Below are 115,343 nucleotides of genomic sequence, written 5' to 3'. Positions count from 1 at the left end.
GCTACCGGGCGGCGCAGGCGGCGCGCAACGAGAGCATCACCGACTGGGCCGAGGACGAACTCAAACGCGTACGCGCCGCGGGATTTTCCGACCGGCCATTCACCGTGATGCGCACCTGGGCCGATCCGCGCATGGTCGACGCCAGCATCGAACCAACCAACCGAGAGCCCAATCTGTGCTACGCCGGAAAACCGGTGCGGGCAAACCGCTCAGCGCGCGGCATCGCCGCGGCCTGCACGCTGCGCAACTGGCTGGGCATGTGGAGCCTGCGGGTGGCGCAGACCCGGGCGGCACCGCACCTAGCCCGGATCACGTGTCCCGCCCTGGTGATCAATGCCGACGCCGACACCGGAGTGTTCCCCTCCGACGCGCAGTGCATCTACGACGGGCTCGCCAGCACGGACAAAGCACGCGCCTCCATCGATACCGACCACTACTTCACCACCCCCGGCGCACGCGACGAACAAGCCGACACCATCACAAACTGGATAGCGAAGCGGTGGCAGTGAACCAGCCGTTACGAGTTCTGGCCCACTTCGTGCCCGGCGAGAAAGTACTTGAATTTGTTGCCGCACAGCGCGATTGGCTCGAAATCAGGTGGTGCGCCGAAGACGACGACAGTGGCTTCTATCGGGAGTTGGACCACGCCGAGGTAATTTGGCACGTCTTGCGTCCACTCTCGGGCGCCGACCTGCAACGCGCGCCGCGGTTGCGGCTGGTCCAAAAGCTCGGCGCCGGAGTGAACACGATCGACGTGGCGACCGCGACCAAGCACGGCATCGCGGTCGCCAACATGCCCGGCGCCAACGCGCCTTCGGTCGCCGAGGGCACGGTGCTGCTCATGCTGGCGGCGCTGCGCCGGCTGCCGGAGCTCGACGCGGCGACCCGGCAGGGACGGGGCTGGCCAACCGACCCGCAACTGGGCGAATCGGTGCGCGACATCGGCAGTTGCACCGTCGGACTGATCGGTTACGGCAACATCGCCAAGCGGGTGGCCACCATAGTCTCCGCGATGGGCGCAACCGTGCTGCACACCAGCACCCGAGACGACGGGAGGCCCGGCTGGCGGCCCCTGCCCGAACTGCTGGCCACCAGTGACATCGTCTCGCTGCACCTGCCCTTGACGCCGCACACCGATCGGCTGCTCGACGCCGACGCCCTGGCCCGGATAAAGCCGAATTCGTTGCTGATCAACACTTCTCGCGGCGCCGTCGTCGACGAAGACGCCCTGGTTGACGCGCTGCGCAGCGGATCGCTGGCCGCCGCCGGGCTCGACGTGTTCACCGTGGAGCCGGTGGTGCCCGAGAATCCGTTGCTGCGCCTGGACAACGTGGTGCTCACCCCCCACGTCACCTGGTACACCGTCGACACCATGCGGCGCTATCTGACCGAGGCCGTCGACAACTGCCGCAGCCTGCGCGACGGCCTGTCACTAGCCAATGCGGTCAACTGCCAAGCCGATTGTTAGCTTGGAGGTGCTTGGCCGATATGGCGGTTCAGCAATAAAGCAAGGGAAGGCGAGCAATGCCGATCGCGATAACCCCTGAGCATCGGGACCTGGACGATTCGGTGCGATCACTGGTAGCGCGCGTGGCGCCGTCGGAAGTGCTGCACGCGGCTATGGAAACTCCGGTCGAGAATCCACCGCCCTACTGGCAAGCGGCGGCCGAACAAGGCTTGCAGGGTGTTCATCTCGCCGAGTCCGTCGGCGGACAGGGTTACGGGATCCTCGAGCTGGCTGTGGCGCTGGCCGAATTCGGCTACGGGGCGGTCCCCGGTCCGTTCGTCCCGTCGGCGATCGCCAGCGCACTGATTTCGGTGCATGACCCCGAGGCCAAGGTGCTTTCCGAACTCGCCAGCGGTGCCGCCATCGCGGCCTACGCGCTGGACTCGGGGCTCACCGCAACGCGCCAGGGGCTAGAGGACGGTGGCGTGCTGGTCATCCGCGGCGAGGTCCGCGCGGTTCCAGCCGCAGCCCAGGCCTCCATTCTGGTGCTGCCGGTCGCCATCGATAGCGGCGACGAGTGGGTGGTGCTGCGCGCCGAGCAACTTGAAATCGAACCGGTCCGCAGCCTCGACCCGCTGCGCCCCGTCGCACACGTCCGCGCCAACGCCGTCGAGGTTGGCGATGACGTGGTGCTGAGCAATCTGAGCATGACCACCGCCCACGCGCTGATGTCCACCCTACTCTCGGCCGAGGCGGTGGGTGTAGCCCGCTGGGCCACCGATGCCGCGTCGGGTTACGCCAAGATCCGCGAACAGTTCGGCAGGCCGATCGGCCAGTTCCAGGCGATCAAGCACAAATGCGCCGAGATGATCGCCGACACCGAGCGCGCCACCGCCGCCGTGTGGGACGCGGCCCGCGCGCTAGACGAGGACAGCCCGCACATCGAGTTCGCCGCGGCCGTCGCCGCGACACTGGCACCGGCCGCAGCCCAGCGCTGCACCCAGGACTGCATACAGGTGCACGGCGGCATCGGCTACACCTGGGAGCACGACACCAACGTCTACTACCGCCGGGCCCTGATGCTGGCGGCCTGTTTCGGCCGCAGCGTCGAGTACCCGCAGCGGGTGGTGGACACCGCGACCACCACGGGCATGCGAGCGGTGGACATCGACTTGGATCCCGACACCGAGAAGCTGCGGGCCGAGATTCGCGCCGATGTGGAGGCCCTCAAGCGGATGGATCGGGAGCCCCGAAAGGCCGCGATCGCCGAAGGCGGCTGGGTGCTGCCATATCTGCCCAAGCCCTGGGGACGGGCCTCCAGCCCGGTCGAGCAGGTCATCATCGCCCAGGAGTTCAGCACCGGTCGGGTAAAACGGCCCCAGGTCGGCATCGCGGCGTGGATCCTCCCGTCGATCGTGGCGTTCGGTACCGAAGAGCAGAAGCAACGATTTCTGCCGCCCACCTTCCGCGGCGAGATGATCTGGTGCCAGCTGTTCTCGGAGCCCGGCGCCGGCTCGGACCTGGCCGGTCTGAGCACGAAGGCGACACGGGTAGACGGCGGCTGGCGCATCACCGGACAGAAAATTTGGACCACCGCCGCTCAGTACTCGCAATGGGGCGCGCTACTGGCCAGAACCGATCCGAACGCACCCAAGCACAACGGCATCACCTACTTCCTGCTGGACATGAAAAGCGAAGGCGTACAGGTAAAGCCGCTGCGCAAGCTGACCGGCCACGAAATGTTCAACACCGTCTACATCGACGATGTGTTCGTCCCGGACGAGTGTGTCCTGGGCGAAGTCAACCGGGGCTGGGAAGTCAGCCGCAACACCCTGACCGCCGAACGAGTATCGATTGGCAGCATCGACAACAACTTCCTGGCCACCTTGCCGCAGTTCGTCGAGTTCGTCCGGGACGGCCAGTTCGATCAGGTCGCCCAGCACCGCGCCGGACACCTGATCGCCGAGGGTCACGCCGCCAAGGTGCTCAACCTGCGCTCCACCCTGTTGACCCTCTCGGGTGGGGACGCCATGCCGTCGGCGGCGATATCCAAGCTGTTGTCGATGCGCACCGGTCAGGGCTATGCGGAGTTCGCCGTGTCGTCGTTCGGCACGGATGCCGCGATCGGCGACACCGACGAGTTGGCCGGTAAGTGGGGCGAGTACCTGCTATCCAGTCGCGCCACCACGATCTACGGCGGCACCTCCGAGGTGCAGCTCAACATCATCGCCGAGCGGCTGCTGGGCCTGCCCCGCGACCCGTAAGCCGCAAGCGGTCTGTCTGCGATTCGGTTCGATCCGCGGCGGGCTTCGCGCACCGGCCAGTTCCTTGAACCAAGGCTCGATCAGGTTCAGCCAGCAACTCGACGTCGCCATGAAATGAAGATGCCGGCGGCGGCCTGTTGTGCGCCGCACATTTCACGATCTCTGCTGTGGGATCCGCCGACAGTTTCATCGAGGCCGGTTGCTCGCCATGGGCCCCCGCTGTCTAATGACTTCGATGGAATTGATGATGCCGACCGATGCGTCCTTCCTGTTCACCGAGTCCCGCGAGCACCCCATGCATGTGGCCGTTTTGCAGCTGTTCGATCCTCCCGACGCGGCCGGTCCGGGATTTGTCGATGAGATCTATAGATGCCTGGCGGCAAATCGAGAGGGACAACCCGCATTCCGCAAGCACCCCGCAACATTGTTGGGCGGTATTACCAACCTGGGCTGGCAGTACGACAACGAGATCGATACCGACTATCACGTGCGGCGTTCGGTGCTTCCGTATCCCGGGAGGGTACGCGAGTTGCTCCAATTGGTTTCTCAGCCACACAGCCACCTGCTCGATCGCCATTACCCGTTGTGGGAAATGCACGTGGTGGACGGGTTGGCAGACGGCCGGTTCGCGATCTACTCCAAGTTCCACCATGCCCTGCTCGACGGTGCCTCGGCATTGATGCTGCTGCAGCGCGCACTTTCGGATGACCCTCGCGACACCGAAGTGCGGGCACCATGGAATCTGCCCCCGCAGCCGGATCACGCGGTTGGCTCTTCCAGGCTGGGATCGCTGGCCAACACGGCGGGATCTCTGATGGCACTCGGTCCATCGACAGTGTCCTTGATCCGCGCTGCGCTGGTTGAGCAGCAGTTGACCCTGCCATTTGGGGCTCCGCGCACCCTGTTCAACGTGAAGGTCGGCGGCGCGCGCCGATGCGCAGCGCAGTCATGGTCGTTGGATCGGTTCCGGGCCGTAGCGAAATGCGCGGGGGTCACCATCAACGATGTAGTGCTGGCAATGTGCGCCGGTGCGCTGCGCCAGTACTTGCTCGAGCAGAATGCGCTACCGGATGCGCCGCTAGTTGCCTTGGTCCCGGTTAGCCTGCGTTCGCAAACCGATGACTCCGGCGGCACCATGGTCGGGACCGTGCTTTGCGGTCTCGCGACCGACACCACGGATCCGGCGAAACGACTGGAAATGATCAGTCAGTCGATGCGCCGAAACAAGAAGGCATTTTCCGAATTGTCCCCGCTGCAGGCAAAAGCGTTGTGGGCCTTCAATATGGCGCCTTTGACGCTGACAGCTGTTCCGGGCTTCGTCCCATGGACAAAGCCGTCGTTCAATGTCATTGTGTCGAACCTGCCGGGACCGACCAAACCCATGTACTGGCACGGGGCCCGGCTGGACAGCATCTATCCACTGTCGATCGCTCACGACGGTCAGGCGCTGAGCATCACTCTGCTCAGCAACGCCGGCACGCTCGAATTCGGCCTAGTCGGGTGCCGTCGCAGTGTCCCGCACTTGCAGCGACTCCTGCTACACCTGGAGACGTCACTGTATGGCCTGGAACAGGCCGTCGGACTCTAGAAGTTCACTGCCAGCGTGGCGCGCCCGGCGAACTGCTCATCACGGATCGTCAGACAGGCAAGCAAGAATGAGTCGATCACTGATGAATTCGGCATGACTCCGTCCTCGTTTCCAAAGCGAGGCGCCTCCCCGGCTCAGCCGAGCACTGGGCATCGACGTGCCCCGCCCCGGATTGTTCACCGGTGATTGAGGTCGTCGTCCTGTAGATGCACGGAAGTGTCTGTCCAGCAGGGAATTCGTGGGATTGCGGCGGCTCAGGTTCTCGAACCGGAAGGCACTTCGTAGGTGCAGGGCAGTTAGTGTTGATGGACACCGACCGCCCGGTGCGATGCCGGTGGGGATGTCGCCGACGGCCGGGCGATACCAGGCGGTCGTCACCAACACCGCCACCTGACAACTAGCGCAGCCGCTACGGGCAGCGATGAACTGCGGAGCCAGTGACCGGCTACTCGATCTCCATCTCACGCAGCTCGCGTTTGAGGATCTTGCCGGTGGGGTTGCGCGGCAACTCCTCGAGGAAGATCACTTCCCTGGGCACCTTGTAGCGGGCCAGGTGGTCGCGCACGTAGTGCTTGACGGTCTCCTCGTCGAGGTCGGTGTCGGGCTTCTTGACCACGAACGCGCGCAGCCGCGCGCCCCACTCCTTGTCGTCGACGCCGAGCGCGGTGGCCTCCACCACGTCGGGATGCCCGCTGATCAGATCCTCGACTTCGGCCGGGAACACGTTTTCCCCGCCGGAGACGATCATCTCGTCGTCACGACCGCTGACGTAGAGCAGCCCGTGCTCATCGAAGTAGCCGACGTCACCTGAGGACATCAGACCGTCGATGATCTGCTTGTGGCCGCCACCGGTGTAGCCCTCGAAGGGGAAGGCGTTGCCCACGAAGATCCGGCCGACTTGGTCCTGCGAGACCTCGTTGCCGTTGTCGTCGAGGATCTTGACCTTGACGCCTTTGACGACAGGTCCCACCGTCGCGGCGTTGCGTTGCAGGTCCTCGGGCCCGGCGATGGTGGCAAATGCGATCTCGGTCGAGCCGTACATGTTGTAGATAACGGGACCGAGGTCTTTGAGTGCGCGGCTGGCCAGTTCGGCGCCCAACTGGGAGCCGGATACGAACACGATCTTCAGGCTGGACAGGTCTGGCTTCTTGTCTATCTTCTCGACCGCGTCGAGAAGACGCGACAGCATCACCGGCACCACGACCATGGCGGTCACTTTGTGCTTCTCGATGTCTTCGAGCACCAGCTGCGGCTTGAACTTGCGTCGCAACACCAGCGTCGAGCCCAGGAACATCGCGATGGTGGCGTGCAGGTACCCCAGCGCGTGGAACATCGGCGCCGGCAGCGAGGTCACCTCGTTGGCCTTGAACGGGACGTGCGACAAGATGCCCCCGACCGGCGCCAGCGTCGGCGGGGTACTGCGGTTGGCGCCCTTGGGGGTGCCGGTGGTGCCACTGGTCAGAATGATGATCGACGCATGCTTGCCGGCCTTGGGCGCCGGCGCGGTGCTGCTGCGGGCGATGAGTTCGGCCAGCGTTTCGTCGGTGCTGCCCGAGTCCTCCTCGGAATCGGGGTTGACGCCCAGCGCCCGCAGCTTGCCCAACGGCGGCTCGGCTTTGCTGACCGCGCCGGTGTACTCGTCGTCATAAATGATCAGCTTGGCGCCTTCGCGCTCCGAGACCTCTTTGATTTGTGGGCCGGAGAACTCGCTGTTGAGCAAGATGATGCGGGCGCCTGCCCGGACAGCGCCATAGTTGGCGATCAAAAACCAACGGTGGTTGCGCGCCAGGATGGCGACCCCGTCGCCGGCGGATACCCCCTTGGCCAGCAGGGCGTTGGCCACGGCGTGGGCGGCTTCGTCGAGCTGCTGGTAGGTGAATTCGCCCTCTTCGTCGATGCACGCCGCGCGGTGCGGATGACGTCTGGCGTTGAACGAGGGCAGCATGCCGAACTCGCCCCACTTCGCGATTTCGGTTGCCATCGCGGCGTAGTTCAGCGGCGACTCCAACCGGAACGCACCTGATTCGATGATCTTGCGCACGTAGTGCAGTTCGGCCGCCCCGCGGTCGACGTATTGCTGAATTTTTGCGACCCCGGGCAGGTCACTGAGGTTAGGCATAAGTTCACCATATGTGACGCCGGTCGCACCGCGACCATAGAGTGCATCGGAATTACGATTGATTCCCATGACCGGCCCGGTGTCATTGGAGTTGGCCGTTCGGCAGGTCAAGATCACCCACCCAGACCGAGTGGTCTTCCCCGGCCAGGGCGACCGGCCGAGCCGCACCAAGCTCGATCTGGTCCGCTATTACCTGTCAGTGGCCGATGGCGCGCTGCGCGGGGTGGCCGGCCGGCCGATGATGCTCAAGCGCTTCGTCAAAGGGATCGACGTGGAAGCGGTGTTTCAGAAGCGCGCCCCCACCAACCGCCCCGACTGGGTGGACGTTGCCGAGCTGCGCTACGCGTCAGGCACCTCCGCCCAGGAAGCGGTCATCCACGATGCCGCGGGACTGGCCTGGGCGATCAACTTGGGCTGCGTCGATCTGAATCCACATCCGGTGCTTGCCCGCGACCTCGATCACCCCGACGAACTACGGATCGACCTGGACCCGATGCCCGGTGTCGAGTGGCGCCGCATCCTCGACGTCGCGCAAGTGGTCCGCGAAGTGCTCGAAGATTATGGGCTCACGCCCTGGCCCAAGACCTCTGGTTCGCGGGGCTTCCACGTCTATGCCCGGATCGCGCCACAGTGGTCGTTTTCCCAGGTTCGGCTGGCCGCGCAGACCGTCGCGCGCGAGGTCGAACGGCGGATGCCCGGCGTGGCAACCAGCCGTTGGTGGAAGGAGGAACGCGAGGGAGTGTTCGTCGACTTCAACCAGAACGCCAAGGACCGCACGGTCGCCTGGCCCTATTCGGTGCGGGCCAACCCCGACGCCCGGGTGTCCACGCCGCTGCACTGGCACGAGGTGGCCGACTGCGATCCGCAGGACTTCACCCTCGACACCGTCCCCGATCGGTTCGCAGAATTGGGCGACCCGTGGTCGGGCATGGACGGCGCCGTGGGAGCGCTGGACCGGCTGCTGATGCTGCCCGAGGAACTGGGCCCGCCCCAGCGCGCTCCCGCCGGCGCGGGCAAGCGCAGCGATGGCCGCCGGCAGCCGAGCATGCCGCTGATCGAAGTCGCCCGCACCAAGACCAAGGACGAGGCGATGGCCGCCCTGGACACCTGGCGCGCTCGCCATCCCGCGGTGGCGGATCGGCTGCAACCCGCCGATGTGTTGGTGGACGGCATGCGCGGGCCGAGCTCGATCTGGTACCGCATCCGGATCAACCTGCAGCACATACCGCCCGAGGCGCGTCCCCCGCAGGAGGAGCTGATCGCCGAGTACAACCCGTGGCACGGCTACCGGCCCCCCGATGGCCGGGGCAGGCCCGGAGCCGACGGCTGATCACACCCCTAGCTGCGCCATCGGAGTCTTGCTGCGTAGGTAGCAGTGCCAGGTGACGAATAGCAGCGCGAGGAAAAAGACCACATAGAAGCGCAGCGCGGGTTCGATATTGCCGAACTGGGCCTTCGACCACGCGTAGGCCAGGGGCACCAGGAACCCACCGAAGGCGCCGACCGCCGAGATGACGCCCAAGGCACCGGCGGCTTGGCGGCGCATCTGCACCATCGTGTCGGGGTCACCGCCCGCGAGCTCACCTTTGACCTTGAAGATCCGCGAGATCATGCGATAGGTCGATCCGTTTCCGATGCCGGTGGCCACGAACAAGAACATGAAGCTGGCGAAGAACAGCGGCAAGTTGACGTTCTGCACCGACCACAGCGCGGCGGCCGCCCCGATCGCGAGCATCAGAAAGCTGACCGCGGTGACGCGGGCGCCGCCAACGCGATCGGCCAGCCTGCCGCCCAGCGGCCGGATCACCGATCCGATGCCCGCCCCCAGAAAGGCCCAGCCCAAGGCGATGTCGCCGCGATCGAAGACGGTCTTGAGCAGTGTCGGAAACGCCGCCGAGTAGCCGATGAAGGATCCGAAGGTACCGATGTACAACAGGGCCAGGATCCAGGTGTCGGCGTGGCGCAGCGACTGCCAAACCGGCTTCACGTCGGCCTTCGCCTCGGCGAGGTTGTTCATGAACGCAAAGGCGCAGACCGCGGCGACGACCGCCAGCGGCACATAGAACAATCCGGCCCGCGCCAGCGCCATCCCGCCACCGGCGACCACGATCGGCGGGATGATCTTTTGCACTACCGCGACGCCAATGTTGCCTCCGGCCGCGTTGAGGCCCAGTGCCCAGCCTTTGTCCTTCTCGGGGTAGAAGAACGAAATGTTGGCCATCGACGAGGCGAAGTTGCCGCCGCCCACACCGGCGGTCGCGGCAATCAGCGTCAGCAGCACAAAGGGTATGCCGGGGTGACTTACCGCCCAGGACAGCAGCAGACAGGGAATCACCAACAAGCTTGCGGAGATGGTCGTCCAGTTGCGGCCGCCGAAAACCGGGATCGCGAAGGTATAGGGCAATCGCAACAGTGCGCCGACACCGCTGGGAACAGCGACCAGGCACAGGGCTTGGCTGGGCGAAAGTGCCCAGCCCGACGCGGCGGGATGGCTGGGATGCCCCGGTGCGCCAACGGCCATCATCTGCACGACCACGATGCTCCACAACATCCACACGCTGAACCCGATGTGCTCGGCGAAGATGGAGAAAACCAAGTTGCGCCGGGCGATCGGCCGGCCGATCGTGTCCCAGAATTCGGGATCTTCGGGGCGCCAGTCATGAATCCAGTGGCGTCCGACGTGCTGCTCGCGCGGTGCGGTGTGCTGGCGTACCGGGGTGATGGTCATCTACGTCTCCTGTGTAAGAGAGCGGCCAATCCGCGGCCGAATGGGCCGAGGACGCACGAACGAGTCGACGCTAACGACGGGCTGTTACCGAACTAGGTGGTCGCAGTTACGTCGTCGCAACGCAAAAATCACAACGGTCGCGGCCCCGCTGTTAGAAAAATCGCCGCACCCACGCACGCGCGGTGCCCCGGCCAAGCGTGCACCAGCCGGTGCTGTGGCGGGGTGACGGTCAGGCACGCGATAATCTCACGCGATGCAACAGGGATGGAGTCGGCGCGGATTCCTGCAGGTCGCGGCGGCCACAGGGCTGCTCGCCAGCGGGGTCGCGGCGTGCTCGTCATCCAAGCCGCAGGCGGGCACCGCTGATACCGGGGCGGTGACCATCACCCACTTGTTCGGCCAGACCGTCATCAAGGAGCCGCCCAAGCGCGTGGTCAGCGCCGGTTTTACCGAACAAGACGACTTACTCGCGCTGGGGGTCGTGCCCATCGCCGTCACCCGATGGTTCGGGGACCAGCCGTTCGCGGTGTGGCCCTGGGCGCAGCCCAAACTCGGCGCGGCACAGCCGGTGGTGTTGAGCCTCGACGACGGGATTCAGGTCGACCAGATCGCGAACCTCAAACCCGATCTCATTGTGGCCATCAACGCCGGAGTCGACGCCGAGACCTATCAGAAGCTGTCTGCGATCGCCCCCACCATCCCGCAATCGGGCGGTGACGCGTTCTTCGAGCCCTGGAAGCTGCAGGCCAGCACAGTCGGTGAGGCGGTGTTTCAGAGGGCGCAGATGAAGTCCCTGATCGACGCCGTCGACCAGAAGTTCGCCGCTGTGGCACAACAGCATCCGCAATGGATGGGCAAAAAAGCACTGTTACTGCAGGGGCGGCTTTGGCAGGGCAATGTCATTGCAACGATGGCCGGCTGGCGGACCGACTTTCTCAACGAGATGGGTCTGGTCATCTCCGAGGGCATCAAACCCTTCGCCGTCGATCAACGCGGTGTGATCCCGCGCGATCACATCAAGGAGGTGCTCGATTCCGCCGACGTGCTGATCTGGCTGACCGAGAGCCCCGAAGACGAACAGGCGTTGCTGGCCGACCCCGAGATTGCGGCATCAGCGGCGACCGAGCAGAAACGCCATGTCTTCACCACCGGCGATCAGGCCGGCGCGATCGCGTTTGCGTCGCCCCTGAGTTATCCCGTGGTGGCCGACGAATTGCCCGCGCTGATCGCGAAGGTATTGGGCTGAGATTGCCGATTATTCGGCCACCGACCGCGCGGGTCTGAGCATCCGCTAAGGCCCTTCTGGCAGTGCTCGAAAATTTCTCGCCCACCGCCGAATCCGGGGCTAACGTCGAAGAATGAGTGTGACCGATATCTCAACCGAGCTTGCGGCGGACATGGTGACGCGCAACATTTTCGACTACGGCGATCAAGCGCTGATGCTGGAGTGTGACAGCACCGCGCAGGTCTTGGCGTGGACGCAGACCCTACGCGCCGCTGCGCTGCCCGGCGTGGTCGACATCGTCGGGGCCTCCCGCACGGTGTTGGTGAAGCTCGCCGGTCCCCGCTTCCAAGGGGTTACCCGGCAGCGGATACGCCGGCTGCCCGTCGACCCCGACCTGCTCGCGTCCGAGCACCAGGGCGAACCGCTGCCGGCGCCGGTCATCGACGTCATCTACGACGGCCCCGATCTTGCCGAGGTCGCCAGCCATACCGGTCTGACCACCGCACAGGTCATCCACGCCCACACCGCCACCCGGTGGCGCGTCGGGTTCAGCGGATTCGCGCCCGGGTTTGCCTACCTCATCGGCGGCGATCCTCGGCTGCAGGTGCCCCGCAGGTCCGAGCCGCGGACCTCGGTGCCGGCCGGGTCGGTCGCGCTGGCAGGCGAATACAGCGCGGTATACCCGCGGCACTCCCCCGGCGGGTGGCAGATCATCGGCCATACCGACGCGGTGTTGTGGGACATTGACCGGCCCAACCCGGCCCTGCTCACCCAGGGCATGTGGGTACAGTTCCGGCCGGCGTAGCGAGGAGGATCTGTCGTGATAACCCTGGAAATACTGCGCAGCGGGCCGTTGGCCATCGTCGAGGACCTCGGCCGGGCCGGTCTGGGCCACCTAGGAGTCGGGCGGTCCGGGGCGGCCGACCGTCGCTCGCACACGCTGGCGAACCGCTTGGTCGCCAATCCCGACGACTGGGCGACCGTCGAGGTCACGCTGGGAGGCTTTTCGGCCCGGGTTCGTGACGGCGACATCGACATCGCGGTGACCGGAGCCGACACCGACCCAACCGTCAACGGAACGTTGTTCGGCACCAACAGCATTCATCATGTCCGCGATGGCTCGGTAATCTCACTGGGAACTCCCAATGCGGGACTGCGTACCTATCTAGCGGTGCGCGGTGGTATCAGCGTCACCCCCGTGCTGGGTTCACGCAGCTATGACGTGATGTCGGCAATCGGCCCGGCACCATTACGGACCGGGGATGTGCTGCCGATCGGCGACCGTTCGCAGGATTATCCGGAACTCGACCAGGCGCCGGTGGCCGCCATCACCGACCGGGTGGTCGAACTGCGGGCGATACCGGGACCGCGCGATGACTGGTTCGTTGATCCCGAAGCGCTGGTACACACCGACTGGGTGGTCTCCGGTCAAAGCGACCGGGTGGGAACGCGATTGGTCGGCCGCCCGCTGACGCACCGCAATCCAGACCGCCAGTTGCCCAGCGAAGGGACCACTCGCGGCGCAATCCAGGTGCCGCCCAACGGATTACCGGTGATCCTGGGGCCCGATCACCCGATCACGGGCGGCTACCCGGTGGTGGGTGTGGTGATCGATGACGACATCGACAAGGTGGCCCAGGTGCGGCCCGGTCAGCACGTATGGCTGCACTGGGCACGCCCTCGCCGCTGACGCGCGGGCACTGGTAGACAGAAATAGTGCATACCGAGGTTCACACGGCTCGGCTGGTCCATACCGCCGATCTGGACAGTGAGACGCGTCAGGGCATTCGCCAGATGGTCACCGCCGCCTTTGCCGGCGACTTCACCGATCACGATTGGGAACACGCCCTGGGCGGTATGCACGCCCTGATCTGGCATCGCAGCGCGATCATCGCGCACGGCGCCGTGGTGCAGCGGCGCCTTATCTACCGCGGTAGCGCCCTGCGTTGTGGCTATGTCGAAGGTGTTGCGGTGCGAGAGGATTGGCGTGGCCAAGGACTGGCGACTGCGGTGTTGGACGCCACCGAGCAAGTGATTCGTGGCGCCTACGAACTGGGGGCGCTCAGTTCCTCGGCGGGCGCCCGCCGGCTGTACACATCTCGAGGCTGGTTGCCGTGGCACGGCCCGACATCGGTGCTGTCCCCCACCGGCCCCACTCCCACACCCGATGATGACGGAACCGTGTTTGTGCTGCCGGTCGATGCCAGCCTGGACACCTCCGCCGAATTGATGTGCGACTGGCGCGCGGGAGACGTCTGGTAATACCTCGGCGCCGCGCCTTCCTGCCAGCCAGTTTTCAGATAACTGCGATTCAACTTTCAGCCCATATCCACCCCTTCGAGTTGACCGGCTTGCATGATCGATGTGAGCATCGAAACAGGCGGTGGCGCATGCCTCTTCATTCGTGATTCATCTCGAGACTCGCCTGACTTCTCAACGCATGCTTGCCGGAAAAGCGGCGCCACCGTCGGCGAAAGGTGCAGACGCCAACATGAACCGCAACCATCGGATCGAGCACTGGGATCCCGAAGACGCCCAGGCTTGGGAGGCCAGCAACCACGCCGTCGCTCGCCGCAACCTGCTGTGGATCACCGCATAGCGACCACGTCGCCTTTGGGGTTTGGACGCTCTGGCCGGTGTTGGTGCTGTTCATGCCCTACGACGTTTACGGCTTCTCCGCTGCGGACAAATTCCTGCTCGGCGCCACAGCCACCTTTGTTGCGGCCTGCCTGCGCATCCCGTATTCGCTGGGTATCGCCACCTTCGGCGGCCGGAACTGGACCGTGTTTTCGATTGCGGTGCTGGCCATTCCCACCATCGGCACGATCTGGTTGCTGAGCCACCCGGGGTTGCCGCTGTGGCCGTATCTGGCATGCGCCGCATTGACCGGATGCGGTGGCGCCAACTACGCGGCGTCGATGACCAACACCAACGCCTTCTACCCGCATCGGCGCCAAGGCTTCGCTCTCGGGTTCAACGCCGGCGCCGGCAATCTCGGCGTCCCCATGATTCAGCTGGTGGGGCTGCTGGTGATCGCGATCGCCGGCTATCACCAGCCGTATTGGGTGTGTGGACTGTATCTGTTGCTGTTGACGGTCGTCGCCGTCAGAGCGGCCCGCCAGATGGATAACCTGGCGCACGCCACCTATGACGTGGGCCATTTGCGGGCCATCCTCACCCAGCGCGACACCTGGGTACTGGCCCTGCTCTATCTGGGCACTTTCGGCTCCTGGATCGGGTTCTCCTTCGCGTTTGGCCAGGTGCTGCAGATCAACTTCGTCGGTAGCGGACAAAGCCACGCACAGGCCGCCCTGCACGCGGCCGAGTTCGCCTTCATCGGGCCGGCGCTGGGCTCGCTGGCCCGGATCTACGGCGGCCGACTGACGGATCGGGTCGGCGGCAGCCGGGTCACCCTGGCGGTCTTCATCACGATGGCGTTGTTTACCGGGCTGTTGGTGGCCATCAGTACCCACGGCGACCACACCCCAGGTCCGGCCACCGTGGCGATGACGGCGGGCTACATCGGCGGCTTCCTGGCCCTTTTTGCGCTCGCCGGCCTGGGCAACGGTTCGGTGTACAAGATGATCCCCTCGGTCTTCGAGGCGCTCAGCCACCGGAACCAGATCACCGAATTCGAGCGACGCCGCTGGTCACAGGCCATGTCGGGAGCGGTGATCGGATTTGTCGCCGCCTTTGGCGCCCTCGGGGGCGTGGGCATCAATCTGGCGCTGCGACAGTCCTATCTGAGCACCGGAACAGACACCTCCGCCTATTGGGTCTTCCTGCTGTTTTACGTCGGCGCCGCGCTTCTGACCTGGTCGAGATACGGGCGCCGAGCGGTCCCGGTCGCCGGTACCGCGGGGACGGCATCCGGATCCCGGCTGGCCCGAGTGTGACTGGGGTCGCAGGGGTGGGCAATGCGGCAGCAATTGCTTGGTAACGCATCCGAAACCTCACACGCTTAGACACGACATATGGCCCAGCAAAAATCTGACCCACTGCGAGGCTACCGGATTGCGGTGACGTCTTCTCGCCGGGCCGAGGAGTTGTGCGCACTTCTGCGCCGCCACGGTGCCGACGTCTGCAGTGCCCCTGCGATCAACATGATCGCGCTGCCCGAAGACGACGAACTCCAGGGCAATACGGAGGCGTTGATCGCCAACCCACCCGACATCCTGGTGGCCCACACCGGTATCGGTTTCCGGGGCTGGGTAGCCGCGGCCGAGGGGTGGGGGCTGGCCGGCGAACTCGTTGATGCGTTGTCGGTAGGCCGGACCATATCGCGCGGACCGAAGGCGACCAGCGAGCTACGCGCGGCGGGCTTGCGCGAAGAATGGTCGCCAGAATCGGAATCCTCGCAAGAAGTTCTGGAATACCTGCTTGAATCCGGGGTCGCCGGTCAGCGGATCGCCATTCAGCTACACGGCGCGGCCGATGGCTGGGATCCCTTCCCCGAGTTTGTCGGCGGCCTCCGCGCGGCGGGGGCCGAGGTGGTGCCCATTCGGGTGTACCGCTGGAAGCCAACGCCATTGGGCGGCGCGTTCGACCAATTGGTCACCGAGATCGCCCGGCGACAGTTCGACGCGGTGAGTTTCACCTCTGCGCCCGCCGCGGCCGCGGTGCTCGAGCGTGGCCGCAAGCTGGATATCGAAGAGGAACTGCTGGAGGCGCTGCGCAACGACGTACACGCGATGTGCGTCGGCCCCGTCACCTCTCGCCCCTTGATCCGCAAGGGGGTGCCCACCTCATCGCCGGAGCGAATGCGGCTGGGCGCCTTGGCCCGTCATATCGCCGAGGAACTTCCGCTACTTGGCTCCTGCACCGTGAACGCCGCAGGCCACGTCGTCGACATCCGTGGAACCTGCGTGCTCGTCGATGGCTCCATCAAGACACTGTCGGGGTCGGGCATGGCGATATTGCGCGCCTTGACCAAGCGCCCCGGAGACGTCGTCGCCCGCAGCGAGCTGCTGAATGTGCTTCCCGGAAACGGCGACGACACTCACGCGGTAGACACCGCCGTATTGCGGCTGCGCACGGCGCTGGGCGACAAAAACATCATCGCGACGGTGGTCAAGCGTGGTTACCGGCTGGCGCTCGACACCCAGGACGACACCGCATGCACCTGATACTCACGGCGCACGGCACCCGCCGGCCGGCCGGTGTCGCGATGATCGGCGACCTGGCGGCGCGGGTGAGCGCGCTGCTGAAGCAGACCGTGCAGGTGGCGTTTGTCGACGTGTTGGGTCCCACACCCAGCGAAGTGCTCGGCCGACCTGCGCCGGGACGGGGCTCGGCGCAATCGGCAATCGTGGTACCCGCCTTCCTGTCCCGCGGCTACCACACCCGCATCGACCTGCCGGCGCACGTCGCGGCCAGTGGCCACCCCGACGTCACCGTCACCCCGGCACTGGGCCCCAGCCGGGAGATCGCCAGAATCCTCATCCAGCAGCTGCTGGAATCCGGCTGGCGCCCGGATGATTCGGTGATATTGGCCGCGGCTGGGACATCGGATCGACGGGCGCTCGACGACCTGCGCACGGCGCGCGCGTTCCTGTGCGCACTTACCGGTTCACCGGTGACCCTCGGGTTTGCCGCAACCGGCCGTCCCGACCTCCGCACCGCTGTTCGCGCCGCGCGGCGCAACGGGGCCCGCCGGGTCGTGGTCGTCTCCTATCTGCTGGCCGAAGGCCTGTTCCAGGAGCGGCTGCGCGCCTGCGGCGCCGACGTGGTGACCCCGCCGCTGGGCAACCACCCCGGCTTGGCCGAACTGATCGCGACGCGGTTCCACAGCGCCATCTCGGCTGCGGTGCCTACGGTTCCACGATCACCGATGCACACCCGAGCCGAATCACATGAAACACAAAGCATTGTTGGTTGAGAACGCCGACGTGGACAATGCTTGATCTTTGACTATATCCGGGTGATCCTGACACCATGGCCAATAACGAAGAGCCCTCCCGCGGGCTCCTCGATCCGGTGGCGAAGCTGCTGCGTTTGCCCTTCGGCACACCGGAGTTCATCGACAAGATTGTCGCCGGCAGTGTCAACCAGGTCGGCCGCCGGACTCTGTACATGCTGATCACCACGTGGGACGCGGCGGGCGGCGGCCCGTTCGCCGCCAGCGCTGTCGCCTCCACCGGCCTGGCCAAGACGGCCGAAATCGTCCAGTCGATGTTGATCGGGCCCATCTTCAACCCACTGCTCAAAATGCTCGGCGCGGATAAGATCGCCGTCCGCGCGTCATTATGTGCCTCGCAATTGGTCGGCTTGGGCATCATGCGCTACGGGTTGCGCTCCGAACCAATGCATTCAATGTCAGTGGATGCGTTGGTGGACGCCATCGGCCCCACCATGCAGCACTACCTTGTCGGCGACATCAGCCGGGAGTAGGCGCCCAAGCCGCCTGCCACGATATCGGGCGGGCATCCTGGGGCTTGACCGTGCGCATGGGGCGTCACATCGTGAGCTGGATCGCCACGGCTGCACCCCCGGATCCGTGGGCTCACGCCCAAATCCGTAGACCCGGTCAGGCGGCCAACCGCGCGACCTGAATCTTGCCTTCCGCAGTGACACGCGCCGGGTACACCGGCACCGAAACGCGTGGATCATCAAGGCAGCTACCGTCGTCGAGCGCGAACGCCTGTTTCTGAATCGGAGATTGAACTGCCGCACGGCCGTCCCGATCACCGACGATGCCACGGGACAGCACGGCCGCACCGGAGAACGGGTCGATGTTTCCCAGCGCGTGCACCGAGCCGTCGTCCAGCCGGAACAGAGCCGCCTGACTGCCGTCATCGAGCAGCACACCCACACCCCGGCCGGGGATCAGATGGTCGTATGCACAGGCGGTGGTCCATACCTGAATGTCGTTGAGAAGTGTCACACTACCTCCTAGAATCTTCGCGACTTCATGATCGGACCCGCGGAATGCCAATGGAGACAGGAACTTTACGTCCCGCACGCTCGGCGAATGTCACTGTCGGGTCGGCGGCGTCGGGGGCATTTACGAAAGAGACGAACCGCGACAGCTTGTCCGGGTCCTCCAGCACGCCCTTCCACTCGCACTTGTAGTTGGCGACGTGGTGCTGCACCGCCGCTTCGAACTCTTCGGCCAGGCCCAAGGAGTCGTCACACACGACCTCGCGGACGTGATCGAGTCCGCCCTCAAGTGATTCGACCCACGGCGCGGTGCGCTGTAGCCGATCGGCCGTTCGGACGTAGTACATCAGGAACCGGTCGATGTAGCGGACCAGCGTCTCAGTGTCGAGGTCGCTGGCCAGCAGCTGAGCATGCTTGGGAGTCATGCCGCCATTGCCGCCGACGTACAGGTTCCAGCCCTTTTCGGTGGCGATGACGCCGACGTCCTTGCTGCGGGCTTCGGCACACTCGCGCGCGCAACCCGAAACGCCCAGCTTGAGCTTGTGCGGCGCCCGCAGGCCTCGGTAACGCAGTTCCAGGTCGATGGCCAGCTGCACCGAATCCTGTTGCCCGTAACGACACCAGTCACTACCCACGCAGCTCTTCACCGTCCGCAACGCCTTGCCATAGGCGTGGCCGGACTCCATGCCCGCATCGACCAGCCGCTTCCAGATCAGCGGCAGCTGATCGACTCGCGCACCGAACATGTCGATCCGCTGGCCGCCGGTGATCTTGGTGTAAAGCCCGAATTCCTGGGCGATTTGGCCGATCAGAATCAGATGCTCCGGCTTGATGTCGCCACCAGGGACCCGCGGCACCACCGAGTAGCTACCGTTCTTCTGGATGTTGGCCAGAAAGTGATCGTTTGAGTCCTGCAGCGAAGCCTGCTCGCCGTCCAGGATGTGGTCGGACCCGATGGACGCCAGGATCGACGCGACCACGGGTTTGCAGATGTCACAACCCTTTCCGCGACCAAAGCGTTGTAGCAGTCCCGAGAAGGTCCGGATTTCGGTAGCCGAAATGATCTGGAAGAGTTCCGCGCGCGATTGGCTGAAGTGCTCGCAGAGCGCCTTGGACTGTTCGACACCCTCGGCTTCCAGCAGTTGCTTCAGCAGCGGCACGCACGAACCGCACGAGGTACCGGCCGCGGTGCACGCCTTGAGCGCGGGCACATCGGCGCAGCCGTCGGCGATCGCACACTTCAGCTCGCCCTTGGTGACGTTGTTGCAGGAACAGATCTGTGCCGAATCGGGCAGTGCGCCAATGCCCAAGGCACCAGCACCGTCGCCAGAGGCGGGCGAGATCAGCGCCAACGGATCGCCGGGCAACTCGCTGCCGACCATCGGGCGCAACACCCCGTACGCGGAAGCGTCGCCCACCAGCACGCCGCCCAGTAGCGTCTTGGCGTCATCGGAGAGCACCAGCTTGGCGTAGGTGCGATTCACCGCGTCGTTGACGGCTACCTCGAGGCAGTTCTCGGTAGCACCCATCGCGTCGCCGAAGCTGGCCACGTCAACGCCGAGCAACTTGAGCTTGGTCGACAGGTCGGCTTCGGGGAACTCCGCGACACCGTTGAGCAACCGGTCGGCCACCACCTCGGCGCTGGTGTAGCCGGGCCCGACCAATCCGTAGCAGCGCCCCTCGATGGCGGCCACCTCACCGACCGCGTAGATGTCGGGATCGCTTGTCTGACAGGACAGATCGGTGAGCACGCCGCCGCGCTCGGCGATCGCGAGGCCGGCCGCCCTGGCCAATTCGTCGCGGGGCCGGATACCCGCCGCGAAAATCAATGCGCCGGCGTCGATGACGTCGCCGCCGGCCAGCCGCACCCGTAGCGACGTCGCGCCATCGGAATGCTCGACAGACTCAATCGAGTCGGTGCCCGTCCCGACGTGCACAGCGATCCCGAGGTCGGAAACCATCCGGGCCAGTAGCGCGCCCCCGGCCTCATCGATCTGTTGGGCCATCAACCGCGGCATCATCTCGATGACGTGCGTCTGCAACCCGAACTGGCGCAACGCGTTGGCGGCTTCCAGCCCGAGTAGGCCACCGCCGATGACCACGCCGGCGCCACCGTGGCCATCGCGCAGTGCGCGTTCGGCGCAGGCATGGATAGCGTCGAGGTCATCGAGCGTGCGATACACGTGGCAGCCGGGCAGGTCATGGCCGGGCACCGGAGGGACAAAGGCGTAGGACCCGGTGGCCAGCACCAGGGCGTCATAACCGTGTCGCGTGCCGTCGGCGGTGACCACCGACTTGGCCGCGCGGTCGATCTCGGTGACCCGCGTGTTCAGCAGCACCCGAACCCGCTCGTCACCGGCGTAGTCGTTGCCCGGCAATGCCAGCTGAGCCCGATCCCAGGTTTCGGTGTAGGAGGTCAGGCCCACGCGGTCATATGCCGCATCCGCTTCCTCGGCCAGCACCGTGACCCGCCAGCGATCGTCGGTGTCGCGGGCCCGAAGCGCCTCGACCATCCGGTGGCCCACCATGCCGTGGCCCACCACGATGACGTGTCGCGGGACACCGGGGTTCGCATCGTGCGCACGCACAGTTCCGCCTGGGGCCATGGCATGAAGGCTAGAGGCGGGAAATTACCGAAAAATCGCCAAATGTGACACGTGGGTGACGTGGCGCTCACACCTGCCAACGGACTGTGTGACCCCGTTCGCTCTGGGCGAAACCCCAGGTAGAACTTTAGCGTAGTCGACTCATGTTCTTGCTAGTAGCCGACCGGCGAGGAGCCGGACACAGCTAACTCACACGGAAGCATAAGGAGAAAATCATGAGCAATCTCGCGTTGTGGTCTCGTCCGGCCTGGAGCACCGATCGCTGGCTGCGGGACTTCTTCGGACCAGCGGCGGCATCCGATTGGTACAAGCCGCTGGCCACCGGATTCAATCCGGCCGCGGAGATCGTCAAGGACGGCGACGACGCAGTGGTCCGCCTCGAGCTGCCCGGCGTGGACGTGGAAAACGACGTCAATGTCGAGGTGGAGCGCGGCGAGCTGGTCATTCGCGGCGAACACCGCGACGAGCACGCCCAGGAAGCTGGGGAAGCCGACCGCCGCACGTTGCGCGAAATCCGGTACGGATCGTTCCGCCGGTCGTTCCAGCTGCCCGAACACGTCACCAGCGAGGCCGTCTCGGCTTCCTATGACGCGGGCGTGCTGACCGTGCGGGTGCAAGGCGCCTACCGGGATCCGGCGGCGTGTGAGCCGCAGCGCATCGCAATCACCAAGTAGGTCCGGCCGGCTCGCTGGGCGCACTGACCCGGCGGAGTGAACGGCTCCGCCGGGTCAGCGGCATTCGACTCCGGTCAGCGCCAGCGGGCCAGCAGCTCGGTCGCCCGGCCGGACAGGGCGGCCTGCAGAAAGGGGCCGAAGCTGATCCGGGCGACACCCAACCGGCCGAATGAGGCTGGATCGTCCTGGTCGGGCAGCGCGATCGCGTTGATCGGCAGCGGCAACTGCGCCGCCAACCGCCGCAACGTATCCGGGTCGTGACGGCCCACCGGGTACAGCACATCGGCGCCGGCGGCCGCGGCCTCGGTCAACCTCGCCACGGCCCGCTCGAAGCGGTCTGCCGGGTCACCGTCGCGACGCAGGAAAAGATCGGTGCGCGCGTTGAGGACGACATGCACGCCGGCCGCGTCGGCGGCCGACCGTAACGCGCCGACCAACTCGGCGTGTTCGCGGCGAGACCTCAGTCTTGCGCCTTCGGAGTGCACCGTGTCTTCGATGTTCAGCCCAACAGCGCCCACGCTCAGCAAGCCCTCGATCAACCGCTGCGCATCCAGCCCATACCCGGATTCGATGTCCACCGACACCGGGATGTCGACGGCCGCCGTGATCTGCGCGACCCGGGCGAGCACGTCGTCGAACGACATCCCCTCGTTGTCAGGTTTTCCGATCGAATCGGCCAGTGGGTGGCTGCCCACCGTCAGGGCGGCGAAGCCGGCGTTCGCGACCAGCCGCGCCGACCACGCGTCCCACACCGTCGGCAACACCACCGGGTTGCCGGGCTGATGCAGCGCGAGCAACGCCAGGGCGCGCTCGGCGGTGACATTCAAACCTTGCTCGGATGGCATGGCGACCTTGGTTTCCTGCCCGCGCTATGTCTTGACTGCCGTCTGGCAGAGACTGTGGATAGTATCGGTGGGCGTACTGTGATCCGTAACACCATCAGCCCGTAGGGAGCATGCGTTGTCCCCCACAAACGAACTCGCCGAACTGCACGATCTCATCGGCGATCTGAGGCGGTGCGTGACCTCGCTGAAGTCGCGATACGGCGACGATTCAGGCATGCGCCGCGTCGTCATCGATGCCGATCGGATCCTCACCGACATCCAATTACTCGACACCGATATCGCAGAATTGGACCTGGATCGAGCTTCGGTGCAGCAATCCGTCGAGAAGATCGCCATCCCCGACACCGACTATGACCGCGATTTCTGGCGCGATGTCGACGACGAAGGTGTCGGGGGTCACAGTAGATACTGACAATCAAGCCCCGCCGAAATCAGGGTCCTCTATCTGTGTACCCTTCGACGAGATACCACTCGAAGAGGATCACACTAGATGAGCGCACCCACGGCGAACCGTCCTGATACTGGCGTTTTCTCACCCAGCCGGGCCAAAATCCCGCAGCGGACGCTACGTACCGACCTCTGGTGGTGGGCGCCGCTGGTCACCAACATCGGATTCCTGGCGTTCATCGTCTATGCCACCACCCGGGCGTTTTGGGGCAGTGGCTACTGGGCGGAGAAATACCATTACCTGACACCCTTTTACTCGCCGTGCGTCAGCGCGTCCTGCGCACCGGGCGCAAGCCACCTTGGTGTCTGGTTCGGGCACTTTCCCTGGTGGATTCCGTTGGGAAGTCTGGTATTACCGTTCCTGCTCGGTTTCCGGCTCACCTGCTACTACTACCGCAAGGCTTACTACCGTTCGGTATGGCAATCACCGACCGGCTGCGCGGTACCCGAACCACGCGCGCACTACACCGGGGAAACCCGTCTGCCGCTGATCATTCAGAACAGCCATCGGTATTTCTTCTACGTTGCGGTAGTGGTGTCACTTATCAACACCTACGACGCAATTATGGCCTTCCACTCGCCCACGGGTTTTGGATTCGGTTTAGGCAATGTCATTTTGGTGACCAACGTGCTTTTACTCTGGGCCTACACCATTTCCTGCCATTCATGCCGGCACGCAACCGGCGGCCGTCTAAAGCATTTCTCCAAACACCCAGTGCGTTACTGGATCTGGACACAAGTGAGCAAGCTCAATACCCGGCACATGCTATTCGCGTGGATCACGCTGGGCACCCTGTCGCTCACCGACTTCTACATCATGCTGGTGGCTACTAACACCATCACAGATCTCAGATTTATTGGCTGACAAGCCGTTTCAGGATTTATCAAGAAATAGCTGAGCGAGGTTTTCAATGGTTGAGGTCGAACGGCACTCCTACGACGTTGTCGTGATCGGTGCCGGCGGCGCGGGGCTGCGGGCGGTCATCGAGGCACGCGAGCGCGGCCTGAAAGTCGCGGTCGTGTGCAAATCGCTGTTCGGCAAGGCCCACACGGTGATGGCCGAGGGTGGCTGCGCGGCCGCGATGGGTAACAGCAACCCCAAAGACAACTGGAAAACCCACTTCGGCGACACCATGCGAGGCGGGAAGTTCCTCAACAACTGGCGCATGGCCGAACTGCACGCCAAGGAAGCCCCGGACCGGGTCTGGGAGCTCGAAACCTACGGCGCGCTGTTCGACCGCCTCAAAGACGGCAAGATCAGCCAGCGCAACTTCGGTGGGCACACCTATCCGCGGCTGGCCCACGTCGGTGACCGCACCGGCCTGGAGTTGATCCGCACCATGCAGCAGAAGATCGTGTCGCTGCAGCAGGAGGACTTCGCCGAGGTCGGCGACTATGAGGCTCGGATCAAGGTGTTCGCCGAATGCACGATCACCGAGCTACTCAAAGACGGTCCCGAAAACGGCGGGCGGATCGCCGGAGCCTTCGGCTACTGGCGGGAAAGCGGCCGCTTCATCCTGTTCGAGGCGCCCGCCGTGGTGATGGCCACCGGCGGGATCGGCAAGTCCTTCAAGGTCACGTCCAACTCCTGGGAGTACACCGGCGACGGGCATGCCCTGGCACTGCGGGCCGGCGCGACGTTGATCAACATGGAGTTCGTTCAGTTCCACCCGACCGGCATGGTGTGGCCGCCCAGTGTGAAGGGGATCCTGGTCACCGAAGGTGTTCGCGGTGACGGCGGGGTGCTCAAGAACTCCGATGACGATCGATTCATGTTCGGTTACATCCCGCCGGTGTTCAAAGGCCAATACGCGGAGACCGCCGAAGAAGCCGACCAGTGGCTCAAAGACAACGACTCGGCCCGTCGCACCCCTGACCTGTTGCCGCGAGACGAGGTGGCCCGCGCCATCAACTCCGAGGTCAAGGCGGGCCGGGGCACCCCGCACGGCGGCGTCTACCTCGACATCGCGTCGCGGCTGACCCCGAGGAGATCAAGCGCCGGCTGCCGTCGATGTATCACCAGTTCATGGAGCTGGCCGGGGTCGACATCACCAAGGAGCCGATGGAAGTCGGGCCGACCTGCCACTACGTGATGGGCGGCATCGAGGTCGACGCCGACACGGGCGCGGCCACGGTCCCCGGGCTGTTCGCCGCCGGCGAGTGCTCGGGCGGCATGCACGGCTCCAACCGGCTGGGCGGGAACTCGCTGTCCGACCTGCTGGTCTTCGGTCGGCGGGCCGGCCTGGGCGCCGCCGACTACGTGCGCGCGCTGAGCAGCCGTCCGACCGTCTCACCGGAGTCCGTCGACGCCGCCGCCAGGCTGGCCCTGGCGCCGTTCGAAGGGCCCACCGACGGCACCGCTCCGGAAAACCCGTACGCGCTGCAGATGGACCTGCAGTTCCTGATGAACGACCTGGTCGGCATCATCCGCAACGCCGACGAGATCAGCAAGGCGTTGACCCTGTTACGGGAGCTGTGGGCACGCTACGAGCATGTGCAGGTCGAAGGCCACCGCCAGTACAACCCGGGCTGGAACCTCGCGATCGACATGCGCAACATGCTGACCGTCAGCGAGTGTGTGGCTCGGGCCGCGCTGGAACGCACCGAGAGCCGGGGCGGGCACACCCGCGACGACCATCCCGGCATGGACCCGAACTGGCGCAACGTCTTGTTGGTCTGCCGGGCCGCCCAGGAAGCCACCGACGGTTCCCACATCACCATCACCCGCCAGCCGCAGGTACCAATGCGGCCGGACCTGCTGGACCTCTTCCAGATTTCCGAGCTGGAGAAGTACTACACCGCCGAAGAGTTGGCCGACCATCCAGGACGGAGAACGTAATGGGTTACAACGCGAGCTTGCGCGTGTGGCGCGGCGACGAGAGCAACGGCGAGCTGCGCGACTTCACCGTCGAGGTCAACGAGGGTGAAGTGGTGCTCGATGTCATCCACCGTCTGCAGCAGACCCAAACGCCCGACCTGGCGGTGCGCTGGAACTGCAAGGCCGGCAAGTGTGGATCCTGCTCGGCGGAGATCAACGGCAAGCCGCGACTGATGTGCATGACCCGAATGTCGACCTTCGCCGAAGACGAGATCGTCACCGTGACGCCGCTGCGCACCTTCCCGGTGATTCGCGACCTGGTCACCGATGTCTCGTTCAATTACGAAAAGGCACGCGAGATTCCCTCTTTCGCGCCTCCCAAGGAGCTGCAGCCGGGCGAGTACCGGATGGCCCAGGTCGACGTCGCGCGCTCGCAGGAGTTCCGCAAGTGCATCGAGTGCTTCCTGTGCCAGAACGTCTGCCACGTGATCCGCGACCACGAGGAGAACAAGAAGGCGTTCGCCGGTCCGCGGTTCTTGATGCGCATCGCCGAACTGGAAATGCATCCCCTCGACACTCGGGACCGGCGCAACGAGGCACAAGAGGCGCATGGCCTGGGGTACTGCAACATCACCAAGTGCTGCACCGAGGTATGCCCAGAAAACATCAAGATCACCGACAACGCACTGATCCCGATGAAGGAGCGCGTGGTCGACCGCAAGTACGACCCGGTCGTGTGGCTGGGCAACAAGCTGTTCCGACGCTGACTTGGCGGCCCTAGCGTTAGGCCCGGGGCCGCGCCGGGTACCCCGCAGTGATGCGAGAAACGACCAGCATTAGCGACATCCGAACCGCGATCCGCGAGTTGACCGTCCGCGCTGAACTCGCGCACAAGCAGGGCCGCCACGATGACGCCGCGGAGATCGAGCGCCGTATCGCGGGCTACCGAGACGAACTCGGGGACCGCCCGTAGCGGATTGGCCGCGGGCAGAAATCGGGTAGCCGAGGCGGGCCTAGTCGGCGGGAGCGAGCCGCTTGGCCGAGTAGGCCGCCGCCACATTGAGCAGCAGAACGATCATCACCGGCCACACCACATCGTGGAACTGGGCGAGGATGCCTAGCAGCGAACTCAACCCCACCAGGCCCGCGCTGATGACAAGTCGCCCGAAGGCGATCAACGAGATTCTCAGCGTGGGATCGGCATTGTGGGCAATCCACAGTTGCCCCGCGGTGAACACGCTTTGGTTGGCGATTGACGCCAATGCGATCACCAGGCTGATGGCCACCAGGTTGGGCCAGGATCCGGCCAGCTGAAACGCGATGGCGATCACTGCCGCGGCGATGCTGAGAATCGCACTGCCCGCAAACAAGCCGACCAGCCCGAATCTTTCGCGGATCCGATTCCACACCCGTATCCCACCCACGAGTCCGACACAGACGAACAAGACCAAGACGACGACGTTGTCGTGCTCGTCCCCGGGTATTGCGGCAACGCGGATGCTGTAGAACGAGCTCCCCAGCACGACCGATCCGAACAGCAGCTGAACTGCCAGGTAGCGGCGATACCAACTTTCACGACGCAAGGGCGCCAGCCCGACGTGCACGACCTTGTTCAGCCCCGGGGCCTTGTGCACGGGCGGGACGATCCGCTGCGGCAACCCCAGACAAATCAGCCCGGAGATTGCCATCGCCGCAGTGGCGGTCCACAGCAGGCGGATGTTGTTGGTCAAGTGGTCTTCATGGGGCACGAAGGACAACGCCACGGTGACGATCGCCGTCAACGCCGCGCCGACGCCGGCTTCGGTGAGCAGCACCTGCGCCCTATCGGTTCCCGACGGCATCGCTGCCACCAAATCCGCGAACGCCACGAAGGAGAAGGCTGACACCGCCCCGATAAAGAGCACATTCACCAAGAACAGCGATCCGGCTTCGTTTCCGTCGCCCATGGTTGCGCCCATCGCATTGACGGCGGCCAGGACGGTCAGCCCGAACACAATGATGACCAATCGGCGGCGTCTCGGGACCGCGGCGAGCACGGCGGGCGCGAGCATATTTCCAATTGCCGCTCCGGCTGTGAACGCGGGAAAAATTAGTGCCGCCATCCACAATTCCGCGTGGAGTTCGGCCACCACAAACGGCAAAACGATGGGGACATTGCCAAGCTGAAGTGCCGTCCGGTAGAAGCCACTTTGCGTGATGACCAGCCACAGAACACGCTTGCTCGGGCCATCGATGCGTCCTTCCGGACGCGATGTTTCCACCACGTTCTGCTACCCGCCGGCCACCCGGGTCGCCCCCCAGGGCTCCGGCGTTGTTGATTAGCAGGCTTGTGAGCTGGGTTGATGATCTTTGGTGCCGCGCTATTGGGGCCGGAGTGTAGGCACGGGCTATCTGGAGAACGATCGAGTTGGTTACTGTTCGTCGTTGGTCTGGAGTTGCCCGTGCCTACCGTTTCAGTATTGCCTGTGTCGTCGGTTCCAGAGGTGTTCGACCGCTGGAGTCCTGGTGAGCGCAGCGAGCTCATCGGATCGGAGTTTCTCGATGTGTTGGCCTCGGTGCCAGACCCGAGGGACCCACGCGGTCGGAGGTATTCGCTGATGGCTTTGTTGGCGATCGCGGTTCTGGCCACTGCCGCGGGGATGCGCGGCTATGCTGGTTTTGCCACATGGGCGGCCACCGCTCCCGATGATGTGTTGGCCCAATTAGGGGTCCGGTTCCGGCGGCCCAGTGAGAAGACCTTCCGCGCTGTTTTGTCTCGGCTAGACCCCGCCGACCTCAACGCCAGGATGGGCAGTTATTTCACTGCACACGTGGCCAGCAGCGACCCCAGTGGATTGGTGCCGATCGCGTTGGACGGCAAGATGCTGCGTGGTGCCTTTACGCGCCAAAGCGACAGCCACGCATCTCGTGTCGGTGTTCGCCCACCGTGCCCGATTGGTGCTCGGTCAACTCGCTGTCGCCGAGAAAAGCAATGAAATTCCCTGCGTACGTGCCCTGCTCACGCTGCTGCCGGGTAGCTTGCGGTGGCTGGTCACCGTGGATGCGATGCATACCCAGGTCGTCACCGCGAAGTTGATCTGCGCCACCTTGAAGTCGCACTACCTGATGATCGTCAAGTCCAACCAAGCCAAAATACTTGCGCGTATCACCGCGCTGCCCTGGGCCGAGGTGCCCGCAGCCGCTACCGATGACTCCCGCGGCCACGGCCGTGTCGAGACCCGCACCCTGCAAATCATCACCGCTGCACGAGGAATCGGCTTCCCCTACGCAAAACAAATCATCCGGATCACTCGTGAACGCTTGATCACCGCCACCGACCAGCGCAGCGTGGAGGTGGTCTATGCCATCTGCAGCCTGCCGTTCGAGCACGCCCGCCCTACCGCGATCATGACCTGGATGCGTCAACACTGGGGAATCGAGAACAGCCTGCACTGGATACGCGACGTCACCTTCGACGAAGACCATCAAAGGGCACATACCGGAAACGGCGCACAGGTCCTAGCAACGCTACGCAACACCGCGATCAATCTGCACCGCCTCAACGGCGCCGACAACATCGCCGAAGCCTGCCGGATCACCGCATTGACCGCCAACCGCCGCCTAGACCTCCTCAATCCACAATTCCCCAGCTCACAAGCCTCCTAATCAACAACGCCGGAGCCCTGGGTCGCCCCCACGTCGGGCGCATTCGCAAACCAGCACGAATGGCCCGAGGGGCCCTTCCAGCGCATGGGTGACGCGATCAATCCGGCAACGCCCTCAGCCCCACCAATGATCGCCGCAAAAGCATCAGAATCTGCGGTGTCGGGGGCACCAGGAATCGAGTGGGCGAAGTCGCGGTCGATTCCCATCTGCACCTCCTGCACGGAAACGCAAAAAAAAACAGGGTACTAATTAGTACCGCCGCGGCGCCAGGCATTCGTGTCCACAATTTGGCGCCCCACACCCGCACCCGCACGAAAAGAAAGCGACCCCCGCGCGCTACGCCGGCCCGAAAATGGTGCGCCGGATCATCACCGCCAGGTCAAGACCCGTGATTCCCCACCAGAACACGGCGGATCGTGTTCGAGAAGTTCGACTGGTCACACGCCCAGGCGACGAAACACACTTCGGTGAAATACGATCGGCGCCACCTGCGCGTCCACGGTGACCTCGCTGACCCGCAACACCACGATGGTGTGGTCCCCGGCGGGAATCAGCTGCTCAATGGCGCTTTCCAGCCACAAACTGGTGCCCTTGATGAAGACGGCACCGCTGTCGTTGCACACCGTCTCCAAACCGGCGAAGCGGTCCCCCGTCTTCGCGGCCAGCGTGCGCGCCGCCTCGTCATGAGCTTCGCCGAGCACGCTGATACCCAGCATGGGTGCGCCTTTGAGTTTGGGCCAGGTCGTCGAAACGTTCTGCACACAAAAAGAAACCAGCGGCGGATCCAGCGAGACGGGAACAAAGGTGCTGGCCGCGAGGCCTTCCCGCGCGCCATTGATCTCCGCGGCGATCGCCACCACACCGGATGGAAAGTGGCCAAACGCTTCGCGCAGCGACGATGGTGTCAGGTTGCTCTGTGGATTCACCAGACTTCAAGCGCCCCTTGAGCCGAGGACAATTTCTGGTCACCGACCCTACTCGCCGGATACCCGCGGGCAGTGACCAGATCGGGATGACCGGCAATCGGGCTGTCCAGAGCTGGCGGCGCGAGTCCGCACCCCCAACTGAGCCCGCCGCCCCGATCGGGGGAGCCGAATTAGGCATGAATCGCTGACCGACACCAATAAACGGGTCGCGCGCACCGCCTCCGAGGAAATGGCACAAACGCAGTGCGTGGGCGGCCACGCGGCGGCCATTACGCAGGCCCGGTTGGCCCGCAGATCCGCCATTCGACCCCGTGGTGACGCGCCCCACATCCGCCATGCCGCCGCCATCACCGCAGCTAGAGGACACCGCCGGTGGATCGGAAACCATGGTCCCAACCGGTTGGTTGGTTTGGTCGTGCAATGTAGCTCACATCAACTTGCGAACAAGTATCAAACCGATATATTTTATCGGTGTTACTGGTGGGTAACTTAGAACCTAGTACCCAACCATCATGTGGCATTCTTCAACGAGGAGGACCGTAGTGAGCCACTACAAGAGCAACGTCCGTGACCAGGTATTCAACCTCTTCGAGGTGCTGGGCGTTGACAAGGCTTTGGGCGAAGGTCAGTTCAGCGATCTGGACACCGACACCGCCCGCGAAATGCTGACCGAGATCAGCCGGCTGGCCGAAGGCCCGGTCGCCGCGTCGTTCATCGAGGGTGACCGCAACCCGCCGGTTTTCGACCCGAAGACCCACACGGTGACTCTGCCGGAGTCTTTCAAGGACTCGGTGCGTGCCGTCATCGAAGCCGGTTGGGACAAGGCCGGCCTGGACGAGGAACTCGGCGGCATGCCGATGCCCCGGGCCCTGATGGGGGCGCTGCACGAGCACCTTCTCGGCGCCAACCCGGCGGTGTGGATGTACTCCGGCGGCGCTGGCTTCGCCCAGATCATGTACCACCTCGGTACCGAGGAGCAGAAGAAGTGGGCCGTGATGGCCAGCGAGCGCGGCTGGGGTTCGACGATGGTGCTCACCGAGCCGGACGCCGGCTCGGACGTAGGCGCCGGGCGGACCAAGGCCGTCGAGCAGACCGACGGTTCCTGGCACATCGACGGGGTCAAGCGGTTCATCACCTCGGGTGACTCCGACGACCTGTTCGAGAACATCTTCCACTTGGTGCTGGCCCGCCCCGAGGGCGCCGGTCCGGGCACCAAGGGACTGTCGCTGTTCTTCGTGCCCAAGTTCCTGTTCGACTTCGAGACCGGCGAGCTGGGCGAGCGCAACGGCGTATTCGTCACCAACGTCGAGCACAAGATGGGCCTGAAGGTATCCGCGACCTGCGAGCTGTCGCTTGGCCAGCACGGCGTGCCGGCCAAGGGCTGGCTGATCGGGGAGGTACACGAGGGCATCGCGCAAATGTTCGAGGTCATCGAGCAGGCCCGCATGATGGTCGGCACCAAGGCGATCGCCACGCTGTCGACCGGCTACCTCAACGCACTCGAGTACGCCAAGTCCCGCGTACAAGGCGCCGACCTGACCCAGATGACCGACAAGACGGCACCCCGGGTCACCATCACCCATCACCCCGACGTGCGTCGTTCGCTGATGACCCAGAAGGCATACGCCGAGGGCCTGCGTGCGCTGTACCTCTACACCGCCACCTTCCAGGACGCCGCGGTCGCCGAGGCCGCGCACGGTGTGGACGCCAAGCTGGCGGTCAAGATCAACGACCTGCTGCTGCCGGTGGTCAAGGGTGTCGGCTCCGAGCAGGCGTACGCCAAGCTCACCGAGAGCCTGCAGACCCTCGGTGGGTCCGGCTTCCTGCAGGACTACCCGATCGAGCAGTACATCCGGGACGCCAAGATCGACTCCCTGTACGAAGGCACCACCGCCATCCAGGCTCAGGACTTCTTCTTCCGCAAGATCGTCCGCGACAAGGGTGTGGCGCTGGCCCACGTTTCCGGCCAGATCCAAGAGTTCGTCGACAGCGAGACCGGCAACGGCCGTTTGAAGACCGAACGCGCACTGCTGGCCAAGGCGCTCACCGACGTGCAGGCAATGGCAGCCACCCTGACCGGCTACTTGATGGCCGCGCAGCAGGACATCAACAGCCTCTACAAGGTCGGCCTGGGTTCGGTGCGCTTCCTGATGAGTGTCGGCGACCTGGTCATCGCCTGGTTGCTGCAGCGTCAGGCAGCGGTGGCCGTCGCGGCACTCGACGCGGGCGCCACCGGCGACGAGCGGTCGTTCTACGAGGGCAAGGTGGCGGTGGCGTCGTTCTTCGCCAAGAACTTCTTGCCCCTGCTGACCAGCACCCGCGAGGTGATCGACACGCTGGACAACGACATCATGGAGCTCGACGAAGCCGCCTTCTAGAGCACCCCGATCAACAGTTGAGCCCCCGTTAGTTGAACCCCCGTTCCAGGAACGGGGGCTCAACTTTTTTCTCAACCAAAAAGACCGCCGCTGGCTCCCCTCGTTCCAGCGGCGGCCCTTTTCGTACGCCCATCAATACCGATGACCGGCGGTCGATCTAACGGATTGCCCCGCGTTGCGGTCGGGGTCGGGGGTCAGACCACAACACGGGGCTTTCCAATCAGTTAGATACCCATCAGATGGGGTTACAAACCGCGGGCACCGAAGTTCCGCCGAGCGGCCGGCGTCAACTGGGGGTTCAGGCCTCCAGGATTGCGGCCACGCCCTGACCGCCGGCAGCGCAGATCGAGATCAGCGCGCGCACGGGCTGGGCCGATCCCTTGCGCTCGGCCTTCTTCTCGGCCAGCTGCTTGGCGGTCTGCGCCAGTATCCGTCCACCAGTCGCCGCGAACGGGTGCCCGGCGGCCAACGATGAACCGTTGACGTTGAGCTTGGACCGGTCGATCGAACCAAGCGCGGCGTCCAGTCCCAGGCGCTGCTTGCAGTACTCCTCGGACTCCCATGCCTGCAGGTGCGCCAACACCACCGAGGCGAAGGCCTCGTGGATCTCGTAGAAGTCGAAATCTTGCAGCGTCAACCCGTTGCGGGCCAGCAATCGCGGCACGGCGTAGGTGGGCGCCATCAACAGACCGTCGTTGCCGTTGACGTAGTCCACCGCGGCCGTCTCGGCGTCCACGAGGTAGGCCAGCGGCGACAACGAATGCTCCTGCGCCCATTGCTCGCTGGACAGCAACGCAACCGAGGCACCGTCGGTCAGCGGAGTCGAGTTGCCCGCCGTCATGGTGGCGTCGCCGGCCTTGACGCCGAATACCGGGCGCAGCGAGGCGAGCTTCTCGACGCTCGAGTTGGGGCGCAGGTTGTCGTCACGGTACAGCCCCAAGAATGGCGTCACCAGGTCGTCGAAGAATCCGCGGTCGTAGGCGTCGGCCATGTTGCGATGACTGGCCGCAGCCAGTTCGTCCTGGTCAACGCGTTTGATACCCATCTGCTTGGCGGTGATGGCGGCGTGATCGCCCATCGACAGCCCGGTCCGGGGCTCGCTGTTGGCCGGGATCTCGACTCCCAGATTGGCCGGCAGCCCACCCACCAGGCGCAGCCTGTGCACGTTGGACTTGGCCCGACGCAGCCGCAGCAGGGTGCGGCGCAGGTCCTCACCCAGCCCGATCGGCGGGTCCGAGGTGGTGTCCACGCCGCCGGCCGCCGCAACCTCATAACGTCCGGCGGCGATCCCGTCAGCGGCAGCGATCGCGGCCTGCAGGCCGGTCCCGCAGGCTTGCTGCAAGTCACACGCCGCGGTGTACGGGGACAGCTCTGATCCCAACACGCATTCGCGCATCAGGTTGAAGTCGCGGCTGTGCTTGAGCACGGCACCACCGACGACGGCGCCCAGCCGTTGCCCGCGCAGGTCAAACCGGTCCACCAGCCCGGCCAGCGCCGCGGTGAACATGTCCTGGTTGGACGCTTCGGCGTAAGCGCCGTCGGACCGGGCGAAGGGGATTCGATTACCCCCCAGGACGGCGACTCGCCGCTTGGTCTGGGCATTCTTCTCAGCAGCAGGGGCCACTTTTCTCTCCGTAGGTACTTGAGCTCTCGGTATGTACGTATGTACTTGAGCTTTGGGTTTTGGGGGATCGGCAGTCGGGGGCCATACTACCCACTGTTCTTACTCTGAAGTAAGTTCGTCCTCGATACGGTGGCTCCTACATCGCACACCCGACACGGAAGGCAGCTCAGTGGCACCCAGGCTCTCGTCCGATCTGTTCTCGCAGGTCGTCAACTCCGGCCCCGGAACGTTTGTGGCCAAGCAACTTGGTGTTCCGCAAGCCGAGACGCTGCGCCGTTACCGCCCGGGGGACCCGCCGCTGGCCGGTTCGCTGCTGATCGGGGGTGAGGGCCGGGTGGCCGAGCCGCTGCGCGCCGCCCTCGCCAAGGACTACGACCAGGTGAGCAATAACCTGGGCGGGCGCTGGGCCGACTCGTTCGGCGGCCTTGTTTTCGACGCTACCGGCATTACCGACCCGGCCGGACTCAAAGGGCTGCACGACTTCTTCAAGCCCGTCCTGCGCAATCTGGGCGCCTCCGCGAGGGTGGTGGTGGTGGGCACCACACCCGACGCCATCGACAACAATCATGAGCGGATCGCGCAGCGGGCGCTGGAGGGCTTCACCCGGTCGCTGGCCAAGGAATTGCGCCGGGGCAGCACCGCGGCGCTGGTCTACCTGTCGCCGGAGGCCAAACCGGCCGCCACCGGGCTGGAATCGACCGTGCGGTTCATCTTGTCGGCGAAGTCGGCATATGTCGACGGCCAGGTCTTCTACGTCGGCGCGGCCGACTCCACACCGCCGGCCGACTGGGACCGGCCGCTAGAGGGCAAGGTCGCCATCGTGACCGGCGCCGCCCGCGGCATCGGGCAGACGATCGCCGAGGTGTTCGCCCGTGACGGCGCCAGCGTCGTCGCGATCGACGTGGAGTCCGCCGCAGACGCGCTGGCCGAGACGGCCGCCAGCGTCGGCGGCACCCCGCTGTGGCTGGACGTGACCGCCGACGACGCCGTGGACAAGATCACCGAGCATCTACGCGACCACCACGGCAGGAAGGCCGACATCCTGGTCAACAACGCCGGCATCACCCGAGACAAGTTGCTGGCCAACATGGACGACGCCCGCTGGGACTCGGTCATCGCCGTCAATCTGCTCGCCCCGCTGCGCCTCACCGAGGGCCTGGTCGGCAATGGCAGCATCGGTGCGGGTGGCCGGGTGGTCGGGCTGTCCTCGATCGCCGGAATCGCGGGCAACCGTGGGCAGACCAACTACGGCGCCACCAAGGCCGGCATGATCGGCATCGCTCAGGCGCTGGCACCGAGCCTGGCCGAGAAGGACATCACGATCAACGCCGTCGCGCCGGGATTCATCGAGACCAAGATGACTGCCGCCATTCCGCTGGCCACCCGCGAGGTGGGACGCCGGCTGAACTCCTTGCTGCAGGGTGGACAGCCCGTCGATGTCGCCGAAGCCATCGCGTATTTCGCCAGCCCGGCATCAAACGCAGTGACCGGAAACGTCATTCGCGTCTGCGGCCAGGCCATGATCGGCGCCTGACCGCGAAGGGGAATCAAAGTGAACCAGCCAAGCGGCCTGAAAAACATGCTGCGCGCGGCGGCAGGGGCATTGCCCGTGGTGCCGCGTGGGGACGCGCTGCCCAACCGCACGGTCAGCGTCGAGGAACTTCCCATCGACCACACCAACGTGGCGGCCTATGCGGCGGTCACCGGCTTGCGGTACCGCAACAACGTGCCGCTGACCTACCCGTTCGTGCTGGCCTTTCCATCGGTGATGGCACTGGTCACCGGGTTTGACTTTCCCTTTGCCGCAATGGGATCGGTGCACACCGAGAACCACATCACGCAGTACCGGCCGATCGCGGTGACCGACACCGTCGGTGTCAAGGTGCACGCCGAGAACCTGCGAGAGCACCGCAAGGGCCTGATGGTCGACCTGGTGACCGACATCAACGTCGGCAACGAACTCGCCTGGCACCAGGTGACGACGTTCCTGCACCAGCAACGCACGAGCCTGTCCGGCGAACCCAAGCCGCCGCCGCAGAAGCAGCCCAAGCTGCCGCCGCCGGCAGCGGTGCTGCGGATCACGCCTGCCCAAATCCGCCGCTACGCGGCGGTCGGCGGCGATCACAACCCGATCCACACCAATTCGATCGCGGCGAAACTGTTTGGCTTCCCTACCGTTATTGCGCACGGGATGTTCAGCGCTGCAGCGGTATTGGCGAACATCGAAGCCAAGATCCCGGATGCGGTGCGGTATTCGGTCCGGCTCGGAAAGCCGGTGTTGCTGCCGGCCACCGCGGGCCTCTATATCGACGAGGCCGACGCGGCCGACCCCGGCTGGGAAATTGCGTTGCGCAACATGTCCAAGGGCTACCCGCACCTGACCGCGACCATTAAGCCGCTCTAGGGCGGTGGGGCTCAGCCCGCCCGGTGGTCGCGCAGGGGCAGTCGACGCCCCAGCACGAGCGTCTTGAGCCCGTGGGCGCCCACCGCGGTGACCAGGAAGACCACCAGCATCCAAATCGGTGGCCGGGCCAGCTCCCAGACGAAGATCGCCGCCCAGATGGGTGAGCCCTGAGTGACCGCGAGCACTCCGGCGGCAGCGGCCAGCGAGATCACCGGCCCATGCAGGTGGGTTCCGGCGACCGCGTCGATTGCCAGGACCAGCAATGATCCGGCGGCGGCGCCGGTGGCCAACGACGGCGTGAGCATGCCGCCCGCTCCCCCGACCCGCAAGAACAGCGCGGTGAGCAGCGGTTTGAGCACCAAGATCACGGCCGCGGCCGACAGCGTCATCCCGCTGGCAAGGCTGACCGTGAGGATGCTCTTGCCGTTGCCGGGTAGCTCCGGCCACCAATGCGAACAGATGCCGATCGCCAGCCCGGCGGCGGCGAGGCCGGGGATCAACGTCCAGGACCGCACCAGGCTGGCCGGCCGCGCCGCGGCCATGATGCGATTGAAGGCCACACCCACCACGAAGGCCACCGGGGCCAACGCCAACGCATGTGCACTCAGTAGATACGTTGATTCCGCACTGGGCCAATCGAGTTCGGGCCGATCGTGGGTGACGAGCGAACCGATCGCGACGGCCAGGCTGGACGTGATCAGCGCCGCACCGAGGGCCCGGATATTCCAGGTGTTCAACATGATCCGCAGCGCGAAAAGCGCCCCTGCCAACGGGACGGCATAGACCGCCCCCAGCCCGGCCCCGGCCCCGGCCGCACAGGCCAGCAGAATCTCTCGATCTCCGGGTGACAGCCGCCTCAACCACGTAGTCGCGAAATCGCTTAACGCCGCTGCGAATTGACGTGGGGCGCCCTCTCGGCCCAGCGAAGCACCCGAGCCGACCAACACAACTTGCAGCAGCGCATCGACGCTCCAGGTCCGCCGCGGTATCCGGGCGTGATCGGCGATGGTTCCCGCCAGCGGCGGCACATCGGTTCTGCGGCGCAGTAACCACCAGCCCAGGCCCGCCAACGCTCCCCCAACCATCGGCCCCAGGGCCCGGCGAACGGGGCTGCTGCCAGTGATGCCTTCCAGCAGGGAGCCGAAAGCGTAGTGGTAGGTGAGGTGTTCGACGAAGCGCAGCACCACGGTGGTGGACAATCCGGCGACCCCGGCCAGCAGCCCGACAATGACTACCGCACAGAAGAAGTCGACATCGGGCCGGGATGCTCGCCTGAGGACGGACGCGAAGCGACCCGAGAAGGAGGCGGGCAATATGGTCACCGCCCGAATCTAGCCCGCGGCGAAGTTCGAGCCGATCTCCCGATCCGACGGCGCGCCCTTGAGGCCGCGCCAGAAGAGATCGATCATCATCTCGGCCGCCTCGTCGACATCGGTGTCACCAGCGCTGAGCCGGTTGGCCACGGCCTCGCCCGCGCCCACCAGGGCGGCCGCCATCATGTCGATTTCGGCGTCGGAGCGCGGGCTCCGGGTGCCGGCGCGCAGCATCCCGGCCACCAGTTCGACGATCTGCTCGCGCCCCTCCCGCACCGTCTGAGCGAAGGCCTGTGAGCTGACCGCCTGGGTGTACATCACGATCCACGACGCCTGGTTTTGGTCGATATAGCGCAGGAAGGACACGATGGCGTTGCGCAACAGGTCCTTGGGGCTCTGACTCAAGTCGATGTCGGCGCGCACCGCATCGATGAACCGGCTCATCTCACGGTTCAGACAGGCGCCGAACAAATCTTCCTTCGAGCCGTAGTACAGGTAGAGCATCGGCTTGGAGATCTGCGCCGCGGCGGCAATCGTGTCCATCGAGGTCTCGTGGTACCCGTTGGCCGAGAACATCTGCACGGCCGCATCAAGCATCTGCTGCTCACGGATGGCGCGCGGTAGCCGCTTGGTGCCACCTGCCATTGCTATCCCCTTTTTAGCCCTTTCTTGGCCTCACTAGCCGGTCTATCTGACCCTAGAGTAGGCAATACCGCCTCGCCGCACACCCGCTAGTGCCCACAGCTGGCGCTGACGTTCTTCATCCGCGCCACCCGGACCAATGATGCGTCGACCGCCGACATCTGCAGCTCACCGGCGGCCAGCGCCTGTTCCAACCGATCCAGCACGGCGGGCACCTCTTCAGTACTTACCCACAATGCGATGTCGGTACCGGCCTGCAAGCTGCGCAGCACCGCCTCGGTCACGCCGTAGCGGTCGGAGATCGCGGCCATGCTGGATAGGTCGTCACTGAAGATCGGGCCATCGAACGGCGGTCCGCCATAACCGGTGCCGTTACGCAGCAGGTCCACCGCGTTCTTGCTGAGGCTGGCCGGCTCGTCGCCGGTCAGACCCGGGACCTGGAGGTGGCCGAGCATCACCGCCACCGGGGTTTGGGTCACCAGCGTCCGATAGGGCACCAGATCGCTGTCCTGCAAGTCACTCAGCGGCGGCGTAACGACCCCGCCGGTGTGCGAATCACCCGAGGCACGCCCGTGCCCGGGGAAGTGTTTGAGCACCGGCAACAGCCCGGCGTCGCGCAAGCCGCGCGCGTAGGCACCGGCATATTCGGTGACCGTCTCCGGGTTAGAACCAAACGACCGGTCCCCGATCACGGTGTCGTCCGGGGCATCGGTGACATCAACCACCGGCGCCAGGTCAACGGTGATGCCCAGCTCCCTCATCTTGCGGCCCCGCTGCAGCGCCACGTCGTAGACCTGGTCGACGGTGTCGGTGCGGGCCAGCTCCCGCGCCGAGGGCCCCCGGCCTCCGAGCAATGACTTCAGCCGGGACACCCGGCCGCCTTCTTCGTCGACGCTCACCGCCACCGGCAGCGGGCCGGAGCCGGCAACGATGTCCTTCAGCACACCGTTGGTCAAGATCGACAAATCGGTGTCGCTACCGATGAGGATCCCGCCCACGCGGTAGTTGGTGACCACGGCCCTGGCGTCATCGCCATCGCGGACGCCGACCATGAGCAACTGGGCCAGTTTGTCTCGAACGTTGGGCATCGCCGCCGGCACGGCCGCGGGGTCAGCACAAATCCGGGGGGCCGCAGCGGCCATCGGGGTCGAGCTGGTGGCTGACGGGCTAGCGCCCGCCGAGGTCGTGGTCGAGGAGGATCCGGTGCGTGTTCCGCCGTGGCTGCAGGCCGCCACCAGCGCTGACGCGGCGGCAAGTACCGCCAGTGTGCGCGGAAAAGCCATCCGGACATGCTGTCACGCTGTGTTTCATCGCGGGCCCGGGGGGCAACCCCTGTTACGTTGTCGACCGACCCCGTGCCGAAGTGGGGCTAGAGGGACGAGCTGTATGCCCGGGTTCACCCTGGCCGCGGCGGCCAGCATCGCGGCCGGCCTGTCGATCGGTGCGGCGGCCACCGTTGGCCTAACCCTCGTGGTGCACAGCGGCAGCACGGTCTCCACCGATGTGCCGTCGGATCCCTCAGCGCCCACCATCGTGGAGTACGGGGACCGTTGCCTGCATGACTACTGCCCACCCCCATGCGGTGAGACGACACCGTGTTTGAACAGTCAACAACGCCCGGCCGATCGCTCCCGGCAGCCATGAGCGCTTGTTCTGCTAGGTTGACGGCTAGGTTTTTCTAGCCACGACCCCACGCCTCAAGGAGCCATTCGATGAACCGGATCGTCGCGCCTGCCGCCGCGAGCGTGGTGGTTGGTCTGTTGCTGGGCGCGGCCGCAATCTTCGGGATCACCGTGATGGTGCAGCAGGACACGAAACCGCCACTTCCCGGGGGCGATCCGTCGTCGTCAGTGCTCAACCGGGTCGAGTACGGCAACCGTAGCTAGTCCGGCAGCGCAGGCCCCCGAGGCCGGAGCTGCACAAACGGCAGCTCGCCCGCCGGTCACACCGCTTTCGCGCCGATGGCTGCTGCTGGTGGCAGCCGTCTCGTTGGCGCTGACATTCGCCCAATCCCCCGGGCGCGTCTCCCCCGACACCAAGCTCGATCTCACCGCCAATCCGCTGCGGTTCCTGGCCCGCGCAACCAGCCTGTGGAACAGCGAACTCCCGTTCGGCCAATCCCAGAACCAGGCCTACGGCTACATGTTTCCGCACGGCACGTTCTTCCTGGTCGGACACCTGCTGCAGCTACCCGGGTGGATTACCCAACGGCTGTGGTGGGCGCTGCTGCTGACAATCGGTTTCTGGGGGTTGCTGCGGGTTGCCGAGGCGCTGGGCATCGGTAGCCCGACCTCGCGCATCATCGCGGCCGCGGCATTCGCGCTGTCGCCCCGGGTGCTAACCACCCTGGGCTCGATCTCGTCGGAAACCCTGCCGATGATGCTGGCGCCTTGGGTGCTGCTGCCCACGATCTTGGCCCTGCGGGCGACATCGGAGCGACCACTACGAACGCTGGCCGCCCAGGCCGGGTTGGCGGTCGCGTTGATGGGCGCGGTGAATGCCATCGCGACGTTGGCGGGTTGTCTATCCGCGATGATCTGGCTGGCCTGCCATCGGCCCAATCGGCGGTGGTGGCGCTACACCGCATGGTTCATGTTGGCGCTGCTCCTGGCGACGCTGTGGTGGCTGGTCGCATTGACCCAACTGCGTGGTGTCAGCCCGCCGTTCTTGGACTTCATCGAATCCTCCGGTGTGACGACCCAGTGGTCTTCGCTGGTCGAGATGCTGCGCGGCACCGACAGCTGGACTCCGTTCGTGGCGCCCAACGCCACCGCCGGCGCACCGCTGGTGACCGGGTCCGTCGCGATACTGGGGACCTGCCTGGTGGCGGCCGCGGGACTGGCCGGTCTGGCGAGCCGGGAGATGCCGGCCCGGGGCCGGCTGGTGACGATGCTGCTGGTGGGGGTGGTCCTGCTGGCCGTCGGTTATAGCGGTGGCCTGGGTTCGCCACTCGCCCATCAAGTCCAGGCGTTTCTCGACGCCGAGGGCACACCGCTGCGCAACGTGCACAAGTTGGGGCCGGTGATTCGGCTGCCACTGGTGCTGGGCCTCGCGGAGCTGCTGGGGCGCATTCCGCTGCCCGGCAGCGCACCGAAGCCGGTGTGGCTGGGCGCATTCGCCCACCCCGAACGGGACAAACGGGTCGCGGCGGGAATCGTCGCGCTGACGGCGCTGCTGGTCAGCACCTCGCTGGCATGGACGGGCCGGCTCACCCCGCCCGGCACGTTCACCGCGATACCTGCGTACTGGCACCAGGCCGCCGACTGGCTCAGCGAGCACAACACCGGCGCTCCGGCGCCGGGGCGGGTGCTGGTGGTCCCGGGCGCGCCGTTCGCCACCCAGGTCTGGGGCACCAGCCATGACGAAGTGCTGCAGGTTTTGGGCGCGAGTCCATGGGGTGTGCGCGACTCCATTCCGCTGACCCCGCCGCAAACCATCCGCGCCCTGGATTCGGTGCAGCGCCTGATCGCGTCCGGACGCCCCTCGGTGGGGCTGGCCGATAGCCTTGCCCGCCAGGGAATCTCATATCTGGTGCTACGCAACGACTTGGATCCCGAATCATCCCGGTCGGCCCGTCCGATCCTGGCGCATCGCGCCATCACGGGATCACCGCGACTGCAGAAGGTGGCCGAGTTCGGGGAACCAGTGGGGCCGGGTTCGCTGGCGGGTTTCGTCAACGACAGCGGACTGCGGCCCCGGTATTCCGCCATCGAGATATTCCGGGTGATCGACCAGGTGGGTGGCGCCGGCAATCCGGGCGCACCGTATTTCGCCGACACCGCGTCGCTGCCGCGCGTTGATGGCGGCCCCGAGGTGCTGCTGCGCCTCGACGAACGCCGACGGCTCTTGGGACAGACGGCGCTGGGCCCGGTGCTGCTGACCCAGGATGCTCGGGCCGCGCAGCTGCCGGTCCCCGTCGTCACGGTCACCGACACTCCGGTCGCACGGGAAACCGACTATGGCCGGGTCGATCAGCACTCCTCGGCGGTCCGGGCCCCGGGCGACGCCCGGCATACCTACAACCGGGTACCCGACTATCCGGTACCCGGCGCCGAGGTGGTTTACGGGGGGTGGACCGGCGGCCGCATCACCGTTTCGAGTTCGTCGTCGGACTCCACCGCCATGCCCGACGTCGCCCCGGGGGCCTCGGCGGCAGCCGCGGTCGACGGCGACCCGGCGACCGCGTGGGTGTCCAACGCGCTTCAAGCCGCGGTCGGGCAGTGGCTGCAGGTGGACTTCGACCATCCGGTGACCAACGCCGTCATCACATTGACGCCCAGCCCGACCGCCGTCGGCGCCCAGGTGCGCCGCATCCTGGTCGAGACCGTCAACGGCAGCACCACCCTGCGGTTCGACGACGCGGGAAAGCCCCTGACCGCGGCGCTGCCCTACGGGGAGACTCCGTGGGTGCGGATCACCGCGGCCGGTACCGATGACGGATCCCCCGGGGTGCAGTTCGGCATCACCGACCTGACGATCACCCAATACGACGCATCCGGATTCGCACACTCGGTCCAGTTGCGCCATACCGTTTTGGTGCCGGGGCCCCCACCGGGCGCGGAAATCGCACGCTGGGACCTGGGATCGGAACTGTTGGGCCGGCCGGGTTGCGCCCCGGCACCGGACACGATGCGCTGTGCGGCGTCGATGGCTCTGGCGCCGGAAGAGCCGGTCAATCTGAGCCGCACGCTGACGGTGCCGCACCCGATGACGGTGACCCCGACGGTCTGGGTGCGACCACGTCAGGGCCCAAAGCTGGCCGATCTGATCGCCCAACCGGACACCACCCGCGCCCGCGGCGATTCCGACGGTCTGGAAGTCCTCGGCTCGGCGTATGCGGCCACCGATGGCGATCGGGCAACCTCGTGGACGGAGCCGCAGCGGGTGGTACAGCGCAAAACGCCGCCGACGCTGACGCTCACCCTGCCGCGGCCCACCGAGGTGACCGGGCTGCGGGTGGCTCCCAGCCGGTCGGCACTGCCCGCCCATCCGACGATGGTGGCCATCAACTTGGGCGACGGTCCGCAGATCCGGAGCCTGAGCCCCGACGGCGGGCCGCAGACCGTCTCGTTGCATCCGCGCGTCACCGGCACCGTCACCGTCAGCCTGCTCGACTGGGAAGACGTCATCGACCGCAACGCTCTGGGCTTCGACCAGCTCAAGCCCCCCGGGCTGGCCGAGCTGGTAGTGCTGGGTGCGGGCGGTCGCCCAATCGCGCCTGCCGATGCCGCACACAACCGCGCGCGCGAGGTCAGGATCGGCTGTGACCATGGCCCGGTCATCGCGGTGGCCGGCCGTTTCGTGCACATGTCGGTGCGAACCACGGTCGGCGCACTGTTGGACGACGAACCGATTCAGGCGCAGCCATGCGAGCCCGAGCCGATTGCGCTGCCTCCCGGCCAGCAAGAGCTGTTGATCAGCCCCGGCACCCAGTTCGTCGTCGACGGCGCCCAGCTGACGCCGCCGGCGGCTGGCGAATTACCCGGCGCCGCGGCGGTACCCGCGGAGACCGGCGCCTGGAGTGCGACTCGTCGCGAGGTGCGGGCCCCCGCATCACAAACCCCCGGGTGCTGGTCATCCCGGAAAGCATCAATCCGGGCTGGGTGGCCCGCACCGGCGCCGGAGCCCAGCTGACACCCGTCGCGGTCAACGGATGGCAGCAGGGTTGGGTGGTACCCGCCGGAGACCCGGGCACCATCACACTGAGCTTTGCCGCCAACTCGCTGTACCGCGCCGGCCTGGCGATCGGGTTGTCCTTGCTGCCCGTATTGGTTCTGCTCGTCCTGTGGCGGGCGCGCCGACGCGGTCCGGACGACCCACCGGCGCGGCCATGGACAACCGGGTGGGCGGCCGCGGTCGCGGCCCTGGCGGCCGGTGCGCTGATTGCCGGGCCCCTCGGAGCGGTGCTGGTGGGAGCCGCCCTCGGTGTCTGTTACGCCTTGCGCCGACGGGAGCGCCTGCGTGACCGACTCACCATCGCAACCAGTGCGGGTGGGCTGATCTTGGCCGGCGCGGCGCTATCCCGTCACCCCTGGCGCTCGGTGGACGGCTATGCCGGCCATTCCGCGATCGTGCAACTGCTGGCACTAATTTCGATCGCCGCGTTGGTGGCGGCCACGGTGGCGCCAGGCCTTACGCGTGGGGAAAAGTGAGCGCTACGGGCCGATCTTCTGGACCGTGCCATCAAGTGCCATCAACCAGGTCTCCACATCGATACCCGGATGGCGCCTGAGCGCTTCCTGCCGAAAAGTGCCGAGGATTCGTTCGTGGGTGGCGGTCTCGATTTCCGGCGTGGAGATCGAATCCTCGCCGTAAGCGATCTGCACGGCGCCGCAATCGCGGTGATTGACCGCAATCACTCCGTCAATCGAGTGCAGCTCGATCGAGGCCGCGAGGTTATCCCAGAAGGTGTTGTGCCACGACTCCCAGTGTTGGGAAACGGCTCCGGCGGCGGCCCCGGCCAACGCAAACTGGCTGTACCGGTTGAGCAGACCGCGCTGCACCATGTACTCGTTGGTGGGGTGCACGAAGCGGGGGTCGATACACATCAGCAGCAACGCTTCGTAGCCCTCCGGCGGCGGGTCGGTTGTCGCGTTGCCCGGCGCGTTGGAAGCCAGCGCACCCAGCCCGAGAGTCCCGGCGCCAAGCGCTAGTAATCGCCGGCGCCCCAATTTCAAGCCAATGTGTTCAGCGCTGTTCACGTTCCCCTCCATCAACGATCAAACGACGCGGATGATGAAACCTAGCAAAGGGGTCGCACCCCACATGCGCTGGCCCCGAGATGAGTCTGGCAACACCGCGGCCGCCGATCATGCCGTTGGCTGCCGCCGCCGCATGGGAGATACTTAGCCGATGGGCGGAGATGCTCACCCGCAGGAGGTGGAATTCCTTCGCGATGCGCGGCGGATTGCCATGGCGCACCGAGGATTCACCTCGTTCAGGTTTCCCATGAACAGCATGGGAGCGTTCCACGAGGCGGCCAAGATCGGGTTCCGGTACATCGAGACAGATGTTCGGGCCACCCGCGACGGCGTCGCAGTGATCCAGCATGACCGCAAGCTGGCACCCGAATCGGGAGTGGCCGGCGCGGTCGACCAGTTGACCTGGCCGGAGGTCAGCACCGCGGACCTAGGGGGCGGAGAACCGATCCCGACCCTCGAGGAGCTGCTCGTGGCGCTGCCGCAGATGCGGTTCAATATCGACATCAAAGCCGATTCGGCGGTCGAGCCGACGGTCGAGGTCATCGAGCGGTTGCAGGCACATCGCCGAGTGCTGATCGCGTCGTTCTCCGAACGCCGTCGCCAACGCGCGCTGCGTCTGATGTCCCAGCGGGTCGCCAGCGCGGCCGGCATGGGGGCATTCCTGGGGTTCATGGCCGCGCGAACGGCCGGTCGACGGGCATCGGCGATGCGGATGCTGCGCGACAGTGACTGCCTACAGCTGCCCGCGCGATTCGGCGGCCTGCCCGTCATCACCCCGGCACTGGTGCGGTCGGTTCACGCATCGCGGCGGCAGGTTCATGCCTGGACCATCGATGACCCGGCCATGATCCACGCGCTGTTCGACATCGGCGTGGACGGAATCATCACCGATCGCGCGGATGTGCTGTGTGATGTGCTCGGCGCGCGGGGAGAGTGGTAGCGCGAAACCGCCTGGAGCAACAGACATGATTGATCTGTTGGACCGACGTGCCGGGGGCACTCGGGCAAGCACGCTTTGACTTGTTATGGGCTTCTAGGGCTGTCACCGGCTGAGGAGTACTGCCATGGAATGGTTTTCGGCATCCGAATACTGGCTGGGCCGCCTCGTGCTCGAACGTGGCGTTGCGGCCGTCTATCTCACCGCGTTTGTCGCCTCGGCACTGCAGTTCCAGGCCCTCATCGGCGAGCACGGCATGCTGCCGGTGCCGAGGTATCTGGCCCACCGGTCCTTTTGGAGGACGCCGAGCGTATTTCACTTCCGCTATTCTGACCGGCTTTGCGCCGGAGTCTGTTGGTTGGGCGCAGCACTGTCGGCGGCGGTGGTCGGCGGGACCGCCGACCTGGTGCCGCTGTGGGGCGCAATGCTGATGTGGCTGACGCTGTGGGTGCTGTATTTGTCGATCGTCAATGTGGGTCAGGTCTGGTACGGGTTCGGCTGGGAATCATTGCTGTTGGAAACCGGCTTCCTGGTGGTCTTCCTCGGCAATGACCGGGTTGCCCCACCGCTGGTGATGCTGTGGCTGGTGCGCTGGCTGCTGTTTCGGGTCGAATTCGGCGCCGGACTGATCAAAATGCGCGGTGACGCGTGCTGGCGCAACCTGACCTGCCTGTACTACCACCACGAGACACAGCCGATGCCGGGACCGCTGAGCTGGTTCTTTCATCGCATGCCCCGACCACTGCACCGTATCGAGGTGGCGGGCAACCACTTTGCTCAACTCGTGGTGCCGTTTGGACTGTTCGCTCCGCAACCGATCGCCAGCATCGCGGCCGTGATCATCATCGTCACCCAACTGTGGTTGGTGATGTCGGGCAATTTCTCCTGGCTCAATTGGCTGACGATCTTGCTGGCGTGCAGCGCGATCGAGCAGTCAGCCGCGCGCAAGGTGCTACCCATACCCGTGCGGGCCGCACTCCCGCCGCCGCCAACGTGGTTTGCCGCACTCGTGCTGATCTTCGCGGCAACAGTGTTGGTCCTCAGCTACTGGCCGGCACGCAACATGCTCTCCCCCCGGCAGCGAATGAACATGTCGTTCAACCCCGTGCACCTGGTCAACACCTACGGCGCGTTCGGCAGCATCTGCCGCACCCGGCGCGAGGTGGTGATCGAGGGCACCAGCGAGGCAGAGCTCAACGCGCAGACGGTATGGCAAGAGTACGAATTCAAAGGCAAGCCCGGCCGGGTGGGGCGGCTGCCCCGGCAGTGGGCGCCCTACCATCTGCGCCTGGACTGGCTGATGTGGTTCGCCGCCATTTCCCCGGGCTACGCGCTGCCGTGGATGACGCCGTTGCTAACCCGGTTGCTGCGCAACGATCGAGCCACCCTGCGGCTGTTGCGTCGCAATCCATTTCCCGATACACCACCACGCTATGTGCGAGCCCAGCTCTACCAGTACCGCTTCACCACGCTGCAGGAGCTGCGCCGTGATCACGCCTGGTGGCATCGCACGCTGATCGGCAAGTATGCCGCCCCGATGTCGCTGGACTGACCCAGCCCCGAACGGATCCCGTTGTCCTGAAACGACCGCCCGGCAAGGCGGCTGGCGCCCGGTCCGGCAGGGCATATCCCACTAGGGCGACCCGTTTTGACCCGGTGTGCCGCCAACCTGGCCGGCGCTACCGCCCTTGCCGCCGCTTCCGCCGTTGACGCCGTTGCCGCCGTTGCCGCCGTTGCCGTACGGCGACGCTTCGTAAGTACCGTTGATGACCAACCCGGCGTTGCCGCCGTTGCCGCCCGCGCCGATGAGCCCGAGCCCGCCAGCACCGGCGCCGCCGCTGCCGCCGTTACCGGTGGGCGCCGCACCACCGTGCCCGCCGGCACCGCCGATGCCAACCCCCAATCCACTGGCGGCCCCGCCCGCAACGCCGTTGCCGCCCGCCCCACCCGTCCCGGTGGCGGCTCCACCGTCTCCGCCGGCACCGCCGCTGTAGGCGCCGAAGAGCGGCGTCGTCCCCGAGCCACCGTTGCCGCCGGCCCCGCCGATTCCACCGGCACCGGAGGCCGCACCACCGGAGCCGCCGTCGCCGCCATGGGCCACACCGAACCCAAAGAAGTCGAAATTCTCGACGAAGCCACCATTTCCGCCGCTCCCAGCGGTCCCGGTGGTCGCCGTGCCGCCGTCGCCGCCCGCACCGCCCAGGTTCACGTCGATGGCAAAGATGCCCTCGGAAATGCTGACGCCGCCCGCGCCGCCGTCGGCGCCACTAGTACCCGAACCGCCGTGCCCGCCGGCACCACCGATACCGATGTCGATCCCGATGGGGCTGTGGGCGACGGCCACTCCGCCGTTCCCGCCGAGTCCACCGCCGCCGGTGGAAGCGTCGCCGCCGGCGCCGCCGGCCCCACCGATGCTGAAAAACAGGCTCTCCGCACTGCCACCGGATCCACCGAACCCGCCGAAACCACTGGTACCGGCCTGACCCTGACCTCCGGATCCGGCAATGGCGGCCAGCACTGCGTGGGCGCCACCGCCCCCACCACCGTCACCGCCGTTGCTGCCGACACCGGTGCCGGCGCCGCCACCGTCGCCGCCCGCCGCGATCAACCCGAAGCCCGTCCCGCCGAGACCGCCAGCGCCGCCGGCCGCGGCGGTCGCGCCGGCACCGGTGGCCGCCCCACCAACCCCGCCGACTCCGCCCACGCCCGAGCCCACGATCGCCACGCCGAGGCCACCACTGCCGGCGGCCCCAGCGGTGGCGCCCGCGCCGGTGGCGGCCCCACCGGTGCCGCCAGCACCGCCATGGGCCGCGGCAAAGCCGACGAAATCGAATGCGACGCAGCTGCCGCCGCTACCGCCCGCCCCGGCCATCCCCGTGCTCGCCGCACCGCCGATGCCTCCAGCGCCGCCTTGGCCGAAGGCGATTCCGACATAGCCCGAATAAGCGGAACCACCGCCACCTCCGGCACCGCCCGTAGCGCCGGCGCCCCCGTGCCCGCCAGCACCGCCGACGTTGAAATTGATCCCCGCGGGGATACGAGCGGTGGCCATGCCTCCGGCGCCGCCGGCACCGCCGATTCCCGTGGTGGCATCGCCGCCGTGTCCGCCGGCTCCGCCGAGGCTGACGATCAGGCCGTCCGCGTTGCCTCCGGCGCCGCCGACTCCGCCGGTTCCGCTGCTAGCGGCGCCGCCATCGCCACCGACTCCGCCGATCGCGATGAATGCCCCTCCCGCGCCTCCGGCCCCACCGGCCCCGCCGTTGCCGGCACCGCTGGCAGCCCCGCCGAGTCCGCCGGCCCCGCCGCCGCCCCACAACCATCCGCCGGCGCCGCCGGGGCCGCCTGCCGCGTCGGCGCCTCCGGCACCACCAGCCCCGCCGTTGCCGATCAGCCCGGCCGATCCGCCGGCGCCCCCGGCCATCCCCGCCGAACCCGATCCGCCGTTGCCGCCGTTGCCGAACAACAGCCCGCCGGGTCCGCCGGCGTCCCCGCTTCCCGGGGCACCGTTGGTGCCGTTGCCGATCAGGGGGCGCCCCAACACGGCGGCGGCGGGCGCGTTGACCATCCCCAGCAGGTCTTGCCCGAGGGTCTGCAACGACGCCGTATTAGCGGTCTCGGCGGCCGCATACATCTGAACGCCACCGGTCAGCGCCTGGACGAACCGGCCGTGGAACGCCACCGCCTCAGCGCTCACGGCCTGGTACTGCAGGGCATGGTCGGAGAACAACGCCGCGATGGCGGCCGACACCTCATCACCGGCAGCGGCCATCAGCCGGGTGGTCGAAACCGCGGCTGCCGCATTGGCCGCATTGATAGCCGCACCGAGACCGGCCACATCCGTGGCGGCCGCCGTCAAGGTGTCCAGGGCCGCGATCACACCAGACATGAGCTCCCCTTACCCCGGCCAGCCGTCGATCCAGATTCAAGCACAACTCCGGTGCCCCATCCGGGGATTGCGCTGACAGGTACTCCGGCCGACGCAGCCGCGGCTTCGCGGCACCGGCCAGCACCGCCCCCGGCACGGGCCCTGGATTGAAACTCCTTGCAGGACTGGATGGTTTGATGCTGACCGCGCTTACGCCAGTGCTACCCAACTGGCCGGCAGCATCGGCACCCGCGCGCCGGCGCACGGGTCGGCGCCGCCGACGGTGACCAACCCACCGGCCGGCAGGGTTGTCGGGTTGGGCATGGTTGCGGCGAATCCGACCAGGCCAACGCCTTGACCGGGCGCCGCGGCGGCTGCGGCGGTCACCGCTGCCGCGCTCGTCAGCACCCCCAGTGAACCCACCGCGGCATCCGCGACCGGCGCAGCCGCAACGGCCGGCAGCGCCAACCCCGCGGCAAGATTGGCACCCAACGCCCCAACCGAGCCCAAAGCCGCACCGCCACCGAGAATCCATTCGATCACCGCGGCGACGACCAACAACGGATCGAACACGATCTGCAGCGCCGGCAGCACGACAAAGCCAAACCAGAGCATCGCGTAATTCCATAGCAGGGAAAGCGCAACGGAAAAGTGGCCGGTCAAGAAATCCAATAGCGCCAGCAGCGGGAGTTTCAGTCCGTACGTCGACAGCACAACGATGCCGACAATCAATTCAAATACATTGATGAATTCGGCTCCGACCAGCGTCGCCAACTCGAGCAATAACCGCTGGATCGGCGTTTCAGCGACAGCCTGGACGACGGCGCTGACGAATTGCGCTGCGGCATCGGCCCCGGGCTTGATGATGACCGGCGCCGGGGGCGTGCGCGGTACGGCGAGTAGCGCATCAGCCGCAACCGCCTGGTAAACGCTCATGGTGGTGGCGGCTTGGATCCACATCCGCACGTAGTCGACCTCGTTGAGCGCAATGGGGATGGTGTTGAGGCCGAAGAAGTTGGTGGCCACCAACACCGCGTGGGTGGCATGGTTAGCCGCCAACTCGCCCAACGTCGGCATCGCGGCCAGGGCGCCGGTGTAGGCCGTCGCGGCGGCCTGATGGGCCGCTGCTGTTGCCGCACTGTCGGCGCTGGCCTGCATCAACCAGGACAGGTACGGGAGATAAGCCGCGATGCAACACTGCGCGCTGGGGCCGTCCCAGGCGCCGGCTTGGACACCGGTCAATATCGCGGTCAGTTCTTCGGCCACCGCCAGGTATTCGGCGCTGAGCTCCGTCCAGGTTTGCGCCGCCGCCAGCAGTGAACCTGGTCCCGGCCCCGCGCTCAGCAGCGCCGAATGCGCCTCCGGCGCAGAAGCCATCCACAGCGGCGCTGTCATGTCGAGTCCGCCGGGCCCGCGCTTCGCCCCTCACCGCGGCCCCCGGCCGCCGTTGCCGCCCGCAACGGCGGCCGCGTCGCCGAACCGACAGTCAGCGACCCACCGGGACAGGGCTCCGGCGTTGTTGATTAGCAGGCTTGTGAGCTGGGGAATTGTGGATTGAGGAGGTCTAGGCGGCGGTTGGCGGTCAAAGCGGTGATCCGGCAGGCTTCGGCGATGTTGTCGGCGCCGTTGAGGCGGTGCAGATTGATCGCGGTGTTGCGTAGCGTTGCTAGGACCTGTGCGCCGTTTCCGGTATGTGCCCTTTGACGGTCTTCGTCGAAGGTGACGTCGCGTATCCAGTGCAGGCTGTTCTCGATTCCCCAGTGTTGACGCATCCAGGTCATGATCGCGGTAGGGTGGGCGTGCTCGAACGGCAGGCTGCAGATGGCATAGACCACCTCCACGCTGCGCTGGTCGGTGGCGGTGATCAAACGTTCACGAGTGATCCGGATGATTTGTTTTGCGTAGGGGAAGCCGATTCCTCGTGCAGCGGTGATGATTTGCAGGGTGCGGGTCTCGACACGGCCGTGGCCGCGGGAGTCGTCGGTAGCGGCTGTGGGCACCTCGGCCCAGGGCAGCGCGGTGATACGCGCAAGTATTTTGGCTTGGTTGGACTTGACGATCATCAGGTAGTGCGACTTCAAGGTGGCGCAGATCAACTTCGCGGTGACGACCTGGGTATGCATCGCATCCACGGTGACCAGCCACCGCAAGCTACCCGGCAGCAGCGTGAGCAGGGCACGTACGCAGGGAATTTCATTGCTTTTCTCGGCGACAGCGAGTTGACCGAGCACCAATCGGGCACGGTGGGCGAACACCGACACGAGATGCGTGGCTGTCGCTTTGGCGCGTAAAGGCACCACGCAGCATCTTGCCGTCCAACGCGATCGGCACCAATCCACTGGGGTCGCTGCTGGCCACGTGTGCAGTGAAGTAACTGCCCATCCTGGCGTTGAGGTCGGCGGGGTCTAGCCGAGACAAAACAGCGCGGAAGGTCTTCTCACTGGGCCGCCGGAACCGGACCCCTAATTAGGCCAACACATCATCGGGAGCGGTGGCCGCCCATGTGGCAAAACCAGCATAGCCGCGCATCCCCGCGGCAGTGGCCAGAACCGCGATCGCCAACAAAGCCATCAGCGAATACCTCCGACCGCGTGGGTCCCTCGGGTCTGGCACCGAGGCCAACACATCGAGAAACTCCGATCCGATGAGCTCGCTGCGCTCACCAGGACTCCAGCGGTCGAACACCTCTGGAACCGACGACACAGGCAATACTGAAACGGTAGGCACGGGCAACTCCAGACCAACGACGAACAGTAACCAACTCGATCGTTCTCCAGATAGCCCGTGCCTACACTCCGGCCCCAATAGCGCGGCACCAAAGATCATCAACCCAGCTCACAAGCCTGCTAATCAACAACGCCGGAGCCCTGCCCACCGGGATCTGCTTGAACGCCCAAAACTTGTCCTCGAGATGTGTCATATTCGCAGGCTGCACCGGGCCGCCGGCGCTGGAATAACCAATCACGGATCGCGTATTGCGAATCGATCTAAACAATCCGTTCGCAATGCCTGCAAGATCTGGTTAATTCGTTCTCGTTTTAACGTGATAAAGAAAAACTATGAGCGCAGGCGGCCTCGGCCACCGGCCCGATCTCCGGGCACCGTTGGCCCGGCCGCGCCCGCATCTGGCACCTCTCTGCAAGCGCCGTAGTGGCAGGCTGGATACTGGCCCGATTCATGTAATCAACCCAGCGATAAGGAAGTCAGCGTGCCAATCGCCACGACCAACCCGGCGACCGGGGAGACAGTCAAGACTTTCACTGCAGCATCCAACGATGAGGTCGACGCCGCGATAGCGCGCGCCTACGCGCGGTTCCAGGACTACCGCCGCAACACCACGTTCGCCCAGCGCGCCGAGTGGGCTCACGCCACGGCCGATCTGATAGAGGCCGAGGCTGACCAGACTGCCGCCCTGATGACGCTTGAAATGGGCAAGACGATCGCATCGGCCAAGGCCGAAGTCCTCAAGTCCGCCAAGGGTTTTCGCTACTACGCCGACAACGCTGCGGCGCTGCTCGCCGACGAGCCCGCGGACGCCGGCAAGGTGGGCGCCTCTCAGGCCTACACCCGCTGCCAGCCGCTGGGTGTGGTGCTGGCCGTGATGCCGTGGAACTTTCCGTTGTGGCAAGCCGTCCGGTTCGCCGCGCCCGCTCTGATGGCCGGCAACGTCGGGCTGCTCAAGCACGCCTCGAACGTGCCGCAGTCCGCGCTCTACCTCGCCGACGTCATTGCCCGCGGCGGCTTCCCGGACGGCTGCTTCCAGACGTTGCTGGTCTCCGCCAGCGCGGTGGAAGGCATCCTGCGTGACCCCCGCGTGGCCGCGGCCACGCTCACCGGTAGCGAGCCCGCGGGTCAGTCGGTCGGCGCCATCGCCGGCGACGAGATCAAGCCCACCGTGCTCGAGCTCGGCGGCAGCGACCCGTTCATCGTGATGCCGTCGGCAGACCTGGACAAGGCGGTCAGCACGGCGGTGACCGGACGGGTGCAGAACAACGGCCAATCCTGCATCGCCGCCAAGCGATTCATCGCCCACGCCGACATCTATGACGCGTTCGTCGACAAGTTCGTCGAGCAGATGTCGGCGCTGACAGTGGGTGACCCGACCGATCCGCAAACCCAGGTCGGTCCGCTGGCCACCGAACAAAGCCGCGACGAAATCGCCCAGCAGGTCGATGACGCCGCCGCGGCCGGGGCCGTGATCCGCTGCGGCGGCAAGCCCCTGGCCGGCCCCGGCTGGTACTACCCGCCGACGGTGATCACCGACATCACCAAGGACATGAACCTCTACACCGAAGAGGTCTTCGGCCCCGTCGCCTCGGTGTACCGGGCCGCCGACATCGATGAAGCGATCGAGATCGCCAACGCCACCACCTTTGGGCTGGGATCCAATGCCTGGACCCAGGACGAGGCGGAGCAGCGCCGTTTCATCAACGACATCGAAGCCGGCCAGGTCTTCATCAACGGCATGGCGGTCTCCTACCCCGAACTCCCATTCGGCGGCATCAAGCGGTCCGGCTACGGCCGCGAGCTCGCCGGGCACGGGATCCGCGAGTTGTGCAACATCAAGACCGTCTGGGTCGGCTAGACGCGCGCCGGCTTCGGCTCGAGGTCGACGTTTTGCAGGAAGGTTCGAGCAACGTCCTGCGAAACGTCGCCCTGGCCGCGACGGCCTCACTCCGCCAGCGGCGCGCGCGCCCACACGCGCGTCAGGTGACCTTTCGAACCTCGACGGTCAGGCTCGGGGAGTAGGCCGCCGTCAGCACCGCCACCAGCCGGCGCACGGCCAGCGCAGGCTGCTCCGGGGTGGGCTCATCGAGCCCGAGGATGGGGTCCAGACCACGCATGTAGGGCGCCAGCGCCAGGTGCGGAAAAATCATCAGCAGCAGCGACAACAACGCATCTGTATCCGAATCCGCACGCAGATCCCCGCGGGCCAGCGCATCTCGCGCCAGCGGCCGCAGCACCTCCAGGTAATGGCGATGTATGACGCTGCGCACGCTGATGCGGGCATCGGTGTCGACCTCTAGGGTCGCGGCGGCATGCAGCGCGCGTTCGCGCGGGTGCTCGGCGAAGTAGGCCACCCAGCCGTCGAGTAGGTCGGTGAGGAATTCGAAGAATGGCCGGCTGGAGTCGAGTTCCCGGATCAGACCTTCGATGTGGGTGCGCACCCGCTGACTGGCGGTGTCGGCGATGTACGCATACAGGTCGCGCTTGTCCGCGAAGTACTGGAACAGGCTGCCCTTGGCGACCCGAGCACGGCGGGCAATGACGTTCAGGCTGCCCTGGGAGAAGCCGTGTGCCCCGAATTCGGCCTCTGCGGCTTCCACGATGGCCGCCCGACGAGCCGGATCCACCCGCGCCCAAGTCACCGTCGGCATCAAGCCTCCTCGCGCCAATGACCGTTGGTCATTTCACTGTGCGGGGCTCACGGTTAACGATTACCGCCCCGCACCGAGGTTGCCACGGTTTTACCGAATCAGGGGCGCATTTCGTAGGCGCCGTTGAGCGGCAGGACGTGTTCCTTCCAGACCTGGTCGTAACGCGCCGCGTCATGCGCCGGACGGCGGATCATCCGCATCGCGAACTGGGCCTGTTGGTCGGTCGTGGCCGCCTTGTCATTCAGTTCGACGGCGTAGCTGTTGAAGTCCCGCACCAGCAGGCCGAAGATCTCGTCGAGCAGCGCGTCGTCCACGCCCGACAGCGGCGCCTCCTCCAAGATCAGCTGCGCATAGGGCACCAGCGCGAAGATCTGGCCGACACCGAACGCGAAGTCGATGTCCTTCTGCTGGGACGCATCCGGGGTGGCGCCGGCCAGCATCTCGGTCAGCACGTCGATCTGCTCCCGCAGCAGCGCGACATTGGGCAGGTGACCGTAGCTGTCGAACGGGGCGCGCCAGTCGTGGAAGCGCACCTTGCCCAGCCCGCCGGTGGGGCCCTGGTTGAACAGGAAGGTGTCGTCGGCCGCGTCGTCGCGACGGGGAATCAGCGGCAGCGCGGCGTCGGGGGCGAACAGGAAGTTGGGCATGAACTTGGCCAACAACCCGATATTGATGTGGACGGTTCCCTCCAGCCTGGGCAGCAGGCCGATCTCGCGGGCCACGGTCTCGAAGAAGGTGTCCTTCTCCACTCCCTTGGCGGCGATGACGTCCCACAACGCGGCAATCACGCGCTCGCCCTCGCTGGTGACCTTGGCCTTGGTCAGCGGGCTGTAGAGCAGGTAGCGACGATCCTCGGCCGAGGCGCTGCGCATGTAGTCGCTGGCCCGGCTGGCCACCAGCCGCATGGCGACCAGGCGCGCATAGGCGTCGGTCAACAACCGACGCACGTGGCTGAAGTCGGTGACGACGGTGCCGTACAGGTGGCGGTTGGCCGCGTGCGTGATGGCCTCGTAGAAGGCGTGGGTGCACATGCCGACCGCGCCCCAGCCCAGGTTGTACTTGCAGACGTTGACCGTGTTAAGCGCGGCATGGAAGGCCCCCATCCCGCGGTGCAGCAGGTCGGCCTCGGTGACCGGGTAGTCGTGCAGCGCGTAATTCGCCACGTAGTTCTGCGAATTCACCACGTTCTTCTTCAGCTCATACCGATCGTGCTGCGAGTCGGCGGCGAAGAAGACGTACTCCGGTTCCTTTGACGAGTCCTCGATCTTGCCGAAGGTCGAGACCATCCGCGCAACGTTGGCGTTGCCGATGTAGTACTTCTCGCCGCTGGCGGTCCAGCCGTGCTCGGACGGCGTCAGGATCATGTCGGTCTGGTAGACGTCGGCGCCGTGGGCCTGCTCGGACAGTCCGAAGGCGAAGACCTCGCCCTGCTCCAACTGCGCGGCCGCCTTGCGCTTGGCGTCCTCGTTGTCACTCATCCAAAACGGGCCCAGGCCCAACGCCGTCACCTGGAACGGGTACCAGTAGCTCAGCCCGTAGAAACCGATAATCTCGGCGAACTCACTGATGCGGTAGGTGTCCCAGCGGCAATCGTCAGCGCCATATTCGGACGGCGTCAACAACGAGGCGAAGATGCGGTGCTCGGCGATGTGGTTGAGAAAGTCCGAGTACCAGGCCCGGTCGTGGTCGTCGCGCTTGAGGCGCGCCTTTCCGCGGGACTCGAAAAAGTCCACTGTCGCGGCCATGATCTCCGCCGAGCGCGCGTCCGGGTATTTGCGTTGCAGGCGGTTGGGGTTGAGCAGCATGAGGGGAGCTCCCATGACTTGACTTCGAAAAGGACGAGCTTAGACGGTACGCCACGCGCCTCACCGCGACCGCGCCGGTAGGCACAAACCGTCGATAACGCCAGGTCGAACGGCTAAAGCCAATCAGCAATTCGGCTGAAATTCGCTGCGTTCTTTCCGTTTCCGGCCGCCACGAATGTGTATTCCGGCGGCCGTCACATCCGCTACACCGTAATAGCGGTGAGCCATTCCCGGCCCCCGGTGCGGCCGCGCGGCGCGAAGGATTTGGCCGGTTCGAGCACGGAAATGAGCCGGGCAAACACCCCTGTTGGCCAGGCCATTATCGACCTAGCATCGCTGATGTGTCAGCGCTAAATACCGCTCGCGGACCCATCGATACCGCTGATCTGGGCGTCACGCTCATGCACGAGCACGTGTTCATCATGACCACCGAAGTCGCCCAGAACTACCCCGAGGCTTGGGGTGACGAACAGGGCTCCGGCGTTGTTGATTAGCAGGCTTGTGAGCTGGGGAATTGTGGATTGAGGAGGTCTAGGCGGCGGTTGGCGGTCAAAGCGGTGATCCGGCAGGCTTCGGCGATGTTGTCGGCGCCGTTGAGGCGGTGCAGATTGATCGCGGTGTTGCGTAGCGTTGCTAGGACCTGTGCGCCGTTTCCGGTATGTGCCCTTTGACGGTCTTCGTCGAAGGTGACGTCGCGTATCCAGTGCAGGCTGTTCTCGATTCCCCAGTGTTGACGCATCCAGGTCATGATCGCGGTAGGGCGGGCGTGCTCGAACGGCAGGCTGCAGATGGCATAGACCACCTCCACGCTGCGCTGGTCGGTGGCGGTGATCAAACGTTCACGAGTGATCCGGATGATTTGTTTTGCGTAGGAGAAGCCGATTCCTCGTACAGCGGTGATGATTTGCAGGGTGCGGGTCTCGACACGGCCGTGGCCGCGGGAGTCGTCGGTAGCGGCTGCGGGCACCTCGGCCCAGGGCAGCGCGGTGATACGCGCAAGTATTTTGGCTTGGTTGGACTTGACGATCATCAGGTAGTGCGACTTCAAGGTGGCGCAGATCAACTTCGCGGTGACGACCTGGGTATGCATCGCATCCACGGTGACCAGCCACCGCAAGCTCCCCGGCAGCAGCGTGAGCAGGGCACGTACGCAGGGAATTTCATTGCTTTTCTCGGCGACAGCGAGTTGACCGAGCACCAATCGGGCACGGTGGGCGAACACCGACACGAGATGCGTGGCTGTCGCTTTGGCGCGTAAAGCACCACGCAGCATCTTGCCGTCCAACGCGATCGGCACCAATCCACTGGGGTCGCTGCTGGCCACGTGTGCAGTGAAGTAACTGCCCATCCTGGCGTTGAGGTCGGCGGGGTCTAGCCGAGACAAAACAGCGCGGAAGGTCTTCTCACTGGGCCGCCGGAACCGGACCCCTAATTAGGCCAACACATCATCGGGAGCGGTGGCCGCCCATGTAGCAAAACCAGCATAGCCGCGCATCCCCGCGGCAGTGGCCAGAACCCCGATCGCCAACAAAGCCATCAGCGAATACCTCCGACCGCGTGGGTCCCTCGGGTCTGGCACCGAGGCCAACACACCGAGAAACTCCGATCCGATGAGCTCGCTGCGCTCACCAGGACTCCAGCGGTCGAACACCTCTGGAACCGACGACACAGGCAATACTGAAACGGTAGGCACGGGCAACTCCAGACCAACGACGAACAGTAACCAACTCGATCGTTCTCCAGATAGCCCGTGCCTACACTCCGGCCCCAATAGCACGGCACCAAAGATCATCAACCCAGCTCACAAGCCTGCTAATCAACAACGCCGGAGCCCTGGGGGAGCGGGCCGCTCCTTGGTGGGTAATTCTCTACAGAACGGGTCAAACATTGGCCCCACAGCCGTCTCGTGGTGAACTCCATGACTTCAAAGTAGTTCCCGTCGCGCGTTCTAATTTGATTGAACGCCAGGCTTCCTGTTGGGGGTCCGTTTACTCTTCGGTAGGATGGGAGCCGCCGAATCGAGGAGTAGTAGACGTGGCCGGTTTTGCCGTCCTGGACTTCGAGACCACCGGATTCGCCGCCGAGTACGACCGTGTGGTCGAGGTTGGCCTCGTGCTGCTGTCGGCGGAGGGGGACATCGAGGACGAGTGGTCAACTCTGATCAATCCTCATCGCGATGTTGGTGCTACCGAGAGGCATGGAATCCGTGCGCGTGACGTACTCGGCGCGCCCGCCTTCGAGGCGATCATCCCGAGGTTGTTGCGGGACCTCCGTGGGCGGGTTTTCGTGGCCCACAACGTCAACTTTGATCAGCGATTTTTGCTGGCAGAGTTGCGTCGGGCCGGAGTGCCGTTGGATAACCCGTGGCTGACCGGATTGTGCACGATGAGGTGGGCCGGTCGCCTGCTTCCGGCTGCGTCGCGGAAGCTGCCGGATTGTTGCGATGCCGCTGGCGTCGTCCTCACTGACGCCCATCGCGCGCTCGCAGATGCCCGGGCTACGGCGAGTCTGCTGAAGTACCTCATCGACCATTGCGGGAGCCCGCCGCCGTGGGCTAAGGAGATAGACGGCGCCGAGGACTTTGAGTGGCCGCAGGTGGTCGGCCCGGAAGTGCGGTTGGTGACGCGCGCGGCGTGGGGGGCAGCGCCTCCACGTCCCCCGGCAGGGTGGCTTGATCGCATCGTCGCGCGCATGCCCCACGAGGACGACCCTCGCGTCGAGTCCTACCTCGAAATCCTCGAATCCGCCCTCCTCGACTGTTACCTGTCCTGCCACGAGGAGGATGCGCTGGTTGAGATGGCCGACAGCTTGGGCCTCTCGCGTCGGCTGCTCGACGAGATCCACCACGACTACCTGCGGTCGATGGCGAGGGTTGCGGTTGCCGATGGGGTTGTCACCGACGACGAGCGCGCTGACCTGCTTCAGGTCGCTGAACTCCTCGGGCTGTCCGCCGACCGCGTGGATGCCGCTCTGGCAATGGTTTCTGCACGTTCGGCCTGCGCCGAGTTCGCGTTGGCGGCGGGCGACGTTCTATGCCTCACGGGGTCGATGCGGCGCCGCCGGTCTGAGTGGGAGGCAGAACTAGCTCAGCGCGGCATCGAGGTCGGGTCGCTTACCCGCAGGACGCGCCTGTTGGTCGCTGCCGATCCCGACTCGGCCACTGGAAAGGCAAGGAAGGCGCGCAAGTACGGCATCCCCATCATTAACGAGGATGCGCTCAGTCGTCTGCTAGGAGCTCGAACCTCTGGCGAATGAAGTCCTACCCCGCGGCTTCAGCAGCACACGCAGCCCACCCTGCTAAGCAGACCCGTTCGACCCGTTCTGGCCAAGCAGCAGCCCGCCGTAGCCGCCGGTACCAGCGGTGCCCCGAATTGCCCCGATTCCCGCATGTCCGCCGTGGCCGCCGTTGCCGATCAGCTGGGCGTTGCCGCCGTTGCCGCCGTTACCGCCGTTGCTGCCGTTGCTGCCGTTCCCGCCGGCCCCGCCGCTTCCGCCGCCGCCGATCAGCCCGGCTTTGCCTCCAGCCGCGCCGTTTCCACCCACGGCACCCGTGCCGGTCCCGCCGCCCCCGCCGTTGCCACCGGTGCCTAGCAGCAGGTCAGCATCGCCGCCGGCCCCGCCGTTCGCGCCGGTGCCATTGATACCGTTGCCGCCCTGTCCGCCATCGCCGCCGTTGCCGATGAGCAGGGCCGCGCCGCCACCGGCTCCGGCGTGCCCGCCGCCGGTGGTTCCTATCCCGCCGTCGCCGCCGGCTCCGCCGTTTCCGATCAGCAGGCCGGCGCTGCCGCCGGCGCCGCCGGCCCCGCCGCCGCCGACGCTCGCCTTTCCGCCCGCCCCGCCTTGCCCGCCGTCACCCAACAGCAGGCCGCCATTGCCGCCCGCTCCACCCGCGCCCCCCGTGTTGTTGTTGGATGCGCCTTCGCCGCCCTGCCCGCCCGTGCCGAACAGCAAGCCGCCGTCGCCGCCTGCTCCGCCGTTGCCGCCAGAGCCGCCAAGGCCCCCTTGCCCGCCGTCGCCGCCCGTACCGAACACCGCGCCGCCCGGCCCACCTGCCCCGCCGTTGCCGGCGATACCTGCTCCGTCGTGGCCGCCGCTGCCGCCGGCGCCGCCCGGGCCCCAGAAGGTGCCGCCGGCTCCTCCCGCCCCGCCGGTACCTCCGCCGCCGCCACCGCCTCCGCCGTTGCCGAATAGCCCAACGGACCCGCCGGTTCCGCCGGTTTGGCCGGCTCCTCCGTTGCCGCCGTAACCGCCCTTGCCCAACAGCCCGGCATCCCCGCCGTCGCCGCCGCGCTGGCCGGGCGCGCCGGAGCCGCCGTTGCCGCCGTTGCCCCACAGGATGCCGCCGTCGCCACCGTCTTGTCCGGTCCCGGGCGCGCCGTCGGTGCCATCGCCGATCAGGGGCCGGCCCAGCAGCCCCTCGGCGGGCATGTTGAGCGCGTTGACCAGGTTTTGGCTCGCGTTGGCGGCCTCGGCACTCGCATACGAGAACGCGCTGGAGTTGAGGGTCGTGACGAATTGTCCGTGCAGGTTTTCGGCCTGGGCGCTCAGTGCCTGAAATGCCTGGCCGTGTGAGCCGAACAGTGCGGCGATGGCCGTCGATACTTCGTCAGCCCCGGCGGCTAGCAGCGTGGTGGTGGGGGCGGCCGCGGCCGTATTAGCCGTGCTGATGGTCGAACCGATGTTCGCCAGACTTGTTGCTGCTATTGATAGTTGCTCGGGAATCGTGACCACAAAGGGCACGCTGCTACCCCTCTCTTCTCCCGCTTACCGGCCATCGTGCCTGGTCAGCTGGATTGAGTATTCGGCCGCGCGGCGAGCATATCGCATTCCGGCTTGCCGATCCGGCGCTTCGCCGGACTTCGGTGAATTTGCTGGCCTATCCGCGAACGCGCCTGCGGCGGGGACGCGTCGCTACTGGTAGCCGCCCTGTCGTTCAAAGATCCGGCGCGGATTGTCCACCAGCATGGTGTGCACCTGTTCGTGGGTCACCCCTCGTTCTTTGAGCGCCGGGATCACGTCGTTGTGGATATGTAGGTAGTGCCAGTTCGGCGTGGCCACCGCTGTCAGCTCCTCGGGCAGCGCGTCGAAATAGCAGTTGGCGTCGTGGGAGAGCACCATCTTGTCGGCGTGGCCACGCTCGCACATCGTCGCCACGATGTTGACTCGGTCCTCGAACGGCAGGATCAGGTCGATGCCGAAGCGGTCCATCCCCAGGTAGGAGCCAGCGGCGATGAGCTCCTCGAGGTAGCCGACGTCGGTGCTGTCACCGGAGTGCCCGATGATCACCCGGCTCAGGTCGACACCTTCTTCTTCGAAGATGCGCTGTTGCTCGAGTCCGCGTCGCAGCCCGGCGTGGGTGTGGGTGGAGATCGGCACCCCGGTGCGCTTGTGCGTCTGGGCCACCGCACGTAATACCCGCTCGACACCGGGGGTGATGCCGGGCTCGTCGGTGGCGCACTTGAGGATGCCCGCCTTGACGCCGGTGTCGGCGATGCCCTGTTCGATGTCCCGGACGAACATGTCGGTCATGATCTCCGGGCCGTCGAGCATCCCACCGGGGCCTTGATAGTGGAAACGATATGGGACGTCGTTGTAGGTGTAGAGGCCCGTCGCCACGACGATGTTGAGGTCGGTGGCGGCGGCGATCCGGGCGATGCGCGGGATATAGCGGCCCAGGCCGATCACGGTCAGGTCGACGATGGTGTCCACACCGCGCGACTTCAATTCGTTGAGCCGGGTGATCGCATCAGCCACCCGCTTCTCTTCGTCACCCCAGGGCTCCGGCGTTGTTGATTAGCAGGCTTGTGAGCTGGGGAATTGTGGATTGAGGAGGTCTAGGCGGCGGTTGGCGGTCAAAGCGGTGATCCGGCAGGCTTCGGCGATGTTGTCGGCGCCGTTGAGGCGGTGCAGATTGATCGCGGTGTTGCGTAGCGTTGCTAGGACCTGTGCGCCGTTTCCGGTATGTGCCCTTTGACGGTCTTCGTCGAAGGTGACGTCGCGTATCCAGTGCAGGCTGTTCTCGATTCCCCAGTGTTGACGCATCCAGGTCATGATCGCGGTAGGGCGGGCGTGCTCGAACGGCAGGCTGCAGATGGCATAGACCACCTCCACGCTGCGCTGGTCGGTGGCGGTGATCAAGCGTTCACGAGTGATCCGGATGATTTGTTTTGCGTAGGAGAAGCCGATTCCTCGTACAGCGGTGATGATTTGCAGGGTGCGGGTCTCGACACGGCCGTGGCCGCGGGAGTCGTCGGTAGCGGCTGCGGGCACCTCGGCCCAGGGCAGCGCGGTGATACGCGCAAGTATTTTGGCTTGGTTGGACTTGACGATCATCAGGTAGTGCGACTTCAAGGTGGCGCAGATCAACTTCGCGGTGACGACCTGGGTATGCATCGCATCCACGGTGACCAGCCACCGCAAGCTACCCGGCAGCAGCGTGAGCAGGGCACGTACGCAGGGAATTTCATTGCTTTTCTCGGCGACAGCGAGTTGACCGAGCACCAATCGGGCACGGTGGGCGAACACCGACACGAGATGCGTGGCTGTCGCTTTGGCGCGTAAAGGCACCACGCAGCATCTTGCCGTCCAACGCGATCGGCACCAATCCACTGGGGTCGCTGCTGGCCACGTGTGCAGTGAAGTAACTGCCCATCCTGGCGTTGAGGTCGGCGGGGTCTAGCCGAGACAAAACAGCGCGGAAGGTCTTCTCACTGGGCCGCCGGAACCGGACCCCTAATTAGGCCAACACATCATCGGGAGCGGTGGCCGCCCATGTAGCAAAACCAGCATAGCCGCGCATCCCCGCGGCAGTGGCCAGAACCGCGATCGCCAACAAAGCCATCAGCGAATACCTCCGACCGCGTGGGTCCCTCGGGTCTGGCACCGAGACCAACACACCGAGAAACTCCGATCCGATGAGCTCGCTGCGCTCACCAGGACTCCAGCGGTCGAACACCTCTGGAACCGACGACACAGGCAATACTGAAACGGTAGGCACGGGCAACTCCAGACCAACGACGAACAGTAACCAACTCGATCGTTCTCCAGATAGCCCGTGCCTACACTCCGGCCCCAATAGCACGGCACCAAAGATCATCAACACAGCTCACAAGCCTGCTAATCAACAACGCCGGAGCCCTGCCCGCTCCCCGAGCAGCAACGGCGACTGCGCAAAGAGGGGCTGTTGCCCGAACTCGTCCCAAAGGGGCATTTGTTCGGGCGATCGTGGAATCACGAGGACTCAAAGATGACAAATAGGGATCACCGCGTCAGCGGGGCGCGCGGGATCATGTATGCACTCCAAATGCCCCCGTGTGGACCGGGCGCTTTTGGGAAACAATTTGGGGACAACAAGATTCGATTCTCACTCAGGTCGGTGATCGTTCGGGCCACGTCGGTCACGAAGCAGCCAAGCCGGTCGATGGCAGCAACGACCACGGTGTCTCCAAGGCGCGAATAGTCGGGCATCGCCGACAACCCGGTCGGGCCCCTTGGCCGATCCCAACAGTTTGTCGGCAATGACGCGTTCCAAGGCATGCCTGGTCGCAGCAAGCGCCACGAGCAGGGCGTCGAGGTCCTGACCGGTGGTGCTGACGCAGGCGTAGCCCACGGTATGGCGCCAACGAAGAGACCGCAGCGGCCGAGATGGCCGCCGTGCGACCCAGGTTGGTCTAGATGGTGCTGACCCTTTCCCAAGTCCAGGCATGGAGCACCGAGCACCTGATCGAGGCGGCCACCTACTGGAGCAAGACCGCCGATCAGTGGGAAGACGTGTTTCTCCAAATGCGCAACCAATCCCACACCCTCGTGTGGGAAGGCGCTGGCGGTGATGCGCTACGGCAGCGAACCGGTGCTGACCTGGCGATCGTGAGCACCAAGGCCGACGAACTACGCCAAGCCAGCAAAATTGCCCGCGATGGCGCCGGAACCATCGGCATTGCCCAACGCAGGGTGCTCCATGCCGTTGAAGACGCCCACAACGCCGGTTTCACTGTCGGAGAAGACTTCTCAGTCACCGATATCCGAACCAGCCGCAGCTCCGCCGAGCAAGCAGCCCGCCAAGCACAAGCACAAGCACAAGCACAAGCACAAGCACAAGCACAAGCACAAGCACAAGCACTCGCTACCGACATCCGCCAACGCGCAGTCGAGCCGCTGCCGCCTCCTGCCCCGGGACGGCTGCCGCCCCTGACCCCAGGCGAAATGGCGACCCCCAGACTGCCAGCACCCCCACCGCAGCCTCCGATACGGGGCGGCGCCGATCTCGCGCCGGCCGAACCCCCACCTGTTGTGCGCACACCTATGGAGCCACCAGCCCGTCTAGGCGGCCCCATTGCGGGCGGCCCGGTACCGCCAGAATCCATCCCACACCCCGTTCAACCGCCGCACAGCCACCACGGGCCACCTGTGCTGGGCAAAGACGAGCTACCGGACTTAGGTGAATTCAACCCAGGATGACAAGAGGAACTTAATTACTTTCTAAGACAACGGATTAGAGCGTCTCAAAGTGCTGCGTGACCAGACGATTACTCCCCAGGAGGGGACTGTCGCCTCCGCTGCTCGCGACGTATTCCTTCCCCCATCGTTCGATATTCTCAATTTCCTCGGCCGTGCGGATGCGGCCGCCGTTCGGAAACAATAATTTGGCGCGCTCGTAGCCGCCGATTTTGCGTTGCAGGCCACGCAGCAAGCACATTGCCTCGGCGTCAGAGAACCTTGTACCGATCTCGAAATCCAGACCCGCACCGATCAAGCTGCTGGCGAACGTGACTTCAGACAATAACAGCACCCGCGCCCAATCCAGATCTGTCAAGGGCTCACGATCGGTGACAGCACGCTCAAGACGCACGATGAGTTCGCCGAACTGCTCCCAGGTTGATAACCCCAGCACCTGGAACGGAAACGGCTTCCCGGCCGCCGACCTCCGCCACTCGTCCAATGTCTGCCGAATGAAATCGCGCTCATCCCCGGTCAGATCGACCGCCACCAACTCAGAGGAATTTGTCATTGAGTCGATCGTACGGCCAGCACCTGACGTACGAGGGTGTCGACTGCCACGATGATGGGGCTACCTTGACCAGGTTTTAGCCAGTCCAGCAATCTTGCGACTCCCGACGACGACACGCCCGTAGTCCCTGACCCGTGTCTCGCGCCAACTCGACGCCCGTGAAGCCCTCCGGGTCCGGGCACCCTCTGAGACAAGATGTGAGGCGTCTCGGTTCTCTAGAAGTGAGACACGTCGGGCGTTCGCCCAAGCCCCTGGGATGGTGGCTGGCCGCCGTTGTTGTGTTTGCCTACACTTCGGTTCGTGGGGTCTTCGTTGCGTGTGGATACCGCGGGCGTGCAGGCGATGGCCTGGCGGTGGGGTATCGCAGCTGGGGAGCTGACCAGCATGGATGCGCCGGCGGGGCTGGGGTTGTCCTGCCAGCTCAGCGCGGCCGCAGTCGATGCCGCCCATGGTGAGGTGGCGGCGTTTACTACCGGGCTAGCCATTCAGGTGAACGCACGCACCGCGGGCGTGACTCAAGCCGATAGTGGCTATCTGGCCAATGAAGCTGCCTCGGCCGATGTGCTGGCAGCGGTGGCTCCATCGGTGACCCGCGTGTAGTAATGGCAGCGTCGGGAATTCCGGACCTGTCAGCGTTGTTGGCTTGGCCCACCGATCATCTCACTGAGGCGGCTGCTCATTGGGACAACGTAGGCGAGCACACCTATGCGGTGGCCCACCAGCTGTGGCGCGATGCAACGTCGATTGATTGGAGCGGCCATGCCGCCGGCGCGTTGCGCGCCGCAACGCACGCCGACCTGCAAACTACCAGCGCGGCAGTCGACCAGTTGCAGGAAGCGGCCCGTGTCGCGCGTAATGGGGCCTCGGATCTTTACGCCGCCCGTTCGCGGGTGCGGTACGCAGTCACCGACGCCCAGGCAGCGGGATTTCAAGTAGAAGAAGACCTTTCGGTCACCGATCGCATGACGGGCGGATCAGCGGCCCAGCGCGCGGCCCAGCAAGCCCAAGCCCAGGCCTTCGCCGGCGACCTCCGTCAGCGTGCCGCCCAACTGGTGGGCCTGGACGCTCAAGTCGCCACAAAAGTTACGGCCGCGGTGGCCGGGATCGGCAGCAGTTTCCCGCAAATTCCTGCACCCGCCGCCCCGCCAATGGGCAACCCGGTCCGCGCCGTCGACAACCGCACGTTCAAACAAAACCCGCCACCAGCGCCGGTCGACCCCAAGGACATGACCGCAGAGGAGGCTCGCGCAGCATGGGCGGACATCAACAGTGAAATAGGCAAGTACAACGCCCGGTGCGGGCGCACCTTCGTCTTGCCGACCGAACAGGGCGCTTACGACGCCTGTATCGCCGACAAAGGACCCCTACTCGATCGCCAAGCTGCCATCCGAGCCCGCCTCGGGCAACTCGGTATACCCGTCGAAGGCGAAGACCCAACCCACCCAGGAACCGCGGAACCACCATTTCCACCACCCACCCGAATCAACGGGCTGACAGAACATGGAGCACAACGTGTCGAAGGGCGAGACGGCCACGGGGTCAACGACAATGCAATGCAAGACGCCGTCGCGCATCCGATAGAGCCACCACAGTTCATGCCTGATCAATATGGTGGCACCTGGCGATATATCGGCAAGGACGCGACGGTTAGTCTGAACGAAAACGGGCAAGTGACAACGGCCTGGGCAAATAGCCGCAATGGATGGAGGAATCCGTGAACAACATTCTCGATGTCGTTCCATCCGAGCACCGCGTTCTTATCATGGATGAGCTGACACGCCGTAACCCCGATCTCCTTGCGGAGCTTCGCACCGTGCAGAAGCCAACCAACGACCAGAGCGACGCCGTTGTGGATGCGCTGTCGCATGCGTTGAGCGCGAACTACGGGCCAGGGCATGTACCAAACGACTATGGACTAGCGGTTGAACGCGCAATTGACGCCTACCTCGAAGCGTGGCCCATATACAGGTAGACACCGTGTCCCCGAGGACAGGACAGCGTTCCCATCATCGTGGCACCTTCGGCCGGGGACAAGAACCCAGTCGTCACGTTTCTTTATAAACGAGACTGTGCAAGGCGGGTGAGCTTGCAACAGTGGGCGGCTCGGCGGTCCAGCGATACGTCGGCAGGATCGAGACGAGATTCGAGCTCAAATCTCTAGAAAAGAGACATCCATAGCTGATCTAAGTAGCGTCACGTCGAGCAAGACTCCCGCGCGACCGCAGAGCACGGAACCGCGCGTGATTGAGCCATTGTGGCGCGATGGCCATCTGGCTTGCGATGTGAGTTGTTATCCATGAGCTCGCCGTTAAACCCCCAAGAATGCAACCGGGTCAGCTGCGGGTCGAGGTCCCTCAGCTAGAAGCCACGGCTGGCGAATGGAGTCAACGAAGCGCCACTCTGGCCGCCTTAACACCCCCTTCACCAGGACAGCCGTTTCAGCCCACCACAGCCGCGGTGAGCAGTGCCCACACAGCTGTTGGCCTCGCCGCAGCAGCGCTTACAACCCGCACCCAAGAGACAATCGTTGCCGTCGAGAGCGGTGCGACACGGTATGCCACCAACGAAACGACCTCACCAGCCGAGATGGCTGCCGTGCAACCCAGGTTGGTCTAGGTGGTGCCGACCCTGTCCCAGGTTCGGGCATGGAGCACCGGGCATCTGATCGAAGCGACTAGCTACTGGACTCAGACCGCCGATCAGTGGGAAGACGTGTTCTTGCAGATGCGCCACGAAGTAGCGTCGCACGGCCCGGGCCAGGTGGTCCGATTACGAGGCTGCACGATGGCTCGGCCTAAGATGGGTGCCCCTGAGCCCGCCGTCACACTTTCCGGGGATGGAGCCGGGTCTGCTGCGGGTCGCTGTCCGACAGCTGCAAACCACCGCCATTCATTGGAGTCAACAAGCCGTTGAACTTGCCGCTGCCTCCCTCACCAGGGGAGCCGCTTCAACCCGCCGCGGCGGCGGGCAGGGCCGGGAGCGGTTGGCGCGTTCCACTGGGGGTATCAGCGTTCGGGCCCCAGGTCCGGCCGGCGGTGACGACATGCCCGACTACCAGCGCGTCAACGTTGGATGAACTGCCCATCGCGCCCACCAGATCGCGATACGCTGTATTCCTGACTGATTCCTCGACCCACTGACCAGGCGGCGGCCGGTGAGCTGACGAGAGGACTGGCTCATGTCGTTCGTTTCCGTCATCCCTGAACAGCTGACTGCGGCAGCCACGAACCTGGCCGGTGTCGGATCGACGATCAGCACGGCCAATGCCACCGCGGCCGGCCCCACTGCCGCGGCGTTGGCCGCCGGCGCCGATGATGTTTCGGCGGCCGTCTCATCATTTTTCGGCGCCTACGCGCGAGACTACCAGGCGTTCAGCGTGCAGGTCGAGGCCCTTCACGACCAGTTCGTGCGCGCCGTCACCTCCGGTGCGGCGTCGTATGCGGGCGCCGAGGCCACCAGCGTCCAACAGATCCTGCTCGACGCGATCAATGCGCCCACCCAAGCGCTGCTGGGACGCCCGCTGATCGGCAACGGCGCCAATGCGGCCCCGGGATCCGGGGCAAACGGGGGCGACGGCAGCATCTTGTACGGCAACGGCGGCGCGGGTGGCTCCGGAGCGGCCGGCGGCAACGGCGGGGCCGGCGGCGCCGCCGGACTCGTTGGCAACGGCGGCGCTGGTGGAGCCGGCGGGAACAATGCCGCGGGCGGCTCCGGCGGGGCGGGGGGCCTGCTGTACGGCAATGGCGGGGCTGGCGGCATCGGAGGCACCAGCGCCGGCTCGGGCGGAGCCGGCGGGGCGGGGGGCCTGCTGTTCGGCACCGGCGGAGCCGGCGGCACTGGCGGGTTCGGCGGCGGCCTAATGACCAGTGGGGGCGCCGGCGGGACCGGTGGGGCCGGTGGCTTGCTGTTCGGCACCGGCGGATCCGGCGGCGCCGGCGGCGGCAGCAACGCCTTCACCGCGGGTGACGGCGGGACCGGCGGGGCCGGCGGACAGGGGGCGCGATGTTCGGCAACGGCGGGGCCGGCGGAGGCGGCGGAGACGGCATCAACGTCGGAGGCAAAGGCGGGGCCGGAGGAGCGGCCGCCACACTGTTCGGCAGCGGAGGCACCGGTGGGGACGGCGGAAACGCCGGCGCCGGCGTCACCTTCGGGGGCGCCGGCGGGGAGGGCGGGGCCGCCGCCTTGCTCGGCGGAAACGGGGGTTCCGGCGGGCATGGCGGAATCGGAAATGTCGGCGGCAAGGGCGGGGCCGGAGCTGCCGGCGCGATGCTGCTCGGCAACGGCGGCGACGGCGGCGATGGTGGAAATTCCCTTGCCAGTCTCGCCGGTGCGGGAGGAGCCGCCGGTAACGCGGGGCTGATCGGCAGCGGCGGCACCGGCGGGGCCGGGGGCCAGAGCTTCTCCGGCACCGGCGGTAAGGGCGGCGATGGCGGCAGCGCCCTGTTGATCGGCGACGGCGGCAACGGCGGCAACGGCGGGGCCGGGGCTACCGCTGGTGTCGGCGGCACCGCGGGCACGGGTGGCTTCCTGTTCGGACTGGACGGGATGAACGGGTCGCCGTAGCTGTGCGGCGCTCAGGGCGCGATCGCGTCCGCTTCCCGGTCGATGTCCTGCCCGGCGCTGTGCTCGGTCCGTTTCGCCCAGCGGCGCAATGCTTCTCGACAGGGTGACTCCACCAGCGCATAGCTGACGGCGGCGATCGCGAAGCCAAAGATCAACGTCAGCACCAGCACCGTCGGCATCCGTCCGGTGAACGCAAAGGTGCCGATCACCGGGAACACCATGTCCAGGGCGGCCAAATGCCAGATGAACAGCCCGTAGGACCAGCGCCCCAGGGTCACCATGGTGGTGCTGCCCAGTAGCCGGTGGGGCGTGCCGGGCCGGTCCAGCACCAACGGCGCCACCAGCGCGAACGCCACCACGGCACCCATCGCGGTCTTCACCGCGAATTGCGTCGCCGAGCCCTGGACCAGGCCGGCCGGACCGGCCAGCGGTGATGCCGCCACCAGATACGCCAGCATCGCCACCACACCGATCAGCACGCGGTGGCGCGCCAACCGGTGTACCAGCCCGATCGGGCTGTGCACCCACTCGGCCAGCAACATGCCGGCGGCGAACCAAGAGAAGAAGGCCGGCGGCCAGTTCAGCGGGTTCATCCCGGAACCGGCGGCCACCGGCAACCACGCCCAGGCCAGACTGAGCGCGGCCGCGGCGGCGATGACGGGCACCCGGGCCCCGACTGGCACACGGCGGGCCAGGAACGCGAGCAGCGGCAACGCCAGGTAGAAGCCGACCTCGACGGACAGGCTCCACATCTGGGTGAGGCCCCCGGTCAGCGTCAATGGCACGTAGATCTGGGTAAGGGTCAAGTTCGCCAGCCACACGGTCAAACTCGCGTGGTCCGAATCCGGCAGCAGGGACAAGATCACAACCACCGCGACCACGTAGGCGGGCATGATCCGGACCGCCCGCGACCGCAGATAGTGACCCGTGCGGGGACGCGGTGATCCGCCCCGAGCGGCCGCAGCGTGCCCCCGCCACAACAGAAACCCCGACAGCGCGAAGAACACCGCCACCGCCAGATCGAAGCGGCCGAACAGCCGGCCGGCGACTCCACTGGAGTGGCCGGTCTGGAAGGCGACATGGGTGACGACCACCCCCATTGCCGCGCAGGCACGCATGCCCTCCACGGGAGGCAGAAAGCTGCGTGTCCCCCCCACCTGCTGGCCGTCGGTCACCATCACAGTCTGCCCGTCATCGACTGGCGGCCGAATCGGGTACACCGGCAAAGTTGGGGCAGGTTCGCACACCGGGACCATACGTTCTGCTGTTAGGGTCAAACGGGTTTGACTGCCTGCTTATTCGGGTGGGAACAGGTCGCGGCCAACGAGTCTTTGGTCCAGAAGGAGGTCACAGCAACGTGAACCGAGCAGTCATGTTGCGGATCGCCGCATTGGGAACGATCGGACTCGGGTCCGCTCTCCTGATCGCCGCGCTGCTGCTGTCGACCTATACCAGCAGCAAGATCACCAAAATCCCGCTCGATATCGATGCCACCCTGATCAGCGAAGGCAAGGGATCGGCGCTCGACTCGGCCTCGCTGGCCACCGACCACATCGTCATCAACCAGAACGTGCCGTTGGTGTCCCAACAGCAGATCACGGTCGAGTCACCGGCCAATGCCGATGTGGTCACCCTGCAGGTCGGAACCTCGGTCCGGCGTACCGACAAGCAGAAGGACACCGGTCTGCTGCTGGCGATCGTGGACACGGTCACCCTCAACCGGCACACGGCGATGGCCATCTCCGACGACACCCACACCGGGGGAACGGTCCAGAAACCGCGTGGCTTCGGCGACGAAAGCCCGCCAACCGCTATCCCGCTGCGGCACGAGGGCTTGTCCTACCGCTTCCCGTTCCACACCGAGAAGAAGTCCTACCCCTACTTCGATCCGATCGCACAGAAGCCGTTCGACGCCAACTATGACAGCGAAGAGGACGTCAACGGCCTGACCACCTACCGGTTCACCCAGAACATCGGCTACAACTCCGAAGGCAAGCTGGTCGCACCGGTCAAGTACCCGTCGCTGTACGCCGGCGACGAAGACGGCAAGGTCACCACGACCGCCGCGATGTGGGGTGTTCCGGGAGAGCCGGACGAAGAGATCACGATGACCCGCTACTACGCGGCGCAACGCACCTTCTGGGTGGACCCGGTCACGGGCACCATCGTCAAGCAGACCGTGCACGCCAACCACTACTTCGCCCGTGAGGCGATGAAGCCAGAGGTAACCCTAGCCGACTACAAGGTCACCTCCAACGAAGACACGGTCGAGACCCAGGTCAACACCGCCCGCGACGAACGTGACCGGCTGGCGCTGTGGTCGCGGGTGCTGCCGATCACGTTCACCGCAATCGGCTTGGTCACGCTGGTCGGCGGCGGGCTGCTCACCTCGTTCAGCCTGCGGACCGAAAGCATCCTGATGGATCCGAGCCTGGACCGCGACGACACCGACTTCCTGCGGCGCGTCGGACTCGAGCAGCCGGTGCCGGGAGCCGAAGCCGAGACCGAGAAGCTGCCCGCGCAGCGTCCAGACTCGTCGGACGACGGTCCTGACTCGGACAAGACTCCGCCCGATTCGGCCGAATCGTCGTCGGAGTCGGGCTCGGCTGAGCCCTCTGGTCCCGAGGAACGGACCTAGCCCGCCGACGATGCGGGCCAAGATGGCCCGGGGAGAAGGCGCAGGTTGGGCCTCGCCGCGCTGCGCGTGCTGGTGGCGGCCGGGGTACGCGCTGGTGCTGGCGCTGCTGGTGGTCGGGCCGGTGCTGGGGCCCGGATATCTGCTGCTGCGCGACGCGGTATCCACCCCGCGGTCATATCTCTCCGACAGCGCCCTGGGGTTGATGGCTGCGCCGCGGGCGACGCCGCAGGATTTCGCGATAGCGCTGGCCTCCCAGGTGATAGACGGCGGGATCCTGGTCAAGGCACTGCTGGTCTTGGGGCTGTGGCTGGCGGGCTGGGGTGCGGCCGTGCTGGTAGCGCGGGCACTGCCCGCGGCCGGCGCCGGAGGCCAGTTCGTCGCGATCACCCTGGCGATCTGGAATCCCTACGTGGCCGAACGCCTCCTGCAAGGCCATTGGAGCCTGCTGCTCGGCTACGGCTGCCTGCCCTGGGTCGCGGCCACCATGCTGGGGTTGCGCGCACCGGAGGCAAGCCAGACCGGATTCTTCGGGCTGGCCTTCTGGATCGCGCTCGCCGGTCTCACCCCAACTGGGTTGCTGCTGGCCGCGACGGTAGCCCTGACCTGTGTGGCTGCTCCCGGTGGCGGCAAACCACGGTGGCTGTGCGCAACGGCCGCGTTAGCGGCCGCGCTGGTCGGTGCCCTGCCTTGGCTGACGGCGTCGGCCCTCGGTTCGTCGCTGACCACCCACACGGCCGCCAACGGACTCGGCGTTGCCGCGTTCGCGCCGCGCGCCGAACCGGGTCTGGGCACGCTCCTCAGCTTGGCCAGTCTTGGTGGAATCTGGAACGGCGATGCCGTGCCCGGTTCGCGAACCACTCTTTTCGCGGTGGCCTCCGCCGCGGTCCTGTTGGTCGTGGTGGCGGTCGGACTCCCCACCGTGGCGCGACGGCCGGCGCTGGTGCCGCTGCTAGTGCTGGCCGCGGTGTCGGTGCTGGTGCCCGCCGCCCTGGCAACCGGCCCGGGCCTGCACATCTTGGCTGCCGCGGTCGATACCGCACCCGGGTTGGGGGTGCTCCGCGACGGGCAGAAATGGGTGGCGCTGGCGATGCCAGGTTATGCCGTATCCGCCGCGGCCGCGGTGTCGACCCTGTCACGCTGCAAGACGGCCGCAACGCCCCTGAAATCGACACTGGCGGCGTCGGCGTGCTGCCTGGCGCTCGTGCTGGCCCTGCCCGATCTGGCATGGGGCGTGCTGGGCCGGGTTGCGCCGGTGCATTACCCGCCGGGGTGGACCGCCGTGGCGACCGCGATCAACCATCAGCCTGGGACCGTCGCGGTCTTGCCCATCGGCACCATGCGGCGATTCTCCTGGTCCGGTCGGGCGCCGGTGCTCGACCCGCTCCCCCGCTGGGTTCGACCAGACGTGTTGAGCAGCGGCGATCTGGTCATCTCCGGGGTGCTGGTGCCCGGCGATGGCGTGCGCGCCCGAACGGTCCAAAAGTTGCTGCTCGCCGGGGCTGATCCGGAGGCCCTGGCCCAGGCCGGGGTGGGCTGGCTCGTCGTCGAAGTGCACGGCGGCGGCGAGGTGGGCGAAGCCGGACGCACACTGGACCGCCTGACGCCGACCTACCGCGACGATGAGCTGGCCCTGTACCGGATCGGTGGCCGGTCCGCGGGTGTCCCGGCCGGGGATCGTCGGGCAATGATGCTCGCGCATTGGGCGTGGTTGTCGATGTTGCTCGCGGGTGGCGCCGGGATGGCCGCCGGCCGGGTCCGCCGACACTTAAGCGGTCGCAAGGAATCGCCGACGGATCTCGCAGCGGATTAAGTCTCGGGGCTACACAACGCCGCTGACGAACCGACCGGCCGGTACGGCTTCCAGGACGCTACGCATCCCGTCGACACTTTCCTGCCAGGAGAACTCGGCACTGCGCACCTGAGCCTTGGCGCCGAGCTGATCGCGCAGCACCGGATCGGCCAGCAGTCGTTCGAGCTGATCCACCAGTTCGGCGTGGCTGTCGACCAGGATGCCGGTCACTCCGTCGATGATCGAATCGGATAGACCACCCGAGGATCGATACCCGATGGTGGGCACCCCGTGTTGGGCCGCCTCGACCACCGCCAGCCCCCAGCCTTCCTTGCGCGACGGCAGCAGCTGCACCCATGAACTCTGCAGCACGTGGTGTTTGGTCACGTCGTCGACGTGACCGTGGAAAGTCACCGCGTCGGAAATGCCGAGCCGGTGCACATGATCGATCAGCCGTTGTCGCCACCAGCCGCCGCCGACGACGTCGATGTGCAGATTCGGGCTGCCCGGCGTGCGTCGCCGCAGCTGCGCGACAGCCTCCAGCGCGTCCTCAATCTGCTTGTGCGGCACCAGCCGGGACAACACCACCACCCGCGGCGTCGCCGCCCGCGGTCCGGACAGGGTTTGCCCGGGCGCCTCGTCGAGGCCGTTGCGGACCACGGCAATTCGCTCGTTGTCGACACCGAGCGCGACGAGATCGCGGGCCGAGGGCAGCGACACCGTCACGTACTGGTTGCGCCGGTTCAGCCATGGCGACAACTTCGACTCCACGAACCAGCCCAACCGCCCGAGCACCGGACCCGCCACCGGCCACTGCTCGCGATGACAGTGGTGCAGCAGCACCACCACCCGCCGGCCGTACACCAGACGGGCCAGGAAAGGGAGCCCGTTCTGGGTGTCGATGACCGCCGCGGGCCGCACCCGTCGCAGCGGACCCAGACCCATTCGCGCCGCGACCATCGCCAACAGCGCCCACACGTATACCGAGTAGCGGCCACCCGCGCGGTTGACCCGCACCCCGTCGACCAGCTCCCATCGCGGAGCACCCGGGTAACGGGCGGTGCGCAAGGTGACCTCGATCCCCGAGGCCGCCAGTTGCGCGCCGATGCGCTGCAGATATGTTTCGCTACCGCCCCCTGTGGGTGTCCGGTGTCGCGCCAACACAGCAGCAGCACGGAGCGCAGATCAGACATCAGTGGCTAGCCTAGCCCGCGCGAGCGTCCCTAACGCCAGCCGTAGGGTGTGCCGATGGCCGTCACCGACAGGTTTGCGCGGCGGGCAACGCTGTCCCGGTCGCTGCGGTTGCTGTCCGAATTCCGCTACGAGCAACCCGACCCGGCGCGCTTCTACGGAGCACTCGCAGCCGACACCGCGACGTTGGTGAGCGACTTGTGGCTGGCCGCCCGCGGTGAATCGGTGGCCGGCCGCACGCTGCTCGACGTCGGCGGGGGTCCCGGATACTTCGCGTCCGCGTTCGCGGCCGCTGGCGTCGGGTACATCGGCGTCGAACCGGACCCCAACGAAATGCATGCGGCCGGGCCCGCGCACGCGGGTGGGCCCGGTTCGTTTGTCCGCGCCTCGGGCATGGCCCTACCGCTCGCCGACGACTCGGTGGACATCTGCCTGTCTTCCAATGTCGCCGAGCATGTGCCGCGCCCCTGGCAACTGGGGGCCGAGATGTTGCGGGTGACCAGGCCGGGTGGGCTTGCCGTGCTTTCCTACACCGTCTGGCTGGGCCCGTTCGGCGGGCACGAGATGGGCCTGAGCCACTACCTGGGCGGCGCGCGAGCCGCCGCACGGTATGCCCGCAGGCACGGCCATCCGGCAAAGAATAACTACGGGTCGTCGTTGTTCGCGGTGTCAGCCGCCGAGGGCCTGCGATGGGCGGAGGGCACGGGAACCCTGATCGCCGCATTTCCCCGCTACCACCCCCGATGGGCCTGGTGGATGACTTCGGTGCCAATGCTTCGCGAGTTCCTGGTGAGCAATCTGGTCCTGGTGCTGTCGCCCCGGTAATGGAACGTGTTCTTGTTTTGCTTTCGCTTGGGTAGGGTGGCGCCATGGGCGAGAAAACCGAATACGACAAACTCTTCATCGGCGGCAGGTGGACGGAGCCGTCGACCTCGGAAGTGATCGAGGTGCACTGTCCGGCCACCGGCGAGTACGTGGGCAAGGTGCCGTTGGCGGCCGCCGCCGACGTCGACGCTGCGGTTGCCGCCGCGCGCGCGGCATTCGACAACGGTCCGTGGCCATCCACGCCGCCAAAGGAACGCGCGACCGTCATCGCCAATGCCCTCAAGCTGCTCGAGGAGCGCAAAGACCATTTCGCCAAGCTGCTCGCCGACGAGACCGGCCAACCGCCGATGACCGTCGAAACGATGCACTGGATGGGCTCGATCGGGGCGCTGAACTTCTTCGCCGGCCCCGCCGTGGACCAGGTCAGGTGGAAAGAGATCCGCAACGGGTCCTACGGGCAGACCATCGTCCACCGGGAGCCGATCGGTGTGGTGGGCGCGATCGTGGCCTGGAACGTGCCCCTGTTCCTGGCGATCAACAAGCTGGGTCCGGCGCTGCTGGCGGGCTGCACGGTGGTGCTCAAACCCGCTGCCGAAACACCGCTGACCGCAAATGCGTTGGCGGAGGTGTTCGCCGAGGCGGGCCTGCCCGAGGGCGTGCTGTCGGTGGTGCCAGGCGGGGTTGAGACCGGGCAAGCCCTGACCTCCAACCCCGGGGTGGACCTGTTCACCTTCACCGGCAGCTCGGCCGTCGGCAAAGAGATCGGGCGACGGGCCGCGGAGATGCTCAAGCCGTGCACCTTGGAACTCGGCGGAAAATCGGCGGCCATCCTGCTCGAGGATGTCGATCTGAGCACCGCGGTCCCGATGATGGTCTTCTCCGGGATCATGAACACCGGGCAGGCCTGCGTGGGCCAGACCCGCATCCTGGCCCCCCGGTCCCGCTACGAGGAGATCGTGGAGGCGGTAAGCGCCTTCGTACAAGCACTACCGGTCGGGCCGCCGTCGGACCCAGCCGCCCAAATCGGGTCGCTGATCTCGGAGAAGCAGCGGGCCAGGGTCGAGGGCTACATCGCCAAGGGCATCGAGGAAGGCGCCCGGCTGGTTTCCGGCGGCGGCCGCCCGGAGGGTCTGGACAACGGATTCTTCGTGCAGCCCACCGTCTTCGCCGACGTCGACAACAAGATGACGATCGCGCAAGAGGAGATCTTCGGGCCGGTGCTGGTGGTGATCCCCTATGACACCGAGGAGGATGCGATCAAGATCGCCAACGACTCAGTGTACGGTCTGGCCGGCAGCGTATGGACCTCCAACGTGCCCAAGGGCATCGAGATCTCGGAGAAGATCCGCACCGGCACGTATGCGATCAACTGGTACGCCTTTGATCCGTGCTGCCCATTCGGCGGCTACAAGAATTCCGGCATCGGTCGCGAAAACGGGCCCGAGGGCGTCGAGCACTTCACCCAGCAGAAGAGCGTGCTGATGCCGATGGGTTACACGCTCGAAAGCTAGCCCACTTCGGTAGGAGGCCGAATACCACCGCAATTCGCCGCCCTTTGGAATCAGGAGCCTGGGCTTAGCGGCCGGTGAATCGGGCCTGTCGGCGTTCGATGAAAGACTGCACTCCCTCGGCGGCATCTGCGCTGGTGAATAGCGCCCGAATATCGGGGACCAGGCGCTCGATCGCCGCGGCCTCACCTTCCCGGCGAGCCAGATGCGCCGACGCGAGGGTGGCTCGCACGCCCAACGGTGCGGCACGGTCGGCGATGGTCTGCGCGATCTCCCGAGCCCGGGTCAGAGCCGTCGCCGCATCGTCGGCCACCTCTTGGACCAGCCCGATGCGATGCGCTTCGGCGGCATCGAACTCGTCGCCGGTGAGCAACCAGCGCATCGCGTTACCCCACCCGGCGTCACGGGTCAGCCGGATCGTCGCGCCTCCGAACGGGTAGATCCCGCGCTGTACTTCGAGTTGACTGAATCGGGTTCCGGCCGCCGCGATGCGAATGTCGGAGGCCAGCAGCAATTCGATGCCCAACGTCATGCACCAGCCGTGTGCGACAGCGATCAGCGGTGTGCGCCACGGGCCGTCCAGCCGCCACGGGTCGCGACCATCCGCGGGGAACGGGGACTGTCCGGCCGCGATGCTGGGCGCAACGTCAACCAGATCCAGGCCGCCGGTGAAGTGGTCACCATGGGCGAACAGGACGCCGGCCCGCACCGAGTCGTCGGTTTCCAGCAGCGCGTAGGCGCGCGACAGGTCAGCAAACATTGCCCGGTCGAACGAATTGCGTTTCTGCGGCCGATTCAGGCCGATCAGCAGGACGTGGCCATCCCGCTCGAGGGACACGGTTGCCAGTTTGGGCAGGGAAGTTTCCGTCGTAGTCATCTGCACAGTAAACCGCAGAAATATGTCATATGCAATAGTTCATACCGTCCAATTGTCGGGACATTACGAGTTGGTTGCAGGGGTTGCTCTATCTCCGCCCACGCTTATATGCTGCTTTGCATAATCATGAGCAGGCGGCCCCGGCGCATGGGATAACGCAGATGCCGGGAGATACCATGTGGATCATCGAGCTCAACGTTGCCGGCTATCGCTTCACCCGCGAGATGCCCGATCTGCCCCGCAAGCAAGCCCGGTTGCGCCCCCGCCACCTGCATTGGCCGGTACTGCGCCACTCGCACGGACATTCCCCCGCCGCATGACACCGCCCAGCACATCGACGCCGAAGCGTGGCGGCACCCGCGAGAAGATGTTGATCAGCGCCGCTCAGGTGATGCGCGAGCGGGGCGCGGCCGGGGTCACCATTGATTCGGTGCTCGCCCGCAGCGGCGCCCCCCGCGGTTCGGTCTACTACCACTTTCCCGACGGCCGAAATCAGATCCTGATCGAAGCGCTGCGTTATGCCGGCGATTCCATCACCGCGGTGATCGACAAGGCCGCCGACAAGGGCGCCCGGGCCCTGCTGCGCGAATTCGTCAGGCTGTGGGAGCACCTGCTTACCGACGGGGGCTTTGCCGCCGGCTGCCCCGTGGTGGCAGCCGCCCTCGGCCCCGCCGACGATGAAGTCGAGCTAGCGGCGGAAGCCGGCACCATCCTCGACAGCTGGTGCGCCGCATTGGGCCGGGCCTTTGTTGCCGACGGATTCGACGAATCGACCGCAGCATCGCTGGCGGTGACCTCCATCGCCGCGTTGGAAGGCGCCATCATGCTGTGCCGGTCCACGCGTAGCGTCGAACCGCTGCGTCAGGTCGGCGAGCAGCTCGAATTCTTGGTAAAAGCAAGGGGATTCGTCGCACAAAGCAGACTGGATAGCGAGTAGAAACCGCAGCGGTAGCCACTGGTCCGCGGTCGCGATCGGTCAGAAACGTCTCGATCGTCTCCGCGGCAGTGTGCCCTTCAGCACCTCCCCCTCACGATGCGGAACTCCCGCGTGGCGCCCGGGTTACGCACCTTTCGCGTTGACTCGAAAACCGCTGTGCCCCGGGCGATGCGCTGGTCACTCTTCCACCAGCCGCGGCCGGAGCGCTGTTCGATGTCGATCGTCACGTCCGCCTCGTCGGTGAAATGGGTGTAAACGTATTCGTCACCGGGCAACGGGCGGACCGACAGCAGCATGCGCGCCGGGTCCGCTTTGACACGCACCACGAAGCGGAGGTCGCCACGCTCGGCAACGAAGTCCCAAGAGTCCGTGGCTGAATCCAACTCGCGGTTGTGATGAAAAGCATCGATCAGGTTGCTCTCGATGCACTCGCCCTTGTAGCTGAAGGTCAGCCATAGCGAGGTCTGAGACCAATCGTTGAAGCGGGCGCCGAAGCCTTCGATGAGGAAGTCAGGATCACCCTCGAAGTTGGCGCCATGCACCCAGGCGGACTCGCGCAGATTCTTGGTGTTCCAATAGTGCCCGTCGCTCGCCACCGTGCGGCCGATCTCGTATGTCTGGCCACAAACCGTGACAACACCGCGAAGGTGCTGTCTTGCCCCGTTCGACTGGAAGTGTGGAAGCAAGTCGTAGGCCGAGGCTTCGGGTAGGCGATCTAAGGAGATCGCCTCGCTCCGGTCCAATTCGAGATCCCACTCGATCACCCCGTCCGCGGAATCCACGCGGCCCCATACCTTCTCTTCGCCATAGCCCGAAGGACCGATCTCAAGACGTACTTTCGCCGAGTTCTCGAGCCGGGCATGACCTAGTGGATAACGCTGGCGGATGGCCAACTCCGTACCCGGGCGCCGGCGGTCGCGGAACGTAGACCACACCTCCGCGAGTTTGTCGGACTACAGAAAGCCGTTGTGCAGCACGTAGCGCGCCATAAAGCTGAAGCCCCGCACCGGATCGTTGAAGAGGACGTAATAGGTCTCGACGAAATCCAGCTGGACGCCATCGAAGCGCAGGCGATCATCCAAAGCCTGCCCGGATTCTCCCGGGGGGTGCAGCACCAACGCAGGCTCGTCGGATAGGCCGGCACGCGGGTTGCTGGGCAGTTGGTCGTAGTAGTCGCATGCCACAAAATGGCGCGTGTAGCGGGCCAACAGCTCCAGTTGATCGGGCACGTCGAAGTCCAGATCCGCTGTGGCGGAATCAAACAACGCGCGGCCGGTGGGCGGAAAGAATACCTGCTCCTCGGAGAGCGCGCGGATGAAGTCCACGAAGGGGAAGAGCGCGTTTTTCCGCAGCCCCTCAGTACCGAGGCCGAGCAACTCCCTCTTCCAGACATCCCACGGCAGTCCACGAATGTCGTAGCCCACCTCGCGGTGCCAATCGATGTAGTCCGAAACCTGCCTGGAGCGCGGATGCACCACAAAATAAGCCTGATTGAGGTTCTGCGGGCGTTTTGCGATGTGCACGATGGCCTTGGAAGTGAAGTCCACGGGCGCCATCTCCCAGGTGGTGTCCAGCAGCGGCCAGGCGCCGAGCTGGATGCATCCCTTGAGGAACTGGGGCAGGAATTCGTCGAGCTTGTGGTAGGTACCGTCGGATAGTCCAGACACCATGCCCGGCCGGTAGATGGCACCGAGTATACCTCGTTCGGTGAATGCTTGCCACATCATCACATCGCTGACGTATTTGGTCTGCTCGTAGCCGTTTAGCAGGTCGTCGCAGTGGGTGATCGCCTCCCGGTCCTGCACAACGGAGTGTCGACCGTAGCCGGTCGACATGATCACGCCAAGGGTTGAAACAAAGTGCACCTGGATGGGGGCCTCGCTGGACACTGCCAATCGCAGGATCGTCTCCGTGGACTCCACATTGGTGGCCTTGAGATGCTGGTAGGGATAGACGAAGTTGACCCATGCCGCGGAATGCACGATGGTGTCGATGGAGCGAGCAAGCACTTGGAACGGCGCCAGGCCGTCCAGCCCCAGCCAGGGCGCGGTCAGGTCGCCCAACACGACGTCAACCCTCGATTCGAAGGTGACATCCCAGAGCCCGTACCGGCAAAGGTTGTTCAGAATGCGCTGCCGCCCCTCCTCGGGGGTTGACGCACGCACCAAACAAGAGATGCGAGCCTCGGTTTGGATCAACAGCTCGCGGATGAGATATGCGCCCAGGTAGCCAGTACCGCCGGTCAGCAGAATGTGGTGCATGGGCCGGTCGTAGGTACTGGGGTCATAGCCCGGCCGACAAATGTCAGCGGCAAGATGGCCTTCTTCCTTGAGCGAGAAGGAATCAGCAAGCAGCTGCGGGGCGCGGCCGGCCTCCACGTCCCTTATCGCCTGGGCCAGCACGGCAACAGTGGGCTCGATGATGGTCTGCAGCGAGATTGACTCTGCTACACCCATGTCCCACATACGGGCAAAGGCCTCGGCGGCGCGCAGGGAGTCGCCGCCGAGTTCGTAGAAGTTGTCGTTCACTCCCACCCGGTCGATGCCCAGCACATCGCACCAGATGCGAGCGATCGCCTTCTCCTGGCTATCACGGGGTGTGACGTAGGGCGTGGCAAGCGCCGGACGACGCGCGTGGGCGGTCACCGCCAAGGCGGTCATCAGGGCATCGACGTTCGAGCCAATGCGGGCAATTTCAGCGTAACCACCGGCGGCCCGGGTCCGGGCGCCAGACCGGGACGGCACGGGCGCGGACTCATCCCGCGCCGGGTCGGTCTCCTCCCGCAAGATCACCCGGGTGGAAGCGAGCAGGTGAGCCTCGATATCGGCCACCTCGAGAATTATCTTCTGTACGTCGCCGACCCCCGCGGGCACACTGACGCCGGCAAGGCTGTCGTAGAAGCTGCGAACGGGAACGTTGCGCGCACTGGTCTCCAGCTCCAGCAAAAGCTGGTCGCAACCGGCCTCGCTGGCATCCACTGCCAGCCTGCGCACCAGCGCCTGCTCCACCCGACGGCCCAGTACGCGACAACTCATCAGGAAAAGATCGCAAACTAGGGCGCTGTCACGCGACACCGCGGATACCAGACCGACGAATCCATAGTCGCCGAAGCGATCACTGACGCGAGCGCGCCACGTGCGCCGGCCCGGCTCGCGACAGAACGCACGCAGCTCCGCCTCGGACATCGATCGTTTGCGGGCGTTGAACTGGTTGGTGCGGTGAGTGAGCTGCGCGGCGCGCGCAAGCTCGTCTTCCAGCGAGAGGGGTGCGAGGTCGATCTCGAGATCCAGCCGGGAAAGAAAATCATCGATGGTGGGCGCACTCGCCTCGATCTCGGCGCGCTGGACGCTCTGGCGCATCATCGCGGTGCGACTCCGATCCTCTTCGGTGGTACGCGCCGCGTCGAAGGCCCAATGGTGGTTGAGGAATGACTCGAAGCACTCGGGCTGCGGCAGCTCGATGGCGAGCACCTGCGGCAACGCCTCGCTGACCTCGGCGACTTCCATGGCACTGTCGTCAATAAAGATAAATGTGTCCAGCCCCAGTCCGAGTTCGTCAGCGAGCAAGCGCATGTTCTCTGATTTGGGTAGCCAGTTGATCCGACGAAGACAGATGTGTTCCAAGCCGAGCGGCATGTCAGGGTGAGCGGCGAAGGCGGCCAATACATCGGCATCCTTGTTCTTGCTGACAATGCATAGCAGCTTTCCTGCCTCTGCTTGGACGACCATGAAACGCTGGAGGACCAGAAAACGCTCGGAGAGCGTGATGCCCTCCGGACCGTCTTCCCCCACCACACCGCCCCACAAGGTGTTGTCACAGTCCAGCACGATCACCTTTGCCGGTTCGCTGAGCACGGCAGCGATGCGCCGGGCGATACAGGCCCCGATGGCACTGAAACACCCCTGAGTGAAGGGCAGGTGAGCAAGGCTGTCACGGGCCTCATCCCAGATGCGCACAACCGGCCAGTCCTCGTAAACTCGGCGCAGGTCCACGGGGAAGAGACTGGGGTGGGAGCCAGCAGCGGCGATGATGCGTTGGTCCAAATCCTCCAGCAGCTCTGCCAGACCGAGTGCGCGTACCGAGTGGGGGGAGTGCGGCGCCAGAGCGACCAGAGTCGGCGCACCACTTCGGTCAGCATGGCCGAGCAGTGCGTCGCAAAGCTCCGCGACGGCACGCTCGAGTTCCTCCCGGCCGGGAGGCGTGTTGTGGTGCCGAAAGAGGTCCTCCACGCGCATGAGCACGACATTTATGCCGCCCTCGCCTGCGAATACACCCTCGGGGTTGAGCAAGGCCTGGAACACCTGGTTGTACCCGGCGAATTGGACGTTCGCCGGCATGCCCAAGCGACCGAGCAGGTTGCACACGGTCGGCTCGATCAGCTCAGCGGTGAATGAGGCGGCGACACGCACCGTTTGCACGTAGGGCGCGTTGGTGTCGCGGTTACGCATTCCCTCGCGCATGCGGAAGAGAGTGACGCACATGGCATCGATGCTCTCGAATTCGGCGAGCAGGGTTGGCTCGATGTCGATTTCCAGTAGCTTTTCCAGTTCGCCGGCCAGACGTACGGTATGAACCGAACTGAACCCCAAGTCGGCTAGCGAGCGTGAAAAATCGACACCGGTGAAGCCGGCGTCGCTGCTCTTGGCTATCTCATGCCGAAGCCAGTCGCGGAACGTCTCCAGACTGCGCACGGTCGTCGTGTTTCCACCGCTGGCCACGAAATCGACATCTTCCTTGAACATCGCGCTCCTTAGGAGTGGGTGGGTTTGACTTCGGGTGCTTAATCTCTTCGAGCCACTCGGCTACCCGCCGTGGGCACCGGAGCTCAACGCCTCAGGCCCAATCGGCCTGTCTCATTTCTCCAACGCGCCGTACAAAGCGAGGCCACCCTGGCGCAGCAGCTCTCGGCACAAGGACCGCTGGATCTTGCCGCTGGTGGTCTTGGGAACCTCGCCGCATCGCGCGAGAAATACCGCGTCGACCGATACCTCGTGCTCTCGGGTGATGGCGCGCGCGATGCGCTGCCCTACGTCGCGCGGGTCCAGGCCCCGTTCTGCTTCCCGGCGGATCTCGGCAACGACAATGAGGGCCTCACGGTCCTCTCGCTCCTCGGCGAACACGGCCACGAAGTGTGAGCGCACAGCCGGATGGGCGCCCTCTGCGGTCTCTTCTAGGTCCTGCGGGTAATGGTTGGCGCCATGGACGATGACGAGGTCTTTCAAACGACCGACAACAAATAGTTCATCGTCGCGGCAGAAGCCGAGATCTCCCGTACGCAGATAGCGGGCAGGATCACCGGGTAGGCGCGCCGCAAAGACCTCCTCCGTCTGAATGTCCCTGCCCCAGTAGCCCTTCGCGACGCTCCTGCCGGTTAACCAGATCTCGCCCACCCGGTCCGGGCCCACCGGGTGTCCGGTCTCGGGGTCGACGATCGTCACCATCGTCCCCGCCAAGATGCGCCCGCTGCTCACCAGCCGCCGCGACGGGGAGTCACCGCGAGGTGCACACACCTGTGACTGCCGCAGAGCCGCGACATAGATCTCCACAACGGTTGGCTCAGTCGCAGGAATCTTGGTAGAGACCGCCAGGGTGTTCTCGGCGAGGCCGTACGAGGGCTGCATGCAGGTTGGAGCCCAGCCCAAGGGGGCAAGGGCCGCATTGAAGCGTTCCAGAGTGGTAGCGCGGATGGGTTCTGCGCCGTTGAGGGCGACATTCCAACAGGAGAGATCGATGCCGCTGAGATCGGCGTACGAGGCGGCGTCTGCGCAGAGGTCGTAGGCGAAGTTGGGGCCACCGGTGAAGGTGATGCGGTAGTCGGAGATCGCACGGAGCCAGAGGTCGGGACGCTTAACGAAGCTGAGCGGATCGGCGAGCACAACCGGGAAGCCCGCGAAGATGGGCGTGAGCACTCCGAGGATCAGGCCCATGTCGTGATACAGCGGAAGCCAGCTCAGCGCACGGTCTTCCGCGGTAAGGCCGAAGCCGTATTGTATTTGGGCACAGTTGAACATGAGGTTGTCGTGGGTGACGACCACCCCGCGCGGTGCGCTTGTGGAGCCGGAGGTGTACTGCAGTAGGCATACGTCTTTGGATGCCGGTGCGACGGGTTGCCAGTCTTCATCAGGGATGGCCAACAGCCAGTCGAGGCGCAGTACCGTCAGGAAGTCCAGGCGCAAATCGGCAGCCACGCTTGCCGTCAACTCTTTCGCCTCGGGCCCGCTCGTGAGCAAGACTTCCGCCCCACAGTCGGCCACGACGTGGGCGAGCCTATCCAGGTGTTTGGCACGGCGCGGCACGGGCAGATTCACCGCAACACGGCGAGCATAAGCACATGCCAGGAAGCCGACGACATAGTCGAGACAGTTGCCCATCACGAGTAGCACGCGATCACCTTGATTACCAAGACTTTTCAGATGAACCGCGATTGCCCGGGCGCGAGCGTCCAGCCGCGCTTAGGTAGCCTTGTCCGTCTCGCCACGCATGCCTCGCAGCTCGACCATCGCCAGCTCGTCAGGCTGATTGCGCGCGCGCCATGCCAGTCGCTCAACGAGATTGAGGTGGGGAGGAGGAAGGTGCGCCACTCGTCCCCCTGGAATCGATTCGTTCACAGTGTCTCCCTGACCTTCCTGCTTGATCGATGGCTTGGACGAAGCCCCGAACCGCGAGCAGCCGCGGCCCACCCCCCTTGCTCAGCATCAGGTTCGATACTTTGCACCAACCCGACGACAACGCCATCTTGACCATGAAAACAATTGCTGCTCAATGAATTCTTAACTGGCGCCGCCGGGGTTTCACCGCCCTTGGCGTTAGATCAGTTCGAACACAACCACTCTCGCGCCGGTAGGCCGGCGGGCTGGGGCACTAACGACGGCGCGGACAGCCAAGACCCCGGCAATGGCGGGGCGGCGACAACGGTGAGTGGCTGCAACAGTGGGGTTGGCGACGACGGTGGGTTCGGTGGGAACGCCGAATTGGGCGCCTTTGCGGCCATCGCCGCCTACGGAGGCAACGGTGGAACCGGCCGGCTGGGTTTCCAGGCCGGGTTCGGTGGTACCGGCGGTGGAGCCGGACTCGGCGGGTTGTTGCTAGACCAAAACGCCAGACCTGGAGCAAAAACCCCGATGCGCGGGGGCACCGATTGCCATCGGCCAGCTGGATCAGTCGCTGGCCGGAAGCGGCTTGACCTCCTTGAGCGCCAGCTTGGTGGCACCGACACTCAACGACCCGGCGCCCGGTTTGGTGACCAGCAACTCGGCACCGGCCTCATCGACATAGCGTTTGCCCAGCACCGAGCCGTCGGCGAACTCGGGATCGAGTTGGCCCGAGCGCTGCACGCCAATCTCCACCATCGGCGCGCCTCCGCACCGCAGATCGTCGAGGGTGTCGGTGCTTCTGACCACGATGACCTGGGTGTCACACACCTGGCTGGCCAGCCGGGTTCCGTTCTTGATCATGATTTCGTACCTGCCAGTTCCTCGATGATCTCCCGGCGAAGGATTTTGCCGGTGGCGGTGGTGGGCAGCTCGCGACGAAACACTACCCGGTCCGGGGTGCGCGACCCCCGCAAACTTCTTCGCACGAATTCACGTAGTTCTTCCGGATCTGGGTCGACGCCGGCGACGGGCACCACGACGGCCACGATCTCCTGGCCCCACTGGGCATCCTCGACTCCGACCACGGCCACGTCGCGCACCTGCGGGTGCTCGATCAGCACTTCCTCGAGTTCGGCCGGCGCGATGTTCTCCCCACCGCGGATGATGGTGTCGTCGGAGCGTCCGCCGATGAATAGGTAGCCGTCTTCGTCGAGCATGGCGATGTCCTTGGTGCCGAACCAGCCGTGGCCGTCTAGCACCGAACCGATTCCGGTGTAGCGTCCGGACACCTGCTCACCCCGCACAAACAGTTCGCCGGTCTCACCGGGCCCGAGCACCCTGCCGTTCTGGCCCCGGATCTGCAGCTCGACGCCGGGCACCGGCCGCCCCACCGAGCCCAACCGCCTGGCCAGGCCAGCCGCCGCCGCGGACTGCGCGGCGCGATGGTCATCGGGCGTCAGCACGGCGATGGTCGAGCTGGTCTCGGTCAGCCCGTAGGCGTTGACGAAGCCCACGTCCGGCAACAGCTCGAGGGCCCGGCGCACCAGTGGCAGACCGACTTTCGAGCCACCGTAGGCCAGGTTGCGCAACGAGGGCAGCTTGTGTTCGCCGGTCTCGAGCACGGCGACGATGCGGTCCAGCATGGTCGGCACCACGGTGGCGGTGGTGACCTGTTCCGCATTGGTCAGCCTTACCCACTCGTGCGCGTCAAAGTTGTTCAGGTAGACCATCTTTCGTCCGGCATACAGATTCGACAGGACGGCACTTACCCCGGCGATGTGATACGGCGGCACACAGATCAGCGCCGCGTCGGAGGGCGCGGCGCACCCGAACTCGACCGTCGTGGTGACATAGCTGGTCAGGTTGCTGTGGGTCAGCTCGACGGCCTTGGGTTGCGAGGTGGTGCCCGAAGTGAACAGCACGATGGCCACCGAGTCCGGGTCGGGAAACTCCGCGACCGGTTCGGCGCGGCCGGCTAGCTCCAGAAATTGCTGGGAGCTCAGCGACTGGTCGGCTGCGATCGTGTCCCGGTAGCGTTCGTCGACGACCACCAGGGGCCGTGGCAACCGGCGGATCAAGGCTGCGATGCCGTCGGCGGACAGCCGGTAGTTGATCGAGGTGAAGGGCAGCCCGGCGCGCGCCGAGGCGAAGATCAGCAGCGGCAGCATCGCCCCGCCGGTGCCGACGTACACCACATGCTGGGCATCGGATGCGGCGATGGCCCCCGCACCCCCGTCGGCGAGATCGCTGAGCTGCTGAGTCGTCAGCCGCAAGTCGCCCGAGACGACGGCGATGCGGTCAGGACTAGCTGACGCAGCCATTTCGAGCAGCAACGAAACGCTCATCCGGGACCCTTCAGGAAGCCCTCCCTTTACAAAACTTGGCCTCAGTGTAACCCATCGGCGGGCCCGGCTTCCCGGGGAGAAGCCGTGGTCGGCGCCGGTCAGGTACCGGTCCAGCGGGGCGGACGTTTCTCCGCGAACGCGATCGCACCTTCCTTGGCGTCATTGGAGGTGAAAATCGGGAACAGGATCTTCATCTGCTGGGCGAATCTGGTGTCCAGACTCCAGCCGCGGGATTCGGTGATGATCCGTTTGGTGGCGGCCACCGCGAGCGGACCGTTGGCAGTGATCTTCTCCGCCAACGCGATCGCCGCATCCAGGGCTGCCCCGGGTTCGGCCAGCACGTTGACCATGCCGAGTGCGTGGGCGCGTTCGGCGGACAGGTTGTCACCGGTGAGCGCCAGTTCCATCGCGATCGCGTAGGGAATGCGCTCGGGCAGCCGCAGCAATCCCCCGCCACCGGCCACCAGACCCCGTTTCACCTCCGGTATTCCGAACGCCGAATCCCTGGCCGCCACAATCAGATCGGTGGCCAAGGCCAGCTCAGTGCCGCCGGCCAAGGCGTATCCTTCGACCGCCGCGATCAGCGGTTTGGCCGGTGGGCGCTCGGTGAACCCCAGCCCCCGGCCCTCGACCACGACGTTCTCGCCGCGGGCAAACGCCTTGAGGTCCATGCCGGCACAGAACGAGCCACCCGCTCCGGTAAGGATCCCCACCGAGAGGCCGGCGTCAGCATCGAGGCGATCCATCGCATCGGCCAAGGCCCGGCTCACCGCGGCGTTGACCGAGTTCTTGGCCTTGGGCCGATTGATCGTGATGATCAGGATTCGGTCCCGCTGTTCGACCAGGACTTCGGGTTCGGTGTCGCCGTTTAGTTCACTCACGCGCTCCCAGCTCCTTCATTCATTGATCGAGCTTGCGCCATCGCTGCCTCGATGACCGTCAGCTCTGCGGAAAGCCCAGCCGCCCTTCGTATCTCGACGAAGTCAGCCATCATGGCTTCAGTCACTTCATGCGGATCCTCGACGGTGGCACCGTCTGTCAGGACCGAGATATTGAGCTGGTCGACATAGCTCCACACGGTGATGTTCAGGCCGCTACCCGCGGTCAGCGGCCCCACCGAATAGATCTCGGTTACCAGCGCACCACCCACCCTGCCGTGCTCGCGCGGGCCGGGAACATTCGAGATGTTCAGATTCAGGACCTTGTTTTGCCCGTCCCGGCTCGACGCCCACCGGAAGGCCACTTCGGTTGCCCCCGGCGGCCAGTACGCCGCCCAGCGACTGATCAGCTCGGGCCCCAGCAGCTGGTGACTCTCCTTGGCCGATAACGCATTTTCATGACAGGCCTGTACCCGCTCCAATGGGTCCGCGCAGTCGGTGGGCAGCGCCACCATCATCCCGCTGAAGTAGTTCCCGCTGATGCGGTCCGACGAGAAGTCGTAGCTCACCGGGACCGAGGCCAGCAGTGGCTCGGCCCGGCCGTCATAGCGCAACAGCAGGTTCCGCAGCGCTCCGGTGGACATCGCCAGCACCATGTCGTTGATCGTCGCGCCCAGCTGCTTACCGGTCTGCTTCACGTCGGCAAGCGCCAACGTCGCGGTGGCGAATCTGCGCTGCGGGGTGAGCATATGGTTCATGAACGTCGGTGGCGGGGTGAACGGGCGGGTCAGCTCGGGAGACAGCTTTCGCGAGCTGCGTCTCACGCGGGCCAGGCCCTGCGCGGTGTAGCGCATCGTCGCGGGGATCCGGCCAAGGTGGCGCAGGTGATCCAGGAACGCCGAGCTCATCAATTCCCGCTTGGTAGGAGCCGGGTCGCTCACGTACGGATCGCCCTCGGGGCCGGGCAACAAGTCCATGCCGCGTGCCATCAGGTTCGCCGAGGCGACCCCGTCGGCGAGGGCATGATGGATCTTGCCCACCACCGCGACTCGATGGTTGGCCAGGCCTTCGACGAAGTACATCTCCCACAACGGGTACCTGCGGTCCAGCGGCGTGCTGGCGATCTCACCGATCACCTCGTCCAACTCGCGCCGACCCCCTGGGGGTCTGAGCTGCCAGGGGCGGATGTGGTAGTCGAGGTCAACTTCACAGTGCTCTCGCCACATCGGGTGATGGAACTTGAACGGGATGTCGACGAGCTGATACCCGAAAGGTTCCAGTTTGGCCATGCGTTCGCCGATGACTGCCCGGAACGCGTCGACGCCGAACGCGCGGCGGTCCGGATCGAGTTCGATAACAGCAACTTTGAGGGTGTGCATGTGCACGTTGGGCGTTTCGCTGTACAGCAGTACCGCGTCACAACCGCTGAGCCGTTTCATCTCAGCCCTCTAGTCATGGCGTGACCTCACTGTCGACCGACGCGTTAGATGACCTCTTTCGACAGCTGCGCCCGAGTGCGATGAATCTGGTTGAGGAACAACGAAATCGCGTGCGTGGCCGAGCCTGTGCGGGCCCCGTCCAGCAGGTCGAAGCCGTGGCCGGCCCCGGGCAGTTCGACGTAGGCGACCAGTGAACGCGACACCGCACGCAACCGCTCGACGAAGCTGCGCGCTTGCGCCACCGGGATGACACCGTCGCGGCTGCCGTGAATGACCAGAAACGGCGGCGCGTTGGTGTGTACCCGGGCAACCGGTGATGCGTCGCGGAACACCTGCGGGTGACGTTTGATCGAGCGCTTGACCACCACTCGCTCCAGGAAGTCGACGAACCGCGCCCGTTCGGCGGTGGATCGATCCTCCCAGTCGTAGCGACCGTAGATCCCGACGGCCGCGTCCACCGACGTGTCGGACCCTTCGGGAAGCTCACTTTGATAATCCGGATCGTTGGCGGTCAGGCCGGCCAATGCGGACAGGTGACCGCCGGCCGAACACCCCGCCACCGCAATGAAGTTGCGGTCACCGCCGAACTTGTCGACATTGGCGCGGGCCCAGGCGATGGCCGCTTTCACGTCGTGGATGTGGCGGGGCCACCGGTGATGCGGCGCGACTCGGTAGTCGATCGACAGGCACACCCAGCCCTGTTCGGCCAGCCGCGACAGCAATGCATACCCCTGGATTGCTCGACTGCCGTGTATCCAGGCGCCGCCGGGAACAAAAATCAGCACCGGCGCGGGCTCGGTGGGCAGGTCGTCCCGGCGCCACACGTCGAGCACCTGGGCCGGGCTGTTGCCGTAGTGAACCCCGCCCCGATGTAGGTAGCGGCGGTGACGAAATGCTTCGCACACTGGCGGCGTGCGCTGGGGCGCCGGCCATTCGACATCCAAATCCGCCGTTGAGACGATCCCCCGCAGCGCCGCCGCCGAGACTTCGTTCGTGCTGTCCCGGTCGCGCTGACGCGTCACGTTGATACCCGGAGTGAACAGATCCTTTGCCCTTGCCGCGACGAACTCCGGGGTATGGCGCGCGCCCCAGACCCCCATTGCGGTGACGCAACCCAGCGGCTCGAGATGCTTGCCCACCACCGGTAGCGAAGCCCCGGCGACACTCATGGCCAGCAGATAGTCGGCAGGACGCGCGCGCAGCATCCATTTGACACGGGACATCATCGACGTCATCGACGTCATCGACATCGTTGTCGGGCCGGTGGCAGCCATGTGGGGGAGCGTACTCCTGTTGGCCGCCACCGCACCGGCTCGCGTCCGGGTTGGGTCCGACGGCAAATGATTGCGCCCGACCGATGATTTGCCAGGGTCGCCAACCCCGCTATTCAACGGCTGAGCTGGACTTCGCTCACGCGCCGCCGATGCGCGAGCACCAGTCGGACGGCGTAGGTGGCCGCACTGAGCGCGAACATCACCGCGGTGAGCAACAGCCACCTACCCAAAAACGGCTGCTGGGTTTCGCCGGTGGCCGCGTGGTAGGTCAACGCACCTTGCTCGATGATGCCGGGCAGGAATATCAGCAGCGTCAGGGCGGACCCCATCGCCGGGATCCGCAGGTAGTTGCGGACCGAGACTTCTCGACTTCCGGAGCGGGCGCGGCCCCAGCGCACCGCAAAGATGCGATCAACCAGAGAATAGACTGGGAATGCGACGAGGTCGTGGCCGATGACGGCGGCCGCGAACCACACCGCGATCGACTGCCACCAGGTACCCGGATTCCACAGTGTGGCGATCTTGAAGGTCGCCACGATGTAGCCAACCAGCGCGAGGCCGGCGAGCATGGTCAGCAGATGCAGCGGGTGCGCGCCGTAATAGCGGCCGAAGCGCCTAGTGAGTTCGCGCATCTCAACCAGCCTCGAAATTGATCGAGGCGACCCATTTGGTGTTGTGCACGCCGGGCAATGCGGGAACGATGATCCGCGCCGGATAGCCGTGATCGAGCGGCAGGTCTTCGCCGTTGACCCGCAACGCCAGCAGCGCATCCGAAGCGCCGACCTGATTGCCCTGCAGCGTCGCCTCACCAAAGGCGCCGCCGCGTTGCAGCGACGTCACCCGCGCCGACCGGGGCGCGGCCACTCCGGCCCTGCGGGCCAGCTCCGACAGTCGCACCCCGGTCCAGGTCTGAACCGTCGACCACCCTTCAACACAGGCGATCGGTAGGCGGGCGGTGTGTTGCGGCAATCCGGCCAGGGCGGCGCGGTCCAGCACGACCTCGTTGGGACCGCCACGGAGCACCAGCCGCCACGCCGGCCCCACGGCCTCGGGGGTGATTCCGGCGACCGCCGCGGTCTTGTTGACCGGGAATTCCCGGTTGCCCTGTGCGGGCCGGCCTCTTGGCAGCAGCAGGGCGATGTTGCGCAGTGGCCCGCCCAAGGTTTGGCCGACGGTCAAGACGCCGAGCAGCAGCACACCCGAACCGACCAGGGCCAGCGCTCCGCGCCTGCTCACGGTCGGTTCGGCGGGATCTTCGGACACCAGCCCCGATGCGTCGGGCGGCTCGGGGCGCGTGTCAGTCACATTGGTGCGCAAGACTTCTCGTATCGAGAATGACCGCAGTCCGGTGATCATCTTTGGCATCTTGACCGCGATATGCATGAGGAAACCGGCGATGAAGACCCAGGCACCGAAGTAGTGGCCGTCGTAGAAGCTGAAGCCGAAGATGTAGTCGTACTGGATGTTGAGCACGCCGGTGACAATCTCGAACAGCACCCCACCGACCAGCATCAACAGCGACAGCCGCTCCAGCAGTGTGGCGATCGACCGCGCCGGCGGCCAAACAAACAATTTCGGGATCACCGACCAGAGCTTGGCCAGCACCACCGGGATCAGCACCAGACCCAGTCCTACGTGCAGGCCCTGGGTCAATCGGTACAGCCAAGACGGATGAGCGGGCCAGTCAAAACCTGGCAGGCGCAGCCAGCCGACATCGGCCGGGATCGCCTGCCCGAACTGCGGAGCATAGGCGATATAGGACAGCAATCCGGTAAGGATCACGATCGGCATTGCCACCAACAGCACCAGCCCGAACACCGAGGTCAGCCACGGTCCCCGCAGCGGGCTTCGAAACGCGGCCAATCGCCGCACCCCCGGCGGGTGTCGCTCCAAGGTGCGCCACAGCCGGGCGGGAAACCCGTGGGCCGGCTCCGGTTCCAGCTCCCGCTCGGGGTCGTCTTCAGCCGGGCAGTTCACAGGGCCGCCAGGTTTGCGATCACCCGTCCGCCAAGCATCCTGACGCCGATCAGCGTCAGACCTACCTGTGCGGCCAGCATTGCGGCGCTGTCCACGCCGACCGACGCCCATCGAAACCAGGGCCCGACATCGCGCGCCGACTCCAGACGAACCCAGCGGGAGCAAACCCCGATGGTCTGGGCATCGAATTCGACCACGCACCGCCCGCCGCGGGACAACAACTCGGCGGCCCGGCCCAGGATCCGCAGCGGGTCCCCACCGAGGCCGACATTCCCGTCGACCAACAACACCGTCTGCCAACGCCCCATCCCGGGCAACGGCTCGAAAACATCGCCGAGTATCGCCGGCGCACCGCCGCGACCGGCCAATCGGATCGCGGTCACCGACCGATCGATGCCCAGCGCGGGGATTCCCCGCTGCACCAACCGGGCCACCAGCCGGCCCGGTCCACAGCCCAGCTCGATGGTCGGCCCGCTACACATCTGCGCCACGGCTTCATCGAAGTCCTCGTCGGAGGCGGCGTCTTCGTCGCCGGTGCCGACGTCACCGGAAGAAGAACCCTCGGCCGAAGCGCAACCGCGCTCGGCTGCCCCGGCCCCCAACCAACGGTGAGTCGGCAACGGGCGGAGCTCACCGTCCTCATGGCGGATCCAGCACCGCTCGCCACCTAGCGCCCGCTCGTACAGATGCCCCAGCATTTCACGCCCCTTGCATCGAGCCCGACCAGGCCGGACGTCCACGCCCGGGTAACACGCTGACAGGAACCGCTTGCGCCAGCACTTCCACCGGTACCCCGATCTTTTATCGACTACACCAAGCCTGCAAGAGCTACGTAGACAAGGGGCGGAATGGTTCAGTAAGTAGGCAAATTTGGGCGCAACTCACACTTTTTGGGGCCGAAACCCAAGATCTGCTGACACATCGTTGGCGGTAGGGAAGGAATAATTGCCCGGTCCGTCGGCGACTGCGCCATTGTACCGAACTCTGTGAGCACCGCCAGGCCGGTGCCGGCGGCGCTAGGCTGCATAGGCGACTTCGCCACCGATGATCGTCGCGCTTACCAGGCTGGCGTCCAGCTCGGTCAGTACCACCGCCGGTGTCTGTGCCAGCACGCAGAGGTCCCCGGGCTGACCGGCGGCCACGGCACGCACCCGCCCCGGCTGATCCGGCCGGCCCAAGAACATGGTCAAAGCCGCACGCGCCGTGACGCATTCATCGACGCCCAGAACGACCCCGCGAGGGGTCCTGCGATGCACCGCGGCGTGCATCGCCGCCCACGGGTCGCCGGACCCGAACGGCAGGTCGGTGGACAAGGCCACCGGCACGTTTGCATTCAACAGTGAAGCAACCCGCCACAGCTGCCCGTGCTCGGCGGCGGGGATCTCGTCGAGGTACTGATCGCCGCGCTCGGCAACGAAGTTGGGCTGCGTCACCACCGTCAGCCCGAGCCCGGCCAAGTCGGCCACCAGGTCATCGGGCACCACCGCGGCGTGCTCGATTCGATCATGCGGATGGCGGCCCACGGCGCGCACCGCCGCGATCGTCACGACCAGCTGAGCCGCGGTTACGCAGTGGATGGCAACGGGTTGTCCGGCGCCATGCGAGTCCGTGATCCAGGCCATCAGCGCTTCCAGGTCCAGGTGATCGTGACGCAGGATCTTCTTGCCGGGAGAAAGAAACCGGACCCGCGGACGAAACTCCCCGCGCTGATGCGCAACGGTGAGTGCGGCCATGTCCTCGTCGCTGAGATCCGGTGTGGCATCGGTGACTCCGGTGACCCCGGCCGCGGTGAGCCGGTCACCGAGCGCCGCGAGGTCGGTCTTGCGTCGCGGCAAAGCATCCGACCAGTCGGAGTCGGCGCTGCGCAGGCGGCCGTCGACATGACCGGCCAGCCCGATCCGGTTCAGTGCCGCCGAGTTCAGGATCCACAGCGCCCCGCTGCGATGCTGAACGCGCACGGGAAGGTGCGGCACCAGCGCATCCAGCACGGTCCGGTCCAGTGGTCCGGCAACGGATTCATGATAGCCGACGGCGCGGATCCATCCGTCCGGACCGGGCTGCGCGCTCGAAAGGTGTTGCCGAAATTTCTCTTTGGAATCAACTGTGGGCGGCCCCAGAGTCAGCGAATCCAGGGCGGAGGCGGCCGAGCGCAGGTGCACATGGTGGTCGTGCAGGCCGGGCAGCACGGTTTGGCCGGCGGCGTCGAGCACCCGCTCCCCCGGCCGTGCGACCAACCCCTGACCGACTTCCTGAATGCGGGCACACACCCGGATGTCGGCCGTGGACCCATCCAGCAAGGTGGCTCGCCGAATCAGCACTAGTGCCCGTCCCTTTCGCGGACCAGCCGCCGCACCAGGTCACCGTCGGCCCCCAGCGCGGCGGCGGGTCGCGACGGCGGCGCCGGCGGTTGTGGCGGCAAGGCCCGATGCGTGGCCGCCGCGGCCCCCACGGGCAGTGCGGCATACGTCGCGGCAACGCCGGCCATGGAGACGTCGATGAGCTCACCACCCCCGCGCCGTAGCGATTCGGTGATGGCCCGGGCTGACTCCAGTCCGGCCAGCGGGTCGGCTATGGCATCCGCACAGAACACCGGGCCGTCGGCCGCGACTCCTACCAGGCCACCGGCCACGGCGGCATCATCGCCGAAAGCGGGCCGCCGGGAGTGCTCTCCATATCCGCTGATGCGTAGCCAGATTCGCCCGGGCCGCGCTGCGATGTGCTCCGGGCCGAGCCGGCGTCGCGCCAGGGCAGCGGGACGCGAACCCTCGATCACGATGTCCGCGGCCTCCAACAGCTCGCGCAGCTCTTCCGCATCGTCGTCGAAATCCAGGCAGTAGGAGAGCTTTTGCGCGTTCATCCAGTCGAAGAAGGCGCGGTTGCCGGCGCGTGTGCCGTCCGGCCGGCGCGGGCTTTCGACCTTGACCACGGTAGCTCCCGCCCGGGCCAGCAGCTGACCGCACAACGGGCCCGCCCACATGGACGACAAATCGGCAACGAGCAGACCAGCGGGGTCACGCGCGCGAGCTCGCGCTCCGGCCCGACGGATTCGGGGCGGGGCGGGGTAGGCCTCCCCCAGGGCGGAAGCCGGGATGTCGAGCAATTCGGTTCGTTTGATGATGGCGGACTTGGGACGCGTTGTGGCCCACCTCTGCAGCGATCCCCATGGGTCGTCGGGCACCTCGTCGGCCCGCAGCAGCGCGGGGACCGCATCGACATCGTCCGGGCGCGACAGTGTGATTGCGAATCAGCCGTCGGCGGCCGCGAGCAGCCGGGTGGCGCCGCCCGCCGAGACCCGGCCCCGGCGAGTCAGCCCGAGCAGACCGGCCCGCCCGGTCAGCAAGGTGGCCGCGTCGGCGGCAATCGTTTCGGCGCGTCCCAAAATGTTGGCGCGCGAAAAGTCGGGCGGCCCGCCGGGCAAACCGGTCAGGTAGGCCAGCCCACTACTTCCCCACTTGCTGGCCCAGCGGGATGGCACCGCACTCACACCACCATGTTGCTCGCAGTCCAGGCCGGTGCCACCGGAATCGCCGGTAAACAAGCCCGGGAGTTCAGCTAGTACTGCAGTGCGGTGAACCGCCAGTCCAGCACCTGGCGGTCGGGCTCCGAGTCGCCGACGGCGTAGACCAGCGAACGCAGGCCAAGCACGCCCCCGTTGGCGGTCGGCTCCGCCGACTCGACGTGCAACTCGCTGTAGAGGGTGTCGCCCTCCCGTACCGGCCCGGTGTGGTCGCAGTGCTCCCACCCCAGCACCGTGACCAGGTTGGGCATCAGTCGGCTCGCCTGCGCCAAGGCCAGGCCGATGGTGTGCCCGCCGTAGACCAGCCGCTGCCCAGCCACCCGCGAATCATGATGTGTGGCAGCAATGTTGAGCGTGAGTCGGGCGAGCTCGGGCGCGCTGCTGACCAGATCTCCGGTGCTGTGCATGACCTTGCCCGCAATGCCGGCGTCAAAATGGGGCCCCGGGACCCGGGTGCGGTAGGCCTCGGCATCCCAGTGCGCCGTCGGATCGATCGCGGGTGGCTTCGCGTCGGCGCCGATGCCCGACAGGTCGTCGTCGGCGGCGCCGGCGGGATCCCAGTCCGCGCTGGCCGGCAGCATCGCGCAGCGATAGAAGTCGAGCACCAGTCGATCGGCCTGGTCGATGGTGGTCATCCGCAGCGCGGCCATTCCGGTCGGCGCCCGGCCCGGCTTGGCCGTGTTGGCCCGGAGCGCCACAACCTCGGTGCGGGTGTAGATGGTGTCTCCGATCAGCGGGTACCGATGAAAGGTCAGCCCGCGGTAGAACAGGTTGGCTTTGACCCGCTGGGTGACCAGGGTGGACTGCCCGATCGCCGCGTTGCACACCAACCCCGGATGCGCCAGCGCCGCCGGTGCGCCGGTTACCGCGCCACACAGGCTGCTGTCCAGGGCCAGCCGCAGCCGGTCCCCCAGAATCGCCTGATGGGCGGCCGCCAGGCCGGCCGACAGGGTCAACGCCGGCGCCCAGTCGAACACCTGACCCACGGACAAGTCGTCAAAGTAGGGCCCGCCCTCACGGATGCCCATGTACCCAGTATGCACAACGCCACATGCTGGCAGGCTGTCGAACCGAGGGTCAATACGGAGGGCAATAACGGTGGACAACCAACGGGCAGACAGTCAGCTTGATAAGGACGAGGCGATGCTGGTGGCTACCGTGCGGGCCTTCATCGACCGCGACGTGAGGCCCAGCGTGCGCGAGGTCGAACACGCCAACACCTACCCCCAGGCCTGGATCGAGCAGATGAAACGCATCGGCATCTACGGCCTGGCCATCGGGGAAGCCTACGGCGGATCGCCGGTGTCGATGCCGTGCTACGTCCAGGTCACCCAGGAGCTGGCCCGCGGATGGATGAGCCTGGCCGGCGCCATGGGCGGACACACCGTGGTGGCCAAACTGCTGATGCTCTTTGGCACCGACGAACAAAAATCCACCTACCTGCCAGCCATGCCACCGGCGAGCTGCGCGCCACCATGGCCCTGACCGAACCCGGCGGCGGTTCCGACCTCCAAAACATGTCCACCACCGCGATGGCTGACGGACCCGACCAGCTGCTGATCACCGGCGCCAAGACCTGGATCAGCAACGCCCGCCGCAGCGGGCTGATCGCCCTGTTGTGCAAGACCGATCCCCACGCCACACCCCGCCACCACGGCATCTCGATCGTGCTCGTGGAACCGGGCCCCGGCCTGAACATCTCAGCCGACCTGTCCAAACTGGGATACAAGGGCGTGGAAGCCTGCGAACTGTCCTTCGACAACTACCGGGCACCGACCTCCGCGATATTGGGAGGCCAACCCGGTCAAGGGTTTTCACAGATGATGAAAGGACTCGAAACCGGCCGCATCCAGGTCGCCGCCCGCGCCCTGGGCGTGGCCAGCGCAGCACTCGACGACGCCCTGGCCTACGCCCAGCAACGCCACAGCTTCGGCCAACCGATCTGGAAACACCAAGCCATCGGAAACTACTTGGCCGACATGGCAACCAAACTCACCGCCGCCCGCCAACTCACCCACTACGCCGCCCAACGCTACGACAGCGGCCAGCGATGCGACATGGAGGCCGGCATGGCCAAACTCTTCGCCTCCGAAACCGCCATGGAAATCGCGCTCAACGCCGTCCGAATCCACGGCGGCTACGGCTATTCCACCGAATACGACGTCGAACGCTACTTCCGCGACGCACCCCTGATGATCGTCGGCGAAGGCACCAACGAAATCCAGCGCAACGTGATCGCCAGACAACTGATAGCCCGCGGCGGAATCTAACCGCCACCGCAGCGCCCGTGCGGTATATTTGCTGCCTGACTTCGCCCACCAGCAAAGCGGCGCGGCACAACACTGTTGGACCACAGGTAACCCGAGGGAAGGCAGCCGCCATGAGTTATCCGCCAGGGCCCTACGGAGGTTCCCCAGAGTCGCAGAGTCAGCAGCCGGGCTGGCAGCCACCGCAACCCGGCTGGCCGGCCCAGCAGCCGGGCTACGCACCGGAGCCGGACAATTACCTCATCTGGGCGATCTTGACCACGCTGTTTTGTTGCCTGCCCCTTGGGATCGTCTCGATCGTCTACTCCTCCAAGGTTTCCGGCTTGTGGGCGCAAGGGCGCTACGCCGAGGCGCAGGCTGCCTCCGCCAGCGCCAAGAAGTGGGCCATCATCAGCGCAATCGGCGGAGTGGTGGTCGCGGTGGCCTTTGCGGTGATTTACATCGCCCTTATCCTGGTGGCGGTTTCGGTGGACCACAACACTCCCTCCACCATCACCACGTATTCCGACTTCTGATCAACACGGCTAGGCGGCAGCCACCTTTGGTGGGCTAGTCGCCGGTGACCGCGATCGAGTCGACCAACCCCCAGTCCCGTGCGGTGCCGGCGTCAATGGTTCGCCCGGAAAGCACCAGATATGCGGTGCGCCAGCGTCCGATTCGACGCGTCACGCTGACGGTGCCGCCGGCACCGGGGATCAGTCCCAGACTCAGTTCCGGTAGGCCGAATACCGAATCCGGATGCGCCTGCACCCACCCACAGAACCCGGCCATTTCCAGGCCACTACCCAGCACCCGGCCATGCACTTCGGCGCGACAGGCCCGGCCCAGCCGGGCGGTGAGCGCAGCCAGCGCCAGCGCCGGGCTGTGCCTGGTGCGCGCCAGATCAGCGCTGGCGGGATCGGCGAAGGTACCGAACTCGGCCAGATCGCCGCCACTACAGAACGATGGACCGTTGCCGCTCAACACGATCCCGCTCACCGAGGGGTCCAGCTGGGCTACGGTCAGCGCTTCCAGCAGCGCGGCCCGCGCATCGCCGGAAAATGCGTTGTGCCGTTGGGGCCGATTGAATCTGATTCTCAGGGTGTCATCGTCGCGCTCGGTCTGCACGGGATCGGCGATGTCGGGCAGGTCAGCGGGTCCGCGTTCGTCGAGCCAGCGAGCGAACTCCGGCCCGGCCTGCAATGTCGAATAGGCCAGCGATTCGGTCAGCACGCCGGCCAGTGTCGGGCCATCGGGATCTATCGTGCGCAGCACGTCGTCGCAGACGGCGCTGGCCTGCGGCCACCGTTGGCACCGCTGCCTTAGCTCGGCCAGAGTCTGTGACACCGACTCCACGGTGATCACCTTGCGGTCGGCACACGGGCCTTCGGCCAAGGTGAAAGTTGCCGCACTCAACCATGGTTCGGCTTCGGCGAGCTCGCTGGCCCAGCCGTGCGCCACGGTCACCCCCGGAGCCGAGATTTCGCCTGCAGCACGGGTGGCATCCGGGGCACGTGAGAGGTCAACCACACCGAACATGGTTATCCCGAATACTTTTCGATCAGTCCGTTCTTGTAGAGCTTGCCGGTGTCGGTGCGGGGCAGCTGCGCCTCGAAGGCAACCGATCGCGGATACTTGAAGTGCGACAGACGATCTCGCAGCCATTCCATGAGTTCGTCACCGAACTGGCTGGTCGCATCGGTCGGTTCGACGGTCTGCACGACGGCCATCACGCGCTGGCCCATCTCGTCGTCGGGTACGCCGAACACCGCCGCATCCATGACCTTGGGATGGGTCACCAAGATGTTTTCGGCTTCCTGCGGGTAGATGTTGACCCCGCCGGAGATGATCATGTGGTGGCGGCGATCGGTCAGGAACAGGTACCCCTGGTCATCCAGGTAGCCGACGTCGCCCACCGTCACCCAACCATGCTTGTCGCGGGAGGCGGCGGTTTTCGACGGATCGTTGAGGTACTCGAAGGAATAGCCGCCTTCGAAGTAGATTTCGCTGGCCTGGCCCGGCGGCAGCTCGACGCCGTCGGCGCCGAGGATGTGCACGCCGCCTTGCATGGGTTTGCCGACCGAACCCGGGTGCTCGAGCCAGTCTTCGGCGGTGATCAATGTCGAGCCGATCGCCTCCGAAGAGGCGTAGTACTCGTCGATGATCGGCCCCCACCAGTCCATCATCTGTTTCTTGATCTCAACAGGACACGGGGCGGCGGCGTGCATGACTCGCTTCAGACTGGATACGTCATACGAATTACGAATGCTCTCAGGAAGTTTCAGCATCCGAGTGAACATGGCCGGCACAAACTGTGCGTGCGTTACCCGGTGGCGCTGGATCGCCTCGAGCGCCCCCTCGGGGTCGAACTTCTCCAGCACGACCGTGGTGATTCCGCCGGCCTGCGCACTCATCGACCACACCGACGGCGCGGTGTGATAGAGCGGCGCCGGGCTCAGATAGATCGAGTCGGCGTCCATCCAATAGCCAACCAGGGCCGACATCATCCCGGGCGCAGCATCCGGGGCAACGTGGAGTAGTTCGCGCTTGATTCCCTTGGGCCGTCCGGTGGTTCCCGACGAATACTGCAGCAGGTCACCCTCGAGCTCGTCGTCGATCGCAGTGTCGGGTTGATCGGCCACGCATTGCGGATAGGGCTCCCAGCCGGCCAGGCAGCCTTCGGGCCCGGCCAGGATCAGCAGCTCGGGCGGGCCCGCCCGAAGATGTTCGCCCAGACCGGCACAGGTATCGCGCAGCGCCGCCGAACCGACGATGGCCTTGGCACCGCTGTTCTCGATGATGTAGGCGGCTTCGGCCGCGGTCAGATGGGTATTGATGGGTACGTAATACAACCCGCTACGTCGAGCCGCCCACATGACCGCGTGGATGTGCTCGTTGTTTTCCATCAGGATGGCCACGGCGTCGCCCTCGCGCAGTCCCGCGCGGCGAAACCGATGCGCCAGCCGGTTGGCCCGCGCTTCCAGTTCGTCGAAACTGACTACCGTCCCCGACGAATGCAGAATGACTGCAGGCTTATCCGCCCCGACGTGCTGGCGAATCTGCATGCTGCGACGTCATTCGGCGTCGCGCAGCCGCTCCTTGAGCGCGTCGAACTCGTCCTTGATGCCGGTCGGCAGCTTCTCACCGATGAACTGCAACCACTCCTCGATAAGAGGGAGCTCTTCGCGCCACTCTTGGGCGTTGACCGCGAGCGCTTCACTCACGTCGGCGGGGTTGGCGTCCAGCCCCTCCAGGTCCAGGTCCTCGACGGTGGGAACGGTACCGATCGGTGTGGTCTTACCGCCGGCCTTGTGCTCGATGCGATCGACGATCCACTTCATCACGCGGCTGTTCTCGCCGAAGCCGGGCCACAGGAAGCGGTGGTCTTCGCCACGACGGAACCAGTTGACGAAGAAGACCTGCGGCAACTTGGACTCGTCGGAGTTCTTGCCGATGTCGATCCAGTGCTGGACGTAGTCGCCGACGTTGTAGCCCATGAACGGCAGCATGGCCATGGGGTCGCGCCGCACGTTGCCGACCTTGCCCTCGGCGGCGGCGGTCTGCTCGCTGCCCAGGGTGGCGCCGATGAACACACCGTGCTGCCAATCGCGTGCCTGGGTGACCAACGGAACGGTGGTCTTGCGGCGGCCGCCGAACAGGATGGCCGAAATCGGCACGCCCTGGGGGTCATCCCACTCGGGGGCCAGGATCGGGCATTGCGACATCGGGGTGCAGTACCGCGAGTTCGGGTGCGCGGCCGTGGTCTCGGTCTCGCGGAAGTACCATTCGTTGCCCTTCCAGTCGACCAGGTGCTGGGGGTCGCCCTCCAGACCTTCCCACCAGACCTCGCCGTCGTCGGTCAGCGCGACGTTGGTGAACACCGTGTTGCCCGCGGCGATGGTGCGCATGGCGTTGGGGTTGGACTTCCAGTTGGTGCCCGGGGCCACCCCGAAGAAACCGAACTCCGGGTTCACCGCGTACAAGCGGCCGTCCTTGCCGAACCGCATCCAGGCGATGTCGTCGCCGAGGGTTTCGGCGCGCCAGCCCGGGATGGTGGGCTGCAGCATCGCCAGGTTGGTCTTGCCGCAGGCCGACGGGAACGCCGCCGCAATGTAGTACGCCTTGTTCTCGGGCGAAATCAGCTTGAGGATCAGCATGTGCTCGGCCAGCCAGCCCTCGTCACGAGCCATCGCCGAGGCGATCCGCAGTGAGTAGCACTTCTTGCCCAGCAGCGCGTTACCGCCGTAGCCGGAGCCGTAGCTCCAGATTTCCCGGGTCTCGGGGAAGTGGGTGATGTACTTGGTGTCGCTGCAGGGCCACGGCACGTCCGCCTGACCGTCTTCCAGCGGCGCGCCGACCGAGTGCAGTGCCTTGACGAAAAAGCCGTCCTGACCCATCTTCTCCAGCGCGGCGGTGCCCATGCGGGTCATCACCTTCATCGAAACCACGACGTATTCGGAGTCGGTGATCTCCACCCCGAGCTTGGGGTCCTCCACACCCAGCGGACCCATGCAGAACGGCACCACGTACATGGTGCGGCCACGCATGCAACCGCGGTACAGGTCGGTCATGAGCGTGCGCATCTCGCTCGGGTCCATCCAGTTGTTGGTGGGGCCGGCGTCGATCTCGCGCTCGGAACAGATGAAGGTGCGTGATTCCACCCGCGCGACGTCGGAGGGATCAGACAAAGCTAGGTAGGAGTTCGGGAATTTCTCGTCGTTGAGCCGGGTGAAGGTACCGGCGTCGACCAGTTGCGCGGAGAGCCGATGAAACTCCTCGTCGGAACCGTCAGCGAAAACAACCCGGTCGGGCTGGGTCAGTTCGGCGACCTCCTGCACCCAGGACAGCAGCCCCTGGTGATTAGTCGGCGCGGTGTCCAGACCGGGGATGGTCGCTGAGGTCATCGAACTCTCCTGGATTCTGTTACTTCGGTTCTTTGGTTTACTTACTTGCCATCGACTTCTTGGGATGCGATAGGTCTGCTCAAGCTTTTGCCGGCACGACTTTCGACCCGGTAGTGCTTTCATACAGGTTATCGCGCATCACTTGTGGGGGAAGCCGTGGGCGAGTATAAGCCTCCTCACAAGACCGATTCAGAAAGCCTCACTAACTCCCGAAATCGCGGCCATTTGCCTCAGAATGTCGCGGAAGCCCGGCCCCACCACCGGCCGTGGCGGTTCCCGGCGTAGCGGTACCCGATGATGTACCCGATTCGCCCAGTTCCGCACACACCGCCTCGAGCGCGGCCCGGATTGTCGGCATCTCGCGGTCGCGTCGCGCGGCGGCACGAGCCGCCGCCCTGGCATGCTCACGCAACTCGCTGTCGATGGCGCTGACCTGCGCGGCCGCCCGCGCGTTCGCGGCCTCGTCGCTGCCCCAGAGTGCGGTGGCCAACAGTGTTTCGGCGGCAAGCACCCGGCTGGCGACCAGTTGCTCCAGCGTGCAGCCCAGCGACGACAACACGTCAGCGGTCCAGCGTTCCAACACCGCACGGTCGGCGAGCAGGGCGCGGGTGCGCACCACCCATAGGGCCACGGCCAGGCCCACCACGACACACACGAGGATTCCGGCCAGGGTCAGCCCCAGATCCAGGCCCGGAGCCAACCCGGCCAGCAGCCGGCTCAGCGTGAGCGCCACACCGAGTCCAAAACCGACACCCAAGACCATCATCAACCGCGTTTCCAGCCGCCGCGACGCCAACGGCGGGGCGGGCATCGCAACGGCCGGCAGCGGGTCGGCAGGCGGGAAGTCCACCGGCAAACTCATCTCTCGCGAGACGTCGACAAGCTGGGCGGTGATGCCATCGCCCACCTCGGTGACAATCTCGTCGATCCGGCCCCGGGCATAGCTCTGGAAATCGGCCAGCCGCCGCCGGGCCAGCCCCGCGATGTCCTCCTGCAGTTCGGTGCGCACCGACGCACAGCGGCTGCGCGCGAAATAGCACAACTGGACCCGCGCCTGCTGGATCTGACCGCGCAGCGCGATGGTGCGCCCGGTCCGGTCCTGACGCCGCCGCTGCAGGACAGAGCCGCGCTCTTCCCGCAATCCGTCCACGCGCGCCCGCCTGCCGGCACCCGCGGCGTCGCGGTTGAAGCGCTGCCCGGCCAGCAGCAGCCCGGCGTGCCAGGCGCGCAGCCTGTTGCGCCGGGCGATATCGGGGGCCGCCAGCTCGGTTCGCACGGTCGCCACCAGGTCGTCCACTCCCGGTGGGCCCAGCTGTGGCGCGGCGGCGACGCCCACCCAGGGCACCGCGCCGTAGCGCGGCGCGTGGGCGGCGAGCTTGGCGCGGTTCGCCGCCAGCACCTCCCGCCAGGTGCGGTGCAGGTCGATCTTCGTCACCGCGGCGATCACCACATCGGTGTGACCGGCGGCGGCATCCAGCAATGCGCAGTCGGATTCGGTCATCGGAGTCGCCGCGGACACCACGAACACCACCACTGGCGGCACAGCACCGGCTCCCAGCCGCGGCGATTCAACAAATCTGTGCTGTGGCAACCGCCGCCGCAATGCCGTGATCACACTGCTCGTCCCGGCCAGCCACGGACCGGTCACCAGCACCACATCGCGCCGGTTGATCGACGGCGCACCCAGCTTCGGCCCGATCGCTAGGACCAGCTCGTCAACCCGGGCCACCGCCTCGTGGTGGGCGCTGCCGATCACCGCGGCCGCCCGCCCTCCGGCGGACCCGCGCACGCCAGCGATCCCGCGGCCCGGGACCAGAGCCGCAGCGATCCCCTGACGATGTCGGCACCGCACCAACGCCGTAGGTCACTGTCCGGGCTCTCAGCGGCGGGGCCGCGCTGAGACCGGTGGCGCCGCCAGCGCAGCGCCCGCTGCAGCTGGGCGCCCGGATCGTCAGGGGGCACGGCCGCACCAAAGGGGTCGAGCCCCCACGTGGACGCCGCATCCAGGGCGGCCGACATGCGGGCCAGCACGGCGGCCTCACCGGCCAGGAACTCGCTGACTTGCTCGTCCGCCACGGCCAGGACCTCGAGTGCGGCGACTGCCTCGAGTACCCGGCCGTAGCGCACACCGGCACCGGCGGCGACCGCGTTCGCGACGACGGCATCGATTCCGCTGATCTTGCGCAACAACGCCCGTACCTGCGTCCGGGCCGCACCGCGCCGCAACGCTTCGATGGCGATCGCGACCCCGAACAGATCGAGTGACTCCAGCAATCGCAGCCGTTGCCCGGTGGGCACCCCAAGATCCGCGGACAGAAAGCCGGCATGGGAGCCATCGAGGGCGGCACCGGCCGCTGGATGGGCGGCCAGCGCGCGCAAGGCGCACCAGGACCGCTCATCGAGATCGTCGAGCGCGGCCACTGCCAACAGTGCGCTGATCGGCTCCACCGGCACGCCGGCCAGCGTCGACAAGAGCTCGCACCGCTGCAGCGCCCCGGCCATCGGCCCGGCACCCGCGAATCCGACGACATCGGTCTTGTCGGCCATGGTCAGGACCGCAAGCACCGGACGCTCGGTCGGCTCGAGCACGGCGATCCCTGCGCGATCCTCGGGCTTGACCACTTCGGCAAGGGCGTAGACCACCACGTCGGCGGGGTCGCCGCCGGACGTCGCAGACAGCCCCGCTGCGCTTCCCGCGCCGTCCAATGCCCGCGCCAGCGTGTTGCGGCCGACCCCGCGTCGTCCCCGCACGGCCACCCGTAAAGGTCGCGCGGCCCGCTCCGTGATCGCGCGAATACGCTGGTCAGCGGTGCTGGCGGCGAGACAGGTGAGCTCATCGACAAAAGCTTGATGCCCCGTCTGCATCGCAACCATCACCCCCATGGCATCCTCCTCGCGGCCACTCGCATGGTGACAGTTGCGGCGCGACGGCGCGAGTCACAACTAGTTAGAGATGTGCCGGCCGCTACCACCCGAAGACAACTGTTGGGTATCAATCTGGACCAGGAGCGGCTACGGCCGGGCTTCATGCGCCACGATGGACCAATGCATGTCCAGCCCGGGGTGGGGCTCCAGTCCGACACGTCGTCTTCGACCGGCACGGGGTCAGGCCCGGCGGACGAGCCAGAGGCCGAGAAGAGCGCGTGGGGCTATCTTCCCCCGACCGCCTTTCGTTCGCGCCATTCGGCACTGTCGAGCATCCAGCAGCAGACCTGGGAGCGGCGATGGCCGCAGCTGGGCCGGCAGGCAACGGCACACTCCCAGCCATCGGCACGCGGCCATGAGCCCATCGACCCCATCGACGCCCGGGCCTGGTTCGGCCGGGAGGCACCGGTGGTGCTGGAAATCGGCTGCGGCAGCGGCACCTCGACGCTGGCGATGGCGCAGGCCGAGCCCAACGTCGATGTGATCGCGGTGGAGGTCTATCGCCGGGGGCTGGCGCAACTGCTCTGCGCGATCGACCGGGCGGACCTGCAGCGAATCAACATCCGGTTGATCCGCGGTAACGGGATCGACGTGCTGCGCGATCTGATCGCCCCGGAATCCTTGACCGGAGTGCGCGTCTTCTTCCCCGATCCCTGGCCCAAGGCGCGCCATCACAAGCGCCGGCTGATACAGCCCAGCACGGTTGCCCTGATCGCCGACCGGCTACTCCCTGGAGGTGTTTTTCACGCGGCAACCGACCATCCCGGCTACGCCGAGCACATCATCGCCGCCGGCGATGCCGAGCCAGCGCTGGCACGAGTGGATCCGGGCGTCGATTCGCTTCCCGTCTCGGTGGTCCGTCCGACCACCAAGTACGAGATGAAAGCCCATAACGCGGGCAGCAGCATTAACGAGTTGATATGGAAAAAGCAGCGTTAGACGTGGCCGATAGGGAAACCTGAAATTAGATGAGCAAATGAGCCTGACCGAAGATGTGACCACACAAGGGTCCGATCCTGTGGCGGAGCCGCCGATGGTGGCCGGAGATTTGTCGCGCGACGGCCTGTCCGGCTCCGCGGCGCCGGCGGGCCGGGTCCTGTTGGTGTGGGATGCCCCGAACCTGGACATGGGGCTGGGTTCCATCCTCGGGCGACGGCCGACTGCGCTGGAAAGACCCCGGTTCGACGCACTCGGGCGCTGGTTGTTGGCCCGCACGACGCAGGTGTCCGCCACGGCACCGGACGGCCCGGACGTCAGGGTCGAACCCGAAGCAACCGTCTTCACCAATATCGCGCCCGGGAGCGCCGAAGTGGTTCGCCCATGGGTGGACGCGCTACGCAACGTCGGATTCGCGGTCTTCGCCAAGCCCAAGATCGACGAGGACAGCGACGTCGACCGTGACATGCTCGAGCACATCGATCAGCGGTACCGGAAGGGACTCGCGGCGCTGGTAGTTGCCTCCGCGGATGGCCAGGCATTCCGGCAGCCGCTGGAAAAGATTTCGCGAGCCGGAACCCCTGTTCAGGTGCTCGGATTTCGTGAACACGCCAGTTGGGCGCTAGCGTCGGATACCTTAGAGTTTGTCGACCTGGAGGACATTGCTGGTGTTTTCCGCGAGCCGCTCCCGCGAATCGGCCTCGATTCGCTGCCTGAGCAGGGAGCTTGGCTGCAGCCGTTCCGGCCGCTGTCCTCGCTGCTGAACTCGCGGGCGTGAGAATCGCGTGTGTGTGAAAAGGCCACGTCTCACCGACAATCGAAAAGCGCTGCGAAGCAAAGCAGAGCAATGCGCGGGTCGTTAACGATCCAGTAAGGAGCTCACGTGTTCGCCTGGTGGGGTCGAACTGTGTACCGCTACCGATTCATCGTAATCGGTGTCACGGTGGCACTATGCCTCGGCGGCGGCGTCTTCGGGCTGAGCCTGGGTAAGCACGTCACGCAGAGTGGTTTCTACGACGAGGGCAGTCAATCTGTGACGGCCTCGATCCTTGGCGACGAGGTCTACGGCCGCGACCGAACCGGCCACATCGTCGCGGTCTTCAAGGCCCCGGACGGCAAAACCGTCAATGACCCGGCGTGGTCGAAGAAAATCACCGACCAGCTGAACCAGTTTGTGAAAGACCACCCTGATCAGGTGCTGGGTTGGGCCGGCTACCTCAGGGCACCGGACAGCACCAGCCCGGTCATCAAGGGCATGGCCACCGATGACAAGGAGTACACGTTCGTCTCCATCCCACTCAAGGGCGACGACGACGACACCATCCTCAACAACTACAAGGACATCGCGCCGTCGCTGCAGAAGCTCGACGGCGGCACGGTCCAGCTCGCCGGCCTCGAGCCGGTGGCCGAGGGGTTGACCGGCACCATCGCCACCGACCAGCGCCGGATGGAAGTGCTGGCCCTGCCGTTGGTGGCCGTGGTGCTGTTCCTGGTCTTCGGTGGCGCGGTGGCGGCCTGCCTCCCGGTGATGGTGGGCGGGCTGAGCATCGCGGGCGCCCTGGGCATCCTGCGGCTGGTGGCGGTGTTCGGGCCGGTGCACTTCTTCGCCCAACCCGTCGTCTCCCTGATCGGTCTGGGTATCGCGGTGGACTACGGGCTGTTCGTGGTCAGCCGGTTCCGAGAAGAGATCGCCGAAGGCTATGACACCGAGACGGCGGTACGCCGAACGGTGATGACGGCCGGGCGCACGGTGGCCTTTTCCGCGGTCCTGATCATGGCCTCGGGGGCGAGCCTGCTGATGTTGCCCCAGGGCTTCGTGAAATCGCTGACCTACGCCCTGCTAGCCGCGGTCGGCCTGGCCGCCCTGCTGTCGATCACACTGCTGCCTGCGTGCCTGGGCGTGCTGGGCAGGCACGTCGACGCGCTCGGCGTCCGGACCGCGTTCCGGGTGCCGTTCCTGCGGAACTGGAAGGTGTCGCGGGCCTACCTGAACTGGCTGGCCGACCGGCTGCAGAAGACCAAGACCCGCGAAGAGGTCGAGGCCGGCTTCTGGGGCAACCTCACCAACCGGGTGATGCGCCGCCCGCTGGTGTTCGCCATCCCGATCGTCCTCGGCATGATCCTGCTGGTCATCCCGCTGTTCAACCTGTCGCTGGGCGGCATGAGCGAGAAGTATCTGCCACCCAACAATGCGGTGCGCCAGTCGCAGGAACACTTCGACCAACTCTTCCCGGGATACCGCACCAATCCGCTGACCCTGGTGATCAAATCGACCAACAATCAGCCGGTCACCGACCAGCAGATTGCCGATATTCGCAGCAAGGCGATGTCGATCAGCGGGTTCATCGACCAGGACAATGACGCGGACAGTATGTGGCAGGAGCGCAGCTATGCGCCCGGTGGATCCAAGGATCCGTCGGTCCGGGTCCTACAGAACGGGTTGATCAACCCGGGTGACGCGCCCACCAAACTCGCGGAGCTACGCGCGATCACACCTCCCAAGGGCCTCGAGATATTTGTCGGCGGGACCCCGGCGCTGGAACAGGATTCGATTCACAGCCTGTTCGAGAACATGCCGGCGATGCTGGTCATCCTGCTCACGACCACCACGCTGTTGATGTTCCTGGCGTTCGGTTCGGTGGTGCTGCCAATCAAGGCGGCGGTGATGAGCGCGCTGACGCTCGGGTCCACGATGGGCATCCTGACCTGGATCTTCGTCGACGGACACGGGTCGGGCGTACTGAACTTCACCGCCACCCCGCTGACCGCGCCCGTCATCGCACTGGTGGTGGCGGTCGGATACGGCCTCGCCACCGACTATGAGGTGTTCTTGGTATCCCGCATGGTCGAGGCGCGCGAAAACGGCATGTCGACTCAGGAGGCGATCCGGATCGGCACGGCAACCACCGGTCGCCTCATCACCGGCGCCGCACTGGTGCTCGCCGTGGTCGCCGGCTCGTTCGTGTTCTCCGACCTGGTGATGATGAAGTATCTGGCGTTCGGGCTGATGGCGGCGTTGCTGCTGGATGCGACCGTGGTCCGGATGTTCCTGGTGCCGTCGGTGATGAAATTGCTCGGCGATGATTGTTGGTGGGCGCCGCGCTGGATGCGCCGCCTGCAGACCCGCATCGGGCTCGGCGAGATCCAGTTGCCCGACGAGCGGAAGCGCCCGGCCAACAACGGCAGCGCCCGCCCACCCGTCAAGGCCGCCCTGGCCGCGGCCACGGCCCGCGCACCGCATGACCCCACCCACCCGTCGGCCCCCGAGGCGGCTCGGCCGTCCCGTTCGGGCGGGCCCGCGCGAACTGAGCTCGGGTCGGCCCAGAGCGGTCCGTCCAGCGCCGGCACCAAAGAGATCCAGACCAGGGCCAGCCAGCCAAGCGACCCCCCGACCACCCGGCTCACGGCACCGGGGGCGCCACCCGCTCGCGGATCCAGCAATCCGGCTCCACCGGCGCAGACCCGGCCCACCACGCCGGCGCCTCCCGCACCGGCCCCGCCGCCGGCGCCATCCGCCGGTCAGACGCGAGCCATGCAGATTCCGACAAACCGTTCCAGCGACACCGGCGGCGACCCGGCCGATCCAACGGCCGCGCTACCGATCCAGCGCCCGGAAGGGACCGACACGGAGGCCGCCACCGAGCAGCTGAATGCGCGCGGTGGGCAACCAGACGGCGGCGAGAATCCGCGGCCACGCCGCCGCGGAGCGGGCGGGGCCGGCGGGCTCAGCGCCCAGGATCTGCTGCGTCGTGAGGGACGCCTGTAGCAACGCCCCGGCGCCCGCAACCGGGCGCTGCGGGTACGGCCAGCGGTTCTACGCGACCGCCTAAGCGCGAGTTTGGTCAGCGCCGGCTTCGGCCTCAGTACCCTCGTCGGGCTCGTCGGGTTGCGCCGCGATGAGGGCCAGCGGATCCTGGTCCTGCTGCTGCGCTTCCGCGATCGGATCCTCGGCCAACAACACCCGCATCGCATTGTTGAGGAATGCGACGGTGGGGACCGCCAGCAAAGCACCGACGATCCCGGCCAGCACGCCGCCGGTGGAAATGGCCAGCACCACACCCAGCGGGTGAATCGAGACCGCGCGGCCCATGACCAGGGGCTGAAGCAAATGCGCCTCGAGTTGATTGACGGCAATCAGCAAGGCCAGTGTGAGCAGGGCATACACCAGCCCCTTGGCCAGCAAGGCAACCACCACCGCCAGCAAGCCGGAGATCAACGCACCGATCAGCGGGATGAACGCGCCCAGGAACACGATGGAGGCCAGCGGCAGGGCGAGCGGAACACCCATAACCGCCAACCCTGTCCCCACGCCGGCCGCGTCGGTCAGGGCCACCAGGAAGGTGGCCCGCACATACCCGATCAGTGACCCATAGCCCGCGCGTCCGGCCGCCATCGCGCGGTCACGGACATGGGCCGGGATGATCTTGGCGACGTACTGCCAGATGTTGCGGCCGCCGTAGAGGAAAAAAATCAGCGTGAACAACACCAGCACCGCGGCGGTCAGCAGTTCGGTGATGGTGGCCGCGGTGGAGATCGCGCCGCTGGTCAACTTCGCCTGGTTGTTGTGCAGCGCTTCGATCGCGGCGTTGCCCGCGTTGTCTATCTGTTCACGGCGCAGGTGCGGCGGCCCCTCGATCAGCCATTTGCGGCTGGAGTCGATGCTGTGCTCCACCTGGTAGGCCAGATCGGGCAGACCAACGATGAACTGGCTGATGACGAACGTCAGGATGCCGCCGAGGATGGAAAACCCGCCCAGCAAGACCAGCGACACCGCGGCACCACGTGGCAGCCCCCTGGCGTCCAGCCAGTCCACCACCGGCACCAGCAATGCGCTGAGCATCAGCGCCAGCAGCACCGGCACGACAATGATTTCGAGCTTCTTGATCACCAGCAAGAGGGCCACCAGAGCGGCCAGGATGACAAGTAAGCGCCATGACCAGGCCGCCGTCTTGCGGACCAGCGGGGCTACCGAGGCATCGTCGAGGCTCGCCGACATCCGGCAAGCCTAACCGGGCGCCGGACCCGGCTCTCCCGCAAATTCCCCCGAGCTGATCGCGGGCGCCCGCGGCGCTTCGGGCTGCCACCGCCACCACGATCCGGTCACGACCCCAGAACGAGGCAGACACGGTCAGTGACGTGCGGCGATCGTGGCATCACCTGCGCGGTTACCCTTATTCGATGTCGTTTGACGCCCCCGTCCGCAAACTCCGCCAGCGTGTGGGGGCGCTGCCCCGCGCTCGCGGGACGGAGGCACCCCGTGGCAAGTACTGGTGGCTGCGGTGGGCCGTGCTCGGCATCGTCGCGATCGTGCTTGCCGTCGAGGTGGCGCTGGGCTGGGACCAGCTGGCCAAAGCCTGGATGAGCATGTATCAGGCCAAGTGGTGGTGGCTGCTCGCGGCGATGGTGGCCGCGGCGGCGTCGATGCACAGTTTCGCGCAAATCCAGCGCACCCTGCTGAAGTCCGCGGGTGTGCACGTCCGCCAACTTCGGTCCGAAGCCGCGTTCTACGCCGCCAACTCGCTGAGCACCACCCTCCCCGGCGGTCCGGTGTTGTCGGCCACGTTCCTGCTGCGCCAGCAACGCATTTGGGGCGCCTCTACGGTGGTGGCGTCGTGGCAGCTGGTGATGTCGGGAGTGCTGCAGGCGGTGGGCCTGGCACTGCTCGGCCTGGGTGGTGCCTTTTTCCTGGGCGCCAAGAACAACCCGTTCTCACTGC

Annotated in this window: 83 protein-coding genes and 14 pseudogenes (2 of these 97 running past the window's edge); 50 read left to right on the top strand and 47 right to left on the bottom strand. The window is 65.9% G+C overall.

The genetic code is table 11. The annotated features are described in order from the left end of the window. The 4 genes from CKW46_RS05010 to CKW46_RS04995 all read left to right on the top strand — a co-directional run. A protein-coding gene (locus CKW46_RS05010) for an alpha/beta hydrolase (protein WP_482052914.1) crosses the window boundary here: on the top strand, positions 1 to 509 show its 3' end. Its footprint begins 625 nt before the window's first position; only the last 509 of its 1,134 coding nucleotides appear in the window; the start codon falls outside the window, past its left edge; the stop codon is at positions 507 to 509. Then, positions 500 to 1,468, top strand: a complete 969-nt coding sequence (locus CKW46_RS05005; protein ID WP_482052913.1) for a 2-hydroxyacid dehydrogenase — start codon at positions 500 to 502, stop codon at positions 1,466 to 1,468. The genes CKW46_RS05010 and CKW46_RS05005 overlap by 10 nt, the downstream gene beginning before the upstream one ends. Positions 1,469 to 1,524: 56 nt before the next feature. Further along, positions 1,525 to 3,711: an acyl-CoA dehydrogenase family protein gene (locus CKW46_RS05000; RefSeq protein WP_482052912.1), complete on the top strand. Its 2,187-nt coding sequence runs from the start codon at positions 1,525 to 1,527 to the stop codon at positions 3,709 to 3,711. 235 nt (positions 3,712 to 3,946) lie between these two features. Next, positions 3,947 to 5,299, top strand: coding sequence for a WS/DGAT/MGAT family O-acyltransferase (locus tag CKW46_RS04995; protein ID WP_117436236.1), 1,353 nt, complete (start codon positions 3,947 to 3,949; stop codon positions 5,297 to 5,299). Positions 5,300 to 5,744: 445 nt separating this feature from the next. Here the strand turns inward: CKW46_RS04995 and fadD2 are convergent, their stop codons facing one another. After that, positions 5,745 to 7,418 carry a long-chain-fatty-acid--CoA ligase FadD2 gene (fadD2, locus tag CKW46_RS04990; protein ID WP_020784999.1) on the bottom strand — a complete coding sequence of 558 codons (1,674 nt, stop codon included), beginning with the start codon at positions 7,416 to 7,418 and terminating at the stop codon, positions 5,745 to 5,747. Between the two features lie 67 nt (positions 7,419 to 7,485). Here fadD2 and CKW46_RS04985 point away from each other — a divergent pair, with 67 nt between their 5' ends. Next, a complete protein-coding gene (locus CKW46_RS04985; protein WP_482052911.1) occupies positions 7,486 to 8,748 on the top strand; it encodes a DNA polymerase domain-containing protein in 1,263 nt (420 codons plus the stop codon). Here the strand turns inward: CKW46_RS04985 and CKW46_RS04980 are convergent, their stop codons facing one another. Beyond that, positions 8,749 to 10,146: an MFS transporter gene (locus CKW46_RS04980; RefSeq protein ID WP_117389081.1), complete on the bottom strand. Its 1,398-nt coding sequence runs from the start codon at positions 10,144 to 10,146 to the stop codon at positions 8,749 to 8,751. It abuts the gene before it with no gap. A gap of 253 nt (positions 10,147 to 10,399) precedes the next feature. Between CKW46_RS04980 and CKW46_RS04975 the strand changes: the two genes are divergently transcribed. From CKW46_RS04975 to CKW46_RS04940, 8 genes and pseudogenes are all read left to right on the top strand, one after another. Beyond that, entirely contained in the window at positions 10,400 to 11,392 is a 993-nt protein-coding gene (locus CKW46_RS04975) for an ABC transporter substrate-binding protein (protein WP_015354263.1), read from the top strand. 112 nt (positions 11,393 to 11,504) lie between these two features. Then, a complete protein-coding gene (locus CKW46_RS04970; RefSeq protein WP_012392491.1) occupies positions 11,505 to 12,176 on the top strand; it encodes a 5-oxoprolinase subunit B family protein in 672 nt (223 codons plus the stop codon). A gap of 15 nt (positions 12,177 to 12,191) precedes the next feature. Beyond that, complete coding sequence (locus tag CKW46_RS04965; protein WP_117436207.1) at positions 12,192 to 13,061, top strand: 5-oxoprolinase/urea amidolyase family protein; 870 nt, start codon at positions 12,192 to 12,194, stop codon at positions 13,059 to 13,061. A 26-nt stretch (positions 13,062 to 13,087) separates the two neighbouring features. Further along, a complete protein-coding gene (locus CKW46_RS04960) occupies positions 13,088 to 13,633 on the top strand; it encodes a GNAT family N-acetyltransferase (protein ID WP_482052910.1) in 546 nt (181 codons plus the stop codon). Positions 13,634 to 13,862: 229 nt separating this feature from the next. Further along, positions 13,863 to 15,267, top strand: a pseudogene (locus CKW46_RS04955) (MFS transporter). A gap of 78 nt (positions 15,268 to 15,345) precedes the next feature. Continuing rightward, positions 15,346 to 16,497: a uroporphyrinogen-III synthase gene (locus CKW46_RS04950; RefSeq protein WP_482052909.1), complete on the top strand. Its 1,152-nt coding sequence runs from the start codon at positions 15,346 to 15,348 to the stop codon at positions 16,495 to 16,497. Then, entirely contained in the window at positions 16,488 to 17,249 is a 762-nt protein-coding gene (locus CKW46_RS04945; RefSeq protein WP_482052908.1) for a sirohydrochlorin chelatase, read from the top strand. Before CKW46_RS04950 ends, CKW46_RS04945 begins: the two co-directional genes overlap by 10 nt. 56 nt (positions 17,250 to 17,305) lie before the next feature. Next, a complete protein-coding gene (locus CKW46_RS04940; RefSeq protein WP_117436203.1) occupies positions 17,306 to 17,761 on the top strand; it encodes a TetR/AcrR family transcriptional regulator in 456 nt (151 codons plus the stop codon). A gap of 136 nt (positions 17,762 to 17,897) precedes the next feature. Here the strand turns inward: CKW46_RS04940 and nirD are convergent, their stop codons facing one another. Both nirD and nirB read right to left on the bottom strand, forming a co-directional pair. Further along, positions 17,898 to 18,254 carry a nitrite reductase small subunit NirD gene (gene nirD, locus CKW46_RS04935; RefSeq protein ID WP_012392485.1) on the bottom strand — a complete coding sequence of 119 codons (357 nt, stop codon included), beginning with the start codon at positions 18,252 to 18,254 and terminating at the stop codon, positions 17,898 to 17,900. Positions 18,255 to 18,279: 25 nt separating this feature from the next. Continuing rightward, positions 18,280 to 20,856: a nitrite reductase large subunit NirB gene (gene nirB / locus CKW46_RS04930; RefSeq protein WP_482052907.1), complete on the bottom strand. Its 2,577-nt coding sequence runs from the start codon at positions 20,854 to 20,856 to the stop codon at positions 18,280 to 18,282. 215 nt (positions 20,857 to 21,071) lie between these two features. Between nirB and CKW46_RS04925 the strand changes: the two genes are divergently transcribed. Next, positions 21,072 to 21,530, top strand: coding sequence for an Hsp20/alpha crystallin family protein (locus CKW46_RS04925; RefSeq protein WP_482052906.1), 459 nt, complete (start codon positions 21,072 to 21,074; stop codon positions 21,528 to 21,530). A gap of 74 nt (positions 21,531 to 21,604) precedes the next feature. Here the strand turns inward: CKW46_RS04925 and CKW46_RS04920 are convergent, their stop codons facing one another. Next, positions 21,605 to 22,375: an isocitrate lyase/PEP mutase family protein gene (locus tag CKW46_RS04920; RefSeq protein ID WP_482052905.1), complete on the bottom strand. Its 771-nt coding sequence runs from the start codon at positions 22,373 to 22,375 to the stop codon at positions 21,605 to 21,607. A 115-nt stretch (positions 22,376 to 22,490) separates the two neighbouring features. On the opposite strand from CKW46_RS04920, the gene CKW46_RS04915 reads away from it, so the two are divergent. From CKW46_RS04915 to CKW46_RS04895, 5 genes and pseudogenes are all read left to right on the top strand, one after another. Beyond that, on the top strand, positions 22,491 to 22,787 hold the full coding sequence (locus tag CKW46_RS04915) for an Rv0250c family protein (RefSeq protein ID WP_012392481.1): 297 nt from the start codon (positions 22,491 to 22,493) through the stop codon (positions 22,785 to 22,787). Between the two features lie 78 nt (positions 22,788 to 22,865). Continuing rightward, positions 22,866 to 23,687, top strand: coding sequence for a succinate dehydrogenase subunit SdhC (gene sdhC, locus CKW46_RS04910; RefSeq protein ID WP_117436199.1), 822 nt, complete (start codon positions 22,866 to 22,868; stop codon positions 23,685 to 23,687). Positions 23,688 to 23,733: 46 nt separating this feature from the next. Beyond that, positions 23,734 to 25,661: pseudogene (locus CKW46_RS04905) on the top strand (fumarate reductase/succinate dehydrogenase flavoprotein subunit). Next, on the top strand, positions 25,661 to 26,407 hold the full coding sequence (locus tag CKW46_RS04900; protein ID WP_012392478.1) for a succinate dehydrogenase/fumarate reductase iron-sulfur subunit: 747 nt from the start codon (positions 25,661 to 25,663) through the stop codon (positions 26,405 to 26,407). The pseudogene CKW46_RS04905 and the gene CKW46_RS04900 overlap by 1 nt, the downstream one beginning before the upstream one ends. Before the next feature lie 50 nt (positions 26,408 to 26,457). Beyond that, a complete protein-coding gene (locus tag CKW46_RS04895; RefSeq protein WP_015354256.1) occupies positions 26,458 to 26,613 on the top strand; it encodes a hypothetical protein in 156 nt (51 codons plus the stop codon). Positions 26,614 to 26,653: 40 nt separating this feature from the next. Here the strand turns inward: CKW46_RS04895 and CKW46_RS04890 are convergent, their stop codons facing one another. Then, the gene (locus tag CKW46_RS04890) at positions 26,654 to 27,904 is read right to left on the bottom strand and encodes an MFS transporter (protein ID WP_482052904.1); all 1,251 of its coding nucleotides are present in this window, start codon (positions 27,902 to 27,904) and stop codon (positions 26,654 to 26,656) included. A gap of 177 nt (positions 27,905 to 28,081) precedes the next feature. Between CKW46_RS04890 and CKW46_RS04885 the strand changes: the two are divergent. Beyond that, positions 28,082 to 29,285: pseudogene (locus tag CKW46_RS04885) on the top strand (ISAs1-like element IS2404/ISMul1 family transposase). On the opposite strand, the gene CKW46_RS04880 reads toward CKW46_RS04885, so the two are convergent. Together CKW46_RS04880 and CKW46_RS04875 are read right to left on the bottom strand one after the other, a co-directional pair. Then, a complete protein-coding gene (locus CKW46_RS04880; protein WP_117435537.1) occupies positions 29,282 to 29,491 on the bottom strand; it encodes a hypothetical protein in 210 nt (69 codons plus the stop codon). The pseudogene CKW46_RS04885 and the gene CKW46_RS04880 overlap by 4 nt on opposite strands. Before the next feature lie 231 nt (positions 29,492 to 29,722). After that, positions 29,723 to 30,211: a flavin reductase family protein gene (locus CKW46_RS04875; RefSeq protein ID WP_012392475.1), complete on the bottom strand. Its 489-nt coding sequence runs from the start codon at positions 30,209 to 30,211 to the stop codon at positions 29,723 to 29,725. A gap of 542 nt (positions 30,212 to 30,753) precedes the next feature. On the opposite strand from CKW46_RS04875, the gene CKW46_RS04870 reads away from it, so the two are divergent. After that, the gene (locus CKW46_RS04870) at positions 30,754 to 32,589 is read left to right on the top strand and encodes an acyl-CoA dehydrogenase (RefSeq protein WP_015354253.1); all 1,836 of its coding nucleotides are present in this window, start codon (positions 30,754 to 30,756) and stop codon (positions 32,587 to 32,589) included. 298 nt (positions 32,590 to 32,887) lie between these two features. Here CKW46_RS04870 and CKW46_RS04865 read toward each other — a convergent pair whose 3' ends face one another. After that, positions 32,888 to 34,213 (bottom strand): acetyl-CoA C-acetyltransferase, encoded by a 1,326-nt coding sequence (locus CKW46_RS04865; protein ID WP_011739368.1) that lies wholly within the window; start codon positions 34,211 to 34,213, stop codon positions 32,888 to 32,890. A 169-nt stretch (positions 34,214 to 34,382) separates the two neighbouring features. Here CKW46_RS04865 and CKW46_RS04860 point away from each other — a divergent pair, with 169 nt between their 5' ends. Together CKW46_RS04860 and CKW46_RS04855 are read left to right on the top strand one after the other, a co-directional pair. Then, entirely contained in the window at positions 34,383 to 35,747 is a 1,365-nt protein-coding gene (locus tag CKW46_RS04860; RefSeq protein ID WP_482052903.1) for a 3-oxoacyl-ACP reductase, read from the top strand. Positions 35,748 to 35,765: 18 nt separating this feature from the next. Beyond that, positions 35,766 to 36,617, top strand: a complete 852-nt coding sequence (locus CKW46_RS04855) for a MaoC/PaaZ C-terminal domain-containing protein (RefSeq protein ID WP_011739366.1) — start codon at positions 35,766 to 35,768, stop codon at positions 36,615 to 36,617. Between the two features lie 11 nt (positions 36,618 to 36,628). On the opposite strand, the gene CKW46_RS04850 is transcribed toward CKW46_RS04855, so the two are convergent. From CKW46_RS04850 to CKW46_RS04840, 3 genes are all read right to left on the bottom strand, one after another. Continuing rightward, complete coding sequence (locus CKW46_RS04850; RefSeq protein ID WP_482053364.1) at positions 36,629 to 37,930, bottom strand: chloride channel protein; 1,302 nt, start codon at positions 37,928 to 37,930, stop codon at positions 36,629 to 36,631. 18 nt (positions 37,931 to 37,948) lie between these two features. Continuing rightward, positions 37,949 to 38,575, bottom strand: a complete 627-nt coding sequence (locus CKW46_RS04845) for a TetR/AcrR family transcriptional regulator (protein ID WP_012392470.1) — start codon at positions 38,573 to 38,575, stop codon at positions 37,949 to 37,951. Between the two features lie 86 nt (positions 38,576 to 38,661). After that, complete coding sequence (locus CKW46_RS04840) at positions 38,662 to 39,855, bottom strand: glycoside hydrolase family 3 N-terminal domain-containing protein (RefSeq protein WP_482052902.1); 1,194 nt, start codon at positions 39,853 to 39,855, stop codon at positions 38,662 to 38,664. A 103-nt stretch (positions 39,856 to 39,958) separates the two neighbouring features. On the opposite strand from CKW46_RS04840, the gene CKW46_RS04835 reads away from it, so the two are divergent. From CKW46_RS04835 to CKW46_RS04825, 3 genes and pseudogenes are all read left to right on the top strand, one after another. Next, a complete protein-coding gene (locus tag CKW46_RS04835; protein WP_482052901.1) occupies positions 39,959 to 40,216 on the top strand; it encodes a DUF2613 domain-containing protein in 258 nt (85 codons plus the stop codon). A 68-nt stretch (positions 40,217 to 40,284) separates the two neighbouring features. Then, positions 40,285 to 40,458 (top strand): DUF2613 domain-containing protein, encoded by a 174-nt coding sequence (locus CKW46_RS04830; protein WP_012392467.1) that lies wholly within the window; start codon positions 40,285 to 40,287, stop codon positions 40,456 to 40,458. 79 nt (positions 40,459 to 40,537) lie between these two features. Next, positions 40,538 to 44,724, top strand: a pseudogene (locus CKW46_RS04825) (alpha-(1->3)-arabinofuranosyltransferase domain-containing protein). 3 nt (positions 44,725 to 44,727) lie between these two features. On the opposite strand, the gene CKW46_RS04820 reads toward CKW46_RS04825, so the two are convergent. Next, positions 44,728 to 45,273 carry a carbonic anhydrase gene (locus CKW46_RS04820; RefSeq protein WP_015354248.1) on the bottom strand — a complete coding sequence of 182 codons (546 nt, stop codon included), beginning with the start codon at positions 45,271 to 45,273 and terminating at the stop codon, positions 44,728 to 44,730. A gap of 178 nt (positions 45,274 to 45,451) precedes the next feature. Between CKW46_RS04820 and CKW46_RS04815 the strand changes: the two genes are divergently transcribed. Then, complete coding sequence (locus tag CKW46_RS04815; RefSeq protein WP_193376274.1) at positions 45,452 to 46,213, top strand: glycerophosphodiester phosphodiesterase family protein; 762 nt, start codon at positions 45,452 to 45,454, stop codon at positions 46,211 to 46,213. 124 nt (positions 46,214 to 46,337) lie between these two features. Beyond that, positions 46,338 to 47,762, top strand: coding sequence for a lipase maturation factor family protein (locus CKW46_RS04810; protein ID WP_482052900.1), 1,425 nt, complete (start codon positions 46,338 to 46,340; stop codon positions 47,760 to 47,762). Between the two features lie 81 nt (positions 47,763 to 47,843). Here the strand turns inward: CKW46_RS04810 and CKW46_RS04805 are convergent, their stop codons facing one another. From CKW46_RS04805 to CKW46_RS04795, 3 genes and pseudogenes are all read right to left on the bottom strand, one after another. Further along, positions 47,844 to 50,096: a PE family protein gene (locus tag CKW46_RS04805; RefSeq protein WP_482052899.1), complete on the bottom strand. Its 2,253-nt coding sequence runs from the start codon at positions 50,094 to 50,096 to the stop codon at positions 47,844 to 47,846. A gap of 189 nt (positions 50,097 to 50,285) precedes the next feature. Then, the gene (locus CKW46_RS04800; RefSeq protein WP_482052898.1) at positions 50,286 to 51,470 is read right to left on the bottom strand and encodes a PPE family protein; all 1,185 of its coding nucleotides are present in this window, start codon (positions 51,468 to 51,470) and stop codon (positions 50,286 to 50,288) included. Between the two features lie 128 nt (positions 51,471 to 51,598). Beyond that, positions 51,599 to 52,802: pseudogene (locus CKW46_RS04795) on the bottom strand (ISAs1-like element IS2404/ISMul1 family transposase). A 481-nt stretch (positions 52,803 to 53,283) separates the two neighbouring features. Here CKW46_RS04795 and CKW46_RS04790 point away from each other — a divergent pair. After that, entirely contained in the window at positions 53,284 to 54,660 is a 1,377-nt protein-coding gene (locus CKW46_RS04790; protein WP_482052897.1) for an NADP-dependent succinic semialdehyde dehydrogenase, read from the top strand. Positions 54,661 to 54,781: 121 nt separating this feature from the next. On the opposite strand, the gene CKW46_RS04785 is transcribed toward CKW46_RS04790, so the two are convergent. Then, the gene (locus CKW46_RS04785) at positions 54,782 to 55,453 is read right to left on the bottom strand and encodes a TetR/AcrR family transcriptional regulator (RefSeq protein ID WP_482052896.1); all 672 of its coding nucleotides are present in this window, start codon (positions 55,451 to 55,453) and stop codon (positions 54,782 to 54,784) included. Positions 55,454 to 55,551: 98 nt separating this feature from the next. After that, the gene (locus CKW46_RS04780) at positions 55,552 to 57,258 is read right to left on the bottom strand and encodes an acyl-CoA dehydrogenase family protein (protein ID WP_015354240.1); all 1,707 of its coding nucleotides are present in this window, start codon (positions 57,256 to 57,258) and stop codon (positions 55,552 to 55,554) included. Positions 57,259 to 57,599: 341 nt separating this feature from the next. Here CKW46_RS04780 and CKW46_RS04775 point away from each other — a divergent pair. Continuing rightward, positions 57,600 to 57,728, top strand: a pseudogene (locus CKW46_RS04775) (phosphotriesterase family protein); the annotation flags it as partial. 20 nt (positions 57,729 to 57,748) lie between these two features. Here CKW46_RS04775 and CKW46_RS04770 read toward each other — a convergent pair. Next, positions 57,749 to 58,951: pseudogene (locus CKW46_RS04770) on the bottom strand (ISAs1-like element IS2404/ISMul1 family transposase). Positions 58,952 to 59,292: 341 nt separating this feature from the next. Here CKW46_RS04770 and CKW46_RS04765 point away from each other — a divergent pair. Then, a complete protein-coding gene (locus tag CKW46_RS04765; RefSeq protein ID WP_482052895.1) occupies positions 59,293 to 60,513 on the top strand; it encodes an exonuclease domain-containing protein in 1,221 nt (406 codons plus the stop codon). A 42-nt stretch (positions 60,514 to 60,555) separates the two neighbouring features. On the opposite strand, the gene CKW46_RS04760 is transcribed toward CKW46_RS04765, so the two are convergent. The 3 genes and pseudogenes from CKW46_RS04760 to CKW46_RS04750 all read right to left on the bottom strand — a co-directional run bounded on the left by CKW46_RS04760 (position 60,556) and on the right by CKW46_RS04750 (position 64,255). After that, positions 60,556 to 61,998, bottom strand: coding sequence for a PE family protein (locus CKW46_RS04760; RefSeq protein WP_482052894.1), 1,443 nt, complete (start codon positions 61,996 to 61,998; stop codon positions 60,556 to 60,558). 171 nt (positions 61,999 to 62,169) lie between these two features. Beyond that, positions 62,170 to 63,042, bottom strand: a pseudogene (locus tag CKW46_RS04755) (phosphotriesterase family protein); the annotation flags it as partial. 9 nt (positions 63,043 to 63,051) lie between these two features. Further along, positions 63,052 to 64,255 (bottom strand): annotated as a pseudogene (locus CKW46_RS04750) (ISAs1-like element IS2404/ISMul1 family transposase). 677 nt (positions 64,256 to 64,932) lie between these two features. Between CKW46_RS04750 and CKW46_RS04745 the strand changes: the two are divergent. After that, entirely contained in the window at positions 64,933 to 65,715 is a 783-nt protein-coding gene (locus CKW46_RS04745) for a hypothetical protein (RefSeq protein WP_499018829.1), read from the top strand. A 34-nt stretch (positions 65,716 to 65,749) separates the two neighbouring features. Here the strand turns inward: CKW46_RS04745 and CKW46_RS04740 are convergent, their stop codons facing one another. After that, on the bottom strand, positions 65,750 to 66,244 hold the full coding sequence (locus CKW46_RS04740) for a hypothetical protein (RefSeq protein WP_499018827.1): 495 nt from the start codon (positions 66,242 to 66,244) through the stop codon (positions 65,750 to 65,752). Between the two features lie 321 nt (positions 66,245 to 66,565). Between CKW46_RS04740 and CKW46_RS04735 the strand changes: the two genes are divergently transcribed. The 5 genes and pseudogenes from CKW46_RS04735 to CKW46_RS04715 form a co-directional block, all read left to right on the top strand. Then, positions 66,566 to 66,865 carry a hypothetical protein gene (locus tag CKW46_RS04735; RefSeq protein WP_231395776.1) on the top strand — a complete coding sequence of 100 codons (300 nt, stop codon included), beginning with the start codon at positions 66,566 to 66,568 and terminating at the stop codon, positions 66,863 to 66,865. 2 nt (positions 66,866 to 66,867) lie between these two features. After that, positions 66,868 to 67,983 carry a hypothetical protein gene (locus CKW46_RS04730; RefSeq protein WP_117435705.1) on the top strand — a complete coding sequence of 372 codons (1,116 nt, stop codon included), beginning with the start codon at positions 66,868 to 66,870 and terminating at the stop codon, positions 67,981 to 67,983. Then, a complete protein-coding gene (locus CKW46_RS04725) occupies positions 67,968 to 68,237 on the top strand; it encodes a hypothetical protein (RefSeq protein WP_011739336.1) in 270 nt (89 codons plus the stop codon). The genes CKW46_RS04730 and CKW46_RS04725 overlap by 16 nt, the downstream gene beginning before the upstream one ends. A gap of 350 nt (positions 68,238 to 68,587) precedes the next feature. Then, positions 68,588 to 68,881 carry a hypothetical protein gene (locus tag CKW46_RS04720; protein WP_083866393.1) on the top strand — a complete coding sequence of 98 codons (294 nt, stop codon included), beginning with the start codon at positions 68,588 to 68,590 and terminating at the stop codon, positions 68,879 to 68,881. After that, a pseudogene (locus CKW46_RS04715) lies at positions 68,882 to 69,022 on the top strand (hypothetical protein); the annotation flags it as partial. 190 nt (positions 69,023 to 69,212) lie between these two features. Here the strand turns inward: CKW46_RS04715 and CKW46_RS04710 are convergent. Next, positions 69,213 to 69,350, bottom strand: a complete 138-nt coding sequence (locus tag CKW46_RS04710) for a hypothetical protein (RefSeq protein WP_482052892.1) — start codon at positions 69,348 to 69,350, stop codon at positions 69,213 to 69,215. A 93-nt stretch (positions 69,351 to 69,443) separates the two neighbouring features. Between CKW46_RS04710 and CKW46_RS04705 the strand changes: the two are divergent. Further along, positions 69,444 to 70,828, top strand: a pseudogene (locus CKW46_RS04705) (PE family protein). Positions 70,829 to 70,839: 11 nt separating this feature from the next. On the opposite strand, the gene CKW46_RS04700 reads toward CKW46_RS04705, so the two are convergent. Beyond that, complete coding sequence (locus tag CKW46_RS04700) at positions 70,840 to 72,084, bottom strand: acyltransferase family protein (RefSeq protein ID WP_015354225.1); 1,245 nt, start codon at positions 72,082 to 72,084, stop codon at positions 70,840 to 70,842. Between the two features lie 101 nt (positions 72,085 to 72,185). On the opposite strand from CKW46_RS04700, the gene pgfA reads away from it, so the two are divergent. Together pgfA and CKW46_RS04690 are read left to right on the top strand one after the other, a co-directional pair. Beyond that, a complete protein-coding gene (gene pgfA, locus CKW46_RS04695; RefSeq protein ID WP_482052891.1) occupies positions 72,186 to 73,466 on the top strand; it encodes a cell envelope lipid trafficking protein PgfA in 1,281 nt (426 codons plus the stop codon). Between the two features lie 10 nt (positions 73,467 to 73,476). Next, a complete protein-coding gene (locus CKW46_RS04690; protein ID WP_482052890.1) occupies positions 73,477 to 75,276 on the top strand; it encodes an MmpA family trehalose lipid delivery protein in 1,800 nt (599 codons plus the stop codon). Positions 75,277 to 75,285: 9 nt separating this feature from the next. On the opposite strand, the pseudogene CKW46_RS04685 reads toward CKW46_RS04690, so the two are convergent. Further along, positions 75,286 to 76,448 (bottom strand): annotated as a pseudogene (locus CKW46_RS04685) (glycosyltransferase family 4 protein). A 55-nt stretch (positions 76,449 to 76,503) separates the two neighbouring features. Here CKW46_RS04685 and CKW46_RS04680 point away from each other — a divergent pair. Both CKW46_RS04680 and CKW46_RS04675 read left to right on the top strand, forming a co-directional pair. Further along, positions 76,504 to 77,271, top strand: a complete 768-nt coding sequence (locus CKW46_RS04680; protein ID WP_015354222.1) for a class I SAM-dependent methyltransferase — start codon at positions 76,504 to 76,506, stop codon at positions 77,269 to 77,271. 44 nt (positions 77,272 to 77,315) lie between these two features. After that, positions 77,316 to 78,782 (top strand): aldehyde dehydrogenase, encoded by a 1,467-nt coding sequence (locus CKW46_RS04675; protein WP_015354221.1) that lies wholly within the window; start codon positions 77,316 to 77,318, stop codon positions 78,780 to 78,782. Between the two features lie 64 nt (positions 78,783 to 78,846). Here CKW46_RS04675 and CKW46_RS04670 read toward each other — a convergent pair whose 3' ends face one another. After that, positions 78,847 to 79,656: a crotonase/enoyl-CoA hydratase family protein gene (locus tag CKW46_RS04670; protein WP_015354220.1), complete on the bottom strand. Its 810-nt coding sequence runs from the start codon at positions 79,654 to 79,656 to the stop codon at positions 78,847 to 78,849. 161 nt (positions 79,657 to 79,817) lie between these two features. Between CKW46_RS04670 and CKW46_RS04665 the strand changes: the two genes are divergently transcribed. Both CKW46_RS04665 and CKW46_RS04660 read left to right on the top strand, forming a co-directional pair. Continuing rightward, entirely contained in the window at positions 79,818 to 79,976 is a 159-nt protein-coding gene (locus CKW46_RS04665; RefSeq protein ID WP_020727860.1) for a hypothetical protein, read from the top strand. Beyond that, positions 79,973 to 80,593, top strand: coding sequence for a TetR/AcrR family transcriptional regulator (locus CKW46_RS04660; protein WP_011739325.1), 621 nt, complete (start codon positions 79,973 to 79,975; stop codon positions 80,591 to 80,593). Before CKW46_RS04665 ends, CKW46_RS04660 begins: the two co-directional genes overlap by 4 nt. A 77-nt stretch (positions 80,594 to 80,670) precedes the next feature. Here the strand turns inward: CKW46_RS04660 and CKW46_RS04655 are convergent, their stop codons facing one another. The 14 genes and pseudogenes from CKW46_RS04655 to CKW46_RS04590 form a co-directional block, all read right to left on the bottom strand. Next, a complete protein-coding gene (locus CKW46_RS04655; RefSeq protein ID WP_499018822.1) occupies positions 80,671 to 81,528 on the bottom strand; it encodes a hypothetical protein in 858 nt (285 codons plus the stop codon). Positions 81,529 to 81,546: 18 nt separating this feature from the next. Next, positions 81,547 to 85,335, bottom strand: a complete 3,789-nt coding sequence (locus CKW46_RS04650) for a thioester reductase domain-containing protein (RefSeq protein ID WP_482052888.1) — start codon at positions 85,333 to 85,335, stop codon at positions 81,547 to 81,549. A gap of 111 nt (positions 85,336 to 85,446) precedes the next feature. Then, on the bottom strand, positions 85,447 to 87,006 hold the full coding sequence (locus CKW46_RS04645; RefSeq protein ID WP_499019235.1) for a fatty acyl-AMP ligase: 1,560 nt from the start codon (positions 87,004 to 87,006) through the stop codon (positions 85,447 to 85,449). 744 nt (positions 87,007 to 87,750) lie between these two features. Next, positions 87,751 to 88,047 (bottom strand): hypothetical protein, encoded by a 297-nt coding sequence (locus CKW46_RS04640; RefSeq protein WP_015354217.1) that lies wholly within the window; start codon positions 88,045 to 88,047, stop codon positions 87,751 to 87,753. Next, complete coding sequence (locus CKW46_RS04635; protein ID WP_482052887.1) at positions 88,044 to 89,531, bottom strand: class I adenylate-forming enzyme family protein; 1,488 nt, start codon at positions 89,529 to 89,531, stop codon at positions 88,044 to 88,046. The genes CKW46_RS04640 and CKW46_RS04635 overlap by 4 nt, the downstream gene beginning before the upstream one ends. A 98-nt stretch (positions 89,532 to 89,629) precedes the next feature. Next, complete coding sequence (locus tag CKW46_RS04630) at positions 89,630 to 90,412, bottom strand: crotonase/enoyl-CoA hydratase family protein (RefSeq protein ID WP_012392437.1); 783 nt, start codon at positions 90,410 to 90,412, stop codon at positions 89,630 to 89,632. Continuing rightward, entirely contained in the window at positions 90,409 to 91,848 is a 1,440-nt protein-coding gene (locus CKW46_RS04625; RefSeq protein WP_117435670.1) for a WS/DGAT/MGAT family O-acyltransferase, read from the bottom strand. The genes CKW46_RS04630 and CKW46_RS04625 overlap by 4 nt, the downstream gene beginning before the upstream one ends. 44 nt (positions 91,849 to 91,892) lie before the next feature. Then, positions 91,893 to 93,098, bottom strand: a complete 1,206-nt coding sequence (locus CKW46_RS04620) for an alpha/beta hydrolase fold domain-containing protein (RefSeq protein WP_482053361.1) — start codon at positions 93,096 to 93,098, stop codon at positions 91,893 to 91,895. A 137-nt stretch (positions 93,099 to 93,235) separates the two neighbouring features. Next, on the bottom strand, positions 93,236 to 93,754 hold the full coding sequence (locus tag CKW46_RS04615) for a hypothetical protein (RefSeq protein ID WP_117435668.1): 519 nt from the start codon (positions 93,752 to 93,754) through the stop codon (positions 93,236 to 93,238). Position 93,755: 1 nt separating this feature from the next. Next, a complete protein-coding gene (locus CKW46_RS04610) occupies positions 93,756 to 95,099 on the bottom strand; it encodes a molybdopterin-dependent oxidoreductase (protein WP_482052886.1) in 1,344 nt (447 codons plus the stop codon). After that, on the bottom strand, positions 95,096 to 95,797 hold the full coding sequence (locus CKW46_RS04605; RefSeq protein ID WP_015354213.1) for a class I SAM-dependent methyltransferase: 702 nt from the start codon (positions 95,795 to 95,797) through the stop codon (positions 95,096 to 95,098). The genes CKW46_RS04610 and CKW46_RS04605 overlap by 4 nt, the downstream gene beginning before the upstream one ends. A gap of 318 nt (positions 95,798 to 96,115) precedes the next feature. After that, positions 96,116 to 97,417, bottom strand: a complete 1,302-nt coding sequence (locus tag CKW46_RS04600; protein ID WP_482052885.1) for an amidohydrolase family protein — start codon at positions 97,415 to 97,417, stop codon at positions 96,116 to 96,118. Next, positions 97,417 to 98,637, bottom strand: a pseudogene (locus CKW46_RS04595) (CoA transferase). The gene CKW46_RS04600 and the pseudogene CKW46_RS04595 overlap by 1 nt, the downstream one beginning before the upstream one ends. A gap of 14 nt (positions 98,638 to 98,651) precedes the next feature. Continuing rightward, entirely contained in the window at positions 98,652 to 99,659 is a 1,008-nt protein-coding gene (locus tag CKW46_RS04590) for a MaoC family dehydratase (protein ID WP_012392431.1), read from the bottom strand. Between the two features lie 100 nt (positions 99,660 to 99,759). Between CKW46_RS04590 and CKW46_RS04585 the strand changes: the two are divergent. Next, positions 99,760 to 100,886 (top strand): annotated as a pseudogene (locus CKW46_RS04585) (acyl-CoA dehydrogenase family protein). Between the two features lie 110 nt (positions 100,887 to 100,996). Then, positions 100,997 to 101,398, top strand: a complete 402-nt coding sequence (locus CKW46_RS04580; protein ID WP_015354209.1) for a CD225/dispanin family protein — start codon at positions 100,997 to 100,999, stop codon at positions 101,396 to 101,398. A 34-nt stretch (positions 101,399 to 101,432) separates the two neighbouring features. Here the strand turns inward: CKW46_RS04580 and CKW46_RS04575 are convergent, their stop codons facing one another. The 5 genes from CKW46_RS04575 to CKW46_RS04555 all read right to left on the bottom strand — a co-directional run bounded on the left by CKW46_RS04575 (position 101,433) and on the right by CKW46_RS04555 (position 108,649). Further along, entirely contained in the window at positions 101,433 to 102,401 is a 969-nt protein-coding gene (locus CKW46_RS04575; protein WP_482052884.1) for an enoyl-CoA hydratase/isomerase family protein, read from the bottom strand. A gap of 2 nt (positions 102,402 to 102,403) precedes the next feature. Next, positions 102,404 to 103,927: a fatty-acid--CoA ligase FadD4 gene (gene fadD4 / locus CKW46_RS04570; RefSeq protein WP_482052883.1), complete on the bottom strand. Its 1,524-nt coding sequence runs from the start codon at positions 103,925 to 103,927 to the stop codon at positions 102,404 to 102,406. A 9-nt stretch (positions 103,928 to 103,936) separates the two neighbouring features. Beyond that, a complete protein-coding gene (locus CKW46_RS04565; protein WP_015354206.1) occupies positions 103,937 to 105,766 on the bottom strand; it encodes a phosphoenolpyruvate carboxykinase (GTP) in 1,830 nt (609 codons plus the stop codon). A gap of 202 nt (positions 105,767 to 105,968) precedes the next feature. After that, positions 105,969 to 107,522, bottom strand: coding sequence for a hypothetical protein (locus CKW46_RS04560; protein WP_482053360.1), 1,554 nt, complete (start codon positions 107,520 to 107,522; stop codon positions 105,969 to 105,971). Beyond that, positions 107,519 to 108,649, bottom strand: a complete 1,131-nt coding sequence (locus CKW46_RS04555) for a hypothetical protein (RefSeq protein ID WP_482052882.1) — start codon at positions 108,647 to 108,649, stop codon at positions 107,519 to 107,521. Before CKW46_RS04555 ends, CKW46_RS04560 begins: the two co-directional genes overlap by 4 nt. 144 nt (positions 108,650 to 108,793) lie before the next feature. On the opposite strand from CKW46_RS04555, the gene trmB reads away from it, so the two are divergent. The 3 genes from trmB to mmpL3 all read left to right on the top strand — a co-directional run bounded on the left by trmB (position 108,794) and on the right by mmpL3 (position 113,393). Continuing rightward, a complete protein-coding gene (trmB, locus tag CKW46_RS04550; protein WP_174524075.1) occupies positions 108,794 to 109,630 on the top strand; it encodes a tRNA (guanosine(46)-N7)-methyltransferase TrmB in 837 nt (278 codons plus the stop codon). Between the two features lie 37 nt (positions 109,631 to 109,667). Continuing rightward, complete coding sequence (locus CKW46_RS04545; protein ID WP_482052881.1) at positions 109,668 to 110,405, top strand: NYN domain-containing protein; 738 nt, start codon at positions 109,668 to 109,670, stop codon at positions 110,403 to 110,405. 105 nt (positions 110,406 to 110,510) lie between these two features. After that, entirely contained in the window at positions 110,511 to 113,393 is a 2,883-nt protein-coding gene (mmpL3, locus tag CKW46_RS04540) for a trehalose monomycolate exporter MmpL3 (RefSeq protein ID WP_015354201.1), read from the top strand. Between the two features lie 60 nt (positions 113,394 to 113,453). Here mmpL3 and CKW46_RS04535 read toward each other — a convergent pair whose 3' ends face one another. Continuing rightward, positions 113,454 to 114,623 carry an AI-2E family transporter gene (locus tag CKW46_RS04535; protein WP_015354200.1) on the bottom strand — a complete coding sequence of 390 codons (1,170 nt, stop codon included), beginning with the start codon at positions 114,621 to 114,623 and terminating at the stop codon, positions 113,454 to 113,456. Positions 114,624 to 114,805: 182 nt separating this feature from the next. On the opposite strand from CKW46_RS04535, the gene CKW46_RS04530 reads away from it, so the two are divergent. After that, positions 114,806 to 115,343 carry the 5' end (the start) of a lysylphosphatidylglycerol synthase transmembrane domain-containing protein gene (locus CKW46_RS04530; RefSeq protein ID WP_015354199.1) on the top strand. It continues 680 nt past the right edge of the window, so only the first 538 of its 1,218 coding nucleotides appear in the window; its start codon is at positions 114,806 to 114,808; the stop codon falls past the right edge of the window.

Source organism: Mycobacterium liflandii, assembly GCF_022354805.1.
Taxonomy (GTDB): domain Bacteria; phylum Actinomycetota; class Actinomycetes; order Mycobacteriales; family Mycobacteriaceae; genus Mycobacterium; species Mycobacterium marinum.
Note: the sequence above shows the minus strand (reverse complement) of the source record. Positions and strands in the feature narration are given on the sequence as shown.

Excerpts from the sequence above, each read along its gene's own strand:
- CKW46_RS05000 (WP_482052912.1), top strand. The coding sequence starts at position 1,525 with ATGCCGATCGCGATAACCCCTGAGCATCGGGACCTGGACGATTCGGTG.
- CKW46_RS04995 (WP_117436236.1), top strand. The coding sequence starts at position 3,947 with ATGGAATTGATGATGCCGACCGATGCGTCCTTCCTGTTCACCGAGTCC.
- fadD2 (WP_020784999.1), bottom strand. The coding sequence starts at position 7,418 with ATGCCTAACCTCAGTGACCTGCCCGGGGTCGCAAAAATTCAGCAATAC.
- CKW46_RS04985 (WP_482052911.1), top strand. The coding sequence starts at position 7,486 with ATGACCGGCCCGGTGTCATTGGAGTTGGCCGTTCGGCAGGTCAAGATC.
- CKW46_RS04980 (WP_117389081.1), bottom strand. The coding sequence starts at position 10,146 with ATGACCATCACCCCGGTACGCCAGCACACCGCACCGCGCGAGCAGCAC.
- CKW46_RS04975 (WP_015354263.1), top strand. The coding sequence starts at position 10,400 with ATGCAACAGGGATGGAGTCGGCGCGGATTCCTGCAGGTCGCGGCGGCC.
- CKW46_RS04970 (WP_012392491.1), top strand. The coding sequence starts at position 11,505 with ATGAGTGTGACCGATATCTCAACCGAGCTTGCGGCGGACATGGTGACG.
- CKW46_RS04950 (WP_482052909.1), top strand. The coding sequence starts at position 15,346 with ATGGCCCAGCAAAAATCTGACCCACTGCGAGGCTACCGGATTGCGGTG.
- CKW46_RS04945 (WP_482052908.1), top strand. The coding sequence starts at position 16,488 with ATGCACCTGATACTCACGGCGCACGGCACCCGCCGGCCGGCCGGTGTC.
- CKW46_RS04940 (WP_117436203.1), top strand. The coding sequence starts at position 17,306 with ATGGCCAATAACGAAGAGCCCTCCCGCGGGCTCCTCGATCCGGTGGCG.
- nirB (WP_482052907.1), bottom strand. The coding sequence starts at position 20,856 with ATGGCCCCAGGCGGAACTGTGCGTGCGCACGATGCGAACCCCGGTGTC.
- CKW46_RS04925 (WP_482052906.1), top strand. The coding sequence starts at position 21,072 with ATGAGCAATCTCGCGTTGTGGTCTCGTCCGGCCTGGAGCACCGATCGC.
- CKW46_RS04920 (WP_482052905.1), bottom strand. The coding sequence starts at position 22,375 with ATGCCATCCGAGCAAGGTTTGAATGTCACCGCCGAGCGCGCCCTGGCG.
- sdhC (WP_117436199.1), top strand. The coding sequence starts at position 22,866 with ATGAGCGCACCCACGGCGAACCGTCCTGATACTGGCGTTTTCTCACCC.
- CKW46_RS04900 (WP_012392478.1), top strand. The coding sequence starts at position 25,661 with ATGGGTTACAACGCGAGCTTGCGCGTGTGGCGCGGCGACGAGAGCAAC.
- CKW46_RS04895 (WP_015354256.1), top strand. The coding sequence starts at position 26,458 with ATGCGAGAAACGACCAGCATTAGCGACATCCGAACCGCGATCCGCGAG.
- CKW46_RS04880 (WP_117435537.1), bottom strand. The coding sequence starts at position 29,491 with ATGGGAATCGACCGCGACTTCGCCCACTCGATTCCTGGTGCCCCCGAC.
- CKW46_RS04845 (WP_012392470.1), bottom strand. The coding sequence starts at position 38,575 with ATGGCAGGTGGCACCAAGCGGCTACCGCGCGCCATCCGTGAGCAGCAG.
- CKW46_RS04840 (WP_482052902.1), bottom strand. The coding sequence starts at position 39,855 with ATGGCTTTTCCGCGCACACTGGCGGTACTTGCCGCCGCGTCAGCGCTG.
- CKW46_RS04835 (WP_482052901.1), top strand. The coding sequence starts at position 39,959 with ATGCCCGGGTTCACCCTGGCCGCGGCGGCCAGCATCGCGGCCGGCCTG.
- CKW46_RS04830 (WP_012392467.1), top strand. The coding sequence starts at position 40,285 with ATGAACCGGATCGTCGCGCCTGCCGCCGCGAGCGTGGTGGTTGGTCTG.
- CKW46_RS04810 (WP_482052900.1), top strand. The coding sequence starts at position 46,338 with ATGGAATGGTTTTCGGCATCCGAATACTGGCTGGGCCGCCTCGTGCTC.
- CKW46_RS04805 (WP_482052899.1), bottom strand. The coding sequence starts at position 50,096 with ATGTCTGGTGTGATCGCGGCCCTGGACACCTTGACGGCGGCCGCCACG.
- CKW46_RS04800 (WP_482052898.1), bottom strand. The coding sequence starts at position 51,470 with ATGACAGCGCCGCTGTGGATGGCTTCTGCGCCGGAGGCGCATTCGGCG.
- CKW46_RS04785 (WP_482052896.1), bottom strand. The coding sequence starts at position 55,453 with ATGCCGACGGTGACTTGGGCGCGGGTGGATCCGGCTCGTCGGGCGGCC.
- CKW46_RS04780 (WP_015354240.1), bottom strand. The coding sequence starts at position 57,258 with ATGCTGCTCAACCCCAACCGCCTGCAACGCAAATACCCGGACGCGCGC.
- CKW46_RS04745 (WP_499018829.1), top strand. The coding sequence starts at position 64,933 with ATGGTGCTGACCCTTTCCCAAGTCCAGGCATGGAGCACCGAGCACCTG.
- CKW46_RS04730 (WP_117435705.1), top strand. The coding sequence starts at position 66,868 with ATGGCAGCGTCGGGAATTCCGGACCTGTCAGCGTTGTTGGCTTGGCCC.
- CKW46_RS04725 (WP_011739336.1), top strand. The coding sequence starts at position 67,968 with ATGGAGGAATCCGTGAACAACATTCTCGATGTCGTTCCATCCGAGCAC.
- CKW46_RS04720 (WP_083866393.1), top strand. The coding sequence starts at position 68,588 with ATGCAACCGGGTCAGCTGCGGGTCGAGGTCCCTCAGCTAGAAGCCACG.
- CKW46_RS04710 (WP_482052892.1), bottom strand. The coding sequence starts at position 69,350 with ATGGGCAGTTCATCCAACGTTGACGCGCTGGTAGTCGGGCATGTCGTC.
- CKW46_RS04700 (WP_015354225.1), bottom strand. The coding sequence starts at position 72,084 with ATGGTCCCGGTGTGCGAACCTGCCCCAACTTTGCCGGTGTACCCGATT.
- CKW46_RS04690 (WP_482052890.1), top strand. The coding sequence starts at position 73,477 with ATGCGGGCCAAGATGGCCCGGGGAGAAGGCGCAGGTTGGGCCTCGCCG.
- CKW46_RS04680 (WP_015354222.1), top strand. The coding sequence starts at position 76,504 with ATGGCCGTCACCGACAGGTTTGCGCGGCGGGCAACGCTGTCCCGGTCG.
- CKW46_RS04675 (WP_015354221.1), top strand. The coding sequence starts at position 77,316 with ATGGGCGAGAAAACCGAATACGACAAACTCTTCATCGGCGGCAGGTGG.
- CKW46_RS04670 (WP_015354220.1), bottom strand. The coding sequence starts at position 79,656 with ATGACTACGACGGAAACTTCCCTGCCCAAACTGGCAACCGTGTCCCTC.
- CKW46_RS04665 (WP_020727860.1), top strand. The coding sequence starts at position 79,818 with ATGCCGGGAGATACCATGTGGATCATCGAGCTCAACGTTGCCGGCTAT.
- CKW46_RS04660 (WP_011739325.1), top strand. The coding sequence starts at position 79,973 with ATGACACCGCCCAGCACATCGACGCCGAAGCGTGGCGGCACCCGCGAG.
- CKW46_RS04650 (WP_482052888.1), bottom strand. The coding sequence starts at position 85,335 with ATGTTCAAGGAAGATGTCGATTTCGTGGCCAGCGGTGGAAACACGACG.
- CKW46_RS04640 (WP_015354217.1), bottom strand. The coding sequence starts at position 88,047 with ATGATCAAGAACGGAACCCGGCTGGCCAGCCAGGTGTGTGACACCCAG.
- CKW46_RS04635 (WP_482052887.1), bottom strand. The coding sequence starts at position 89,531 with ATGAGCGTTTCGTTGCTGCTCGAAATGGCTGCGTCAGCTAGTCCTGAC.
- CKW46_RS04625 (WP_117435670.1), bottom strand. The coding sequence starts at position 91,848 with ATGAAACGGCTCAGCGGTTGTGACGCGGTACTGCTGTACAGCGAAACG.
- CKW46_RS04620 (WP_482053361.1), bottom strand. The coding sequence starts at position 93,098 with ATGTCGATGACGTCGATGACGTCGATGATGTCCCGTGTCAAATGGATG.
- CKW46_RS04615 (WP_117435668.1), bottom strand. The coding sequence starts at position 93,754 with ATGCGCGAACTCACTAGGCGCTTCGGCCGCTATTACGGCGCGCACCCG.
- CKW46_RS04605 (WP_015354213.1), bottom strand. The coding sequence starts at position 95,797 with ATGCTGGGGCATCTGTACGAGCGGGCGCTAGGTGGCGAGCGGTGCTGG.
- CKW46_RS04580 (WP_015354209.1), top strand. The coding sequence starts at position 100,997 with ATGAGTTATCCGCCAGGGCCCTACGGAGGTTCCCCAGAGTCGCAGAGT.
- CKW46_RS04575 (WP_482052884.1), bottom strand. The coding sequence starts at position 102,401 with ATGTTCGGTGTGGTTGACCTCTCACGTGCCCCGGATGCCACCCGTGCT.
- fadD4 (WP_482052883.1), bottom strand. The coding sequence starts at position 103,927 with ATGCAGATTCGCCAGCACGTCGGGGCGGATAAGCCTGCAGTCATTCTG.
- CKW46_RS04565 (WP_015354206.1), bottom strand. The coding sequence starts at position 105,766 with ATGACCTCAGCGACCATCCCCGGTCTGGACACCGCGCCGACTAATCAC.
- CKW46_RS04555 (WP_482052882.1), bottom strand. The coding sequence starts at position 108,649 with ATGGGGGTGATGGTTGCGATGCAGACGGGGCATCAAGCTTTTGTCGAT.
- trmB (WP_174524075.1), top strand. The coding sequence starts at position 108,794 with ATGCGCCACGATGGACCAATGCATGTCCAGCCCGGGGTGGGGCTCCAG.
- CKW46_RS04545 (WP_482052881.1), top strand. The coding sequence starts at position 109,668 with ATGAGCCTGACCGAAGATGTGACCACACAAGGGTCCGATCCTGTGGCG.
- CKW46_RS04535 (WP_015354200.1), bottom strand. The coding sequence starts at position 114,623 with ATGTCGGCGAGCCTCGACGATGCCTCGGTAGCCCCGCTGGTCCGCAAG.